This is a genomic window from Streptomyces sp. NPDC040405 (assembly GCF_055595765.1).
Genome location: NZ_JBVIVI010000005.1, coordinates 354,368 through 464,160 on the forward strand (window position 1 = coordinate 354,368; position 109,793 = coordinate 464,160).

100 protein-coding genes, 2 pseudogenes and 1 riboswitch (1 of these 103 cut by a window edge) are annotated in these 109,793 nt (G+C 71.9%); of the genes and pseudogenes, 62 read left to right on the forward strand and 40 right to left on the reverse strand.

Annotated elements, in window-relative coordinates; genetic code table 11:
• The 5 genes from ACZ59A_RS22835 to ACZ59A_RS22855 all read left to right on the forward strand — a co-directional run.
• Positions 1–637 carry the 3' portion of a PspC domain-containing protein gene (locus ACZ59A_RS22835; protein ID WP_470961128.1) on the forward strand. Its footprint begins 680 nt before the window's first position, so the window shows 637 of its 1,317 coding nt (coding positions 681–1,317); the start codon falls outside the window, past its left edge; it ends in the stop codon at positions 635–637.
• The gene (locus ACZ59A_RS22840; RefSeq protein ID WP_470961130.1) at positions 634–852 is read left to right on the forward strand and encodes a hypothetical protein; all 219 of its coding nucleotides are present in this window, start codon (positions 634–636) and stop codon (positions 850–852) included. Before ACZ59A_RS22835 ends, ACZ59A_RS22840 begins: the two co-directional genes overlap by 4 nt.
• Positions 849–1,457: an HD domain-containing protein gene (locus ACZ59A_RS22845; protein WP_470961132.1), complete on the forward strand. Its 609-nt coding sequence runs from the start codon at positions 849–851 to the stop codon at positions 1,455–1,457. Before ACZ59A_RS22840 ends, ACZ59A_RS22845 begins: the two co-directional genes overlap by 4 nt.
• A 323-nt stretch (positions 1,458–1,780) precedes the next feature.
• A complete protein-coding gene (locus ACZ59A_RS22850; protein WP_470961134.1) occupies positions 1,781–3,067 on the forward strand; it encodes a PspC domain-containing protein in 1,287 nt (428 codons plus the stop codon).
• Positions 3,064–3,777: a LuxR C-terminal-related transcriptional regulator gene (locus ACZ59A_RS22855; protein ID WP_470961136.1), complete on the forward strand. Its 714-nt coding sequence runs from the start codon at positions 3,064–3,066 to the stop codon at positions 3,775–3,777. The genes ACZ59A_RS22850 and ACZ59A_RS22855 overlap by 4 nt, the downstream gene beginning before the upstream one ends.
• Before the next feature lie 11 nt (positions 3,778–3,788).
• Here the strand turns inward: ACZ59A_RS22855 and ACZ59A_RS22860 are convergent, their stop codons facing one another.
• Complete coding sequence (locus ACZ59A_RS22860; protein ID WP_470961138.1) at positions 3,789–5,279, reverse strand: FAD-dependent monooxygenase; 1,491 nt, start codon at positions 5,277–5,279, stop codon at positions 3,789–3,791.
• Between the two features lie 93 nt (positions 5,280–5,372).
• Here ACZ59A_RS22860 and ACZ59A_RS22865 point away from each other — a divergent pair, with 93 nt between their 5' ends.
• Positions 5,373–6,011 (forward strand): TetR/AcrR family transcriptional regulator, encoded by a 639-nt coding sequence (locus ACZ59A_RS22865; protein ID WP_470961140.1) that lies wholly within the window; start codon positions 5,373–5,375, stop codon positions 6,009–6,011.
• Here the strand turns inward: ACZ59A_RS22865 and ACZ59A_RS22870 are convergent.
• Positions 6,004–6,150 carry an ATP-binding protein gene (locus tag ACZ59A_RS22870; protein WP_470961142.1) on the reverse strand — a complete coding sequence of 49 codons (147 nt, stop codon included), beginning with the start codon at positions 6,148–6,150 and terminating at the stop codon, positions 6,004–6,006. The genes ACZ59A_RS22865 and ACZ59A_RS22870 overlap by 8 nt on opposite strands.
• A 271-nt stretch (positions 6,151–6,421) precedes the next feature.
• Between ACZ59A_RS22870 and ACZ59A_RS22875 the strand changes: the two genes are divergently transcribed.
• Together ACZ59A_RS22875 and ACZ59A_RS22880 are read left to right on the forward strand one after the other, a co-directional pair.
• Complete coding sequence (locus ACZ59A_RS22875; RefSeq protein WP_470961144.1) at positions 6,422–7,237, forward strand: helix-turn-helix domain-containing protein; 816 nt, start codon at positions 6,422–6,424, stop codon at positions 7,235–7,237.
• The gene (locus ACZ59A_RS22880; protein ID WP_470961146.1) at positions 7,234–7,428 is read left to right on the forward strand and encodes a DUF397 domain-containing protein; all 195 of its coding nucleotides are present in this window, start codon (positions 7,234–7,236) and stop codon (positions 7,426–7,428) included. Before ACZ59A_RS22875 ends, ACZ59A_RS22880 begins: the two co-directional genes overlap by 4 nt.
• Here the strand turns inward: ACZ59A_RS22880 and ACZ59A_RS22885 are convergent.
• Entirely contained in the window at positions 7,415–8,239 is an 825-nt protein-coding gene (locus ACZ59A_RS22885; RefSeq protein WP_470961148.1) for an SAM-dependent methyltransferase, read from the reverse strand. The two genes, ACZ59A_RS22880 and ACZ59A_RS22885, sit on opposite strands and share 14 nt — an antisense overlap.
• A 172-nt stretch (positions 8,240–8,411) precedes the next feature.
• Positions 8,412–8,651 (reverse strand): annotated as a pseudogene (locus ACZ59A_RS22890) (GNAT family N-acetyltransferase); the annotation flags it as partial.
• Positions 8,652–8,665: 14 nt separating this feature from the next.
• On the opposite strand from ACZ59A_RS22890, the gene ACZ59A_RS22895 reads away from it, so the two are divergent.
• Positions 8,666–9,226, forward strand: coding sequence for a cysteine hydrolase family protein (locus ACZ59A_RS22895; protein ID WP_470961150.1), 561 nt, complete (start codon positions 8,666–8,668; stop codon positions 9,224–9,226).
• A 1,145-nt stretch (positions 9,227–10,371) separates the two neighbouring features.
• Entirely contained in the window at positions 10,372–10,950 is a 579-nt protein-coding gene (locus tag ACZ59A_RS22900) for a Uma2 family endonuclease (RefSeq protein WP_470961796.1), read from the forward strand.
• Here ACZ59A_RS22900 and ACZ59A_RS22905 read toward each other — a convergent pair.
• A pseudogene (locus ACZ59A_RS22905) lies at positions 10,938–11,144 on the reverse strand (GNAT family N-acetyltransferase); the annotation flags it as partial. The gene ACZ59A_RS22900 and the pseudogene ACZ59A_RS22905 sit on opposite strands and share 13 nt — an antisense overlap.
• A 167-nt stretch (positions 11,145–11,311) precedes the next feature.
• Here ACZ59A_RS22905 and ACZ59A_RS22910 point away from each other — a divergent pair.
• Positions 11,312–11,953 carry a DUF1326 domain-containing protein gene (locus ACZ59A_RS22910; RefSeq protein ID WP_470961152.1) on the forward strand — a complete coding sequence of 214 codons (642 nt, stop codon included), beginning with the start codon at positions 11,312–11,314 and terminating at the stop codon, positions 11,951–11,953.
• Between the two features lie 98 nt (positions 11,954–12,051).
• Here ACZ59A_RS22910 and ACZ59A_RS22915 read toward each other — a convergent pair whose 3' ends face one another.
• Positions 12,052–13,026 carry a redoxin family protein gene (locus ACZ59A_RS22915; protein ID WP_470961154.1) on the reverse strand — a complete coding sequence of 325 codons (975 nt, stop codon included), beginning with the start codon at positions 13,024–13,026 and terminating at the stop codon, positions 12,052–12,054.
• 115 nt (positions 13,027–13,141) lie between these two features.
• On the opposite strand from ACZ59A_RS22915, the gene ACZ59A_RS22920 reads away from it, so the two are divergent.
• A complete protein-coding gene (locus tag ACZ59A_RS22920; protein WP_470961156.1) occupies positions 13,142–13,954 on the forward strand; it encodes a MerR family transcriptional regulator in 813 nt (270 codons plus the stop codon).
• 85 nt (positions 13,955–14,039) lie between these two features.
• Here the strand turns inward: ACZ59A_RS22920 and ACZ59A_RS22925 are convergent, their stop codons facing one another.
• Both ACZ59A_RS22925 and ACZ59A_RS22930 read right to left on the reverse strand, forming a co-directional pair.
• The gene (locus ACZ59A_RS22925; RefSeq protein WP_470961158.1) at positions 14,040–14,309 is read right to left on the reverse strand and encodes an ABATE domain-containing protein; all 270 of its coding nucleotides are present in this window, start codon (positions 14,307–14,309) and stop codon (positions 14,040–14,042) included.
• A gap of 97 nt (positions 14,310–14,406) precedes the next feature.
• Complete coding sequence (locus tag ACZ59A_RS22930; RefSeq protein ID WP_470961799.1) at positions 14,407–15,471, reverse strand: C40 family peptidase; 1,065 nt, start codon at positions 15,469–15,471, stop codon at positions 14,407–14,409.
• Positions 15,472–15,700: 229 nt separating this feature from the next.
• Here ACZ59A_RS22930 and ACZ59A_RS22935 point away from each other — a divergent pair, with 229 nt between their 5' ends.
• Positions 15,701–16,054, forward strand: a complete 354-nt coding sequence (locus ACZ59A_RS22935; protein ID WP_470961160.1) for a hypothetical protein — start codon at positions 15,701–15,703, stop codon at positions 16,052–16,054.
• A gap of 153 nt (positions 16,055–16,207) precedes the next feature.
• On the forward strand, positions 16,208–16,924 hold the full coding sequence (locus ACZ59A_RS22940; RefSeq protein WP_470961162.1) for a L,D-transpeptidase family protein: 717 nt from the start codon (positions 16,208–16,210) through the stop codon (positions 16,922–16,924).
• Between the two features lie 64 nt (positions 16,925–16,988).
• On the opposite strand, the gene ACZ59A_RS22945 is transcribed toward ACZ59A_RS22940, so the two are convergent.
• Positions 16,989–18,173 (reverse strand): C40 family peptidase, encoded by a 1,185-nt coding sequence (locus ACZ59A_RS22945; RefSeq protein ID WP_470961164.1) that lies wholly within the window; start codon positions 18,171–18,173, stop codon positions 16,989–16,991.
• Positions 18,174–18,181: 8 nt separating this feature from the next.
• Positions 18,182–18,415, reverse strand: a riboswitch (cyclic di-AMP (ydaO/yuaA leader).
• A gap of 168 nt (positions 18,416–18,583) precedes the next feature.
• On the opposite strand from ACZ59A_RS22945, the gene pcrA reads away from it, so the two are divergent.
• Positions 18,584–21,121, forward strand: coding sequence for a DNA helicase PcrA (gene pcrA, locus ACZ59A_RS22950; RefSeq protein WP_470961166.1), 2,538 nt, complete (start codon positions 18,584–18,586; stop codon positions 21,119–21,121).
• 32 nt (positions 21,122–21,153) lie between these two features.
• Here the strand turns inward: pcrA and ACZ59A_RS22955 are convergent, their stop codons facing one another.
• Complete coding sequence (locus ACZ59A_RS22955) at positions 21,154–22,872, reverse strand: M23 family metallopeptidase (protein ID WP_470961167.1); 1,719 nt, start codon at positions 22,870–22,872, stop codon at positions 21,154–21,156.
• Between the two features lie 184 nt (positions 22,873–23,056).
• Complete coding sequence (locus ACZ59A_RS22960) at positions 23,057–23,950, reverse strand: esterase/lipase family protein (RefSeq protein WP_470961169.1); 894 nt, start codon at positions 23,948–23,950, stop codon at positions 23,057–23,059.
• 216 nt (positions 23,951–24,166) lie between these two features.
• Here ACZ59A_RS22960 and ACZ59A_RS22965 point away from each other — a divergent pair, with 216 nt between their 5' ends.
• Positions 24,167–24,577: a cobalamin B12-binding domain-containing protein gene (locus ACZ59A_RS22965; protein ID WP_468049436.1), complete on the forward strand. Its 411-nt coding sequence runs from the start codon at positions 24,167–24,169 to the stop codon at positions 24,575–24,577.
• Positions 24,578–24,794: 217 nt separating this feature from the next.
• Here the strand turns inward: ACZ59A_RS22965 and ACZ59A_RS22970 are convergent, their stop codons facing one another.
• A complete protein-coding gene (locus ACZ59A_RS22970; RefSeq protein ID WP_470961171.1) occupies positions 24,795–26,414 on the reverse strand; it encodes a DUF5691 domain-containing protein in 1,620 nt (539 codons plus the stop codon).
• On the reverse strand, positions 26,411–27,910 hold the full coding sequence (locus ACZ59A_RS22975) for an SWIM zinc finger family protein (RefSeq protein WP_470961173.1): 1,500 nt from the start codon (positions 27,908–27,910) through the stop codon (positions 26,411–26,413). Before ACZ59A_RS22975 ends, ACZ59A_RS22970 begins: the two co-directional genes overlap by 4 nt.
• A gap of 137 nt (positions 27,911–28,047) precedes the next feature.
• Between ACZ59A_RS22975 and ACZ59A_RS22980 the strand changes: the two genes are divergently transcribed.
• The 8 genes from ACZ59A_RS22980 (at position 28,048) to ACZ59A_RS23015 (ending at position 40,044) form a co-directional block, all read left to right on the forward strand.
• The gene (locus ACZ59A_RS22980) at positions 28,048–29,193 is read left to right on the forward strand and encodes an ATP-binding protein (protein ID WP_470961175.1); all 1,146 of its coding nucleotides are present in this window, start codon (positions 28,048–28,050) and stop codon (positions 29,191–29,193) included.
• 209 nt (positions 29,194–29,402) lie between these two features.
• Entirely contained in the window at positions 29,403–31,739 is a 2,337-nt protein-coding gene (locus tag ACZ59A_RS22985) for a DUF5682 family protein (protein ID WP_470961802.1), read from the forward strand.
• The gene (locus ACZ59A_RS22990) at positions 31,736–32,959 is read left to right on the forward strand and encodes a VWA domain-containing protein (RefSeq protein ID WP_470961177.1); all 1,224 of its coding nucleotides are present in this window, start codon (positions 31,736–31,738) and stop codon (positions 32,957–32,959) included. Before ACZ59A_RS22985 ends, ACZ59A_RS22990 begins: the two co-directional genes overlap by 4 nt.
• A 156-nt stretch (positions 32,960–33,115) precedes the next feature.
• Positions 33,116–34,012, forward strand: coding sequence for a hypothetical protein (locus ACZ59A_RS22995; protein ID WP_470961179.1), 897 nt, complete (start codon positions 33,116–33,118; stop codon positions 34,010–34,012).
• A 99-nt stretch (positions 34,013–34,111) separates the two neighbouring features.
• Entirely contained in the window at positions 34,112–35,641 is a 1,530-nt protein-coding gene (locus ACZ59A_RS23000; protein WP_470961181.1) for a hypothetical protein, read from the forward strand.
• A 343-nt stretch (positions 35,642–35,984) separates the two neighbouring features.
• A complete protein-coding gene (sucC, locus tag ACZ59A_RS23005) occupies positions 35,985–37,157 on the forward strand; it encodes an ADP-forming succinate--CoA ligase subunit beta (protein WP_385438854.1) in 1,173 nt (390 codons plus the stop codon).
• A gap of 21 nt (positions 37,158–37,178) precedes the next feature.
• Complete coding sequence (gene sucD / locus ACZ59A_RS23010) at positions 37,179–38,063, forward strand: succinate--CoA ligase subunit alpha (RefSeq protein WP_009717120.1); 885 nt, start codon at positions 37,179–37,181, stop codon at positions 38,061–38,063.
• Positions 38,064–38,295: 232 nt separating this feature from the next.
• A complete protein-coding gene (locus ACZ59A_RS23015) occupies positions 38,296–40,044 on the forward strand; it encodes a cell division protein PerM (protein ID WP_470961183.1) in 1,749 nt (582 codons plus the stop codon).
• A gap of 66 nt (positions 40,045–40,110) precedes the next feature.
• Here ACZ59A_RS23015 and ACZ59A_RS23020 read toward each other — a convergent pair whose 3' ends face one another.
• Positions 40,111–41,022 carry a hypothetical protein gene (locus tag ACZ59A_RS23020; protein ID WP_470961185.1) on the reverse strand — a complete coding sequence of 304 codons (912 nt, stop codon included), beginning with the start codon at positions 41,020–41,022 and terminating at the stop codon, positions 40,111–40,113.
• 353 nt (positions 41,023–41,375) lie between these two features.
• On the opposite strand from ACZ59A_RS23020, the gene purN reads away from it, so the two are divergent.
• The 15 genes from purN (at position 41,376) to ACZ59A_RS23095 (ending at position 59,819) form a co-directional block, all read left to right on the forward strand.
• Positions 41,376–42,023, forward strand: coding sequence for a phosphoribosylglycinamide formyltransferase (purN, locus tag ACZ59A_RS23025; RefSeq protein WP_468049421.1), 648 nt, complete (start codon positions 41,376–41,378; stop codon positions 42,021–42,023).
• A complete protein-coding gene (purH, locus tag ACZ59A_RS23030) occupies positions 42,020–43,582 on the forward strand; it encodes a bifunctional phosphoribosylaminoimidazolecarboxamide formyltransferase/IMP cyclohydrolase (protein WP_468049419.1) in 1,563 nt (520 codons plus the stop codon). Before purN ends, purH begins: the two co-directional genes overlap by 4 nt.
• Positions 43,583–43,717: 135 nt before the next feature.
• A complete protein-coding gene (locus tag ACZ59A_RS23035; RefSeq protein ID WP_468049417.1) occupies positions 43,718–44,605 on the forward strand; it encodes a bifunctional methylenetetrahydrofolate dehydrogenase/methenyltetrahydrofolate cyclohydrolase in 888 nt (295 codons plus the stop codon).
• 148 nt (positions 44,606–44,753) lie between these two features.
• On the forward strand, positions 44,754–45,158 hold the full coding sequence (locus ACZ59A_RS23040) for a DUF3017 domain-containing protein (protein WP_470961805.1): 405 nt from the start codon (positions 44,754–44,756) through the stop codon (positions 45,156–45,158).
• Between the two features lie 422 nt (positions 45,159–45,580).
• A complete protein-coding gene (locus ACZ59A_RS23045; RefSeq protein ID WP_470961188.1) occupies positions 45,581–46,798 on the forward strand; it encodes a helix-turn-helix domain-containing protein in 1,218 nt (405 codons plus the stop codon).
• Positions 46,799–47,086: 288 nt separating this feature from the next.
• A complete protein-coding gene (locus ACZ59A_RS23050; protein WP_468049411.1) occupies positions 47,087–48,076 on the forward strand; it encodes a malate dehydrogenase in 990 nt (329 codons plus the stop codon).
• Between the two features lie 260 nt (positions 48,077–48,336).
• Complete coding sequence (locus ACZ59A_RS23055; protein WP_470961190.1) at positions 48,337–49,941, forward strand: hypothetical protein; 1,605 nt, start codon at positions 48,337–48,339, stop codon at positions 49,939–49,941.
• On the forward strand, positions 49,928–50,347 hold the full coding sequence (locus ACZ59A_RS23060) for a hypothetical protein (protein ID WP_470961192.1): 420 nt from the start codon (positions 49,928–49,930) through the stop codon (positions 50,345–50,347). The genes ACZ59A_RS23055 and ACZ59A_RS23060 overlap by 14 nt, the downstream gene beginning before the upstream one ends.
• A 1-nt stretch (position 50,348) precedes the next feature.
• A complete protein-coding gene (locus tag ACZ59A_RS23065) occupies positions 50,349–51,140 on the forward strand; it encodes a hypothetical protein (protein ID WP_470961194.1) in 792 nt (263 codons plus the stop codon).
• A 144-nt stretch (positions 51,141–51,284) separates the two neighbouring features.
• Positions 51,285–52,208 carry a serine/arginine repetitive matrix protein 2 gene (locus tag ACZ59A_RS23070; protein ID WP_470961196.1) on the forward strand — a complete coding sequence of 308 codons (924 nt, stop codon included), beginning with the start codon at positions 51,285–51,287 and terminating at the stop codon, positions 52,206–52,208.
• A 160-nt stretch (positions 52,209–52,368) separates the two neighbouring features.
• The gene (locus ACZ59A_RS23075; RefSeq protein WP_470961198.1) at positions 52,369–53,871 is read left to right on the forward strand and encodes an aldehyde dehydrogenase family protein; all 1,503 of its coding nucleotides are present in this window, start codon (positions 52,369–52,371) and stop codon (positions 53,869–53,871) included.
• A gap of 202 nt (positions 53,872–54,073) precedes the next feature.
• The gene (locus tag ACZ59A_RS23080) at positions 54,074–55,660 is read left to right on the forward strand and encodes a GMC family oxidoreductase (protein WP_470961200.1); all 1,587 of its coding nucleotides are present in this window, start codon (positions 54,074–54,076) and stop codon (positions 55,658–55,660) included.
• Complete coding sequence (locus ACZ59A_RS23085; protein ID WP_470961202.1) at positions 55,660–56,760, forward strand: quaternary amine ABC transporter ATP-binding protein; 1,101 nt, start codon at positions 55,660–55,662, stop codon at positions 56,758–56,760. The genes ACZ59A_RS23080 and ACZ59A_RS23085 overlap by 1 nt, the downstream gene beginning before the upstream one ends.
• 46 nt (positions 56,761–56,806) lie before the next feature.
• On the forward strand, positions 56,807–58,828 hold the full coding sequence (locus ACZ59A_RS23090) for an ABC transporter permease (protein WP_470961204.1): 2,022 nt from the start codon (positions 56,807–56,809) through the stop codon (positions 58,826–58,828).
• A gap of 1 nt (position 58,829) precedes the next feature.
• A complete protein-coding gene (locus ACZ59A_RS23095; protein ID WP_470961206.1) occupies positions 58,830–59,819 on the forward strand; it encodes an ABC transporter substrate-binding protein in 990 nt (329 codons plus the stop codon).
• A gap of 73 nt (positions 59,820–59,892) precedes the next feature.
• Here the strand turns inward: ACZ59A_RS23095 and ACZ59A_RS23100 are convergent, their stop codons facing one another.
• Together ACZ59A_RS23100 and ACZ59A_RS23105 are read right to left on the reverse strand one after the other, a co-directional pair.
• Positions 59,893–60,678, reverse strand: a complete 786-nt coding sequence (locus tag ACZ59A_RS23100; protein WP_470961208.1) for an isocitrate lyase/PEP mutase family protein — start codon at positions 60,676–60,678, stop codon at positions 59,893–59,895.
• Between the two features lie 15 nt (positions 60,679–60,693).
• Positions 60,694–61,176, reverse strand: a complete 483-nt coding sequence (locus tag ACZ59A_RS23105) for a carboxymuconolactone decarboxylase family protein (protein WP_470961210.1) — start codon at positions 61,174–61,176, stop codon at positions 60,694–60,696.
• Positions 61,177–61,223: 47 nt separating this feature from the next.
• Between ACZ59A_RS23105 and pdxR the strand changes: the two genes are divergently transcribed.
• From pdxR to ACZ59A_RS23120, 3 genes are all read left to right on the forward strand, one after another.
• Complete coding sequence (gene pdxR / locus ACZ59A_RS23110; RefSeq protein WP_470961212.1) at positions 61,224–62,717, forward strand: MocR-like pyridoxine biosynthesis transcription factor PdxR; 1,494 nt, start codon at positions 61,224–61,226, stop codon at positions 62,715–62,717.
• 138 nt (positions 62,718–62,855) lie between these two features.
• On the forward strand, positions 62,856–63,152 hold the full coding sequence (locus ACZ59A_RS23115) for a hypothetical protein (RefSeq protein ID WP_470961214.1): 297 nt from the start codon (positions 62,856–62,858) through the stop codon (positions 63,150–63,152).
• Positions 63,153–63,167: 15 nt separating this feature from the next.
• Entirely contained in the window at positions 63,168–64,364 is a 1,197-nt protein-coding gene (locus tag ACZ59A_RS23120) for a glutathionylspermidine synthase family protein (protein WP_470961216.1), read from the forward strand.
• Positions 64,365–64,429: 65 nt separating this feature from the next.
• Here ACZ59A_RS23120 and rocD read toward each other — a convergent pair whose 3' ends face one another.
• A complete protein-coding gene (gene rocD, locus ACZ59A_RS23125) occupies positions 64,430–65,674 on the reverse strand; it encodes an ornithine--oxo-acid transaminase (RefSeq protein WP_470961218.1) in 1,245 nt (414 codons plus the stop codon).
• Between the two features lie 174 nt (positions 65,675–65,848).
• Positions 65,849–66,712, reverse strand: a complete 864-nt coding sequence (locus tag ACZ59A_RS23130; RefSeq protein WP_470961220.1) for an RNA polymerase sigma factor — start codon at positions 66,710–66,712, stop codon at positions 65,849–65,851.
• Between the two features lie 166 nt (positions 66,713–66,878).
• Between ACZ59A_RS23130 and trpS the strand changes: the two genes are divergently transcribed.
• The 3 genes from trpS (at position 66,879) to ACZ59A_RS23145 (ending at position 69,778) form a co-directional block, all read left to right on the forward strand.
• Entirely contained in the window at positions 66,879–67,892 is a 1,014-nt protein-coding gene (gene trpS, locus ACZ59A_RS23135) for a tryptophan--tRNA ligase (protein ID WP_468049379.1), read from the forward strand.
• Positions 67,893–68,092: 200 nt separating this feature from the next.
• Positions 68,093–68,695, forward strand: a complete 603-nt coding sequence (locus ACZ59A_RS23140; RefSeq protein WP_470961222.1) for a 2'-5' RNA ligase family protein — start codon at positions 68,093–68,095, stop codon at positions 68,693–68,695.
• 96 nt (positions 68,696–68,791) lie between these two features.
• A complete protein-coding gene (locus tag ACZ59A_RS23145; RefSeq protein WP_470961224.1) occupies positions 68,792–69,778 on the forward strand; it encodes a YihY/virulence factor BrkB family protein in 987 nt (328 codons plus the stop codon).
• Between the two features lie 30 nt (positions 69,779–69,808).
• On the opposite strand, the gene ACZ59A_RS23150 is transcribed toward ACZ59A_RS23145, so the two are convergent.
• A complete protein-coding gene (locus ACZ59A_RS23150) occupies positions 69,809–71,122 on the reverse strand; it encodes a D-alanyl-D-alanine carboxypeptidase family protein (protein ID WP_470961226.1) in 1,314 nt (437 codons plus the stop codon).
• 46 nt (positions 71,123–71,168) lie between these two features.
• On the opposite strand from ACZ59A_RS23150, the gene ACZ59A_RS23155 reads away from it, so the two are divergent.
• Positions 71,169–71,420: an SCO4848 family membrane protein gene (locus tag ACZ59A_RS23155; RefSeq protein WP_468049373.1), complete on the forward strand. Its 252-nt coding sequence runs from the start codon at positions 71,169–71,171 to the stop codon at positions 71,418–71,420.
• Positions 71,421–71,510: 90 nt separating this feature from the next.
• The gene (locus ACZ59A_RS23160) at positions 71,511–72,821 is read left to right on the forward strand and encodes a metallophosphoesterase (RefSeq protein WP_470961228.1); all 1,311 of its coding nucleotides are present in this window, start codon (positions 71,511–71,513) and stop codon (positions 72,819–72,821) included.
• On the opposite strand, the gene ACZ59A_RS23165 is transcribed toward ACZ59A_RS23160, so the two are convergent.
• The 7 genes from ACZ59A_RS23165 to ACZ59A_RS23195 form a co-directional block, all read right to left on the reverse strand.
• Positions 72,807–74,057, reverse strand: coding sequence for a VanZ family protein (locus ACZ59A_RS23165; RefSeq protein WP_470961230.1), 1,251 nt, complete (start codon positions 74,055–74,057; stop codon positions 72,807–72,809). The genes ACZ59A_RS23160 and ACZ59A_RS23165 overlap by 15 nt on opposite strands.
• A gap of 118 nt (positions 74,058–74,175) precedes the next feature.
• Positions 74,176–75,636 (reverse strand): serine/threonine protein kinase, encoded by a 1,461-nt coding sequence (locus ACZ59A_RS23170; protein ID WP_470961232.1) that lies wholly within the window; start codon positions 75,634–75,636, stop codon positions 74,176–74,178.
• A 159-nt stretch (positions 75,637–75,795) separates the two neighbouring features.
• Entirely contained in the window at positions 75,796–76,569 is a 774-nt protein-coding gene (locus ACZ59A_RS23175) for a succinate dehydrogenase iron-sulfur subunit (RefSeq protein ID WP_470961234.1), read from the reverse strand.
• Entirely contained in the window at positions 76,569–78,323 is a 1,755-nt protein-coding gene (sdhA, locus tag ACZ59A_RS23180; RefSeq protein WP_468049365.1) for a succinate dehydrogenase flavoprotein subunit, read from the reverse strand. The genes ACZ59A_RS23175 and sdhA overlap by 1 nt, the downstream gene beginning before the upstream one ends.
• Positions 78,324–78,347: 24 nt before the next feature.
• The gene (locus ACZ59A_RS23185) at positions 78,348–78,818 is read right to left on the reverse strand and encodes a succinate dehydrogenase hydrophobic membrane anchor subunit (RefSeq protein ID WP_398319546.1); all 471 of its coding nucleotides are present in this window, start codon (positions 78,816–78,818) and stop codon (positions 78,348–78,350) included.
• A gap of 5 nt (positions 78,819–78,823) precedes the next feature.
• Complete coding sequence (gene sdhC, locus ACZ59A_RS23190; RefSeq protein WP_468049364.1) at positions 78,824–79,204, reverse strand: succinate dehydrogenase, cytochrome b556 subunit; 381 nt, start codon at positions 79,202–79,204, stop codon at positions 78,824–78,826.
• 157 nt (positions 79,205–79,361) lie between these two features.
• Entirely contained in the window at positions 79,362–79,922 is a 561-nt protein-coding gene (locus ACZ59A_RS23195) for a 2-oxo-4-hydroxy-4-carboxy-5-ureidoimidazoline decarboxylase (protein ID WP_470961808.1), read from the reverse strand.
• Positions 79,923–80,112: 190 nt separating this feature from the next.
• On the opposite strand from ACZ59A_RS23195, the gene ACZ59A_RS23200 reads away from it, so the two are divergent.
• The 4 genes from ACZ59A_RS23200 to ACZ59A_RS23215 all read left to right on the forward strand — a co-directional run bounded on the left by ACZ59A_RS23200 (position 80,113) and on the right by ACZ59A_RS23215 (position 85,026).
• Positions 80,113–81,753 (forward strand): beta-N-acetylhexosaminidase, encoded by a 1,641-nt coding sequence (locus tag ACZ59A_RS23200; RefSeq protein WP_470961236.1) that lies wholly within the window; start codon positions 80,113–80,115, stop codon positions 81,751–81,753.
• A gap of 291 nt (positions 81,754–82,044) precedes the next feature.
• The gene (locus tag ACZ59A_RS23205; protein WP_470961238.1) at positions 82,045–83,112 is read left to right on the forward strand and encodes a DUF4328 domain-containing protein; all 1,068 of its coding nucleotides are present in this window, start codon (positions 82,045–82,047) and stop codon (positions 83,110–83,112) included.
• Positions 83,113–83,167: 55 nt separating this feature from the next.
• Positions 83,168–83,812 carry an RNA polymerase sigma factor gene (locus tag ACZ59A_RS23210; protein ID WP_470961240.1) on the forward strand — a complete coding sequence of 215 codons (645 nt, stop codon included), beginning with the start codon at positions 83,168–83,170 and terminating at the stop codon, positions 83,810–83,812.
• Positions 83,812–85,026, forward strand: coding sequence for a hypothetical protein (locus ACZ59A_RS23215; RefSeq protein WP_470961242.1), 1,215 nt, complete (start codon positions 83,812–83,814; stop codon positions 85,024–85,026). The genes ACZ59A_RS23210 and ACZ59A_RS23215 overlap by 1 nt, the downstream gene beginning before the upstream one ends.
• 239 nt (positions 85,027–85,265) lie before the next feature.
• Here the strand turns inward: ACZ59A_RS23215 and ACZ59A_RS23220 are convergent, their stop codons facing one another.
• Entirely contained in the window at positions 85,266–86,174 is a 909-nt protein-coding gene (locus ACZ59A_RS23220) for a L,D-transpeptidase family protein (protein ID WP_470961244.1), read from the reverse strand.
• 133 nt (positions 86,175–86,307) lie between these two features.
• Here ACZ59A_RS23220 and ACZ59A_RS23225 point away from each other — a divergent pair, with 133 nt between their 5' ends.
• From ACZ59A_RS23225 to ACZ59A_RS23235, 3 genes are all read left to right on the forward strand, one after another.
• A complete protein-coding gene (locus ACZ59A_RS23225; RefSeq protein ID WP_470961246.1) occupies positions 86,308–87,882 on the forward strand; it encodes an acyl-CoA mutase large subunit family protein in 1,575 nt (524 codons plus the stop codon).
• A gap of 224 nt (positions 87,883–88,106) precedes the next feature.
• Entirely contained in the window at positions 88,107–88,586 is a 480-nt protein-coding gene (locus tag ACZ59A_RS23230; protein WP_470961248.1) for a SecDF P1 head subdomain-containing protein, read from the forward strand.
• 14 nt (positions 88,587–88,600) lie between these two features.
• The gene (locus ACZ59A_RS23235; protein WP_468049355.1) at positions 88,601–88,813 is read left to right on the forward strand and encodes a hypothetical protein; all 213 of its coding nucleotides are present in this window, start codon (positions 88,601–88,603) and stop codon (positions 88,811–88,813) included.
• A 33-nt stretch (positions 88,814–88,846) separates the two neighbouring features.
• Here ACZ59A_RS23235 and ACZ59A_RS23240 read toward each other — a convergent pair whose 3' ends face one another.
• The gene (locus ACZ59A_RS23240) at positions 88,847–88,984 is read right to left on the reverse strand and encodes an SCO1431 family membrane protein (protein WP_468049353.1); all 138 of its coding nucleotides are present in this window, start codon (positions 88,982–88,984) and stop codon (positions 88,847–88,849) included.
• 173 nt (positions 88,985–89,157) lie between these two features.
• Here ACZ59A_RS23240 and ACZ59A_RS23245 point away from each other — a divergent pair, with 173 nt between their 5' ends.
• The gene (locus tag ACZ59A_RS23245; protein ID WP_470961250.1) at positions 89,158–90,552 is read left to right on the forward strand and encodes an amidase; all 1,395 of its coding nucleotides are present in this window, start codon (positions 89,158–89,160) and stop codon (positions 90,550–90,552) included.
• Positions 90,553–90,913: 361 nt separating this feature from the next.
• On the opposite strand, the gene ACZ59A_RS23250 is transcribed toward ACZ59A_RS23245, so the two are convergent.
• The gene (locus tag ACZ59A_RS23250; protein WP_470961811.1) at positions 90,914–92,899 is read right to left on the reverse strand and encodes a BTAD domain-containing putative transcriptional regulator; all 1,986 of its coding nucleotides are present in this window, start codon (positions 92,897–92,899) and stop codon (positions 90,914–90,916) included.
• Between the two features lie 261 nt (positions 92,900–93,160).
• On the opposite strand from ACZ59A_RS23250, the gene ACZ59A_RS23255 reads away from it, so the two are divergent.
• Both ACZ59A_RS23255 and ACZ59A_RS23260 read left to right on the forward strand, forming a co-directional pair.
• Positions 93,161–94,066, forward strand: a complete 906-nt coding sequence (locus ACZ59A_RS23255) for an alpha/beta fold hydrolase (RefSeq protein ID WP_470961252.1) — start codon at positions 93,161–93,163, stop codon at positions 94,064–94,066.
• Between the two features lie 105 nt (positions 94,067–94,171).
• Positions 94,172–94,954 (forward strand): SAM-dependent methyltransferase, encoded by a 783-nt coding sequence (locus tag ACZ59A_RS23260; RefSeq protein ID WP_470961254.1) that lies wholly within the window; start codon positions 94,172–94,174, stop codon positions 94,952–94,954.
• A gap of 5 nt (positions 94,955–94,959) precedes the next feature.
• Here ACZ59A_RS23260 and dnaE read toward each other — a convergent pair whose 3' ends face one another.
• The 6 genes from dnaE to ACZ59A_RS23290 form a co-directional block, all read right to left on the reverse strand.
• The gene (gene dnaE, locus ACZ59A_RS23265; protein WP_470961256.1) at positions 94,960–98,496 is read right to left on the reverse strand and encodes a DNA polymerase III subunit alpha; all 3,537 of its coding nucleotides are present in this window, start codon (positions 98,494–98,496) and stop codon (positions 94,960–94,962) included.
• Between the two features lie 5 nt (positions 98,497–98,501).
• Positions 98,502–99,119 (reverse strand): TetR/AcrR family transcriptional regulator, encoded by a 618-nt coding sequence (locus ACZ59A_RS23270; RefSeq protein ID WP_470961258.1) that lies wholly within the window; start codon positions 99,117–99,119, stop codon positions 98,502–98,504.
• 83 nt (positions 99,120–99,202) lie between these two features.
• Complete coding sequence (locus tag ACZ59A_RS23275) at positions 99,203–99,970, reverse strand: SDR family NAD(P)-dependent oxidoreductase (RefSeq protein ID WP_470961260.1); 768 nt, start codon at positions 99,968–99,970, stop codon at positions 99,203–99,205.
• Positions 99,971–100,078: 108 nt separating this feature from the next.
• A complete protein-coding gene (locus tag ACZ59A_RS23280; RefSeq protein WP_470961262.1) occupies positions 100,079–100,945 on the reverse strand; it encodes a helix-turn-helix transcriptional regulator in 867 nt (288 codons plus the stop codon).
• 192 nt (positions 100,946–101,137) lie between these two features.
• Entirely contained in the window at positions 101,138–101,848 is a 711-nt protein-coding gene (locus ACZ59A_RS23285; protein WP_470961264.1) for a hypothetical protein, read from the reverse strand.
• Between the two features lie 154 nt (positions 101,849–102,002).
• Complete coding sequence (locus ACZ59A_RS23290; RefSeq protein WP_468049341.1) at positions 102,003–102,227, reverse strand: hypothetical protein; 225 nt, start codon at positions 102,225–102,227, stop codon at positions 102,003–102,005.
• Between ACZ59A_RS23290 and ACZ59A_RS23295 the strand changes: the two genes are divergently transcribed.
• Positions 102,220–102,660 (forward strand): DUF4232 domain-containing protein, encoded by a 441-nt coding sequence (locus ACZ59A_RS23295; RefSeq protein ID WP_470961266.1) that lies wholly within the window; start codon positions 102,220–102,222, stop codon positions 102,658–102,660. The two genes, ACZ59A_RS23290 and ACZ59A_RS23295, sit on opposite strands and share 8 nt — an antisense overlap.
• Before the next feature lie 27 nt (positions 102,661–102,687).
• On the opposite strand, the gene ACZ59A_RS23300 is transcribed toward ACZ59A_RS23295, so the two are convergent.
• The 3 genes from ACZ59A_RS23300 to ACZ59A_RS23310 all read right to left on the reverse strand — a co-directional run bounded on the left by ACZ59A_RS23300 (position 102,688) and on the right by ACZ59A_RS23310 (position 105,091).
• Positions 102,688–103,707, reverse strand: a complete 1,020-nt coding sequence (locus ACZ59A_RS23300; protein WP_470961268.1) for a hypothetical protein — start codon at positions 103,705–103,707, stop codon at positions 102,688–102,690.
• A 91-nt stretch (positions 103,708–103,798) separates the two neighbouring features.
• Positions 103,799–104,005 (reverse strand): hypothetical protein, encoded by a 207-nt coding sequence (locus tag ACZ59A_RS23305; RefSeq protein WP_470961270.1) that lies wholly within the window; start codon positions 104,003–104,005, stop codon positions 103,799–103,801.
• A gap of 168 nt (positions 104,006–104,173) precedes the next feature.
• On the reverse strand, positions 104,174–105,091 hold the full coding sequence (locus ACZ59A_RS23310) for an anti-sigma factor RsbA family regulatory protein (RefSeq protein WP_470961272.1): 918 nt from the start codon (positions 105,089–105,091) through the stop codon (positions 104,174–104,176).
• 240 nt (positions 105,092–105,331) lie between these two features.
• Here ACZ59A_RS23310 and ACZ59A_RS23315 point away from each other — a divergent pair, with 240 nt between their 5' ends.
• Positions 105,332–106,327, forward strand: coding sequence for an aldo/keto reductase (locus ACZ59A_RS23315; protein WP_470961274.1), 996 nt, complete (start codon positions 105,332–105,334; stop codon positions 106,325–106,327).
• A 37-nt stretch (positions 106,328–106,364) separates the two neighbouring features.
• Here ACZ59A_RS23315 and ACZ59A_RS23320 read toward each other — a convergent pair whose 3' ends face one another.
• Both ACZ59A_RS23320 and ACZ59A_RS23325 read right to left on the reverse strand, forming a co-directional pair.
• Positions 106,365–106,961, reverse strand: coding sequence for a hypothetical protein (locus tag ACZ59A_RS23320; RefSeq protein ID WP_470961276.1), 597 nt, complete (start codon positions 106,959–106,961; stop codon positions 106,365–106,367).
• Between the two features lie 117 nt (positions 106,962–107,078).
• A complete protein-coding gene (locus tag ACZ59A_RS23325; protein WP_470961278.1) occupies positions 107,079–107,945 on the reverse strand; it encodes an alpha/beta fold hydrolase in 867 nt (288 codons plus the stop codon).
• Between the two features lie 111 nt (positions 107,946–108,056).
• Between ACZ59A_RS23325 and ACZ59A_RS23330 the strand changes: the two genes are divergently transcribed.
• The 3 genes from ACZ59A_RS23330 (at position 108,057) to ACZ59A_RS23340 (ending at position 109,655) form a co-directional block, all read left to right on the forward strand.
• Positions 108,057–108,557, forward strand: coding sequence for a CGNR zinc finger domain-containing protein (locus ACZ59A_RS23330; protein ID WP_470961280.1), 501 nt, complete (start codon positions 108,057–108,059; stop codon positions 108,555–108,557).
• On the forward strand, positions 108,554–109,123 hold the full coding sequence (locus tag ACZ59A_RS23335; RefSeq protein WP_470961282.1) for a MepB family protein: 570 nt from the start codon (positions 108,554–108,556) through the stop codon (positions 109,121–109,123). The genes ACZ59A_RS23330 and ACZ59A_RS23335 overlap by 4 nt, the downstream gene beginning before the upstream one ends.
• A 127-nt stretch (positions 109,124–109,250) precedes the next feature.
• On the forward strand, positions 109,251–109,655 hold the full coding sequence (locus tag ACZ59A_RS23340; protein WP_470961284.1) for a hypothetical protein: 405 nt from the start codon (positions 109,251–109,253) through the stop codon (positions 109,653–109,655).
• The last annotated feature ends 138 nt before the right edge of the window (positions 109,656–109,793 follow it).

Genomic DNA, 109,793 nt, shown 5'->3' on the forward strand with positions numbered 1-109,793 from the left:
GATCCGCGACCGGTCCTCCATCGGCGGCTGGATCTTCCTGGTCGCCCTCGTCGCCGCGGCCACCGGCATCCGGCTGTCCTGGTACTCCCAACCGCTCGGCACCAGCCTGGAGATCGGCCTCGTGAGCGCGCTGGCGGTCTTCGGGACCGGGATGGTGGTCAGCTGCTGGTACGGGCGGACGGGCGCGGGCACCGCGATCATGACCGTCGTCACCTGCGCCATGCTGGCCGCCGCCACGGCGCTCCCCCGGTCGGTCACCACCGACTGGTCCCGCGAGACCTGGGCCCCGGCCTCCGCGGCCGCCGTACGGCCCTCGTACGAGCTGGGCGGGGGCGTCGGGGAACTGAAACTGGACCACTTCCGTCTGACGGAAGACCAGACCGTACGGACCCGGGCCGAGGTGGGCGCCGGAAAGCTGGCCGTCACCGTGCCCCGGGACGCCCGCCTCAAGCTGTCGATACGGACGGGCCTCGGCGACATCCGGCTCCCGGGTGAGCGCACCGACGACATCGACATCGAACCGGGACGGGAGCGGACCGTGACCCTCGACCCGAAGGGCGGGGCGAGCGCGGCACGCGGAACGCTGGTGCTGCGGCTGTCGATCGGGCTGGGGAACGTGGAGGTGACGCGCTCATGAAGCGGCATCCGGTGGAGCCGGGAAGGCTGGTGGCGGGCCTCGTCGTGCTGGGCGTGGCGACGGTGTACGGCCTGGACGCCGCCGGGGAGTGGAACGTGCGGTCGCTCGTGCCGCTTGGGGTGCTGGTGGTGGGCCTGTGCGTGGCGGGCGCGGTGTCGACCCTCACGTACCTGGCCCGTCGGAAGCGGGCCCGGGGAACGGAGAGTTCGGCGTGACCCTTCCGACGGTCGACGACATCCGCGCGCTGCACGAGAAGCACGCGCCGACGCGTGAGGCGTTCGAGCTGGTGTACACCCACTGCGAGATCGTCTGGAGCATCGCCGAGCAACTGCTGTCCGCCGCCCCCCACGCCCTCCGCTCCCGCCTCGACGCCGACCTCGTCCGCGCGGGCGCCCTCCTCCACGACATCGGCGTCTACCGGCTCTACGACCACACGGGCCGCCTCCGCGTCGAGGACTACATCCGCCACGGCGTGCTCGGCCACGCGATCCTCCGCGAAGAGGGCTTCCCCGAGCGCCTGTGCCGCTTCTGCTCCTGCCACACGGGCGTCGGCCTCACCCGCCACGACGTCGAGCACCAGAACCTGCCCCTGCCGCCGGCCGACTACGTGGCGGAAACGGCCGAGGAGCGGCTGGTGATGTACGCGGACAAGTTCCACACCAAGACCACCCCTCCGGCCTTCGTCTCCTTCGACACCTACGCCAAGCACGTGTCCCGCTTCGGCGACCAGAACGTCGCCAAGTTCCACACCCTGCGCACCCACTTCGGCGAACCGGACCTGTCTCCACTCGGCGCCCGATACGGCCACGCCCAGACCTGACGCCGGGGGCGGCCCATGCGGGCGCGCCGCCGCGGCGGGGGTGTGTGGGGCGGAGCCCCCCACTGTGGCTCCAAGGGGGCGCCCTGTGGGGCCCAGGGGCGGAGCCCCGGCGGGGTGTGGGGCGGAGCCCCGCTTGGGGGTGTGGGGGCGGAGCCCCCGTCGGGGTCCGGGGCGGAGCCCCGGGTTCGGGAAGGGGCGGGGTGGGGGATCGGCCCGCCGCAGGCGCCCCGCCCCGCTCCGCGCGCCCCGGCGCGCTCCGCTCCGGGAACGATCAGGGTCGACCCTGATGTCCGTACCCCGGCCCCCGTGTGACGATCGGAGGCATGACCGCCCCCGCACCCCCGACCACCCCCACCCCCGTCGAGCCACCCCCGCGCAAGCTCTACCGCAGCGCCGAGGGCCGACTCCTCGGCGGCGTGGCGCGCGGGCTCGCCGGGCATCTGGGGCTGCCGGTCGCCTGGGTACGGATCGGCTTCGTCGCCCTGATCATGGCGGAGGGCTTCGGCACCCTCCTCTACGCGCTCTTCTGGTTCATCGTCCCCCTCGGCGTCGGCGGCGTAGGGGAGACGACGACCCGCCCGCTCACCACCGTGGGCCCCGACGGACGCCGCCGGATCCTGGCCCGCAGGCCGGAGCGCGGCCAGATCATCGCCCTCGTCGCGCTCTTCATCGGCATGGGCATCTTCGTGCAGGGCGTCCAGCTGGGCCGCGCCAACACCTACATCTGGCCGCTGCTCCTCGTAGGGGCGGGCGTCGCCCTGTTCTGGCGGCAGGCCGACAACGCCCGCCGCGCCCAGTGGGTGGAGCTGAGCCGCAGCAAGCGGGTACTGCCGCTGGCCCGGGCGGGGGCGGGGGTGGTGCTGGTCGGCGCGGGGGTGACCGGGATCCTCGTCCTGCAGGGCTCGGCCCGGCACCTGGGCGCTGTCCTGCAGGCCGCCCTCGCGGTGATCGTCGGCATCGCGCTGCTGGCGGGCCCGTACGTGATCCGGATGACGCAGGACCTCTCCGAGGAGCGCCTGATGCGCATCCGCGCCCAGGAGCGGGCGGAGGTCGCGGCGCACGTCCACGACTCCGTACTGCACACCCTCACCCTGATCCAGCGCAGCGCCGAGGACCCCCGCGAGGTGGCCCGGCTGGCCCGCGCCCAGGAGCGGGAGCTGCGCGCGTGGCTGTACAAGCCGGAGGGCACCGGCAAGGACGAGGCGGAGGAACCGGACACCCTCGCCGAGGCGGTCAAGGCGACGGCGGCGGAGGTCGAGGACCACCACGGCGTCCCGATCGAGGTCGTGGTGGTCGGCGACTGCCCGCTGGACGAGAAACTGGCCGCCCAGATGCAGGCCGCACGCGAGTCGATGGTGAACGCCGCCAAGTACGGTGGCGACGGCGGGGCGGTCCAGGTGTTCGCCGAAGTCGAGGGCGCCACGGTCTTCATCTCCGTACGCGACCGCGGCCCCGGCTTCGATCTTGACGCGGTACCGGACGACCGCATGGGCGTCCGCGAATCGATCATCGGCAGAATGCAGCGCAACGGCGGCACGGCCAGGCTGAGGTCCGCGCCCGACGGGGGCACGGTAGTGGAGCTGGAGATGGAGAGGGCGGCGACGACATGACCGAGGCAACGGGCGGTATGGGTGATACGGGCAACGGTACGGACGACGCCCGCCGGTGCCGCGTCGTCCTCGTCGACGACCACCGGATGTTCCGTACGGGCGTCCAGGCCGAGATCGGCGAGACGGCCCGTACCGGCGTCGAGGTGGTCGGCGAGGCGGCCGACGTCGACCAGGCCGTCACCGTGATCACCGCGACCCGCCCCGAGGTGGTGCTGCTCGACGTCCACCTCCCCGGCGGCGGCGGGGTCGAGGTGCTGCGCCGCAGCGCCGCGATGATGGCGGCCACGGAGCGCCCGGTGCGCTTCCTCGCCCTGTCCGTCTCGGACGCCGCCGAGGACGTCATCGGCGTCATCCGCGGCGGCGCCCGCGGCTACGTCACCAAGACGATCACCGGCACCGACCTGGTCGACGCGATCTTCCGCGTCTCCGAGGGCGACGCGGTGTTCTCCCCGCGCCTCGCGGGCTTCGTCCTCGACGCGTTCGCCTCCACCGACGCTCCACCCGTCGACGAGGACATGGACCGCCTCACCCAGCGCGAGCGCGAGGTGCTGCGCCTGATCGCGCGCGGGTACGCGTACAAGGAGATCGCCAAGCAGCTGTTCATCTCGGTGAAGACGGTGGAGAGCCACGTCTCGGCGGTCCTGCGCAAGCTCCAGCTCTCCAACCGCCACGAACTCACCCGCTGGGCCACCGCCCGCCGACTCGTCTGAGGTCTGAGGAGTCAGTCGCCCAGCCGCGCTGCGATGGCGGCAGGCAGCGCGTGCGACGCCTCGGCGTCGTCCGCCGCCCAGCAGACGTAGCCGTCGGGCCGGAGGAGCAGCGCGCCCGCGCCCAGGTCGGTGGCGCACTTGGCGCGTACGAGGTCGACTCGTCCCGGCAGCGTCACGTCGTCCGGGACGAGCCCGGCCACGTCCAGCAGCACGGCGTGGCCCGCGCCGAAGAGGGCCGACAGCCGGGTCGGGCCGTCCGGGGTGGTCAGCTCGGCGTCCGGGACCCGGTGCCCGGTGAGGGGGTGCGTACCGGGTACGTCGTAGTGGAGGGCCAGCCCGGAGATCAGTCCCGTCAGGTACCGGTTGGTGTCCGGTAGCCGCATCAGGTCGATGAAAACGTCCCGAAGGGCCGCCACGTCCTCGCTCGGATTCGGGTCTGCCAGTACGCGCTGAGCGGCGGTGTGGTGCAGCACCCTGGCCGCGACCGGGTGCCGTTCGGCGTGGTAGCTGTCCAGCAGCCCGGCCGGGGCCCGGCCCTGGACGGTCGCGGCCAGCTTCCAGCCCAGGTTGAACGCGTCCTGGACGCCGAGGTTCAGACCCTGGGCACCCAGCGGTGGGTGGATGTGCGCGGCGTCCCCGGCGAAGAGCACCCGGCCGTCCCGGTACCGCTCGACCTGCCGGGTCGCGTCCGAGAACCGCGAGGCGTTGTCCACTCCGCCGAGCACCGTCTCCTCGCCGTACACGGCCCGTAGCGCGGCGGTGATCTCGTCCTCGCCGACCGGGGCGTCCCGGGTGGGTTCCGCCGCCGGGTCTTCGTTCCCGAAGGTGAGTCGGTAGCGGTCGTCGCCGAGCGGGATGAGCATGGCCCAGTAGCCGTTCGCCTTGTGCGTCAGCGCGCTGATGTGCCTCCGTTCGCGCGGCACCAGCGGCGATGCCGCCGACAGCCGGATGTCCGCGAGGACGGCCAGAAACGTTCCGGGCCGCCCCGGGAAGGGCATGCCGAGCTTCTTGCGCACGGTGCTGCGTCCCCCGTCGCACGCCACCAAATACCGCGCCCGCACCCGCAGCCCGCCCTCGGCCGTGACGGTCACCCCGTCGTCGTCCGCCTCGACCGCCGTCACGGCGGCATCGCGCCGTACCCGGGCCCCGAGCGCGGTGGCCCGCTCCTCCAGCACCTCTTCGATCTCCCACTGCGGGAGCATGACCGGGGACAAATGCCGGGTGTCCCACGGCCCGCAGTCCAGCGGCACCGGCAACAGCGCGAAGTTCGCGCCGACCGGAGGACCGTCGAACGCTCGGTTCCGCATCGCTTCCAGCAGCCCGCGCGACTCCAGCAGTTCGGCGGTACGGGCATGGATCGCACCGCCCTTCGTCTGCTGGTTGCGGCTGGGCAGCTTCTCCAGCACCAGGGTCCCCACCCCGGCCAGTGCCAGTTCGTGCGCGAGCGTCAGCCCGGTCGGCCCGGCCCCCACGACCACGACGTCGGTCTCGATCTCGTTCATCCCACGCTCCCCTTCGTGTTTCTGCACTCGGTAAATAAGTACACCAAGTGCAGAACTATTCCAAGTGCAGTTCGGTGGGGTAACGTGGGCATCGTGACGACCGAGAGTCAACCCGGCCTGCGCGAACGCAAGAAGCAGCGGACCCGTACGGCGATCTCCGACGCCGCCATCGCCCTCTTCCTCGAACACGGCTTCGCGCAGGTCTCCGTCGCCCAGATCGCCGAGACCGCCGAGGTCTCCAAGCGCACGCTCTTCGCGTACTTCCCGACCAAGGAAGACCTGGTCGTGCACCGCATGGCCGACCACGAGGCCGAAGCCGCCCGGGTCGTACGCGCCCGCCCTGCGCACACCGCCCCGCTGGCCGCCCTGCGCGACCACTTCCTCGACGGCCTGCGCCGCCGCGACCCGATCACCGGGATGAGCGACCACCCCGCCGTCCTGGCCCTCACCCAGCTGATCTACGGCACCCCGGCCCTGATCGACCGCATGCAGCGCTTCAAGGCGGGCGGCGAACGCGCCCTCGCCGAGGCCCTGCGCGACACCACCGACGCGTCGGACCTCACCGCCCGCGTGGCCGCCGTCCAGATCATCTCCGTCCAGTGGGCGCTGTCGGCGGACAACTTCCAGCGCCTGGCGGGCGGCGAGCCCGCCGACGGGCGCTACGAGGGCGCCGTACGCGACGCCGAGCACGCCTTCGGTCTGCTGGGCGGCGGCCTCGCAGGGCTTACGTAGTCACCTTCAGCTCGAACCACACCGTCTTGCCGATGCCGCACGCCCGCGGATGCGCGTCCCACGCGTCCGCGAGCGCCGCGATCAGCTCCAGCCCCCGCCCCGACTCGTCCTCCGCCGTCGCCTGGCGCGGCTGAGGCATTACCTCGCTCGCGTCCGATATCTCGGTGCAGCACGGCGACGTCGGTCTGGGTCTCCGGGGCCTGCCACGTACGAGCCTGCTCACGCAGCAGCGCCCGCGCCCGGCCCGCGCTGCGGGGGTGGCGGGGAAGTCGCCACTCGATGTCCATCGGAAGTGGGGGAGTTGGTGCATTCATGACCGGAATGCTGCTGGTCAGGCGTACTGTCCCGCAGTAACGACGTCGGTACGCAGCGTATGCGTACCGCAAGTGCCTCATGGGAGAGAGGGCGCGATGAGCGTGACGGAGGGTGGTTCGCAGTCGCCGATGTCCTGGCGGTACTGCGGAAACCAGATCAAGCTGTGGCGCATGCAGGCCGGGATCAGCCGCGAGGCGCTGGGCAAAGAGGCCAATTACGAGTACGAGACGGTCAAGTCCATGGAGCAGGGGCGCCGCAAGCCCGCGCTACGGCTGCTCCAGGTCGCGGATCAGATGTTCGGCGCGCACGGGCTGTTGCTGGCAGGTCAGGAGTACCTGAAGCCGGATAAGTTCGCGTCGTATTCGGAAGACTTCATCCGGTACGAGGGCGAGGCGGTCGTCCTCAACGGCTTCGAAGCACTGGTCATCCCGGGACTGCTTCAGACGAAGGAGTACGCCGAGGCTCTGATTGGCGACCACTGTCCGCCGCTGGATGACGAAACGATCGATGCACGGGTCGCGGCCCGGCTGGAACGGCAGGCTCTGCTGGACAAGCAGACCAGGGCGTTCAACTTCCTGATCGGGGAGGCCGCCCTGCGCTTCCCGATCGGCGACAAGGACATGCATGTACGGCAGCTGCACCACTTGCTGGAGGTGGGCAAGCGGCGCAATGTGACGATCCAGGTCGTGCCCTTCGGGGGGACACACCCGGGACTGCTGGGCCCCTTCGTGCTGCTGGAGACGCCCGACCACGAGCACCTCGTGTACGAGGAAGGGCAGACCACGGGGGTGCTGTACGCCGACCCGCCGAAGGTCAGCATCATCAACCAGCGCCATGCCATGATCCTCCGGCAGGCCTTCAGCCCCGAGGAGTCAGCGAACTTCATCAGAAGGTTGGCGGAGGAGCAATGAGCGACGAGCTGGCATGGTTCAAGTCCAGCTACAGCAACAGTGAGGGCGGCAATTGCGTAGAGGTCGCCACCTGCCCGCACACGGTCCACGTCCGGGACTCGAAGCTCAACTCCGGACCGCAGCTGGCCCTCGCCCCGGGCGCCTGGGCGGAGTTCATAGCCTTCGCCACCACCGCCGTCAGCCCCGCTTAAGCGCCACGCCTCCGTACATCGCGACTTCCTCGTCCCGGACCCCCTCCGTGGCCGCGTCCGGGCGCCAGTGGTGGAGCAGGGTCACACCGGGGTCGATCAGATCCAGGCCGTCGAAGAAGCGCTCGGCCTCGGCCTTGTCCCTGATCTGGAGGGGGATACCGCGCTCGTTGTACTCGCGGCCGACCCCCGCGACCTCCTCCGGGGCCGTGTCGCCGGTGAAGACGGTGATGGCCAGCGCGCTGCCGGGCGCCAGCTCGGCCATCAACCGCCGTACCAGGCCCTGTGGATCGTCGTCGTCCATGACGAAGTGGACGATCGAGATCAGCGACAGCGCGACCGGCTGCTTCAGGTCCAGCGTGCCGTGCAGGGCGTCCGCGCCGAGGATGGAGTCGAGGTCGCGGATGTCCGCGTCGATGTACTCGGTCCGTCCCTCCGGCGTACTCGTCATCAGGTGCCGGGCGTGGGTGAGGACGATGGGGTCGTTGTCGACGTACACGACCCGGGACTCGGGGGCGGTCTCCTGCACGACCTCATGGAGGTTCGGGGAAGTCGGGATGCCGGTGCCGATGTCCAGGAACTGGCGTATGCCGTGCTCCCGCACCAGATGGCGGACCGACCGGTGCATGAAGTGGCGCGCCTGCTTCATCGAGATCGGCAGGCAGGGCCAGGCCCGCGCCGAGGCGTCGCCTGCGGCGCGGTCCGGCGGGTAGTTGGTCTTGCCGCCCATGAGGTAGTCGTAGACGCGAGCGGAGTGCGGGATGTCCGTACGGAGATCGACCGGCCGCTGGGCGAACTGCGACTTCGATGACATCCAGTCTGTTCCTGACATCTTCAAGCGCCCCGATCGTCAATCTGCGGCAATCAGCTAACCAGTTGCGGTCACCAGTCATCGTAGGCGGCGCCGAGCTTCGGGCGCCGAGACCTGTGTGCATTTATCTAAGGAACGGTGCGCGGGCACAACCCGCGCCTGCTTCTTGTGGGCACTACGTGATCGACGTGCTGGAGTCGAGGATCATCAGGTTGCCGGGGTCGGGGAAGGGGACGAAACCGGCCTTGGCGTAGACGTCATGGGCGTCGAGCGTGGACAGCAGCACCCGCTTGAGGTTGTAGGGCGCGAGGTGGTCACGGACCGCGGCGGCCAGCCAGGTGCCCAACCCCTTGCCGCGGTGCGCGGGCGCTACGTACACATCGCAGAGCCAGGCGAACGTCGCCTGGTCGGTAAGGAAGGACGGACGGCATGGCGAAGAGCGCCCTTCTGTTGATGGACGTCCAACAGTCCATCGTCGACATCGCCGAGGCCGACGCCGCGTACCTCGCACGGCTGGCCCGCGCCGCCGACGCGGCCCGGTCGGCCGGCATCCCCGTGATCTACGTCGTCATCGCCCTGCGCCCCGGCGCCCCGGACGTCGGCACCCGCAACAAGGTGCTGAACGACCTCGTGCGGGACGGCCTGTTCATCGAGGGAGACCCCGGCACGGAGATCCACCCCGACGTCGCGCCCCGGCCGGGCGACATCGTGGTCGTTAAGAGGCGTGCCAGCGCCTTCTCCGGCAGCGACCTCGACCTGGTGCTCAGGGCCCGGGGCATCGACAGCCTCGTACTCACCGGCATCGCCACCGGTGCCGTCGTGCTCACCACGCTGTGCCAAGCCGCCGACCTGGACTTCGGCCTCACTGTCCTGGCGGACGGCTGCCTAGACCCCGACTCGGACGTGCATCGATTCCTGCTGGAGAAACTCTTCCCGCGCCTGGCGGACGTCACGACCGTCGACGCCTGGTGTCGGACCGTGGCGCGCTGAGCTTCGGGCGCCGAGACCTGAGCGCTCTTTCTGAGGAACGGGTGGGTTGGATAACCCACCCACCCTCCCCGTGCACATAATGTGACCGGTTTGCGACGCACGGTGGTATCGGTCTAGCGTTCGCGGCGACAAGCAAACGGCCCCGGCGGTGCGCCAACACCAATCCGGGGCCTGACCTACAAGATCGAAAGCAACTCGATCCCATGGCTTCAGCCGACTGTATCGCTGCCCCGCACACCTCCGCACACCCCCAGGCCAACCCCGGCTACGGCAAGCGGAGCGCACCCAGCCAATCCCCTCGTCGCGCCGACGACTTCGCACATCTGCCCAAGCGTGAGGCGGCCATCGCCGCGTACATCGACCGGTTGCCGGACGGTGCCGCGATTGACGCCAAGACGCTCGCCAAGTGCCTCCCCGACTACGGCCAGATGGCCTGCGCCACCGCCCTGCGGCGGCTGTCGGAGGCCGGTCATCTGCGGCGTATCCGCGAGCACCACATCACGGAAGACGGGGCGCGCTGGGTGACCCGTACGTTCTTCTCGCGGACGGCGCGCGGGGAGGAGTGGTGGGAGGCGTTCGTACGCGGCGACGCCGCGCCGGAGCCCAGCCCCGCCACCGTGCGCACGGCCGCCGCTCCCACCAGAACCCCTGGGTACGACGCCCTGGCGTCCCTGGGGCGTGCGGACCCCCGGATGACCCTCTCGGCGGCCGACTGCGCCCGCCTCGAACCCCTCGCCGCGCTCTGGCTGGCGCGTGACGCCGACCCCGCCCGCCTGGTCCAGGCGCTGACGTCCGGGCTGCCTGTGCCGGTGCACAGTCCAGCGGCGCTGGCCCGTACCCGGCTGGAGGCCAAGCTGCCGCCGGAGCCCGTACCGCGACCCGTACCGAAGCCCCGGTCGGAGGTCACCATCAGCCGCCTGCTGGAGTGCACCGACTGCGGCCGCCCCGGCCCACCCGCCGCTCTCCCCGGCGGCCTCTGCCGCCCCTGCCGGGGCGAGGTGGAGCCGCTGCCGCCGAGCGGTATCGACGTCCACGACTGGACGAGCGGCTGCGAGCCGCCGCCCGCGACGCGAAGGGGTGAGCGCATGACCTTGCAGGACGCGCCACCGGATGCCGGGGCACCATGGGTGCGAGGAGGCGAATCCATGACCCCTGGCACGACCGACCGGCCGCAGATGAGCATCGAGGAGTTCGAGCAGCTCGCCCGCACAGCGCCGGAAACCGTCACGCTTGAATTCATCGGTGGAAAGCTAGAGGTCAAGCCCGTGCCGGACGGGGATCACGACGACATCGTCATGTGGCTCGTCGAGAAGTGCATGCAGCAGCGTCCGGACTTGTGGCTGTACCGGGAGCGGGGGCTGAAGACGGAGGGCTACCGCAAGGGCCGTGTGCGTCCGGACGGCACGCTGGCGCCTCGCAAGCACTTCGGGGGTCATGGCGAGTGGTCGGACACCGAGGGCGTCCTGATGGCCGTCGAGGTCACCTCGAACGACGCGGACACGGACCAGCGCGACCGCCTCGACAAGCGTGACGGCTATGCGGCCGCAGGCATCCCGGTGTACCTCCTGATCGACCGGGACGACTGCACGGTCACCGTGCACTGCGAACCGGAGGACGGGAAGTACCGCAGCCTGACGACGCGCCCATACGGTGCGGTGATCAAGATTCCCGACCCGGTCGGGATCACCTTGGAGGCGGAAGAACTCAAGGACTACGCCTCATGAGCACCGTGTGAGCCCGTGTAACGTCCGTAGACCTCGTGGGCGTCGAGCGTGGACAGCAGCACCCGCTTGAGGTTGTAGGGCGCGAGGTGGTCACGGACCGCGGCGGCCAGCCAGGTGCCCGACCCCTTGCCGCGGTGCGCGGGTGATACGTACACGTCGCAGAGCCAGGCGAAGGTCGCCTGGCCCATGACGACGCCTCTTCGCTGTCTCCGACCGCGAAGAGGGGAAACCTCACCGGCATCGCTACAGGTTCCGAGGCGAGTGATATACCCCCCGGGGGTACTTGCCGTGACCGTCTGCATCGGGTTAACCTCTCGTCAGATGAATACCCCACCGGGGTATATGAGGGAGGGGAACAGTGATGAACGAGACGAACTGGCACCTCAAGGGCGAGTGGTTCGACGTGTGCAGCTGCTCGATGCCCTGCCCTTGCACCTTCGCGCAGGCTCCGACGAACGGCGCTTGCCTGTTCACGCTCGTATGGCAGATCCATGAAGGGCACTTCGGGGATCTGCGCCTGGACGGCCTGGGTGTCGTGGCGCTTGGCGAGTTCGCCGGGAACATGTGGGTTGATGACCCTGACGCCACGATGACGGCGATGTTCTACATCGACGCGAAGGGGACGCCCGCACAGCGGGACGCGCTGGAGGAGATCTTCCGCGGCAACGCCGGGGGGTGGCCAGGCACCTTCGGTTCACTGATCAGCGATGTGCGCAGCGTGCAATACGCCCCGATTCACTTCGATGCCGCGCCGGATCTCGCGTACTGGCGGGCGACCGTGCCCGACAAGGTGAGCGTGGGTGCCACGGCGCTGACCGGCCCGACCTCCGACCCCAAGCGCCGGGTGCAGTTGATCAACGCTCCCGGGGCCGAGGTGGGGCCCGGCCAGGTCGCGACATGGGGCGTGGTGAGTGCGGACCACGCCGAAGGCTTCGACTTCTCCCGCGAGTACCGTGGCGGATCCAGTAAGCACTTCCCGTTCGACTGGCGGCCGGACGCATGACGGCCCGCACTGCCTGACGCACCCTCAGTGCGCTCTCCGACCCCTGGCCGCCTTGTGTGCGGCCAGGGGTCGGCTGCTCCCGCAGGGTGCGCACGGGCCTAGCGAGGGGTGGCGCGCAGCCAGGCCAGCACCTGGTCGGCATGCTCGTTCGGCGGGAAGACCGGGTAGAAGACGTGCTCGATCATGCCGTCGCGGATGATCAGCGTCAGGCGTTTGTAGAGGGTCAGCCCGCTCACCTCGAACGTGGGGAGACGGAGCGCCTGGGCCAGGCTTCGTGTCGGGTCGGAGAGCATGTCGAACGGCAGGTGGAGGCGTTCGACGACCTCGCGCTGATAGTCGGTGTCCTGGCTGGACAGGCCGAACACCCGGACCGCGCCCGCGTCCAGCAGCTCCTGGTAGTGGTCACGGAAACCGCAGGTCTCGGGGGTGCAGCCACGGGCGCCGGGGATCGTGTCCCAGCCTTCGGGCAGGTCGGTGCCCGGGCGGCCGGTGAGCGGGTAGACGTAGAGCACCGTCCGGCCCGCGCCCAGCCGGTCGAGCCGGACCGTCGTGTCCCCGGTACTGCGCAGTTCCAGGGGCGGTGCGGTCGTGCCGGGCAGGTGGGCGGCCGCGCCGTCGTCCTCGGGGACGGGAAGGTCGGCGGGCAGCCGTAGGTAGTCGTTCATCGGGTTCGCTCCTCCGTCGGGCGCTCCGGGCGCTTCGGGCGGTGAGACACGACTGTTGCGGTGGGCGGCCTCCTGGAGGTGCCCGATCAGCGCCGTACGGCGGGCCGTGAGCCCCGCGATGCGCTGCGTCAGCTCGTCGATCGCCTGCCGGTACTCGGCCAGCGAGGCCGGGCAGTCGTCGGCGTGCTGATGACCGACCGCCAGGCAGTCGAGGAACGGCCGGGTGCGCTCCATGGGAATCCCGAGGCCGCTGAGGGCCCGGATCTCCCGCGCGAGCCGTACGTCGTGCTCGCCGTAGTCCCGGTAGCCGTTGGCCAGCCGTCCGGGCGTCAGCAGCCCCAGCGACTCGTAGTAGCGCACTGCTTTGGTCGTCACACCCGCCCGGCGGGCCAGCTCACCGATCCGCATGTCTCTCACCTCGATGAACGCTAAACCTTGCCCCCGAGGGTAAGGTCAAGCCCCATCGAGCCGGTCATGGGTGCTTGACCGTGACACCGTGTGAGGCCGTGGACTGAGAGACATCATGTTCACCATCGGAGATTTCGCCCGGCACGGGCGGGTGTCGATCCGGATGCTGCGTCACTACGACGCGACCGGACTGCTGCGTCCCGCCCGCGTCGACCCCGCGAGCGGCTACCGGTACTACACCGCCGCCCAGCTCGCCCGGCTCAACCGCATCATCGCCCTCAAAGACCTCGGCTTCACCCTTCAGCAGGTGCGGGAGATCCTGGAGGAGAAGGTCACCACCGAGGAACTGCGGACGATGCTGCGGGTGCGGCGGGCCGACCTGGAGGCCGAGATGACGGCCGCGGCGGCCCGGCTGGTACGGGTCGAGGCGAGGCTCCGGTCCATCGAGAGCGAGGGACAGATGTCGTCCAACGAAGTCGCGGTGAAGAGCCTGCCGGGCGTGCGCGTCGCCGAGTTGACCGGTGTGGCGACCGGATTCGACGCCATCGGACCGGTCATCCAGCCGCTGTACGGGGAACTGCTGCCGCGTCTGGCGGCGGCCGGGATCACGCCGACCGGGCCCGGGGTCGCCTACTACGAGGACGCGCCGGAGGGCGGGGTCCTCATCCACGCCGGGATCGAGGTCGCCGCCCCGGTGCGGGAGGACGACGGGCTGCGGGTCGTGGACCTGCCGCCGGTCGAGCAGGCGGCGACGATCGTCCACCGGGGGTCGATGGAGACGGTCCTGCCGACCATCCAGACCCTGGGCCGCTGGATCGAGGCCAACGGCTACCGGTCGGCCGGATACCCCCGGGAGATCTACCTGGAGTGCCCGGAGAACCAGGACGAGTGGGTGACGGAACTCCAGGAGCCGATCACCGCTGTGTGAGCGCGGCTTCCTCCCGTGCCGCTTGGTGGCTCTTGGCTGGTGTCCAGGAGGAGCCCGCCGCAGGTGCGCTGCTCGCAGCGCTTGATCACGCCGTCTTCGTGGTGCGCGCCGAGCGTCGCACGGCGTCCACGGCGACGACGGCGAGTGCCGCGCGGGCGGGGTCGGCGTCCGGGAGCCGCCACCGCGCCCGCCCTCCGGTGAGGACGAGCCGGGCCCGGTGACGCGCGGTCCAGCGGTTGAGCAGGTCCTCGTCGGCCGGGTCCGGCACGTCGTCGGCGGCGATGGCGGTCCCGGCCCGGTGGATGGCCTCGCGCAGTTCGCTGTGCGTGGCGACGAAGCGGAACGACGTCGGCATGTGGATCGGCTACGCCCTCGCCGCCGACCAGGGGGACGCGGTCGAACGCCTCGGCGCCCTGCTCGGCCCGGTGACCGATTTCGCGCTCAGGCGGGGCTCAGGCGGGGCGGGCCGCGCCCACGAAGGGCATCTGGTCGATCGGGGCCACCCGGACCGGGGCGCCGGGGCGCGGGGCGTGGATCATGAGGCCATTGCCGATGTAGAGGCCGACATGGCTGACGCCGGAGTAGAAGAAGACCAGGTCACCGGGGGCCAGTTCGCCGCGCGAGATGCGGCGGCCCGCGTTGATCTGGGTGTAGGTGGTACGCGGCAGGGACACCCCGGCGGCGCGCCAGGCGGCCTGGGTCAGCCCCGAGCAGTCGTAGCCGTACGGCCCGGTCGCGCCCCAGACGTACGGCTTGCCGATCGCCCCGTGCGCGAAGGAGATGGCGCGGGCCGCCCGGCCACCCATCCCGGCGGGGGCGGGGGAGTGGTGCCGGGGCTTTGCCGCGGTGTGGGCGTCCTGGGCGGCGCGGAGGCGGTCGCGCTGCTCGCGGGTCAGCTTGGCCAGCAGCGCGTCGGCCGCGGCCAGCTTCTCCTGGATCGCGTGCTTGTGGCGGGCCGTGGCCGCCTGGGCGGCGCGCAGCGTACGGAGCCGGTCGGCGGCCTCGCCCCGGACCCGGCGCAGCGACCGCTCCTCGCGGGTGATGCTCGCGATGGTCACCGCCTGGCGGTCGCCCGCGCGGTCGGCGAGCGAGGCGCGCTGGAGGTACTGGCCGGGGGAGGCGGAGAGGGCCAGCTGAAGGGTGGGGGCGACGGTGCCGGAACGGTACTGGGCGGTGGCGAAGGCGCCGAGGGCGTTGCGCGCGGTGTTGAGGCGGGCGGTGCGGCGGCCCGCCTCGTCGCGTAACCGGTGGAGCGACCGCTGCGCCCGCTCGGCCGCGGCCCGGGCGCCGTCGTACTTCTCGGTGGCCTCCTCCGCCTCCCGCTGATACGCGTCGACCTTCGCCTTCACCTGGGCGGACGTCAGTCGGGGCTCGGCGTGCCCGATGCCCGGGAGGGCGGCCGCGGAGGCGGCGCCCGCGAGGGCGAGGGTCACGGCGGTGCGGACGGTGGTGCCGGTGAGCGACGGGCGGTGCCGCTGCTTCGGCTTCGTGGGGGGCTGCGGCGCCACTGCGGCGATACACCTTTCGTGCGGGGACAGGGGTGTGCTTCCTGGAGGGGAAACTAGGCCGGTCCGCGGCACGGTGTGCTGACATGAACGGAGGTGGACGGATTCGTCCTCACGGTGCCGTCTGCTGATCACGGGGATGGCGTGGGGAGGGCGGGATCGGGGCGGCTGTGACCGATGTGCCGATCGGGGTGCACCCGGGTGACTGGCGGTGATATGAGCGGCGCTAGTCTCCGATGCCATGGACGTACTCATCAATGTGTTCGTCGGCCTGCACATCGTCGGCATCGCCGCGCTGCTGGGGGGCTTCCTCTCCCAGCTCACGGCGGTACGCGGGGGCGGCGCGCGGATGACTCCGGGGATGCTGCACGGCGCCCTGACCATGCTGGTCACGGGTGCCGTACTGGTCGGGCTGAACCAGGCGGACGATCAGACCGTCAACACGGTCAAGATCGGCATCAAGCTGGCGCTGCTGATCGTGATCCTGGGCCTGGTGTATGTGAAGCGGGACGAGGAGAAGGTGGAGCCCGCGGTGTTCGGCGCGGTCGGCGCGCTGACGACGGTGAACATCTTCATCGCCGTCCTCTGGACCTGATTCTCCTGACTCCCCTGACCTGCTCCGCCCCCTTCCGGTGGGCCAACCCGGGGGCGCGAAGGGGCGGAATGGGGGAAATCGCACCTGTAAGCGCAACCCGACGCACCCTTCGACTGTCTTACCCGTCAAGGGCAAGCCCGGAGGGAGCGCGCAATGGGGGCAGAGCGAAGATTCGCGGCATGGCGGCGCCGCACGGCGGTCGCGTTGGGCATGGCGGGCATGGTGGTGCCGCTGACCGTCGCACTCGGTGCGGCACCGGCGCAGGCGGCGACGTCGTGTACGGCGACCACCGGTCCGTATCAGAAGCAGGTCGAGAAGTTCCTCGGCCGTCCCGTCGACGGCCGGCAGTCCTCGGGGGACTGCCGCGCGACGCGGAGTTTCCAGATCAACCACGGCATCAGCCCGACCATCGGCTACGCGGGCCCCGTCACCTGGGGCGTCATGAAGCTGATCAACGCGCAGCGGGCGGCGGGGCACAACCCCAACGCGGCGCGTAAGTGCCCCACCAACAAGGGCCGCATCGCCTGCGTCGACCTCACCCGGCAGCTCAGCTGGGTGCAGGACGGTTCGCGGCTGGTGTTCGGTCCGGTGCCGGTGCGTTCCGGGCGGGACAAGTACGAGACCCGCACCGGGCTGAAAAAGATCTACTGGCGGGACAAGAACCACTGGTCGACGATCTACGACGTGGCCATGCCCTACAGCCAGTTCTTCGACGGCGGCCAGGCGTTCCACTCCATCGCGGGCAGCGTATGGTCGCCGCCCGGCTCCCACGGCTGCGTCAACATGCGGTCCGGTGACGCGAAGAAGTACTGGAGCCTGTTGCGGAACGGCGACGACGTGTACGTGTACGGGCGTAAGCCGGGCACGTGATCCGGCTGGTGTGAGCAGCGGCTGCCCGCCGGCATGGACGGGCAGCCGCATCGCTCCGTGGCGGCTACGCGGGCCGCACGCTTCCGTAGATCGGCATCTCGGTGATCGGTGCCTTCTTCACCACATCGCCCGGCTTCGGCGCGTGGATCATCATCCCGTCGCCGATGTAGAGCCCGACGTGGCTGATGTCGTCGTAGAAGAAGACGAGGTCACCGGGTTTGAGGTCGGAGGTCGAGACGCGCGTACCGGCCTTCACTTGGTCCCACGTGGTGCGCGGCAGCGAGACACCGGCGGCCTTCCAGGCGGCCTGGGTGAGCCCTGAGCAGTCATAGGAGTTGGGGCCGGTCGCGCCCCAGACGTACGGCTTGCCGAGCTGGGACTCCGCGAAGTCGATCGCCTTGGCCGCCTTGGTGCCGCTCGTGGAGGTGGACGAGCCGGTGCCGGTGCTGGAACCGGAACCGGAAGAGGAACCGCCGCTCGACTGCTGCTCCTGCGCCTGCTCCTTCTGCTTGGCCGCGGCCTCCCGCTGCTTCTCGGCCAGTTCGGCCGCCTTGCGCCGCGCCTCCTCGGCCTTCTTCTTCTCGATCGCCGCCAGTCGCGCCTTCTCCTTGGCGGTCAGATTCGCCAGCAGTCGGCGGGCCTGCGCGAGCTTGTCCTGGACGGACTTCTTCTTGGTCTTCAGCTCTCGCTGGGTCTCGTTCAGCGACTCCAGGCTCCTGGCGGCCTCGCCGCGCTCCTTGGCGGCCTTCGCCGCCTGCGTCTGGAAGTCGTCGACGGCCTTCTTCTGCGACCCGGCCATCCGGTTCATCAGATGGGACTGGTCGAACAGGTCCTGCGGGTCGTTGGAGAACAGCAGGCTCGCGGCGCTCGAGGTCACCCCGCCGTTGCGGTACTGGGCCGCGGCGTAGGTGCCGAGCGTGCGGCGGGCCTCGTTGAGCTTCTCCGTGTTCTCGGCGACGTCGTCCAGCAGCCGGTTGACCTTGGTGCGCTGCTTCTCGGAGCGCTCCTTGGCGGCGTTGTAGTGCTGGGTGGCGGATTCCGCCTGGTGGTAGAGGGTGTCCACCTTCTCCTTGACCGCCTCGATCGACTGCGTCGTGCCGGGCTTCGGATCGCCCGGGGCGGCGTTCGCGGTCTGGGAAAGGAGGGTGACGGAGGCGAGGGCGGCGGTGGTGAACCCGACGGCCGTACGGCGCCCGGTGGAGGACGCGGCGGTGGGTATTCGGGTCCGCGGCTTGCGGTGCGACGCCAAGGGAGGCGACTCCTTCCGTGGACCGCCTACCGGGTTAGCTGTCGGGTTCGGGCGGTACGGAAGGTTGCCCTACGGCCGTGCGCGGGCGGGACGCCACGTCGTACCTGCCGTACGTGTCGTATCGCAGCTCGGGCCGATTCACCCCGGGGTTGATTGGGCCCCTCCTCCCCGAAGGGGGTCAGGAGGGCGGGTCCCCGGCTCCGGGCGCCTTGCGACGTGGCCGGACTCGGCGGAGGCTGCCCGGGCCGACGCGGTTCGCCGACGGGTGCACGGGCTGCCTGAGGGAGGACGGTAGCCAACTCGTGGTGCTCCTGTGAAGGCTGGTGGTCGTTTTGCCCGAAACCGTTTCGTGACATCCATGTGCGGTCCATGCGTAGGCTGTCGGTAGGGCCGCCTAAACTCGGTGAGCGATGAGCAGCCTCTTTGACGACAGCTTCCTGGCGAATCTCGGGCCTCCGGGCGAGGAGCCCCCGCCGCCCGAGGATTCCGCACACCCGGGCCCCGCCGACGCCGAGGAGGTGCCGCACCACCTCTTCACGGGCGCGTTCGACGCGCCGGTGCCGAGCGGCCCCAGAGAGGCGTACTACCGGGACGGCGCGCCCCGCCCCGCCCTCGACCCGGCGGCGCTGCTGGAGGGGCTGAACGAGCAGCAGCGGGCCGCCGTGGAGCACACGGGCTCGCCGCTGCTGATCGTCGCGGGGGCCGGGTCCGGCAAGACCCGGGTGCTCACCCACCGCATCGCGTATCTGCTCGGCGCCCGCCATGTGCACCCCGGCCAGATCCTCGCCATCACCTTCACCAACAAGGCGGCGGGCGAGATGAAGGAGCGGGTCGAGGAGCTGGTCGGGCCACGGGCGAACGCCATGTGGGTATTGACCTTCCACAGCGCCTGCATCCGCATCCTGCGCCGCGAGTCGAAGAAGCTGGGCTTCACCTCATCGTTCTCGATCTACGACGCCGCCGACTCGAAGCGGCTGATGGCGCTGGTGTGCCGGGATCTCGATCTCGACCCGAAGAAGTTCCCGCCGAAGTCGTTCAGCGCCAAGATCTCCAACCTGAAGAACGAGCTGATCGACGAGGAGACCTTCGCCGGTCAGGCGGCGGACGGTTTCGAGAAGACGCTCGCCGAGGCGTACGTGATGTATCAGTCGAGGCTGCGCGAGGCCAACGCCTTCGACTTCGACGACATCATCATGACCACGGTCAATCTGCTCCAGGCGTTCCCGGACGTCGCCGAGCACTACCGCCGCCGCTTCCGGCACGTCCTGGTCGACGAGTACCAGGACACCAACCACGCTCAGTACACGCTGGTGCGCGAGCTGGTGGGCACGGGCAAGGACACGGGCGCGGGCAAGGACACAGGTACGGACACGGGCCCGGACGCGGCCGGGGAGGAGCCCGGGGAGCTGTGCGTCGTGGGCGACGCCGACCAGTCGATCTACGCGTTCCGGGGCGCCACGATCCGTAACATCCTCCAGTTCGAGGAGGACTATCCGGACGCGCGGACGATCATGCTGGAGCAGAACTACCGCTCCACGCAGACCATCCTGAGCGCGGCCAACGCCGTCATCGAGCGCAACGAGAACCGCCGCCCGAAGAACCTGTGGACCGAGGCGGGCACCGGCGCCACCATCACCGGGTACGTCGCGGACACCGAGCACGACGAGGCCCAGTTCGTCGCCGACGAGATCGACCGGCTGACGGACGCGGGGGACGCCCGCGCCGGGGACGTCGCGGTCTTCTACCGCACCAACGCCCAGTCCCGTGTCTTCGAGGAAATCTTCATCCGGGTCGGGCTGCCGTACAAGGTCGTCGGCGGGGTCCGCTTCTACGAGCGCAAGGAGGTCCGCGACGTCCTCGCGTATCTGCGCGTGCTGGCCAACCCCGAGGACGCCGTACCGCTGCGCCGCATCATGAACGTGCCCAAGCGCGGCATCGGCGACCGCGCCGAGGCGATGATCGACGCCCTCGCGTCGCGCGAGAAGATCACCTTCCCGCAGGCGCTGCGCCGCGTCGACGAGGCGTACGGCATGGCGGCCCGCTCGGCGAACGCGGTCAAGCGGTTCAACACCCTCATGGAGGAGCTGCGGACCGTCGTGGAGTCGGGCGCGGGCCCGGCGACCGTCCTGGAAGCCGTGCTGGAGCGCACCGGCTATCTGGCGGAGCTGCAGGCGTCCACCGATCCGCAGGACGAGACCCGCATCGAGAACCTCCAGGAGCTGGCCTCCGTGGCGCTGGAGTTCGAGCAGGACCGGGGCGAGGAGAACCCCGGCACGCTCGCGGACTTCCTGGAGCAGGTCGCGCTCGTCGCCGACTCCGACCAGATTCCCGACGAGGACGAGGAGGGCGCGGGGGTCATCACCCTGATGACGCTCCACACGGCCAAGGGGCTGGAGTTCCCGGTCGTCTTCCTCAGCGGCATGGAGGACGGGGTCTTCCCGCACATGCGCGCGCTCGGCCAGACCAAGGAGCTGGAGGAGGAGCGGCGGTTGGCGTACGTCGGGATCACGCGCGCCCGCGAGCGGCTGTATCTGTCGCGGTCGACCATGCGCAGCGCCTGGGGCCAGCCCGCGTACAACCCGCCGTCCCGCTTCCTGGAAGAGATCCCCGACCAGTACGTGCAGTGGCGGCGTACCGGTCCCGCGACCCCGTCGGCGTCGATGGGCGCCATGACGTCGGGCAGCGGGTCGGGGCTGTCGTCCGGGTTCTCGTCGTCGCGCTCGCGGTCCGGGTCCGGGTCCGGTGCGAGTGGTTTCGCGACGCGGCGGGCGAAGGACCGCCCGGTGGTCTCCCTGGCCATCGGGGACCGGGTGACGCACGACTCGTTCGGGCTCGGCACCGTGGTGGCGGTGAAGGGCACCGGGGACAACGCGGAGGCGACGATCGACTTCGGCGGCGAGAAGCCGAAGCGGCTGCTGCTGCGGTACGCGCCGGTCGAAAAGCTCTGAGCTGGTGTAGGAGCCGGTGTAGGGGGGGGCGGTCAGTTGGGGTCGAGGCCGTGGCTCTGCAGCCACGGCTGCGGGTCCACTGCCGCCCCGCCGCCCGGGTGCACCTCGAAGTGCAGGTGCGGGCCGGTGGAGTTGCCGGAATTCCCCGAGTAGGCCATGACATCCCCGGCCTTGACCGTCCCGGAGCGGATCTTGGTGCTGCTGAGGTGGCAGTACCAGGTCTCCGTACCGTCGGGAGCGGTCAATATGACCATGTTGCCGTAGGCGTCGTTCCACTGGGTCCGCACGGTGCCGTCGGTAGCCGCCATGACGGGCGTGCCCTGGCTGACCGGGAAGTCGATTCCGGTGTGCAGGGACATCCAGTTGATGCCCGCCTGGCCGAAGCCCGCGCTCAGCCCGTGCTGCTTGACCGGCAGCGAGAACTTCGGCCGCATGGCCTCCTTGCGCGCCGCCTCCGCGGCCTTGCGCTTCTTCTCGGCGGCCTGACGCGCCTTGAGGTCGATCCGCTCCTGGGTACGGCTGGCGCGCTCCCGGAAGTCGTTGACGCCGTCGTCGACTCCGGCGAGCCGGGTGTCCATCTCGCTGTTGGCGACGGATGCCTTGACGGGCTGCACGTCGGGGGCCGCCTGCGTCGTCGATTCGTCCTTCTTGTCGCTGGACATGCCGCTCACGGAAGCGGCGGCCACGGCGGTGACGCCGAGCGCGCAGACGGACGGGACGGCGACGGTGAGGAGGGCGGAGCGCTTGGGGCGGGAGGGCGCGGAGCGGCGGCGGGCGCGGCTGCCGGAGCGGGGGGTGGTGGCGGCGGTGGCGGGGGCGGACGGCGGCGTGATGTCGGCGACGGGATCGGGGGCGGGTTCCGGCTCGGCCACGGCTTCGAAGACCGCGGTCTGCTCGAAGGGCGCCGTCCCGTCGTCGTACTGGGGCTCGTCGTACGGCTGCCCGTCGTATTGCTGCCCGTCGTACTGCGGTTCCTCGTACTGCGGTTCCTCGTACTGGGGCTCGTCGAGGGTGGCGTAGGCCGAGGTGTCCCAGAACTGGGTCTGCCCGGTGTCGACGCCGGAGGTGTCGTACGCGGCGTGCTGGCTGATGACCTCGTACTGCCCCGAGATGTCGTACGCGCCCGTGTCGTACTGCCCGGTGGTGTCGTACGCGCCTGTGTCGTAGTGGCCGGTATCGACCTGTCCGGTATCGAACTGCCCCGAATCGACCTGACCCGTGTCGTACTGGCCGGACTCGTACTGTCCCGTGTCGAACTGGCCCGTGCCGGTGTCGTACTGCCCGGTGCCGGTGTCGTACGCGCCCGTGTCCCACTGCTGGGAGTGGGCCTCCTGCGGGGAGTGCGCCTCCCAGGCACCGGCGTCCCAGTGGCCGCCGGTGTCGTCCTGCTGCTGGGTGGGTACATCGGTGGGCAGTTGATAGCCGGAGGCGGCCCACATCGCGGTGGTGTCGTAGGCGCCGGTGTCGTACGAGGTGCCGTCGCCGCCCCACTGGGACGCGTCGTACTGACCGCTGTGCCCGCCGTCGGGGTTGCCCTGGCCGTCCCCGTAGCTGCCCGGGAGGGAGCCGAAGAGAGGGTCGGCCTCACCGTATGCGGCCCCGAGGTTGTCGAAGCTGCCGGTGGAGTAGCCGTCGTACCCGGCATAACCGTGCGCTGTGTCCTGGTGCTGGCCGTAAGCCTCGTCATAGGAATACGAGGCGTCGGGAGCGGGGACGGTCGGGGTTGCCCCCAACGGGTGACGGTCGTTCACCACCAACTTCTCTTTCGCCTCGGCTGCAGGAGAATTAGCGGCGACTGTACCCGGCGGTACGCGGGAGCGACAATCTTCAGCAAGTTTTGGGCATCACGGGAAAGGGCATTTGGACCTCTTTCGGTTGACTGTGCGCCCACTCTTGGCCCGACGTTCGACGGCTGTTCGGCAATTTTCGGCCGTATCAGGCGACCGAGAACGTGCCCGAAGTGTCCATCTGGGCCGCATTGGCGGCGTCCAGCGCCTCCCGGATCCCGGCGGCGACGGCCGGGTGGACCGGTAGAGCGAGATGTCCCACACCGCTGACCCGGATGTTGCGAAAGATCAGATCCGGATGGTCTATGCGGGCGACTTCCGCCGGGATCATCAACTGATCCACATCACTCCAGAAAGAAACGAAACGCGTACGGCATTCGGGGGCAGGTTGCCTCAACTCCGTTATCACCTCGGAGTCCGGGCACATCTGACGCACGAGCGGATGTGCGGACAACAAGGGCGCAATGCGGGTGCCGGAGTGCGGAGTACCCAGCGTGACCAGGGAGTGCACCCGCGCGTCGCCGCCCAGCCGCTGGACGTAGTAGCGCGCGATCAGCCCGCCGAGGCTGTGGCCCACGATGTCCACCTGGCTGTGGCCGGTGCGGGCTTGGATGTCCTCGATGTGGCGGGCCAGCAGCGCGGCGGCGGTGCGGAGGTCGCAGGTCAGGGGGGAGTAGTTGAGGGCCTCGACATGCTGTCGGCCGTGGCGGAGGAGGGAACGGCGCAGCAGGACGAAGACGGAGCGGTTGTCGATGAAGCCGTGGAGGAGGACCACCGGGCGCTGCCCTTGGAGGTCGGGCGGGGGTGTGGCGGGCGGACGCTCCTGGCGGAGGCCGGTGGGGTAGAGGAGAAGATGCCCGGCGAGGATGGCCAGATCAACCGCAAGGGCCCGAATCCTTCGCTGCCCGCCTTGCCTGTTCTGCCCGCCCTGCCTGTTCTGACTGCATACGAGGCCCACGACGACCGCCCCCTTGTGCCCGTGTGTTGCTGGCAGCCGTGGTTCGTGGCGGACCGCGCCGCCGCACCGCGATGCCATGCCCATGCCATGTCGCAGTCCCTATGCGACTGCCGGGTGGCACTGCGCGGTGCGACGGTCCCCGCTGCGGCTCCCCTTGGTGGTCGACCCGAGGCCGAACGTGTCCCGGGTGTGATTTCCCCCTCGCCGCGCATCGCGAAACTGCCGGGTAGGGGATGCTTGCGGGAAGCTGGAGATAACGTTCGTTCACGCGGATGCGCGAGCTAGGGCTTGGAGGCTGCGATGGGTGTGACCGGTCCGATCCGTGTGGTGGTGGCCAAACCGGGCCTCGACGGCCATGACCGCGGCGCGAAGGTCATCGCGCGGGCGCTGCGCGATGCGGGCATGGAGGTCATCTACACCGGCCTCCACCAGACCCCCGAGCAGATCGTCGACACCGCGATCCAGGAGGACGCCGACGCGATCGGCCTCTCGATCCTTTCCGGTGCCCATATGACCCTCTTCGCCAAGGTGCTGGAGCTGCTGCGGGAGCGCGAGGCGGAGGACATCAAGGTCTTCGGCGGCGGCATCATCCCCGAGGCCGATATCGCTCCGCTGAAGGAACAGGGCGTAGCGGAGATCTTCACCCCGGGCGCGACGACGACGTCGATCGTCGACTGGGTCCGCCAAAACGTCCGCCCAGTCCCCGCCTAGCCCCCGCCCGGCCCGCCACCCGGCAGACGCGCCCCGGGACGCCCGCCATCCCCGGCCCCCAGCGAGTGCACGCCGCCCCCTGGCCGGGCTCGAAGCCGAAGCCCCGACCGAGCCCGGGCCTGGTGCGCGCGCCCCTGCGCGGCCCTGTCCGCCCCGGTGGGCGCATGGCGGGGTCCGGGGCGGAGCTCCGATTTCGGGAAGGGGCGGGGTAGGGGAATCAGCCCCCGGCCAGTTCGGAGCGCATCGCCGCCCGCAGCCTCAGCGTCCCCACCAGCCGCTGGAACGCCTCCGACCAGTACCCACCGGCACCCGGCGCCGCGCCCTCCGGCTCGTCCGGGAGTGCGGTCAGCACCTCCAGGCGGTCCGCCTGGGCCGGGTCGAGGCAGCGCTCGGCCAGGCCCATGACCCCGCTGAAACTCCAGGGGTAGCTGCCCGCGTCCCGCGCGATGTCCAGCGCGTCCACGACCGCCCCGCCCAGCGGCTCGGCCCACGGCACCGCGCATACCCCCAGCAACCTGAACGCGTCGGACAGCCCGTGGGAGGCGATGAAGTCGGCGACCCACTGCGCCCGTTCCGCCGGGGGGAGGGCGGACAGCAGCTTCGCCGGGTCCCGCCAGGCCGCCGCGGCGGGGGGCGCGCCCGGGGAGCCGAGGAGCGCGCGGGACCACTCCGCGCTCCGCTGCCGGACGGCAGCCCGGCACCAGGCGGCGTGCAGGTCCCCCTTCCAGCCGTCCGCGACCGGCAGGGCCACGATCCGGCCCGCGTCCAGGCCCCCGAACCACTCGGACCAGCGGGCCAGCGGCGTGGCCTCCACCAGCTGGCTCAGCCACCAGGACCGTTCCCCCCGGCCGGACGGCGGCTTGGGCACGACGCCGTCGCGCTGCATCCCGCTGTCGCACCGCGCCGGTGCGTCGACGGTGATCTGCCCGGCGTCCGGGGACAGGGAGACGCAGGCGGCGGACCGCTCCGCCATCCGGGCGGCGAACGCGGAGGCGGGGAGCGCGGCCAGCAGCTCGGCGGCGGTCGCCCGGACGTTCCGGCTGCGGTCGGACAGGGCCTGTTCGAGGAAGGGCTCGTCGGAGGACGCGAGGTCGTCGCGGAGCGAGTCCAGGAACATCAGCCGGTCTTCGGCACGCTCCATGGACCAGGTGCCGCTGAGCAGGGCCAGCCCGGCGGCCGGGTCGCGGTGGCGGGTCCTCGCCAGCAGCGACACCCGCTCGGCGAACAGCCCCTCTTCCCACTGCCGCCGCACGTCGGCGTCGGCCGCGGCGGCCTCGCCCGGCTCCGACCCGGGCGCCGTGCCCCGCCCGGGCGGCCCACCCCGCAGCGCGAACTTCCAGTCCGGGTTGAGCCGGGCGAGCCACAGCGCCCGGGGCCCGGCGAGAGTGAGCGCCTCGGGCCGCAGGTCGGTACGGGCGCGGGCCGCGTCGAGCAGGGTCGGGAGCAGCGCGTCGGGCGCGCGGTAGCCGTACTGGTTGGCGAGGGCGAGCCATTGGGGCAGCAGCTCGGCCAGGTCGGGGGCGGAACGCGGCCCGCTGCGCCCGGGGGCCGAACGGTCGGCGAGCAGCATCGCCAACCGGTTGCGGGCGGCGGGCGGGAGCGGGGTGCGCGGGTCCTCGGGCGCGGGGGCCGGGCCCGGCCGGGCGGCGGCGGGGCGCAGCCCGGCCCGCCGCCGTACGGTGCTGAGCGCCGCGGCGTCCAGCAGGGCGGACGGCGCGTCCTGCCCGGGGCGCGCGGCGACGGGCGGGGTACGGCGCTCGGTGCCGAGCAGGGCGGCGGCGACGAGGTCGTCCCACGTCACGGGCGCGGGCAGGGGCGCGGTGCTGGTGCTGGTCAACGCGTGCCTCCGTACGAGGTCGGGCCGGTGCCCGTGGCGAGCGGGACGGGCTCCGGATCCCAGGTGGTGAGGGGCGTGATGCCGCGGTGCCCGCACTCGCCGAAGACGGTGACGGGGCGGCCGCCTGATATCGCCGTGAGCTGCCACAGGTTCGTATGGCCGAGGCATCGCGGGTCGACGGGGAGCGCGGTCCCGGCCGCCTCGTCCGCCAGCTGCCATCCGTCGGCACCGGGGACGGGCGTGACGCCGGAGAGCACGACGGGCCAGCCCTCCAGCCAGGGATCCTCGCTCAGCGCCTCGCCGTAGGCGGCGAGCGCCGCGGCGATGCCGCCGCCGTCGGGCACGCCGGCGGGCGCCGCGGTTTCGGCGGCCGCCCCGCCCTCGGCGGCGGCGGGCCAGCCGGGCGGCAGCGGGGGCGCGGCGGGCGGATAACGCGTGCCCAGCGCGGCCCGGAGCGGACGCGTGCCCGGGTAGTAGATGAGGTCCGCGTCGAGCACCAGCCCGGGCGGCAGCGCCTGCTCGGGAGCCCGGCCCGCCGCGCCGAAGGACAACAGGAGCGCCATCCGGCCCGTGGCGCGGCCGCGGAGCCAGATCCGCCGGGTGGTGAGCTTGCCGTCATTGCTGTCCTGGCGGCCCAGGGCGAGCCAGTGATCCCGGACCGGCTGCCCATGCGCCAGCAGCTCGGCCACCGGCGTCGTGATGCCGACGCGTGAGCGCGTGGTGGCGGCCAGCTCCTCCGGCAGGCTGTCGAGATGGAGGAAGCCCTGGTCGAGGAGGTGCGCCAGGGCGCATTCCTCCAGCAGGCGGGCGGGCCAGCCGGGGCCGGAGGAGGGAATCGCGCCCAGCTCCCGCACCCGCGCCTCCAGGCCGGGGGCCTGGGCGTCGACCATGCGGGCGGCCGTCTCGTCCCACGCCCCGTATCCGGCGCGGTCGGCCGTGGCCAGCCCGTCGCGCAGCAGGTCCGCGAGCCGCTGCTCCAGCTCCGTGGCGCCCGCCGCGATGCGCTGGGCGCGCCGCTCGGCGCGGCGGCGGGCGGCGTCCGGATCGGCGGCCCCGCCCGCCCCCTTCCGCGCGCCCTCGCCGCCGCCCCCGCCCCCGGCGGCCTCCGCGCCCGCGCCCCCGTGCGCGGCCCCCACCGCGCTCCGCTCGCGCTCGCGCCGCTCGCCGAGCCACTGCTCGGCCCACTCGGGCGGTTCCCCGCCCTCCGGCACCCCCGCCCCGCCGGATCCCCATAGAAGCAGCAGCCCCAGCGCGTGCTTGCACGGGAACTTCCGGCTCGGACAGCTGCACCGATAGGCGGGGCCGTGCAGGTCGACAACCGTCCGGTACGGCGTGCTGCCGCTGCCCGCGCACAGCCCCCAGACCGCCTGACCCCGCGCGCCCGTGCCGGACCACGACGCGGCCCCCGCGAGCTTGCCGCCCGCCGTGCGTGACGCGGCGTCAGGAGCCAGGGCCAGCACCTGTTCCGCCCTCCAGCGTTCCCCCTGCGGATTCATGTCTGGGACGGTACGGGCCCCCACTGACAATTGCCCTGACCTGCGGGTTCGTTGATGCCGGGCCGGTTGTCAGTGGCGTGGTGCACAGTGAATTCGCGCGTCCGGGAGCGGAACGAGCAACGAGTCGTGGGGGAGCTGTGACCGTCACTGTGTCCGGAACCAATTCACCTGAAATCACCGAAGCCGTCGAGCCCGGCGAGGCCGCCGGAGTCCTCCGTCCGCACGCCGAGGACGCCTTCGCCGACGAGCTGAGCGCCCTGGCCGCCGCCGACGACCGCCCGCGCCCGGCCCGCTGGCGGCTGTCGCCGTGGGCCGTCGCCACGTACCTGCTCGGCGGGACGCTGCCCGACGGCACCGTGATCACCCCCAAGTACGTGGGCCCGCGCCGGATCGTCGAGGTCGCCGTCACCACGCTCGCCACCGACCGCGCCCTGCTGCTGCTCGGCGTCCCCGGCACGGCCAAGACCTGGGTCTCGGAGCATCTGGCGGCGGCGGTCAGCGGCGATTCGACGCTGCTGGTCCAGGGCACGGCCGGGACGCCGGAGGAAGCCATCCGCTACGGCTGGGACTATGCCCGGCTCCTCGCCCACGGCCCGAGCCGTGACGCGCTCGTCCCGAGCCCCGTCATGCGGGCGATGGCGGACGGCATGACCGCGCGCGTGGAGGAGCTGACGCGCATTCCGGCCGATGTGCAGGACACCCTGATCACCGTCCTGTCCGAGAAGACCCTGCCGATCCCCGAGCTGGGGCAGGAGGTCCAGGCGGTCCGCGGCTTCAACCTCATCGCCACCGCCAACGACCGCGACCGCGGCGTCAACGAGCTGTCCAGCGCGCTGCGCCGCCGCTTCAACACGGTGGTGCTGCCGCTGCCCGCGACCCCGGAGGACGAGGTCGACATCGTCGCCCGCCGCGTCGCGCAGATCGGCCGCTCGCTGGACCTCCCCGAGGCCCCGGAGGGTGTGGAGGAGATCCGCCGCGTCGTCACGGTCTTCCGTGAGCTGCGCGAAGGGGTGACCGGCGACGGCCGTACGAAGCTCAAGTCGCCCTCCGGCACCCTGTCGACGGCGGAGGCCATCTCCGTGGTGACGAGCGGACTGGCGCTCGCGGCCCACTTCGGCGACGGCGTGCTGAGGGCCGGCGACGTGGCCGCGGGCATCCTGGGCGCGGTCGTCCGCGACCCGGCCGCCGACCGCGTCATCTGGCAGGAGTACCTGGAGGCGGTCGTCCGCGAGCGCGACGGGTGGAAGGACTTCTACCGCGCGTGTCGAGAGGTGAGCGCGTGAGGGCTGCGGAGCACACGCCGCCGGGCGGCGCCGACACCGGACGGACCGGGCCGCGCTCGGCGTCGGCCACGGAGCATGCCGGGAAAGCGAGTACGCCCGCCGCGCGGGTGGCTCAGCGGCACGACGGCCCCGCGGAGGCGAGCCGGGCGGCGGCAGGGGAAGCCGCCGGTGCCGCCCAAGCTGGCGGGGGCGTCGGGCCGGGGTGGCCGTTGCTGTTGGGGGTGCGGCATCACGGGCCCGGGTCGGCGCGGGCCGTGCGGGCGGCGCTCGACGAGTGCGCGCCCGACGTCGTGCTCATCGAGGGCCCACCGGAGGCGGACGCGCTGGTGCACCTCGCTGCCGACGAGGGCATGCGCCCGCCCGTCGCGCTGCTCGCGCACGTGGCGAACGACCCGGGGCGCGCCGGGTTCTGGCCGATGGCCGGGTTCTCGCCGGAGTGGGCGGCCATCCAGTGGGCGCTGGCCCGCGACGTGCCCGTGCGGTTCATCGACCTCCCGGCCGCGCACTCCCTGGCCATGACCGCGAAGGGCGACGCGGACCGATCAGGCGACGCCGAGCGGGTGCGCGTCGATCCGCTCGCCGTCCTCGCCGAGGCGGCCGGGTACGACGACCCGGAGCGCTGGTGGGAGGACGTCGTCGAGCACCGCAGCGTCGCCGGGACCGCGGCGTTCGCCGCCGTCGGCGAGGCCATGGGGGAGCTGCGGGCCGCGTACGGGCACGGCGGGCACGAGGACGACGCCGTCCGGGAGGCCCATATGCGGCTGCGGATGCACGCGGCGCAGCGGGAGTTCGGGGAGGCGGTCGCCGTAGTGTGCGGGGCCTGGCACGTACCGGCTCTGGCCGCCCGCGCCACCGTGACCGCCGACCGGAAGCTGCTCAGGGGCCTGCCGAAGGTCAAGGCCGAGATCAGCTGGGTGCCCTGGACACACCGCAGGCTGGCGCGGCACAGCGGTTACGGGGCGGGGATCGCCTCGCCCGGCTGGTACAGCCATCTCTTCCACGCCCCGGACCGGCCTCTGGAGCGCTGGCTGACCAAGGTCGCCGGGCTGCTCCGGGACGAGGACTTCGCGGTGTCGTCCGCGCATGTCATCGAGGCCGTACGGCTCGCCGAAACCCTCGCCGCCCTGCGCGGGCGCCCGGTCGCCGGGCTCGCCGAGACGACGGATGCCGTGCGGGCCGTCATGTGCGAGGGCTCGGACGTGCCGATCGAGCTGGTGCGGGACCGGCTCGTGGTCGGGGACGTGCTGGGCGAGGTCCCCGCGTCGGCACCCGCCGCACCGCTCCAGCGGGACCTGCGGCGCACCCAGCGCTCGCTGCGGCTGGCGCCCGAGGCCGGGGAGCGGGAGCTGGAGCTGGACCTGCGCAAGGACATGGACGCGGGGCGCAGCCGACTGCTGCACCGGCTGCGGCTGCTGGGGGTCGGCTGGGGCACCCCGGCGGCATCGCGCGGCAGCACCGGCACGTTCCGCGAGACCTGGCGGCTGCGCTGGGAGCCGGAGCTGTCGGTGCGGGTCGCGGAGGCGGGGGTGTGGGGCACCACCGTGCTGTCGGCGGCCACCGCCAAGGCCGAGTCCGAGGCGCTGGGCGCCACGGCCCTCGCCGAGGTCACCGAGCTGGCCGAGCGCTGTCTGCTGGCCGCGCTCCCCGACGCCCTTCCCGTGGTGATGCGCGCGCTCGCCGACCGCGCCGCGCTCGACGCCGACGTGGGCCACCTCGCGCAGGCGCTGCCCGCCCTGGTGCGGTCGGTGCGGTACGGGGACGTGCGCGGCACCGACACCGCGGCGCTCGGCGAGGTCGCCGTGGGCCTGGCCGAGCGGATCCTGGTGGGGCTGCCGCCCGCCTGCGTGGGGCTCGACGCGGACGGCGCCGCCGACATGCTCCGCCACCTGGAGGCGGTGCACCGCGCGATCGGCCTCCTGCCGGAGCCCAGCCCGTCCGGGCCCGGCCCGGCCGGTTCGGGCGAGGGCTCGCTCCGGGGGCGTTGGGCGGGTGTGCTGCGGGCCATCGCCGGGCGGGACGGTACGCCCGCCACCCCGGGGCTGGTCCGGGGCCGGGCCGCGCGCTTGCTGCTGGACGACGGGAGGCTCGCCGAGGACGAGGCGGCCCGATTGATGCGGCTCGCGCTTTCGCCCGGCACCGCACCACCCGAAGCGGCCTCCTGGATCGAGGGCTTCATCGGGGGCGGCGCGGGCGGCGGGATGCTGCTCGTCCACGACGAACGGCTGCTCGGCCTCGTCGACGGCTGGCTCACCTCCGTACCCGCCGAGGCGTTCACGGACGTCCTGCCGCTGCTGCGGCGCACCTTCTCCGCGTACGACACGGGCGTCCGCCGCACCCTGGGGGAGCTGGTCGGCCGCGGCCCCGGACCCGCGGCCGGTGAGCCGCGCGCGCCGGGCGCCGAAGCGGCCCCCGCGGTTCCCGCCGCGCCCGGCTTCGGCCCCGGGCTCGACGGGGACCGTGCGGCCGCCGTCGTACCGACGGTCCGGCTGCTGCTCGGCCTGGACTCCGGCCCTGACCACGACGACACCGCGGAGGCGGCCCGATGACGGACACGGACACCGGTACGGACGCGGGCGACGAGCGGCTGCGGCGCTGGCGGCTGGTGCTCGGCGGCGAGGGCGGCGACGGCACCGGCTGCTCCCTCAGCGGCGACGACGCCGCCATGGACCGCACGCTCGAAGCCCTCTACGGGGACGGGGGAGGGGACGGCCCCGGGGGCGCGGGCGCCGCCGCCGGAAGCGGTGGCGGCCCGGCGGGCGGCGGCCCGCGGTCCGGCGGGCTCGGCGGCTCCGCGCCTCAGGTGGCGCGCTGGCTCGGTGACATCCGTACGTACTTCCCCACCTCCGTCGTCCAGGTCATGCAGCGTGACGCCATCGACCGGCTCGGCCTGTCGGCGCTGCTGCTGGAGCCCGAGATGCTGGAGGCCGTGGAGGCGGACGTGCATCTGGTGGGCACCCTGCTCTCGCTCAACAAGGCGATGCCGGAGACCACCCGGACCACGGCACGCGCCGTTGTCCGCAAGGTCGTCGAGGAGCTGGAGAAGCGGCTCGCGACCCGCACCCGCGCGACCCTCACCGGCGCGCTCGACCGCTCAGCCCGGGTCAGCCGCCCGCGCCACCGGGACATCGACTGGAACCGCACCATCCGCGCCAACCTCAAGAACTACCTCCCCGAGCACCGCACGGTGGTTCCCGAGCGGCTGGTCGGCTACGGGCGCGCGGCGCGCGGGGTGAAGAAGGACGTCATCCTGTGCATCGACCAGTCGGGGTCGATGGCCGCGTCCGTGGTGTACGCCTCCGTCTTCGGCGCCGTGCTCGCCTCGATGCGGTCGATCGCCACCCGGCTCGTCGTCTTCGACACCGCCGTCGTGGACCTGACCGACGAACTGGACGATCCGGTGGACGTCCTGTTCGGCACCCGGCTCGGCGGCGGCACCGACATCAACCGCGCCCTCGCGTACTGCCAGTCGCAGATCATCCGGCCCGCGGACACCGTCGTCGTGCTGATCAGCGACCTCTACGAGGGCGGCATACGCGACGAGATGCTGGGGCGGATCGCCGCGATGAAGGCGTCCGGGGTGCAGTTCGTGGCGCTGCTCGCGCTGTCCGACGAGGGGGCGCCGAGTTACGACCGGGAGCACGCGGCGGCGCTCGCCGCGCTCGGCGCGCCCGCCTTCGCGTGCACCCCCGATCTCTTCCCGGAGGTGATGGCGGCGGCGATGGAGCGGCGCCAACTGCCGATACCGGACATGGCGATGCATCAGTGACCATCAGCGGCCGGGGGCTTGCGCGGCCCCCTGTGGGTCGTGCAAGGATCACTCCCGTCGCCAGGACGTGAATGTGACCGTCCGGTTGGCGCCTCGCCTGTTGTCCGTACCAGGGAAGGCCCCCTTTTGTCTGCCGTGTTCGCTTCGCCTGCCGCTGTGCGCTTGCCGCGCACCGTGGCCGCGCGGCGAGCGCTGCTGGCGACGCTGTTCCTCGGGGGCTTCCTGGCACTCGGATTCCTCTTCGGCGGCAGCGCCCACGCGGCCGAGCGGGGAGAGCTGGCCGGATCGGTGACGGGCCACCAGGCCCAGGCATCGGACCTGCTCGACTCCTCGCCCGCCGCCAAGAAGGACACCGGGAACGACGACGCCGGGAAGCACATCCCGGCCAAGTCGGCCCCGGCCAAGGCCAAGGCGGCCAAGGCGGTCCAGGCCGCCGACACCGTGGCACGCAAGACGGCACACACCGCCACCTCCACGGTCCGCAAGACCGTGGAACCGGTGCGCGAGCCGGTCGAGCGGCATGCGCGACAGGTCACCGATCCGGTCGATGACCTGGTCAAGGAGGCCACGGGCACGGACCTTCCGGTGCGGCTGTCCGAGGTCGGCGACGCCGGTGTGGACGCCCTGGGCGACGCCCCCGGCGCGCACCGTGCCGCGTCGGGCCACGGCCCGGCCGCGGCCGACGCCGACGAGAACCACGCCGTGCCGCACTCGGCCAAGCCCGCCACGGCCCCGCTGGGGCCGGACACGGCGGCCGCCACCGCGCCCCGTACCGCCGACTCCCACGACCACGGCCATGGCGCCGTCGTCCGGGCGGCCGACGGCGCGGACCAGGGCAGCGGCGCACCGGCGCCGATGCCCCTCCCGCGGTCCCCCCTCGGGACCGTCACCCAGTGCACCGGCGACAGCGGCGCTCCCCGTGGCGGGAACACCCACGCCGCTCTGCCGCCGTCCGGCGCCGCGCAGTTCGGGCTCGCGCCCGGCGCGGTCCGTGCGGACAGCTCCGCGCCGACGCGCGAGCGGTACAACGAAGTCCTCGAATTCCCCGGCTAGGGCAGACCTTCCCCCGTCTGTACAAGACCTGCCGCGCGGGGGCGGGTCAGGTCTGCCCGTTCGCTAACCCCCTCTTGAATTCGAAGGACTTCTTCCACCATGCGCAACAACATTCGCCGCTCCATCCTCGTCGCCGCTGCCGCCACCGGTATCTGGGCCCTCGGTTCCGCCGCCGCCAGCGCTGCCGAGACCCCGAACGTCCCCTCCACCGACAGCGTCGCCAGCACGGTGGACGGCGTTACGGACAAGGTCACCGACACGACCGGCAAGGTCACGGACACCACCGGCAAGGTCACCGACACGGTTGACGGTGCGACCGGCGATGCGGCCGACACGTCCAAGCTGAACGACTCCGCGAAGAAGACCGTGGACGGCGTGACCGGGGGCGTCGAGGACACCGTCGACGGTGCCGCCAAGGGCCAGCTGCCGGACGTTTCCAAGACCACCCGCGACGTGACCGGTGGCGCGCTCGACGGCGTGAACCGTGACGCCAAGCCGGGCAAGGTCGTGAAGAAGGCCCACCACGCGGTGAAGTCCGTCCAGAAGGCCGCCGACGTCGACCTGCCCACCGGCGAGGTGCCCGGCGTCGTTCCGCACCTGCCGGGCCTCGGCTCGCTGCCGGTCAACGGCTCCTCGCTGCCCGACGCCGCCCCGGTGCCGTCCGTCAAGGGCCTCCCGGCCGAGGTGCCCGCCCAGCTCCCGGCCGCCCCGAAGCTGCCCGCCGCCCCCGGTGCCGCCGACAACCTGCTCGCCTCGCTCTCCGGTGCGGGCGTGCGCCCGGAGGAGCTGGCGGGCAAGGCCAAGGGCACCGTGGGCATCGTCAAGCCGGTCGTGAACGGTGTCGCGAACGATGTGCTGCCGCCCGTCGTGAACCACGTCGTGGTCAAGGTCGTCCCGGTCGCGCAGGGCACCGTGGACGACGCGGGCGTGCTGGCCGGTGACGCCGTGGGCAAGACCGTTCCGTACGTCGGCTACGTGGCCGGGAGCGCGCAGGGTTACGCGCTGGGCACCGCCAGCAACGTGGTTCCGTTCGCGCAGGGCACTGTCGGCGACGCCGTGCCGTTCGTGCAGAACACCGTGACCAACGCCGTGCCGGTCGCCCAGAACACGGTCACCACCACGGTTCCGTTCGCCGCCGGCCTGGCCACCAGCACCGTTCCGTTCGCGGTGGAGCTGGGCGGCTCCGTGGTCACGAACGCGCAGGGCACCGCGGTGGACACCGTGGCCCGGGTGCAGAGCCTGCTCCCGGTGGCCCCGGTCGACCTGACCGACGCCGCCAACATCCCGGCGCTCCCGGCCCTCCCGCAGGTCCCGGCGCACCTGCCGACCGACCTGCCGCAGGTCCCGGCCCAGCTGCCCACCGACCTGCCGAACGTCCCGGCCGACCTGCCGTCGGTTCCGGCGCACCTGCCGACCGACCTGCCGCAGGTTCCGGCCCAGCTGCCGACTGACCTGCCGAACGTCCCGGCGGACCTCCCGCAGGTTCCGGCCCAGCTGCCCACCGACCTGCCGCAGGTCCCGGCGCACCTGCCCACCGACCTGCCGAACGTCCCGGCCGACCTGCCCGCCGTCCCGGCGCAGCTGCCGACCGACCTCCCGGCCGCCCCGGCCGCCCTCCCGGCCGTCTGATAGCCGAGACCGCATGACCGCCGCGTACGGCGGCGCTGAAGCCGCCGTACGCAGCCGTAACACCGCGCAACAGCCGAGAGCGGGCAGTCCTCGTTGGGGAGGGGACTGCCCGCTCTCGTTTGCGAGATAGGTGCGTACGGTCGCGATCTGTGACCGTAATCACCGCTCCAGTGTGATCTGCGATTTAGGGTCGCACGGCTCGTGGTTATAGCCTGCGAGACGGACATGCCGCGTACCCGGCGCACGTGTGCCGCCCTCTCTTAGATCGCGTCCTCACGCTGGCCATCGCGGCACGCCCGCGCAGATAACGACCGCGATATCCATGGAAAAGGGACGGACGCGCGTGGACCTGTTCGAGTACCAGGCGAGGGACCTCTTCGCCAAGCACGGTGTACCGGTGCTGGCCGGTGAAGTCATCGACACGCCTGAGACGGCGCGCGAGGTGGCCGAGCGCCTGGGCGGCCGCGCGGTCGTCAAGGCGCAGGTGAAGGTCGGCGGCCGCGGCAAGGCCGGTGGCGTCAAGCTGGCCTCCGACCCGGCCGACGCCGTGGAGAAGGCGACCCAGATCCTGGGCATGGACATCAAGGGCCACACGGTCCACAAGGTGATGCTCGCCCAGACCGCGGACATCAAGGAGGAGTACTACGTCTCCTTCCTGCTGGACCGCACCAACCGCACCTTCCTCGCCATGGCGTCCGTCGAGGGCGGCGTGGAGATCGAGGTCGTCGCGGAGCAGAACCCCGACGCGCTCGCCAAGATCCCGGTGGACGCCATCGAGGGCGTGACCCCCGAGAAGGCCGCCGAGATCGTCGCCGCCGCGAAGTTCCCGGCCGAGATCGCCGACCAGGTGGCGGACGTCCTCCAGCAGCTGTGGACCGTCTTCATCAACGAAGACGCCCTGCTCGTCGAGGTCAACCCGCTGGTCAAGACCGGTGACGGCAAGATCATCGCGCTTGACGGCAAGGTGACGCTGGACGCCAACGCCGAGTTCCGCCAGCCGGAGCACGCGGCGCTCGAGGACAAGGCCGCGGCCAACCCCCTCGAGGCGGCCGCCAAGGCCAAGGGCCTCAACTACGTCAAGCTCGACGGCGAGGTCGGCATCATCGGCAACGGCGCGGGTCTGGTCATGTCGACCCTCGACGTCGTCGCATACGCCGGTGAGAACCACGGCAACGTGAAGCCCGCCAACTTCCTCGACATCGGTGGCGGCGCCTCCGCAGAGGTGATGGCCAACGGTCTTGAGATCATCCTCGGCGACCCGGACGTCAAGTCCGTCTTCGTCAACGTCTTCGGCGGGATCACCGCCTGCGACGCCGTCGCCAACGGCATCGTGCAGGCCCTGGAGCTGCTGAAGTCCAAGGGCGAGGACGTCAGCAAGCCGCTCGTCGTGCGTCTCGACGGCAACAACGCGGAGCTGGGTCGCAAGATCCTCACCGACGCCAACCACCCGCTCGTGCAGCAGGTGGACACCATGGACGGCGCGGCCGAGCGCGCCGCCGAGCTGGCCGCGAAGTAAGGGACGAGGACACCAGAAACCATGGCTATCTTCCTCACCAAGGAAAGCAAGGTCATCGTCCAGGGGATGACCGGGTCCGAGGGTCAGAAGCACACCCGTCGGATGCTCGCCTCGGGCACCAACATCGTCGGTGGCGTGAACCCGCGCAAGGCCGGCACCACCGTTGACTTCGACGGCAACGAGGTACCGGTCTTCGGCTCCGTCAAGGAGGCCATCGAGGCCACCGGCGCCGACGTCACGGTCATCTTCGTCCCGGAGAAGTTCACCAAGAGCGCGGTCATCGAGGCGATCGACGCCGAGATCCCGCTCGCCGTGGTGATCACCGAGGGCATCGCCGTTCACGACTCCGCCAACTTCTGGGCCTATGCCGGTCAGAAGGGCAACAAGACCCGCATCATCGGCCCGAACTGCCCGGGTCTGATCACGCCGGGTCAGTCGAACGCGGGCATCATCCCGGCCGACATCACCAAGCCCGGCCGGATCGGTCTGGTGTCGAAGTCCGGCACCCTGACCTACCAGATGATGTACGAGCTGCGGGACATCGGCTTCTCGTCCTGCGTCGGCATCGGTGGCGACCCGGTCATCGGCACCACCCACATCGACGCGCTGGCCGCCTTCGAGGCCGACCCCGACACCGACCTGATCGTGATGATCGGCGAGATCGGTGGCGACGCCGAGGAGCGGGCCGCGGACTTCATCAAGGCCAACGTCACCAAGCCGGTCGTCGGCTACGTGGCGGGCTTCACCGCGCCCGAGGGCAAGACCATGGGCCACGCCGGTGCGATCGTGTCCGGTTCCTCCGGCACCGCCCAGGCGAAGAAGGAGGCCCTGGAGGCCGCGGGCGTGAAGGTCGGCAAGACCCCGACCGAGACCGCCGGTCTGGCGCGCGCCGCGCTCGCAGGCTGACGCCGGCGTCACACGCGGGCGCGGGCCCGTACCGCCGGATGGGTGGTGCGGGCCCGCGCCTTTTGCGCTTCCGGTCCGTTCCCGGGCCGGTCCCGGGGCCGTAAGGCACCGCGCGGCAAAAGGTACATAAGCCGACTACGTCCGACACGCGACTAATCGCTTGATGTACGGATGAAACGACTGTTATTGGCAGCATGGGCCCGTGACCCAAACGACCGATCGCAGTCCATCGGTGTCCTCACGCGGTAGCGCCGCGCTCCAGCGCCCCTCCGTCGCCAGGGAAGCGTTCCTCGGCGGCGTGGTGGCCGCGGGGCTCGGGCTGGGCACGCTCGCCGTCGTCGTCCTGCTGCTGTGGATCACCTCCTCGTCCCCCGACAGCAGCCCCGACGGGGCGCTGCACGTCGCCGCCGACCTGTGGCTCCTCGGACACGGTGCCGACCTCGTACGGACCGTGACACTGTCCGGGCATCCGGCGCCCGTCGGGCTGACCCCGCTGCTCATCAGCGCGCTGCCCTGCTGGCTGCTCTACCGCGCCGCGCAGCACGCGGTCTACCAGGGCCAGGAGGAGGAGGCCGAGGGGCAGTGGGTGCCCGAGGACTCCGTCGTCGACCCCCGCACCGCCTTCGGCTGGGTGACGAGCGGCTATCTGCTCGTCGGCACGGCGGCGACGCTGTACGCCACGGCCGGGCCGCTGCACGTCGACCCGCTCAGCGCGGCGCTGCGTCTGCCGCTCTTCGCCGCGGCCGTCGCCGCCCTCGGCGTATGGGTGGCCGACGGCCGGTTCCCGGTGCGGCTGCCCGCGCGGGCGAAGGCCGCGCTGGACCGGATTCCCGGTGCCACGCGGCTGGCGGCGGGCGTCGTCCTATGCGCGTCGAAGCTGCGCGGAAGCTGGTGCCGACGGCGCCGACTGCTCGCCGCGTGCCGCGCCGGGGCCAGCGGGCTCCTGGTGCTGCTCGGCAGTGGCGCGCTGCTCACCGCGATCTCGATGCTGAGCCACACCGGATCCGTACAGCTGGCGTTCCTCCAGCTCAGCAACGTATGGCAGGGCCGCTTCGCGGTGCTGCTGGTCAGCCTGGCGCTGCTGCCGAACGCCATCGTGTGGGGCGCGGCGTACGGAATCGGCGCCGGTTTCACGGCCGGGGGCGGCAGCGTGGTCGCCCCGCTCGGCGTCACCTCCTACCCCCAGCTGCCGCACTTCCCCCTGGTCTCGGCGCTGCCCGCGGAGGGCCCGCACTGGCCGCTGAACTGGGTGGCCGGGGCCCTGGCGGGGGCGTCGGTGGCCTGGCTGACGGCGGTCGCGGCGGCCCGGCGGCCCGGCAAGGGCGCGCCCCGCCCGGCCTGGGGCTGGGGCGAGACGGCGGTGCTGGCGGCGCTCGCGGCGATCGGCTGCGCGGCCGTGATGGCGCTGCTGGCCGCCGTGTCGGGCGGACCGCTGGGCGTGGGCGTCCTCGCCGACCTCGGGCCCGACTGGTGGCGCACCGGCACGGCCACGCTCGTCTGGACCGGGTCGATCGCGGTACCGGGCGCGCTGGTGGTGCGCTGGGTGCGGCTGTACGTCCCCACCCGGACGACCTGGGCGGAGTGGAAGGCGGCCCGCGCGGCGAAGGCCCGGGTGCGGGCGGAGGCGCGGACGAAGAAGCGGGCGGCCCATGAGGAGGCGCTGGCCCGGGTGGCGCTGGAGCCGAAACCGGAACCGGAGGCCGAGCCGATCGACCTGCGGAAGGCTATGGCCGAGCCCTGGTGGCAGTGGCTGCGCCCGAGCCGCCCGCGGCGCGGCGGCAAGCGGAAGCGGGGGCCGGAGCGGGCCCAGGGCCCGGCGACGAGCCCGGGCCTCGGTGCCGGGGTCGGCACGGGCATGGGGGCGGGCACCATGGCCGACTTCATGGGCGGCATGGTGGGCGCGACCGGCCCGATGGGCTCGGTGGACCCGGTGACGCTGGAGCCGCACCGCAGGCCCGACTCCCAGGAGGAGACCCCGTAGACCGGGCCGCCGCCGGATGACAGCCGGGGCGCCGCACCCAGACCGGGTCGGCGCCCCGCGGCGTGTCTATTCGCTGGTGCTGAGGAGGGGCCGCAGCTCCTTGGGGAGCTGGGTCTCGCAGGCGTGCCGGGAGGTCTGGGTGAGGGCGTCGTCCACGCAGGTGTAGTAGTCGTGGTAGACGATCTGGAAGCTGAACGTCGCCGCCACGATGGCGAGCGCGAGCCCGCCCGTGACCAGACCGCTGATCGCCGCCGTCGACTGCGGCTTCGACGAGCCGGAGCCGGGCGCGGGCAGCCGGGCCGGGGTGGCGCCGGGCGGCGGGGGCGGGGCGTTGAGCGGCGCGTTCGCCGTGCCGCTCACCGCGGCGGACGAGGCCGTGGCGGTACGGCGCGGCTTGGCCCGCAGCGAGCTGATGCCCCAGTAGAGCGCGAGCGCGCCGAGCAGCAGCGCGATCTGGGCCAGGCTGAACAGCGCGAAGAAGAACGCCCACATGCCCGCCAGCAGCGCGTACCGGGCGCGCCGCTGGGCCGGGTCGGTGGGGTCCCAACCGCGCGGACCGGCCGGTCCGCCGCCCTGGCCGCCGTTCCCGGAGGGGCGGGTGCCGCCGGGGCCGGAGCCGAAGCCGCCGCTCTGGCGGCCGGGCTGGCGGCTGCTCCACTGGCTGCCCCAGGCCGGGGGCTGCTGCGGCTGATCGTCCTGGGCGCCGGAGCTGTCGCCGCCGTTCCCGGAGCCGTTCCCCGAGCCGTCCCCGCTGCCGCTGCCGTCCTCCGGCCGGTGCCGGGGCTGCCAGGGCTGGTCGGGCCTGCCCTCGGGCGGCGGGGCGAAGGGATTGTCCTCGTGCCGGTCCTCGCCGCTGTGGTCCCCGGGGCCGTGGTGGTCCCCGGGCGAGGCGGAGGAGGACGAGGGGGACGAGGAGGACGACGGTGACTGCTGCTCGCGCAGCAGCGGCGTCGTACGCGACGTGCGGGCGCGCCTCATCGCCGCCCCCCGGTGAGAGCGGGGGTCGGAGTGAGGCGATGAGCCGCGCGGCGGCGTCGGTCCGGCATCTGGAATGTGTCTTCCCCTTGTGTCGTCGTCCCGCACACGCGGTCCGGGTACGGCTCCTGCCGCACGGCTCGGCGGGGCGGGCGCGACGGTCGTTCCCACGGCATCAGTTGGATTCGCAGTCCAGACGCTACCTCCCGTGCCCGCCCCCGTCCCCCGGGGGCCGCTTCGTGTGCCGGTATCGTTGCTGACGGTCGGCGGCTTCGTAGAGTTCCCCGGAATTCAACGGGCCATGACCTTGTACGACCACACAAACGGCAGCACCGCCCGCGAGAAAGATCCCCGCCGTGGCCTCCCCGCCCCTCCCCGCCCGTTCCGGGTCCCCTGCCCGCCTCGTCGTTCTCGTCTCCGGCTCCGGTACGAACCTGCAGGCGCTCCTCGACGCCATCGCCGACGAGGGCACCGCGGGCTATGGCGCCCAGGTCGTGGCCGTCGGCGCCGACCGCGGCGACATCGCCGGTCTGGAGCGCGCCGAGCGCGCCGGTATCCCCACCTTCGTATGCCGCGTGAAGGACTACGCGAGCCGCGCCGAGTGGGACGCGGCGCTGGCGCGGGAGACGGGCGCGTACGACCCGGACCTGGTGGTCTCGGCGGGGTTCATGAAGATCCTGGGCAAGGAGTTCCTGGCCCGCTTCGGCGGCCGGTGTGTCAACACCCACCCGGCCCTGCTGCCCAGCTTTCCCGGCGCCCACGGGGTGCGCGACGCGCTCGCGTACGGCGTGAAGGCGACCGGGTGCACCGTCCACTTCGTCGACGACGGGGTCGACACCGGTCCGATCATCGCCCAGGGCGTGGTCGAGGTCCGGGACGAGGACGACGAGTCCGCTCTGCATGAGCGGATCAAGGAAGTCGAGCGTTCGCTGCTCGTCGAGGTCGTGGGGCGTCTGGCCCGTCACGGCTATCGCATTGAGGGACGAAAGGTAAGGATCCCGTGACCGCCGAAGGTACCAAGCGGCCCATCCGCCGCGCGCTGGTCAGCGTGTACGACAAGACCGGGCTCGAGGAGCTGGCACAGGGGCTGCACGCGGCGGGTGTTCAGCTCGTCTCGACCGGCTCGACGGCCGCGAAGATCGCGGCGGCGGGCGTTCCGGTGACGAAGGTCGAGGAGCTGACCGGCTTCCCCGAGTGTCTGGACGGCCGTGTCAAGACCCTGCACCCGCGCGTCCACGCGGGCATCCTCGCCGACCAGCGGCTCGACGCGCACCGCGAGCAGCTGACCGAGCTGGGCGTCGAGCCGTTCGAACTGGTCGTCGTCAACCTGTACCCGTTCCGCGAGACGGTCGCCTCGGGCGCCTCGCCCGACGAGTGCGTCGAGCAGATCGACATCGGCGGTCCGTCGATGGTCCGCGCCGCCGCCAAGAACCACCCGTCCGTGGCGGTCGTCGTCAACCCGGCCGCGTACGGTGACGTCCTCAAGGCCGCCGCCGACGGCGGCTTCGACCTGGAGCGGCGCAAGCGGCTCGCGGCCGAGGCGTTCCAGCACACCGCGGCGTACGACGTGGCGGTGGCCAACTGGTTCGCGGATGGCTACGCCGCCGACGAGGGCGACTGGCCGGACTTCACCGGCGCGACCTTCACCCGGAAGCAGGTCCTGCGCTACGGCGAGAACCCGCACCAGCCCGCCGCGCTCTACAGCGACGGCAGCGGCACGGGCCTCGCGCACGCGGAGCAGCTGCACGGCAAGGAGATGTCGTACAACAACTACGTCGACACCGAGGCCGCCCGGCGCGCCGCCCACGACCACGCCGACCCGTGCGTCGCGATCATCAAGCACGCCAACCCCTGCGGGATCGCCACCGGCGCGGACGTCGCCGAGGCGCACCGCAAGGCGCACGCGTGCGACTCGCTGTCGGCCTTCGGCGGCGTGATCGCCGTCAACCGTCCCGTGACGGTCGCCATGGCGGAGCAGGTCGCCGAGATCTTCACCGAGGTCATCGTCGCCCCCGCGTACGAGGACGGCGCGGTCGAGGTGCTGGCCCGTAAGAAGAACATCCGCGTGCTGCGCTGCGCCGACGCCCCCGCGGCGGCCACCGAGCAGCGCCCCATCGAGGGCGGCACGCTCGTCCAGGCCAAGGACCGGTTCCAGGCCGAGGGCGACGACCCGGCCCACTGGACCCTGGCGACCGGGGAGGCGCTGGACGCCGACGGCCTCGCCGAGCTGGCCTTCGCCTGGCGCGCCTGCCGGGCGGTCAAGTCCAACGCGATCCTGCTCGCCAAGGACAACGCCACGGTCGGCGTCGGTATGGGCCAGGTCAACCGCGTCGACTCGGCGAAGCTGGCCGTGGCCCGGGCGGGCGAGGAGCGGGCGACCGGTGCGTACGCCGCCTCCGACGCCTTCTTCCCGTTCCCGGACGGCTTCGAGGTGCTGGCCGAGGCGGGCGTCAAGGCCGTGGTGCAGCCGGGCGGCTCGGTCCGCGACGAGCAGGTGGTCGAGGCGGCCCGGAAGGCGGGCGTGACCATGTACTTCACCGGTACGCGGCACTTCTTCCACTGAGCCGCCCCGCGCGATGTACGACACCGGAGGCCGCACCCCGAGATCAGGGGTGCGGCCTCCGCCGCCCACCCCCACCCACCGCCTCCGACGGGCCCTGGGTGGAATCGACGTCCCCGCATCCGGGAGGATGAAGCCATGACCGCCCAGATTCTCGATGGCAAGGCAACCGCCGCCGCGATCAAGTCCGATCTCGTCAGCCGCGTGGAGGCGCTGAAGGCCAAGGGCGTCCATCCCGGCCTCGGAACCCTGCTCGTCGGCGAAGACCCGGGCAGCAAGTGGTACGTCGCGGGCAAGCACCGCGACTGCGCCCAGGTGGGCATCGCGTCCATCCGCCGCGACCTGCCCGACACCGCCACCCAGGAGGAGATCGAGGCGGCGGTCCGGGAGCTGAACGAGGACCCGACCTGCACGGGCTACATCGTCCAGCTGCCGCTCCCCAAGGGCATCGACACCAACCGGGTGCTGGAGCTGATCGACCCGGCCAAGGACGCCGACGGACTGCACCCGATGAGCCTCGGCAAGCTGGTGCTCAACGAGACCGCGCCGCTGCCGTGCACCCCACAGGGCATCATCCAGCTGCTGCGCCACCACGGCGTGGAGATCAACGGCGCGCATGTGGTGGTCGTCGGCCGCGGCATCACCGTGGGCCGGTCGATCGGGCTGCTGCTCACCCGCCGCTCCGAGAACGCGACGGTCACCCTGTGCCACACCGGCACCCGCGACCTGGCCGCGCAGCTGCGCCAGGCCGACATCATCGTGGCCGCCGCCGGGGTGCGGCACCTGGTGAAGGGTGAGGACGTCAAGCCGGGCGCCGCGGTGCTCGACGTGGGCGTCAGCCGGGACGAGCACGGCAAGATCGCCGGTGATGTGCACCCCGACGTGGCCGAGGTCGCGGCCTGGATCTCGCCGAACCCGGGCGGCGTCGGCCCGATGACCCGCGCCCAGCTGCTGGTCAACGTCGTGGAGGCGGCCGAGCGGGACGCGAAGGCGGCCGCCGACGGCGGTGCCGGTCATGACGGCTGAGGCGAGCGAGGAGCCCGCGGCCGGGCAGGCGGCGACCGAGGCGCCCGCGGCCGAAGCGCCTTCGGCGGAAGCTTCCGCGGCCGGGAAGCCCACGGCTGAGGCGCCCGCGACCGGTCAGGGCTCGACGGGCAAGCCGAAGGTCGCGGAGCTGCCGGGGCTGCTGCTCCGCAAGTCCCGCCGCTTCCCGCTGATCACCCGGGACACCGCGCGTCCGCAGGGCGGCGGCCGCGCCGCGCCCGGCAGCGCCCCGGCGACCGCCCGGCAGTGGCCGTTCCTGGCGGTGGTGGGCGGCGTCGCGCTGGGGCTGCTGATCGTCGCGCTGGACGGTTTCCGGCTGGGCACGGCGCTGATCGGGCTGTCCCTGCTGGCGGGCGCGGCACTGCGGTGGGCGCTGCCGGAGGTGGGGATGCTGGCCGTACGGTCGCGCTTCACCGATCTGCTGACTTACGGCGGGCTCGGCGCGGTGATCGTGCTGCTGTCGCTGATGGTTCAGCCGGACCCCTGGATCAAGCTCCCGTTCCTTCAGGACGTGGTGCACTTCACGGTCCGCTAGTCCGCGCCTCCGCGCGCCCCGTCAATCGAACGGCGGCTCGTCCTCACCCCCCGCGGGAGGACGGGCCGCCGTTGGCTTGTTCACGTCTCCCACGGTCCGGGCGGCGGTCCGTCCTCTCCCCCGAAGAAGGACGGACCGCCTGATGAACAGGGTTGTGCGTTGGCTGTGCGGGATCAATGGACGTTGAGGGCCTGTGGCTCGGAAGTGACCGTTCCGCAACGAGGTATCGGCTGCGCAACGACGAGCAGGCGCGGGCGTGGTGCGCTCCCGGGTCCGAAATGCTCCGATGCGCCCCCGCCGGAGGAACTGACATCCTGGGGCAAGGCATCTCTTTGGGTAGTCAGATCGACGCCCGGGAAGCCGGCACGGGGACCAGACCAAGGGGAACCACCAGGTACGTACGGGGGGACAGGGGGAGGCACATGCCTCGTTGGAGGGACCTGCCGGAAGAACTCGACCCGCAGGTGCGGGAGTTCACCGGGCAGTTACGCGGACTCGTCGACCGCAGCGGGATGAGCGTCGTGGCCATCGCCGACCGCACGGGCTACAGCAAGACCTCCTGGGAGCGTTACCTCGGCGGCAGACTCCTGCCGCCGCAGGGCGCGGTGGAGGCGCTGGCCGAGGCGACGGGCGCGGACGCGGGTCACCTCGTCATCCTGTGGGAGCTGGCGGAACGGGCGTGGAGCCGCGCCGAGATGCGGCACGACGTCACGATGGAGGCGATCCGGGTCGACCGGGCGCGGGCCGCGCTGGAGGAGTTCGCGCCGCCGCCGACGGAGAAGAGGAACGGACGCAAACCGGCGAAGTCCCGCCCGAGCGACTCCCCGAGCGTCGCTCCGAGCGTCCCGACGGACCAGGGCGCCCCGAGTGCCCAAGACGGACCGAACGCCCAAGGTGCCCAGACCGTCCAGGGCGTTGAGGTGCCCGGACCCGAACACCCGCTGGTGGAGCCGGTTCCGGCGGCACCGTCGACGCGCGCGTGGCCCACCTTGCCCGTACCGGACGCCACACCCGCGCCACCCGTATCGGACGCGCCGCCTCAACTGTCCGCGCCGCCCGTACCGCCCGCACCGCCCGCGGCCGACGAGCCGGGCCCGCCGCGTCCCGCGGGGCGGCCCGGGCGGCGCCGTATCGCGCTGTTCGCCGGGGGCGTGGTCGGCACGCTGCTGATCGTGGCCGGTGCCGTCCTCCTGACCGGCCAGGGCGACGACGGCGAGAAGCGGGCCCAGAAGCCGGTCAAGGCCCCCGCCACCACCGCCTCCCGGCTCCCGGCCGGGGTGAAGTGCTCCGGGAAGGGCTGCGCGGGCAAGGACCCGGAGGCCATGGGCTGCGGCGACAAGTACGCGAGGACGACCGCGAACGCGATGGTCGGGACGGCGTACGTCGAGGTCCGCTACAGCAAGGTCTGCGGCGCGGCGTGGGCCCGCATCGCCCAGGCGGCCCCCGGCGATCTGGTACAGGTCAGCGCCCCCGCCAAGGGCGGCGGGGCGGCACGTACCGAGCGCGGCAAGGTCGACGCGGACGGGAACGCGTACACCGGGATGGTCACGGCGGACGCCACCGCGCGGGCCACCGCGTGCGCGACCCTCACCGGCGGCCAGCGTGGCTGCACGCCGCGGGAAGGTGCGCCTCAGGGGTGACCGGCCGGTGCGCCGGGCCTGCCGCGGGCCCGTCCGGAGATCCGTCCGGGGGAATTTTCGAACCGGGGGAATGACCCCGGGGAATCGGGGCAAGCGCACGCCGAGCCCCCCACGGGTGCGGCACCGGGCGGCCGTCTGCACTCCCCCCTCCTGGCAGACGGCCGCCGGGGCGTGCCCGGTGAGCAGCGACACAGAGGCCCGGGGATGCGGGCGCTGCGCCGTCGGATAGCCTGACGCCGGTATCTCGACACCAAGAGATCTCGGACAAACACAGCGCAGGAGACCGCCATGACCCGCACTCCCGTCAATGTCACCGTCACCGGCGCGGCCGGCCAGATCGGCTACGCGCTGCTCTTCCGCATCGCCTCCGGTCAGCTCCTCGGCGCGGACGTGCCGGTCAAATTGCGGCTTCTGGAGATCCCCCAGGGCCTGAAGGCCGCCGAGGGCACCGCGATGGAGCTGGACGACTGCGCGTTCCCGCTGCTGCGCGGCGTGGACATTTCCGACGACCCGAACGTCGCCTTCGACGGCGCCAACGTCGCGCTGCTGGTCGGCGCCCGCCCGCGCACCAAGGGCATGGAGCGCGGCGACCTGCTGGAGGCCAACGGCGGCATCTTCAAGCCGCAGGGCAAGGCCATCAACGACCACGCGGCGGACGACATCAAGGTCCTGGTCGTGGGCAACCCGGCCAACACCAACGCGCTGATCGCCCAGGCCGCCGCCCCGGACGTACCGGGCGACCGCTTCACCGCGATGACGCGCCTGGACCACAACCGCGCGCTGTCGCAGCTCGCCCAGAAGACCGGCGTGCCGGTCGCCGAGATCAAGAAGCTCACGATCTGGGGCAACCACTCGGCCACCCAGTACCCGGACGTCTTCCACGCCGAGGTCGCGGGCAAGAACGCCGCCGAGGTCGTCAACGACGAGCAGTGGCTGTCCGACACCTTCATCCCGACCGTCGCCAAGCGTGGCGCCGCGATCATCGAGGCCCGGGGCGCGTCCTCGGCCGCCTCCGCCGCCAACGCCGCCATCGACCACGTCCACACCTGGGTCAACGGCACCGCGGCGGGCGACTGGACCTCCATGGGCATCCCGTCGGACGGCTCGTACGGCGTCCCGGAGGGCCTGATCTCGTCGTTCCCGGTCACCACCAAGGACGGCAAGTACGAGATCGTCCAGGGCCTGGAGATCAACGAGTTCTCCCGCACCCGCATCGACGCGTCGGTGAAGGAGCTGGAGGAGGAGCGCGAGGCCGTGCGCGGTCTCGGCCTCATCTGACGCCGCCTCGCCTGACGCACCCCGCGCGCGGACTTCTGAAGGGTCACCCTCCGATATTCACTCCGGAGAGTGACCCTTCGGCTATTCCCTGTTCTTGCGCCGCACCTTCTCCTACCGTATGAGGGGTTGATGCCGGCCTCGGGGGGAGAGCCATGGGCACAGGCAGTCGCAGTGATCACGCGTCCAGACATGCGGCCAGTGAGGCCACACGGCTGTTATGCGCGGGGGCGTATCTGGACGATGACTTCCGGGACGCGGTCTTGGACGAGCTGTTGGTCCACGAGGAGCGCGTGGTGGCGCCGTCGCTGGGCGTCGACGCCTCCCGGGTGCTCGCCCACGCGCTGCGCGCCCGGCGTCTGGAGGCGGGCTGGACCCTGCTGCTGGTCGCGCTCTGGCTGCTGCACGCTCTGCTGGCCAAGGGCTTCTTCTTCATCTTCCTGCTGTCCTGCGGGCTGTTGCTGCTGGCGACCTGGGCCAGGGGCGGCGCCTCGGGTCCCTTCCGCGCCGACTATCCGGGCTCCGACGGGATCCCGTCCGCCCGGAGGCGGCTGGCCGCGGTCCTGCGGGTGGCCGGAGTACTGCTGCTGATCGTCTATGTGCTCTCCGCGCTGGAGCTGGTCTTCGGGGACGACCTGGAGCCGAGCGCCCTGCAACAGAGCTCGCTGTCGGGGGTGATGGCCGGGGCGGGCGCCGGGGCCGCCTGGGCCGCGCTGCTGATCCCCACCGCGATGGCCGCGGCGGTCGCCCTGCACCGCGAGCATGTGGCCCGGGTGCTGTCCAGCGACCTCGATCCGCGGGCCTTCGCCGATCCGGCCGACGACCCCGCCGAGCGCTCCGGCAGCGGACACTTCCGGCGGGTGCGGGAGCTGATCCGGCGCGAGCAGCACGCGCCCGTGATCCTCTACCACGATCAGCACCCCTTTCTCGGGGCGGGCACCGCGCACGCCACGTGGACGCTCGCGGTCGAACTGCGCCCGCGCGAGGGCCGTACGGCGGTGCCGCTCGACAACCGGGTGATCCTGGAGCGGATCCGGCCGCTGGTGGAGAATCTGCGCACCCCGTCCGCCAGGACACCCGCCCGGAACGGCGCGGTGCCGAGGCAGTCGGTCGAGGTCCGCGACCGGCTGCGCGGTCTGGAGCTGGACGAGTGCGTGTTCCTGAAGGCCACCGGGCTGCGCAGCCGCTCCCTCGCCCCGCACGGCGAGGAGCACTTCGAGCGGGAGCGGGCCGAGGCGGTCGAGGAGGGCGGCGAGGTCCGGCGGCACTTCCTGCGCATCCGGGTCGGAGCCTGGCAGGAGGAAGTCGTCACCACCGTCTTCGTCCGGGTGCACACCCAAGGCGGCATGCTGATGGTGGAGTTCGCTCCGCATGTGCTGCGCCCGATCCGCCCGGACTTCCGCGCGATCGACCGCCTCACCGACTCCCACCGCCGCGGCGGGCTGCCGGGCAAGGCGCTGTGGGCGCTGGCCCGGACACCCACGGCCGCGGGCCGCGTGCTGGTCCACGGCTTCCGGATGATCGCCTTCTTCCTGCGGATGTACACGGGCGCCTATGCCGCGGCCATCCCCGACGGGCCCTGGCGGTCCGTGCGCGAGCTGGGCAGCGACCACGGCGCCTCGCTCTTCCAGGAGATGGACGTCAGCCGCTATCTGAAGAGCGTCGAGGACCGGGTGGCCAACGGGGTGCGGCAGGCGCTGGACGAAGCCGGATGGGAGACCGGCGAGTTCGAGCAGAAGATCATCAATGTGAGCGGTGGCGGCATCTTCATCGAGTCCGCGCAGGACAGCGCCATCACCGTCGGCGACAACAACACGGTCAGCAACACCAGGGGCAACGGAGGGGGAGGCGGCCATGGCGACAGCTGAGCGGGACGAGGAAAGCGGCGCGGGCGCGACCGGAGGTCAGGGCGGGCGGCGGTTCGGGAACATCCGCATCGGCAATGTGCGCGGCGGTGTCGTCGGCATCGGCGACAACAACCGCATCGTGAACGGGGCGCGGGAAGGCGCCGTCTGCGACCCCGCGTACGAGGAACTGCTGCGCGCCGTCCAGCAGCTCTCCGCCGATCTGGAGCGGCTGGTGGCCACCCCCGAGGTCGGTGCGCTGTCGGACGAGCTGGCCGGTGCCCAGGACGAGATCCAGCGCACCGGCCGGGCCGGTGCGGGCCGCCTCGCCCGGCTCCGGGCGCTGTTGCAGGACGCCGGGGCCGGTATCGGCATGCTGGCGTCGGGCGTCGCCGTCGGCCAGGCGGTCGGCGCGCTGCTGGGCGGCTGAGATGAGTGCGCCGGGCGACGAGCGCGGCCCCCACTGGGACGAGGCCGCGCAGCGCTGGGTGGGGGAGGGCGCCGAGCCGCCCGCCCCGGGCAGACGGCCGCCGAGCCCGCATCGGGGGCCGGTGCTGCTCGTGGTGCTGGCCGTCGTGCTCATCGGCGGCATCGGAGTCGGCACCTGGCATCTGCTGTCGGGCGGCGGCGATGACACCGCGAAGGAGGGCGGCGGCCCGAGCGCGACGGCGTCCGGCTGGGACAGCGCCTCGCCCTCGCCGTCCGATTCCGTGCCGTCGTCGGTGCAGCCGTCCGCGTCGCCGTCGGGCTCGGCCGTCGCGGGCAGCGGGCCGCCGCAGGGGTATCAACGCACCGCGGATCCGGAGGGGTTCACGCTGGACGTCCCGGTGGGATGGGGGCGCGTCAAGCGCGATACCGGGGTCTTCTACGAGTCGTCCGACGCGAGCAGCCTCATCCAGGTCTTCGCCCTGACCAGCCCGCAGGTCACTCCGTACCAGGCGCTGAAGCAGGCCGAGACCAGCCTCAAGAAGAACCCCGGCTACAAGCGGTACGGGCTGAAGCGGCTCGGCCCGGGCGACGAAGCGGACGCGCAGCTGGAGTACGGCTATCGAAGCGAGAAGTACGGTCCGCGCCGCGTCGTCGACCGTGCCTTCACCGGACCGGACGGGGTGCAGTACGCGGTGCTGGTGGCGGGCCCGTCCAAGGAGTGGCCGCGTCAGGTGGAGCGGCAGCGGATCGCGTTGGGCGCCTTCTGCCCCACCGCGTACTGCCCGGCCACCTGAGCGCATATGTCTCCAATGGCGAACTATCCGGCATCGGGGCGGTAGCGGACGTGGCCGAGCCGCGCATACTGGGTAAGCCATATGTCGGCTAACACGGTTAACTCTGCTTATTAGTAGAAGAATACGATTTCTGGGGGAGCGGGCATGACTGACGGGGGCTCGGAGGAGCAGTGGGGTCCGGGTGAGCAGCGGGGGCCGGGGGATACGCAGCAGTGGGAGACCCACGAGTGGGGGCCCGGCGAAGGCCGGGCGGCACAGCCGGGCGACCGCCCCGGCCCCGGCCCGGGCGCCGAGGCGCGGCGGGTGTGGCAGGCGGTCGCGGTCACGGTGTTCCTGACCGCCGGGATCGCGTTCTCCGGCTGGGTGGCCTTCGGCGGTGACGGCACGACCGGGGACCAGGCGGGCCCGCTGCCCTGGGACCGCGCGACCCCCACGCCCTCCGCGACCGCGGACGCCACCGAGCCCGGCGACGTCTATCCCGCGCCCGAGACCGGTGCGCCCACCGGTCTGCCATCGGGGCTGCCGAGCGCCTCGCCGTCCGGTCTGCCCTCGGTGTATCCGTCCGGGTCGCCGTACGCGTCCCCGTCGGCGGGTCCGTCCCTGACGGGCTCCGCCCCGCCCGCGGGCTTCACCACCGAGCGGGATCCGGAGGGCTTCGACATCGCCGTCCCCGATGGATGGCGGCGGACGGTGGAGGGCCCGAGCGTCTTCTACACCTCGCCCGACGACTCCACCATGATCCAGGTGTTCGAGCTGCACGGCCCCGAGTCCACGCCGTACGAGTCGGCGCAGGAGGCCGAGCGGCTGGCGACCCGGAACCGCGGCTATGAGCAGATCACCCTCGCCCAGCTCGGAGCGGCCGCCATGGACCCCGCCCAGCTGGAGTACACGTACCAGAGCAAGAAGTCCGGCGCCCGCCGGATACTCGACCGCCGCTTCGCCGCGCAGAACGGCACCATGTACGCGGTGCTGATCATCGGCCCCGCCGGCGACCGGGCACAGGAGCAGTCGCTCCATGACGCCGTGCTGCAGACCTTCTGCCCCACGGCCTACTGCACCGCTTCGTAGATCCCGCGCCCTCCGCCTCGCGTGACGTCCGCGCGGCCTCCCGCGTGAGCCGTGCCACTTTCAAGGAAAAATTGCGCATACGTTTCTCACAACCGGTAAGGGGTCCCTGTTGCTGGCGTGGCCAGCGGAAACGTTCGCGATACCGGAAGGCAGAGTAAACGTGTCGGCAGTCGAGACCATTCATGTGGACGGGGTGTGGCGAGCGGCCGCATCCAGCGCGCAGCGGGAGGTTCTCGACCCCGCGGATGCCAAGACGCTGGCGGTCGTGGCCGAGGGCGGCGCCGAGGACACCGACGCGGCCATCGCCGCCGCGCGCCGCGCCTTCGACAGCGGCCCCTGGCCGCACACCCCGGTCGCCGAGCGGGCGGCGCTGCTGCGGCGGGTCGCCGATCTGCTCCAGCGCGACCGCGACGAGATCGCGCTGCTGGAGAGCCGGGACACCGGCAAGACCCTGGAAGAGGGCGAGGTCGACGTCGATGACGTGACCAACGCCTTCCGCTACTTCGCCGACCTGGTCGCGGGCGAGTCGGCCGGTCGCGTGGTCGACGCGGGCAGCCCCGATGTGCACAGCGTCGTGGTGCGCGAGCCGGTCGGCGTCTGCGCGATGATCACGCCGTGGAACTACCCGCTGCTGCAGGCCAGCTGGAAGGTCGCCCCGGCGCTCGCGGCGGGCAACACCTTCGTCATCAAGCCCAGCGAAGTGACCCCGCTGTCCACCGTCCACCTGGTGAAGCTGCTGGCCGAGGCGGGCCTGCCGAACGGTGTGGCCAACCTGGTGACCGGCGCCGGTGACCCGGTCGGTGCCCGGCTGTCCGAGCACCCGGACGTGGACCTGGTGTCCTTCACCGGCGGTCTGGCCAGCGGCACCAAGGTGGCCCAGGCCGCCGCGCCGAGCGTGAAGAAGGTCGCCCTGGAGCTGGGCGGCAAGAACCCGAACGTCGTCTTCGCCGACGCCTGCGCCACCGACGAGGGCTTCGACACCGCCGTCGACCAGGCGCTCAACGCCGCCTTCATCCACAGCGGCCAGGTCTGCTCGGCCGGTGCCCGGCTGATCATCGAGGAGTCGGTGCGCGAGCGGTTCGTCGCCGAGCTGGTCAACCGCGCCGAGAAGATCAAGCTGGGCCGCGGCACCGAAGAGGGTGTCGAGTGCGGCCCGCTCGTCTCGGCCCAGCAGCTCGCCAAGACCCAGGCGTACGTGGCGTCCGCCCTGGAAGAGGGCGCGGTGCTGCGTACCGGCGGCAAGCAGCCCGAGCCGTCCGACGTTCGCCCCGCGACCGGCTACTTCTATCTGCCGACGGTGCTGGACCAGTGCCACCGTGAAATGCGGGTCGTTCGGGAAGAAACGTTTGGCCCGATCCTTTCGGTGGAGACGTTCAGCACCGAAGATGAGGCCGTGGCCCTCGCCAATGACACGGAATACGGCCTGGCCGGTGCCGTCTGGTCGTCCGACACCGCGCGCGCCCGCCGGGTTGCCGCGCGGCTGCGCCACGGCACCGTATGGATCAACGACTTCCACCCCTACCTCCCGCAGGCCGAATGGGGCGGCTTCGGCAAGTCCGGCGTCGGACGTGAGCTGGGCCCGGCGGGCCTGGACGAGTACCGCGAGACCAAGCATGTCTACGAGAACCTGCGGCCCAGCCCGGTGCGCTGGTTCGGCGGCTGACGCCCCGACGCCGACCCCCGCCCGGGGCGGCACGGCCGGGCCCGGACCTCCCGCCGGGCCCGGGCCCCGTCGTGTCCGGTGACGGCGCCCGGCGTCTCTCCCCCTTCGCCCGTAACCCCCCATCCCTCCGAGGACGGCCCCCGGCCCGCACCCGTGCGGGCCGTCCCGGAAGACCGGAAGACCGCGAGGAGTAACCCCCACCATGCCCGTACCTGACGCATACGATTACGTCGTCATCGGCGGAGGCACCGCAGGATCGGTGATCGCCTCCCGGCTCACGGAAGACCCTGACGTCCGTGTCGCCGTCATCGAGGGCGGCCCCTCGGACATCGACCGCCCCGATGTCCTCACCCTGCGCCGCTGGCTGGGGCTGCTCGGCGGCGATCTGGATTACGACTACCCCACCGTCGAGCAGCCGCGCGGCAACTCGCACATCCGGCACAGCCGGGCCCGGGTGCTCGGTGGATGCTCCTCGCACAACACCCTGATCTCCTTCAAGCCGCTGCCGGGCGACTGGGACGAGTGGGCCGAGGCGGGTGCCGAGGGCTGGGACGCCGAGGCGATGGACCCGTACTTCCACAAGCTGCGCAACAACGTTGTCGCGGTCGACGAGAAGGACCGGAACGCGATCGCCCGGGACTTCGTGGAGGCCGCTCAGGCATCCGCCGGTGTGCCGCGCGTCGAGGGCTTCAACAAGAAGCCGTTCCACGAGGGCGTCGGCTTCTTCGACCTCTCGTACCACCCGGAGAACAACAAGCGCTCCTCGGCGTCGGTCGCCTATCTGCACCCCTTCCTGGACCGGACGAACCTCCACATCATGCTGGAGACCTGGGCGCACAAGCTGGAGCTGGACGACGACGGCCGGGCCACCGGCGTCCACGTCCGCACCAAGGACGGCGAGGAGATCCTCGTCCAGGCCCGGACCGAGGTGCTGGTCTGCGCGGGCGCGGTGGACACCCCGCGGCTGCTGATGCACTCCGGCATCGGCCCCAAGGCCGACCTGGAGGCGCTGGGCATACCGGTCAAGGTCGATCTGCCGGGCGTCGGTGAGAACCTGCTCGACCACCCGGAGTCGGTGATCGTGTGGGAGACGGACGGCCCGATCCCGGACAACTCCGCGATGGACTCGGACGCCGGTCTGTTCGTGCGCCGCGACCCGGAGTCCAAGGGTCCGGATCTGATGTTCCACTTCTACCAGATCCCGTTCACCGACAACCCCGAGCGACTGGGCTACGAGAAGCCCGAGCACGGCGTGTCGATGACGCCCAACATCCCCAAGCCGCGCAGCCGCGGCCGCCTCTACCTGACGAGCGCCGACCCCGAGGTCAAGCCCGCTCTCGACTTCCGCTACTTCACGGACGAGGAGGACTACGACGGCCGCACCCTGGTCGACGGCATCCGGCTCGCCCGTGAGATCGCCAAGACCGAGCCGCTGGCCGGCTGGCTCAAGCGCGAGGTGTGCCCGGGCCCGGAGATCACCTCGGACGAGGAGATCAGCGAGTACGCCCGTAAGGTCGCGCACACCGTCTACCACCCCGCGGGCACCTGCAAGATGGGCGCCGCGGACGACGAACTCGCCGTGGTCGGCCCCGATCTGCGGATCCGCGGCCTGTCCGGCATCCGGATCGCCGACGCGTCCGTCTTCCCGACCATGCCCGCCGTGAACCCGATGATCGGTGTGCTGATGGTCGGCGAGAAGTGCGCGGACCTGCTGGTCGGGGAGCGTGATCAGGTCCGTTACCGATCGAAGGAACGAGCTGCCCAGCTCGCCCCGGGAGGTGAGGCGTGATGGCTACGACTCTGGCCACCGAGACCCCCGAAACCCCTGAGACCCCCGGGACCGGCGACCGCACCCCGGTCTTCTCGGTCCGCGACATGTGGAAGGTGTTCGGCCCGAAGGCCGAGCGCGTCCCCGGCTCGCCCGAGGCCGAGCTGTCCGCCGCGGACCTGCGCGCCCGCACCGGCTGCACGGCCGCCGTCCGGGACGTCTCCTTCGACGTCGAGCCGGGCGAAGTGTTCGTGGTGATGGGGCTGTCCGGCTCCGGCAAGTCCACGCTGGTGCGCTGCCTCACCCGTCTGATCGAGCCGACCTCCGGGACGCTGAAGATCGACGGTGAGGACGTCATGGCCATGGACAAGGCCCGGCTGCGCGATCTGCGCCGCCACCGCGCCGCCATGGTCTTCCAGCACTTCGGGCTGCTGCCGCACCGCTCCGTCCTCGACAACATCGCCTACGGCCTGGAGATCCAGGGCATGGGCCGCGCCGAGCGCCGCGCCAAGGCGGCCGAGATGGTGGAGAAGGTCGGCCTGACCGGTCTGGAGCGCCGCCGCCCCGGTCAGCTCTCCGGTGGTCAGCAGCAGCGTGTGGGCCTGGCCCGGGCGCTCGCCGTCGACCCCGAGGTGCTGCTGTTCGACGAGCCGTTCAGCGCGCTCGACCCGCTGATCCGCCGCGACATGCAGGAGGAGGTCATCCGGCTGCACCACGACGAGGGCCGGACGATGGTGTTCATCACCCATGACCTCAGCGAGGCGCTGCGGCTCGGCGACCGCATCATGCTGATGCGCGACGGCGAGATCGTGCAGCTCGGCACCCCCGAGGAGATCGTCGGCTCCCCGGCCGACGAATACGTACGGGACTTCGTCCGCGATGTGCCGCGCGAGCAGGTGCTGACCGTGCGCCGCGCGATGCGCCCCGCGACGTCCGACGAGGAGGACGGCGGCCCCGCGCTGACCCCGGGCACCACCGTCGCCGACGCGATCGAGGCCGTGGCCCGTTCCGGCGGCCCCGCGCGCGTCGTCGACAACGGCCGCTGCCTGGGCGTCGTCGACCACGCCTGCCTGCTCAGCGTCGTCGCGGGCCTGGACGGGAAGGAGGCGGCCGCCGCATGAGCACGCCCCTGACCTCCTTCCCGCCGGGCGGCACCGGGAGGCGCGTGTGAGCGCGACGACCACCCGCCCCCGTACCGACCCCGGCGCCGGGCCGCCCGCGGGCAAGACCGCCGCGGACGAAGCGCGCCCGTCGCCGCTGCGCGCGGCCGTCGGCAGCCCGATCGTCCGCAAGCTCGCGGTGCTCATCGTGATCGCGGCCGTGCTCATACCGCTCGCCCACGCCAAGTGGGCCGGTACGAGCTGGCCGGACGCGCTGACCGTCGATGTGTCCGGACCGCTGGGCAAGGCCAGCGACTGGATCCTCGACAACCGCGACAGCCACTGGATCTTCCTCTACTTCTTCGGCTACATCAGCCAGGCCATCATCATCGGCGTCCGCGTCGTCTACGTCGCCCTGCTCACCCTGGGCTGGGCCGGTGTCACCGCCGGGCTGACCCTGCTCGCCTGGCGGGTGGCCGGGGTGCGGGTCGCGGTGACGACCCTGGTCTCCCTGGCCGTCTGCGGCGTGCTGGGCATGTGGGTGCCGACGATGCAGACGCTCGCGCTGATGGCCGTCGCCGTCGCCGCCTCCGTCGTCATCGGCGGACTGCTGGGCCTGGCCGGCGGGCTCTCGGAACGCGCGTTCCGGGCGCTGCGGCCGATCCTCGACACCATGCAGGTGCTGCCCGCGTTCGCGTATCTGCTGCCCGTCGTGATGATCTTCGGCAACGGCGTGCCCGGCGCGGTGCTGGCCACCGTGATCTACGCGGCTCCGCCCATGGCCCGGCTCACCGCCCTCGGCCTGCGCGGCGCGGACGCCGGGGTGCTGGAGGCCGTGGCCTCGCTCGGCGCGACCTGGCGGCAGCGGCTGCTGTCCGCCCGGTTCCCGCTGGCCCGCAAGGAACTGATGCTGGGTATCAACCAGACGATCATGATGGCGCTGTCCATGGCCGTGATCACCTCCGTGATCGGCGGTGGCGGTCTCGGTGACCGCGTCTACCAGGCGCTGTCCAGCGTCGACGTCGGCAAGGCGCTCGCCGCGGGACTCCCGATCGTGCTCCTCGCCATCGTGATGGACCGCACCATCGGGTCGGCGGGCGAGCGGCTCGGCGCGCCTCCGGCCGAGGGCGGCCCCCGGCTGCTGCGCGGCTGGCCCGCGTGGGCGGGCGTCGCGGTGATCACCGCGGTGATCACCGTCGCCGGACGGCTGTCCGGCTCCCAGACCTGGCCGGGCGGCTGGACCGTCGCCATCGAGGGGCCCGTCAACCAGTTCAAGGAATGGATGGTCGACCACCTCTACACCGGTGTGCCGGTCGTCGGAGGCACCGCCGAATGGGCCGCGAACTACCTCAAGTGGATCCTCGACCCACTGCGTGAGGGGCTCCAGGGCGTCCCGTGGTACGGGGTCCTGCTGATCGTCGCGGCGCTTGCCTGGCTGATCGGCACCTGGGCCACCGCGCTGACCGCCACCGCCGCCATGGCCGCGATCGGTGTGCTCGGCGTGTGGGAGTCGTCCATGGACACCCTCTCCCAGGTGCTGGCGGCCGTCGTCGTCACGCTGGTCCTCGGCTTCGCGATCGGCATCTGGGCCGCGCGCAGCGCCCGGTTGGAGCGGATGCTGCGACCGGTGCTGGACGTGTGCCAGACCATGCCGCAGTTCGTGTACCTGATCCCCGTGGTCGCGCTGTTCGGCGTCGGCCGCGCCCCGGCGGCGGCCGCGGCCATCGTCTACGCGCTGCCCGCCGTCATCCGCATCACCGCCCAGGGCATCCGGAACGTCGACCCGTCCGCGCTGGAGTCGGCGCGCTCGCTCGGCGCCACCCAGGGGCAGCAGTTGCGCCAGGTCCAGTTGCCGCTGGCCCGCCCGGCGCTGCTGCTCGCCATCAACCAGGGCGTGGTGCTGGTGCTGGCCGTGGTCGTCATCGGCGGTCTGGTCGGCTCGGGCGCGCTCGGCTACGACGTGCTGTTCGGCCTGGCGCAGGGCGACCTGGCGACCGGTCTGGTGGCGGGCGTGGCGATCGTCTGCCTGGGGCTGATGCTCGACCGGGTGACCCAGCCGACCGCACGCCGCGACAGGAAGGGGGCCTGACATGGCTACGGGCCATAACGCCCGCCGTCGGCAGCTGCTGATGGCCGCCACCGGGGTCACGGCCCTGCTCACCGCGACCGGCTGCGGCGCGGCGGACATGTCCAAGCAGTCCTCGCCGTACGCCAATGTGGGCGGCGCGAAGAGCGTGACGCTCTCCGTCCAGTCCTGGGTCGGCGCACAGGCCAATGCGGCCGTCGCCCAGTACCTGCTGGAACATGAGCTGGGCTACCACGTCGACACCGTCCAGGTGGACGAGATTCCGGCGTGGGACGCGCTCAGCCAGGGCCGGGTGGACGCGATCCTGGAGGACTGGGGCCACCCGGAGCAGGAACAGCGCTACGTCAAGGACAAGAAGACGATCACGTCGGGCGGTGACCTCGGCGTCACCGGCCACATCGGCTGGTGGGTGCCGAAGTACTTCGCGGACAAGCATCCGGACGTCCTGAACTGGAAGAACCTCAACAAGTACGCGAAGACCTTCAAGACCGCGGAAAGCGGTGGCAAGGGCCAGCTGCTGGACGGTTCCCCGTCGTATGTCACCAATGACAAGGCGCTGGTGAAGAATCTGAAGCTGAACTACCAGATTGTCTTCGCCGGTTCGGAATCCGCCCAGATCACCCAGATGAAGCAGTTCGCCAAGCAGAAGAAGCCCTTCCTGTCGTACTGGTACGAGCCGCAGTGGCTGTTCAACCAGGTGCCGATGGAAGAGGTGAAGCTGCCCAAGTACACGGACAAGTGTGCGGCGAAGGGTGAGAAGGATCCCGATTCCTTCGACTGCGCCTACCCGACCACCCCGCTGCAGAAGTACCTGAACGCGGACTTCGCGAAGGAGGGCGGCAAGGCCGCCGCGTTCCTGAAGAAGTTCCACTGGACCAAGAAGGACCAGAACCAGGTGTCCGAGCTGATCGCCTCGGACGGGTTGTCGGCGCAGGACGCGGCCAAGAAGTGGGTCAAGGCGCATCCGGACGTCTGGAAGAAGTGGCTGCCCTAGCGGCTGATCGCTGAAGGCGGTTCCTCGCCGAAGGACGCGAAGGACGCACCAGGCCGGGCCCCGCCCGTCCCCCTCATGGGGTGGACGGAGCGGGGCTCAGCTGTTGGGCGAGGTCCCGCGCGGCGGCCATCGTCGCGCGGAAGAGCCGGGGGCCGAACGTGACGCGGGTGGCGCCGAGCCGCCCCAGCTCGGCGGGAGAGGGGCCGTCCGGTGCGAAGGCCGACGCGTTGACCGGGACCCCGACGGCGGACGCGATCCGGGGCAGCAGCTCCGGGGGCGCGAAGATCGGATAGACGCAGTCCGCGCCCGCCGCCGCATAGGCCCGCCCGCGCTCGATCGCCGCCTCGGCCGCGCGCTCGGCGTCGTCGGCCCCGCCCTGGGCGAACTCGCCGCGGGCGAAGCTGTCGATCCGGGCGTTGATCACCAGGCCGTCACCCGCCTCGGCACGCACCGCCGCCAGCCGGTCCGCCTGCTCCCGCGGGTCGGCCAGCCGCTTGGTCAGCGGGTCGGAGTCCTCCAGATTGCAGCCCACCGCTCCGGTCTCCAGCAGCCGCTCGACCAGCTCCTTGGCGTCGAGGCCGTAGCCGCTCTCCAGGTCCGCCGACACCGGCACCTCCACGGCCCGGACGATCCGGGCCACCGCGGCGAACATCTCCTCGGCCGGTACCCGGCCGTCCTGGTAGCCCAGCGACGCCGAGATCCCGGCGCTCGGCGTCGCCAGCGCCGGGAAGCCCGCGTCCACGAAGGCGCGGGCCGAACCGGCGTCCCAGGGACCGGCCAGCACGAGCGGCGCCGCCGCGTCCCGCCCGTGATGCATCGCCCGGAACGCCCCGGCCTCGGCTGTGGTGCTGGTCGTCATGGATCCCCCTCGTTCTCAGCCTGCGGTCGGCTTGTAGGAGCCCGGGACCAGGCGGGTGGTCACCCCGATCCGGTTCCAGGCGTTGATGGTGAAGATGAGCGCGATGAGCTGGGCCAGCTCCTGCTCCTCGAAGTGCTTGGCGGCCCGGTCGTACACCTCGTCCGGGACGCCGCCGGTCAGGACGGTGACGGCCTCGGTCAGGGCGAGCGCGGCCTGCTCCTTCTCGGTGTAGACACCGGCCGCCTCCTCCCAGGCGTTGAGCAGATAGATCCGCTCCTCGGACTCGCCCGCCGCCCGGGCGTCCTTGATGTGCATGTCGATGCAGAACGCGCAGTGGTTGATCTGCGAGGCGCGGATCTTGACCAGCTCCGTCAGCGACGGCTCCAGGCCCTGACGCGCCGCCGCGTCCAGCTGGATCATGGCCTTGTAGACCGCGGGGGCCGCGTGCGCGAAGCTCATCCGGGGACCGTGCGGCGAAGTGCTCTCCGATGTCGTCATGCGGCCCACGCTAGAACCTCACCAGCCCAGGGGTATGGTCCACTTTCATGGAGGAATCATGGGCCACTTCCGGTTCCGGACAGGCCGCTTCCGGGCAGGCCACTTCCGGACCGGGCAGGACGAGCGGGCCCGGCACCGATCTGCATCTGGACCTGCCGCGGGGCGGAACCACCGGGGTGCGGGTCGCGCTCAGCCGCTCCCTGCGTGACGCCGTCCGCAGCGGCCGCCTCGCCCCCGGCACCCGGCTGCCCTCCTCCCGCACGCTCGCCGCCGACCTCGGCATCGCCCGCAACACGGTGGCCGACGCCTACGGCGAACTCGTCGCCGAGGGCTGGCTCACCGCCCGGCAGGGCTCCGGCACCCGGGTCGCCCAGCGCGTCGTCCCGCCCGAGCCCGCGCCGCCGCGCACACCGCCTGCCGCCGCCGTGGCCGCCACCCGCCCGGCGTACGACCTGCGGGCCGGGTCGCCCGACGTCTCCGCCTTTCCTCGCTCCGCCTGGCTGTCCGCCGCCCGGCGCGCCCTGACCGCGGCGCCCAGCGACGCCTTCAACTACGGCCACCCCAGCGGGCGGATCGAACTGCGCCGGGTCCTGGCCGACTATCTCGCGCGCGCCCGCGGGGTGCGGGCCGCGCCCGAACGGATCGTGGTCTGCGCCGGGTTCGTCCAAGGACTCGCCCTGCTCAGCCAAACGCTGCACCGGGACGGCCACCGCGGGCTGGCCGTCGAGTCGTACGGGCTCGACATCCACTGGAACGTGCTGCGCCGCGCCGGACTGCGCACCGTGCCGCTGCCGGTCGACGGGCGGGGCGCCCGCACCGGCGAACTGGACCGCCTCACCGGCGTACGGGCCGCGCTGCTCACCCCGGCGCACCAGTTCCCCACCGGTGTCGCCCTGGACCCCGACCGGCGGGCCGCCGTGGTCGACTGGGCGTCCCGGGCCGACGGGCTGGTGCTGGAGGACGACTACGACGGCGAATTCCGCTACGACCGCCAGCCGGTGGGCGCGCTGCAGGGTCTTGACCCCGAACGGGTGGTCTATCTGGGCACCGCGAGCAAGAGCCTGGCGCCCGCGCTGCGGCTGGCCTGGATGGTGGTGCCGGACCATCTGCTGGACCGGCTGCTGGCGGTCAAACGGACGGGGGAGTGGCAGTCGGGCGCGCTGGATCAGCTGACGCTCGCGGAGTTCATCGCCTCGGGCGCGTACGACCGCCACGTGCGCGGGATGCGGCTGCGCTACCAGCGGCGCCGCGACCAGTTGGTGGCGGCGCTGGCCGAACGCGCCCCCCGGGTGCGGGTCAAGGGCATCGCGGCCGGACTGCACGCGGTGCTCGAACTGCCGCCGGGCACCGTGCGCTCCGTCCTCCAGGGCGCGGCCTGGCAGGGGCTGGCCATGGAGGGCCTGAATCGCTACCGATACCACGAGGAGGGCGCTCCGGGAGGTGGCGAACCCGAGCCGGACGAACTGGTCTTCGCCTATGGGGCGCCGCCCGAGCACGACTTCGCGGGGGCGTTGGAGGCGCTGTGCCGGGTGCTGCCCTGACCGGGCAGCTCTCCACCCCCGCCGTTCACCTGTGCGATAACTCCCCCTAGGGTGGGCGGACCAACGCACGGGGGAGCAGAACCAATGGAACGGAAAGGCCCACGGCGGCTGCGGTCGAGCACGGTGATCCTTGGTGGCATGGGCGCACTCGCGGCGGCCCTCACCTCCTGCGGGTCGGAGCCCGACAAGCGCTGTGTCGACCCGGACAGCTACGAATTCAGGGGCTACCGCATCGTCGACTCCAGTGCCTGCAACGGCTCTTCGGGCTCGACGGGCGGCAAGAAGAAGAGCAGCCGCGGCACGACCAAGCGGGTCGACGGCGACTGGTACTACGACGCCGACGTCGACGGCCGCTGGGCCGACTACGGCACCTTCAGCAAGAGCCAGGCCGCCGACCGCGGCGGCTTCGGCTGCTCGGGATCCGGCGGCGGCTGACCGGACGGCGACCCGATGAAGCGTCACACCATGGACCCCCGCCCCGACTGGCAGAGCACGGTCGAGGAGCAGGGGGTCATCTACCCGCTGACCCGCTACCCGGACGGCTCGCTGCGCCCGTACTGGGACGAGAGCGCCTACTACGCCTTCTCGCTGCCCGAGGTCGAGGCGCTGGAGGAGGTGGTCGAGGAACTGCACCGGATGTGTCTGGAGGCGGCCGCCCACATCGTCGACGCCGACCGCTTCGCCGACCTCGGCATCGAGGATCCGCGGGTGGCCGAGCTGGTCGCCGAGTCCTGGCGCCGGAGGGCCGAACAGCCCAGCGTCTACGGCCGGTTCGACCTGCGGTACGACGGCGGCCCGGGCCCGGCGAAGCTGCTGGAGTACAACGCGGATACGCCCACCTCGCTGGTGGAGGCGGCGAGCGCCCAGTGGTTCTGGATGGAGGACCGCTTCCCCGGCGCCGACCAGTGGAACTCGCTGCACGAGCGGCTGGTCGACGCCTGGCGGAACCAGGCCGCCCTGCTGCCGCCGGGCATGCCCCTGTATTTCGCCCACTCGGCCGGGGACGAGCTGGGCGAGGACCTGATGACCGTCGCCTACTTGCGGGAGACGGCCGAACAGGCGGGGCTGCGGACCGAGGCGATCTCGGTGGAGGACATCGGCTGGGAACGGCTCTCCGGCCGCTTCGTGGACATGCGGCACCGCTTCATCCGCGGCTGCTTCAAGCTCTACCCCTGGGAGTGGCTGGTCAGCGACCGGTTCGGCGCCCATGTGCTGGACACGATCGACAACGGCGGCGGCACCGGCTCCACCCTGTGGATCGAGCCCGCCTGGAAGATGCTGCTGTCCAACAAGGCGCTGCTGGCCATTCTGTGGGAGCTGTTCCCCGGCCATCCCAACCTGCTGCCCACCTACCTCGACGGGCCCCGTGAACTGGCCCGCACCACCGGCTACGTGGCCAAGCCGCTGCTCGGCAGGGAGGGCGCGGGCGTCACCGTGCACCCGCCGGGCGCGGAGCCCGCGGAACCTGCCGTCCGGGACGAGGCGTGCTGCTACCAGGAGTTGGCGCCGCTGCCGGACATGGACGGGAACCGGGTGGTCCTGGGGGCGTGGGTGGTGGAGGACGAACCGGCGGGGCTCGGCATCCGGGAGTCGGCCGGGCTGATCACGGACGAGTACGCGCGCTTTGTGCCGCACGTGATTCTTTAAGCGGAGCGCGGCGAGCGCGGTGCGGCGCCAGAGCGACACGGCGCCGGAACGGCACGGTGCCCAGGTCATTCCGCCAGCACCGCCCTGAGCTGGTCCAGGCCCCAGTCCAGATCCTCTTTGCTGATCACCAGCGGCGGTGCGATCCGGATGGTGGACCTGTGGGTGTCCTTGACCAGCACTCCGCGGTCCATCAGCCGCTCGGAGATCTGCCGCCCGGTGCCGCGCGACGGCTCGATGTCCACACCGGCCCACAGCCCGCGCCCCCGCACCGCCTCCACCGCCCCGCCGCGGGCCATCTGCGCCAGCTCCCGGTGCAGGTGCTCGCCCAGCTCCGCCGCGCGCCGCTGGAACTCCCCGGTCCGCAGCATGGCGATCACTTCCAGCGCGACCGCGCAGGCGAGCGGATTGCCGCCGAAGGTCGAACCGTGCTCACCGGGGCGGTGGACGCCCAGCACCTCGGCGGAGGACACCACCGCCGACACCGGCACCACCCCGCCGCCCAGCGCCTTGCCCAGCACATAGACGTCCGGGACGACGCCCTCGTGCTCACAGGCGAAGGTCTTCCCCGTGCGGCCCAGGCCCGACTGGATCTCATCGGCCATGAGCAGCACGCCCCGCGCCCGGGTCAGCTCGCGCACCCCGGCCAGATACCCGGGCGGCGGCACCAGCACCCCTGCCTCGCCCTGGATGGGCTCCAGCAGCACGGCGACCGTCTCTCCGGGCCCGGCGTCGAGCGCCGCCTCCATCGCCGCCAGATCGCCGTACGGCACGATGTCGAACCCCGGGGTGTACGGACCGTGGTCCGCGCGGGCCTCCGGATCGGTGGAGAAGCTGATGATCGTGGTCGTACGGCCGTGGAAGTTGTTGTCCGCGACGATGATCCTGGCCCGCCCGTCCGGCACGCCCTTGATCCGGTAGCCCCATTTACGGGCGGTCTTGATCGCCGTCTCGATCGCCTCCGCGCCGGTATTCATGGGCAGCACCGTCTCCATCCCGCACAGCGCGGCCAGCTCCGCGCAGAAGGCGGCGAACCGGTCGTGGTGGAAGGCGCGCGAGGTGAGTGTGACCCGCTCCAGCTGCGCCTTGGCGACGTCGATCAGCTGCCGGTTGTGATGGCCGAAGTTGAGCGCGGAATATCCGGCGAGCAGATCCAGATACCGGCGGCCTTCGACATCGGTCATCCACGCCCCCTCGGCGGAGGCGACGACGACCGGAAGCGGATGGTAGTTGTGCGCACTGTGGGCCTCCGCGGCCGCGATGGCGTGCTGCGAGGGCTGCGAGGGCTGAGAGGGGCGTTCGGTCGAGGTCAAGATGTCCTCCGTTCCGTGAAACCGCCGAGGGGCTGCGACACCACCCAGGGTGGGGGTGCGCGCCGCGACCGGCGAGCCGAGTGCCGATCCGTCCGTAAACCAGCCCAGGAGGGTCAGAGCCGAGGCCGCCGGGCCGCCGACCGGACGAGGGCGCTCATGGGCCCCTGCCCGGCCTCAAGCCCGGGCAGGGCCCGCCACCACTGCTCCTCCCGGATCCGGCCGCCGGGCGCCACGCGCTCCGGCATCCCCACGATCCGGGCCAGCACCCGCTCGGCCATCGTCTCGCCGCTCGCTGACGGCACGCCGCCCGGCAAGGCTCCGCCCTCCCGGGGGCCGTCCCCCGGCGGGGCGGCGGGTGGTGGCCCGTCCAGTGCGCGCCCGAGCGCCCGCAGCTCGCCGGGCAGCCCTTCCCCGTCCATCCCGAATGCCTCCCTGCGCTCCCGGCCGTGCCCGCCCCGGTGCCTCACCCGGGCGGACCGCCTCGTCCGCCTCCAGCAGCAGCTCCAGCCGCCGCAGCGCGCGGCTCAGCCGCGACTTCACCGTGCCGCGCGGCCAGCCCAGGGCCGCCGCGGTCTCCGCCTCGTCCAGATCCAGCAGATAGCGGTAGATGACCACCCACCGCTGCGGCTCGCTCAGCTCATCCAGCGCGGCCATCAGCCGCGCCCGCCGCTCGTCCGCGAGCGCCATGGCCGCCGGATCCGCGCTCTCCGGTATCACCGGACCCTCCGGACCGGCTCCGGCCATCGCCCCTTCCCGGTCGACCGCCGTCTGCTGCCGACGCGCCGAGCGCACCGCGTTCCGCGTCTCATTGGCGACGATCCGCAGCAGCCACGGCCGGAACGCCGCGTCGTCCTTGAAGGTGCCCAGTGCGAGATACGCCTTCACGAAGGCGTCCTGCACCACATCCTCGGCATCCGCGCCCGCACCCATCAGCACGGCGGTGCGCAGCGCTATCGGCGCGTGGGCGCGCACCAGCTCGGCATAGGCATCGGTCTCCCCGGCCCGCACCCGAGCGATCACCGCCGCATCCGGTCCCACGACGAGCCCCGCCGCGTCCTGCGCCGCGTCCCCTGCTGCGTCCTGTCTTGCGTCCTGTCTTGCGTCTTGCGCGACGAGGTCCCCCTCCCGCGCCCCCTCACGAGTCCTCACACCTTTGATACACCGGCGGACCGACTCCGGTTCCACACCTGAGAGAATGGGTGGCATGGCCCTTGATCGTCCCCGTGCGCTCTCCGGTATCCAGCCCACCGCAGGCTCCTTCCATCTCGGGAACTACCTCGGTGCGATCCGGCAGTACGTCGCGCTGCAAGACACCCACGACGCGTTCTACACCGTCGTCGACCTGCACGCGATCACCGTTCCGCAGGATCCGGCGGAGCTGCGAGCCAACAGTCGGCTCGCCGCAGCCCAGCTGCTCGCCTCCGGTCTCGACCCGGACCGCTGCACGCTCTTCGTCCAGAGCCATGTGCCCGAGCACGCCCAGCTCGGCTGGGTGATGAACTGCCTCACCGGCTTCGGCGAGGCCTCCCGCATGACCCAGTTCAAGGACAAGTCGGCCAGGCAGGGTGCCGACCGCTCGACCGTCGGACTCTTCACGTACCCGATCCTCCAGGTCGCGGACATCCTGCTCTACCAGGCCAACCACGTCCCCGTCGGCGAGGACCAGCGCCAGCACATCGAGCTGACCCGCGACCTCGCGGACCGTTTCAACGGCCGCTTCGGCGAGACCTTCACCGTCCCCGCTCCGTTCATCGTCAAGGAGACCGGGAAGATCTACGATCTCCAGGACCCGACGATCAAGATGAGCAAGTCGGCCTCCACGCCCAAGGGCATCGTCAACCTCCTCGACGAGCCGAAGGTCTCCGCGAAGAAGATCAAGAGCGCGGTCACCGACCTGGAGACCGAGATCCGCTTCGACGAGGAGAAGAAGCCCGGCGTCAGCAATCTGCTGACGATCTACTCCACCCTCACCGGCAGCTCCATCGCGGAGTTGGAGGGGAAGTACGAGGGCAAGGGGTACGGCGCGCTCAAGACCGACCTGGCAGAGGTGCTGGTCGAGTGGGTGACGCCGTTCCGCGAGCGGACCCAGGAATACCTGGCGGACCCGGGGACGTTGGACGGAATCCTGGCCAAGGGGGCGGACAAGGCTCGTGCCGTCGCCGCCGAGACGCTGGCGCTCGCCTACGACAAGGTGGGGTTCCTGCCCGCCGCTCGCTGAGCATTCACGGGGCACGCGCCCCCGGCGACCGCCGAGGGAGTGTACAGCGGCCCACCCCTGACCAGGGGGTTCTTCGGCCCGAGTGCCGAAGAATCGAGGAATCTAGCCGCGAAGGCGGCACAGCCGCCACACTGGCACCGGTGCAGCGGACTGAAGCCCAGCAAGCCCAGCAGCCCGGGAGGGCCGGGAGGGAGAACGCAGTGGGGACCGTAACGCTCGGCGTTTCGATCGCGGTCCCGGAGCCGTACGGCAGCTTCCTCCAGGAGCGGCGCGCGGGCTTCGGGGACCCGGCCGCTCATGGCATCCCCACGCACGTCACCCTCTTGCCGCCGACCGAGGTCGACGCCGCGGCGCTGCCCGCCGTCGAGGACTATCTGGCCCAGGTCGCGGCGGAGGGGCGGGCGTTCCCGATGCGGCTGGAGGGGACCGGCACTTTCCGGCCCCTCTCGCCCGTCGTCTTCGTCAAGATCGTCGAAGGCGCGGAGGAGTGCATGGTGCTGCAGGAGCGGATCCGGGCGGCGCACGGGCCTTGCGCCCGTGAGCTGCAGTTCCCGTACCACCCGCACGTCACCGTCGCGCATGGCATCGACGAGGAGGCCATGGACCGGGCGTTCGCGGAGCTGAAGGACTTCGAGGCGGCCTGGACGATCAACGGCTTCGCACTGTACGAGCAGGGGGCGGACGGGGTCTGGCGGCTCGACCGCGAGTACCCCTTCGGCTCGGGCGAACCCCCGGAGGGAGCCTCCCCCGTGGTGCCCCGTCAGGCCGACCTCACGCGCCCCGCCGCCCCCTCGCCCTGGTGAGCGTTCGGCGGATGGAGTAGCGGAAGTCGTGGAGTAGCGCGGAAACGGGAACCCGCCGCCGAGGAGTAAAACTCGGCGGAAGGGTAGTTGTTGATCATGGACTGGCTGACCCGGTTGCCGCTCATCGGCCCCGCCCTCGTCTGGGTGATGCGTACCCACGCCTGGCGTTCCTACGAACGGCTGGAGCGCGTCCACTGGACCCGTCTCGCGGCCGCGATCACCTTCATCAGCTTTCTCGCCTTCTTCCCCCTCATCACGGTGGGGGCGGCCATCGGTGCCGCGACGCTCACCGAGTCGCAGATGCATCAGCTGCAGCGGAAGGTCGCCCAGCAGATCCCTGGCATCTCCGGCCAGCTCGATCTGAGCGGCCTCATCCAGAACGCCGCCACCATCGGGATCGTCGCGGGCGCCCTGCTGCTGTTCACCGGCATCGGCTGGGTGGGCTCGCTGCGCGAGTGCCTGCGCGCGGTCTGGGAGCTGGAGGAGGACCCCGGCAACCCTGTGGTGCGCAAGGCCAAGGACGGCCTGGTGCTCGTCGGCCTGGGCGGCGTCGCCCTCGCCTCGTTCGCCGTCTCGACGCTCGCCGTCACCGTCATCCACCGGCTGACGCAGCTCCTCCAGATCCCCGAGAACGGGGTGGGCGGCTGGCTGCTGCGGATTGCCGCGTTCCTGATCGCCGTCGCGGCCGACTTCCTGCTGCTGTGCTACGTCCTGACCTGGCTGCCCAGGGTCGAACCGCCGCGCCGGAGGGTCGTGGTCGCGGCGCTCATCGGCGCGATCGGCTTCGAGCTGCTGAAGCTGCTGCTGAGCAGCTATCTGCGGGACGTGGCGGCCAAGAGCATGTACGGGGCGTTCGGCGTGCCCATCGCGCTGCTGCTGTGGATCAACTTCACCGCGAAGCTCACCCTGTACTGCGCCGCCTGGACCGCCACCGGAACGGCGGCCGAGGAGACAGCCGAGGAGGCAGCTGAGGAGACAGCCGACGAGGCAGCCGAGGAGGCAGCGGAAGGAAATACGGCCGACGGCTCCACGTCCCTCAAGCCGAACGGCCGAGCCGAGGGGCCCGGCCGTTCAGCGGCGTAAGGAATCAGGGGCGTAAGGGACTCGTAGGTCTCAGCCCCGGCGCGGCCAGCGGCGGTGCACCGCGAACGCCACCGCGCCCAGCACGGCCAGCGAACCGGCCGCGATCCCGGCCGCCGTCCACATGCCGCCCGAGTCACCGCCGCCCGAGACGGACGCCTGGGTGTGCTCGTCGCCCTTCTTCGCGCCGTCCGCCGAGGCATGGCTCTGGTTCAGGCCCGCCGGGCCGGGGCGGACGAGAGTGCCGACCGGATTCACCCGGTCCGCCGCGTTGAACCCCCAGTCGAGCAGCTTCGCCGTCTCCTTGTAGACCCCGTAGGGCTCCGACTTCTGCGGGTTCATGACGGTGACCAGCAGCACTCGCTTGCCGCGCTGGGCCACGCCCGTGAAGGTGGAGCCCGCCTTGCTCGTATAGCCGTTCTTGACCCCCGCCAGCCCCTTGTAGGCCTTGACGTCGATGCCGGTCAGCAGGCGGTCGGTGTTCTGGATCCCGAAGCTCATGCGGACCTTCTTGCCCTTTTTGTCCTTTTTGTATTCCCCCGGGAACTGGGCGGTCGCCGTCGAGCAGTACTCCCGGAAGTCCGCGTTCTGCAGCCCGGACCGGGCGAACAGCGTGAGGTCGTACGCGCTGCTGTACTGGCCGTCCTCGTCATAGCCGTCCGGTGTGACGACATGGGTGTCCAGCGCGTTCAGCTTCCTGGCGTGCGCCTGCATGTCCCGCACGGTCGCCGGGACGCCGCCGTTCATCGCGGACAGGACGTGCACCGCGTCGTTGCCCGAGCGCAGGAAGACGCCCAGCCACAGGTCGTGCACCGAGTAGCTGAGGTTCTCCTTCACCCCGACCAGGCTGCTGCCCGCGCCCATTCCGGCCAGGTCGGACGCCTGCACCGTGTGCTTCTGCGTCTTGGGGAACTTCGGCAGCACGGTGTCCGCGAACAGCATCTTCAGCGTGCTCGCGGGCGGCAGCTGCCAGTGGGCGTTGTGCGAGGCCAGCACATCGCCCGACTCGGCGTCCGCCACCATCCAGGACTTGCCGCTCAGCTCCTTCGGCAGCGCGGGCGCGCCGCGCTTCGGATTCACCTGGGTACCGGGGCGGCCGAGCCGCGTCCCGCCCACCGTGGACATCCGGGCGGGAGGCTTCGCGGCCTCGGCCCCCTTGGCGCCGCCGGGGTCGTCGGCGGCGAGTGCGGGGGAGGCGGACAGCAGAGTGGACAGCAGCAGGGCGGCGGTGATGGCCAGCGGCGCGGCGGCGCTTCGCGACGTGAAGGTGTTCGAAGAGATCGGCACGTCTGCGAACGTACCCGCCGCCGTCCCGGACGGCGAAAGCACCGCCGTCTTACGGGTCATGGCCCCCCGCGTGGAGGTACGCGAGCGGGTGCCCATACTGGAGACCATGAAGCTCAGCCGCCCCGTGTCCTGGTTCCTGCTCGCCTTCGGGGTCTGGAGCTGGGTCATCTGGTTCACCTTTGTCAAAAACTTGTGGAAGGACGCCAGTGGGCTCGCTTTCGACGATGCGGGCGACCCCACCGCGTACTTTTGGGTGCACCTGCTGCTCGCGATCACGTCCTTTCTCTTGGGGACGGCCATCGGGGTGATCGGGTTGCGTGGTCTGCGCGCTCTGCGCCGAAATGGCGCCGAAGAGTAACTGTTCCGGAATGGCCGTACGGCCGCACAGCCGCATGACACGCAGCCGCACGCCGCATAGCCGCATAGCCGCATAGGGAGAGGCCCGGGGATGGTCGTGCTCTTCGTCCTGATCGCACTGGCCGTCGTCGGTCTGCTCGCCGGCGTGCACTGGTACGTGTGGCGGCGGCTGATCCGCGACACGACGGCGCCCGGCGGACGGGCGCGCCGTACGGGCACGGCGGCGGCCTTCGCGCTCCCGCTGATCAGCGTCGGGGCCCTGGTCGCGGGGCGTACGGGCGTGCCCTTCCCGCTCCAGCGGGTGCTGGCCTGGCCGGGGTATCTGTGGCTCGCGCTGCTGCTGTATCTGACCCTGGCCCTGCTGGCCGGCGAGGCGGTACGTCCCCTCCTGCACGCCTGGCTGAAGCGCCGCCCGGCCGCCGAAGCCCCCGCCGCCCCGGCCCCGGCCCCGGTCCCGGCCCCGCCCCCGGTGCCCGCTGCCGCGCCCGGAGGCACCGCGACCGTGGCGACAGAGGCTCCCGAGACACCCAAGGCGCCCGCTGCACCCGGGACCGCAGCACCCGGGACAGGCCGTACGACATCCCGGCGGCTGTTCGTCGCGCGGGCGGTGGCCACGGGCGCCACGGCGGCGGCCGCCGGGACGGTCGGGTACGGGACGTACACCGTGCTGCGCGGGCCGCGCGTCAAGCGGGTCACCGTGCCGCTCGCCAAGCTGCCGCGCCGCGCGCACGGCTTCCGGATCGCCGTCGTCAGCGACATCCACCTCGGCCCGGTCCTCGGCCGCTCGCACACCCGGCGCGTGGTCGAGACGATCAACCGTACGAACCCCGACCTCATCGCCGTCGTCGGCGACCTCGTGGACGGCAGCGTCGCGGACCTCGGCCCGGCCGCCGAGCCGCTGCGCGGGCTGCGCAGCCGGCTCGGGAGCTTCTTCGTCACCGGGAACCACGAGTATTTCTCCGGCGCCCGGCAGTGGGTCGATCACGTCCGCGACCTCGGCGTCCATCCCCTGGAGAACGAGCGCGTCGAGCTGCCCTGGTTCGATCTCGCCGGGGTGAACGACGTGGCGGGGGAGGACGAGGGGCAGGGGCCCGACTTCGAGCGGGCGCTCGGCGACCGCGACCGGGCGCGGGCATCCGTCCTGCTCGCCCATCAGCCGGTGGTGATCGACGACGCGGTGGAGCGCGGCGTCGATCTCCAGCTGTCCGGCCATACGCACGGCGGGCAGCTGTGGCCCGGCGAGTACGTCGCGGCGCTGGCCAACCCCACCGTGGCGGGGCTGGAGCGGTACGGCGACACCCAGCTGTACGTGACCCGCGGGGCGGGCGCCTGGGGCCCGCCCGTGCGGGTCGGGGCGCCGCCGGACGTCACCGTCGTGGAACTGGCCTCAACGCGCGCCTGACGTGGTTTCCGGCTCGCGGCTCGCGGCCGGTACCGGCTCCTCGTCGGTCGCCGCCGCGCGGGTGTGCGGCAGTGCGGCGTTGCGGAAGCCCGAGGCGTGATCGTGCGGGCCGAGCAGGTCCGGGTGGCGCAGCGTCTCCAGCGCACAGGTGATGGTGAGCGCGAACCCGGCGGCCACGGTGAACAGTTGGACGGGGCCGAGCGTGGTGAGGACCGCGTCCGCGCCCTGGGCGCCCGGGTCATGGGCGAGGTCGATGAGGTCGTTCGGCCACGGCTCGTCCATCACGATCAGCAGGGCCAGGAACAGCATCGCCAGCAGCGGCAGCACGAACGCCCCGAGCAGCAGCGCCCGCATCGCCAGCCGCCAGGCCACCAGCGGGCCGCCGTCGGCCGCCACGAGCCGCAGTCGCAGCAGCCACTTGCCGGGGGTTGCGCCGGTCGCCAGCGGCACCAGGACGAACCAGGCCGCGAAGGTCCCGGCGGCGAGCAGCCAGGCCGGGAGCGCCACGTTCCGAGCGGTCAGGACGAAACCGGCGAATATCGTCGCGAGCACATATCCGGTCAGGTCGACGGCGAGCGCCGTCAACCGCCGCCCGAACGGCACCGGTCGCCGCCCCAGTGCCCGCCCGTCCAGCCTCTCCAGCGTGGGCAGCAGCCGTGCCCCCGGCCCGGCGAGCAGCCAGCCCACCACCGCGCCCGAGGTGTTGATGATCAGGTCGTCCACGTCGAAGAGCCGGTAGGGGCAGTTGTACAGGCCCCAGACGCCGGTCACCTGCGTCAGCTCGAAGAACAGTGCCGTCCCGAGCCCGATCACGGCGGTGGTCCGCAGCCCGCGCCGGAAGTGGTAGCGCAGGAAGATGCCGAGGGGCAGGGTCAGCAGCAGGTTGAAGAGCGCCCCGGCGACGGCGGGGTTCTGGAACACCAGCGCGCCGGGGGTCAGGTGATGCCCGGCTTCCTTCCAGATGTCGGCGAAGGTGTTGCCCGGCACCCATTGGGGCTGGGAGACGGCGGCGAAGCCCGGGCACATGGCCGATACGTCTTTCGGGAGCGGCACGATCGTCATGCAGAAGGCGGTGAGCCCGTAGAACAGGAACCCGTACAGCGACAGGGCCCGGCCGTGGGACAGCACGCCGTGCCGTCGGTAGAGGACGACGGCGGTCGGCACCAGCAGTAAGAGGGCGAGTACCGGGAAGAGGGCGGCGGCAGTTTGGATCGGGAGGAGATAGGCAACGGCCATGCCCGGCACTATACGCGACGGGTATACGCGGCATGCATAGTGGGTTGAGCTGCGCAGACCGCCGCCCGAGGGGCGACGGCCTGCGTGCGCCTCACCTGTCCCGGTCCGTCGGTCCTCGTCAGTCTTGGGTCTTCTCGAAGGAGGTGAGGAAGATCCCGAGCGCCCGCTTGTTCTCCTTGGCGTTCCAGTCGTGCGCCGGTGTCGTCCACCTGATGGAGAAGCCCCGGCCGCCGCCGACCAGGAAGCCGCGGCCGAACGTGCGGAGCCGGTCCTGCCCGACCGCGGTGCTCCACTCCATGTCGGCGGCCTTCCAGTCGCGGTAGTCGACGCGGCGGATGCCGTCGATCCGCTGGAAGCCGGGGTAGAGCTTCTCGATCGTCGGGATCAGGCGGCGCCAGCCGTCCACGGGGTCCTCTTCGGGGCCCTTCCCGAAGGTCACCACCAGATTGCGGTCGTCGCCCTCGGCGGCGAACTTGATGTGGAAGCGCGAACCGCTCTTGACCTGCTTCAAGCCCTTGGGGAGGTCGATGGAGAACCCGCCCACCTCGCTGGTGTAGCGGTAGAAGCCGGACGGCGGCGGGTCGTCGGGGCCGGGATAGGCGCCGCCTCCGCCGCCGCCACCGGCGGCGGGGGGCGAGGACGACGGGGGCCGTCCGGGGGCGGAGGAGCCGGGCGGGGCCGAATCCCCCGGTGTGGACGGCGGCGGGTCCTCGCGGGGCAGGCTGGGGGCGGCCCCGCCCGCCGGTGGGGCGGAGGGCGAGGAGGCGTCGGAGGCGCTGTCGCCGCCGCCGGTCAGGCCGCTGGTGTTGGCCAGGGCCACCACCGAGACCGCCGTGCCGAGGACCAGGGTGGCGACGGCCAGCGCCAACGGCCCGCCCCGGCGGCCCTCGCGGCCATCCCCGTTCCGGCCACCCCCGTCCCGTCCGCCGCCGCCCCGCGCCGACGGGAACCACGCCTCGTACGTATTGCGCAGCCACGGCAGGCGCGGCGCGGCACGGATCGCGACGGGCTCGCCCTCGTTGAGGATGCGTTCCAGGGCCTGGCGCACCACAGGTGCGGTCAGCCGCTCCCGCGGATCGTCGCGCAGCAGCCCGTGGATCACCTGGACGAGCGGTCCGGCGTGCGGCGGGGGCGGTACGGGCTCCTCCCGTATCGCCCGCAGCGTCTCCTCCGGCGAGGCCCGGCCCCGGTGCGGCGGGCGGCCCTCGACCATGGCGAACAGGACCGCGCCCAGCGCCCACATGTCGGACGCGGAGCAGGCGCCGGTGCCGCGCGCCTGCTCCGGCGAGGCGTACGCGGGGTCGGTGACCTGCCGGGACGGCTCGACGCCGACATGGCCGAAGCCGGAGAGGACGACCTCGCCGTCCGAGCGCAGCAGGACCCGCGAGGGGCTGATGTCACCGTGGACGATGCCCGCGCGATGGGCGGAGTCGAGGACGGCGAGGAGTTGCAGCCCGATGCGGGTGGCGCGGACCGGATCCAGCCCGCCGCGCCATGCGAGCTCGCCGCTTAACGGGCGGCTGTCGCTCATGGGCGGGCCGATTCGTTCCTCTGTGCCGCGCTCCTGCGTGCCGGTCACGCTTTCACCCCTTGATGAACGTGCCCCATCCACCCTCTGCCCCAGGAGGTACGTCGAGGTCGCGGCGGGCGTTCAACGTTCGGCGTTCGACCACACGAAAACGCGACGGGCCCGCCCCCCGACGAGGGGGCGGGCCCGTCACAAGGGCCTACCGGCGGCTCAGAAGCGACGCGTGATCAGCGCGCGCTTCACCTCCTGGATGGCCTTGGTGACCTCGATGCCACGCGGGCACGCGTCGGTGCAGTTGAAGGTGGTGCGGCAGCGCCAGACGCCGTCCTTGTCGTTCAGGATCTCCAGCCGCTGCTCACCGCCCTCGTCGCGCGAGTCGAAGATGAAGCGGTGGGCGTTGACGATCGCCGCCGGGCCGAAGTACTGGCCGTCGTTCCAGAACACCGGGCACGAGGAGGTGCACGCGGCGCACAGGATGCACTTGGTGGTGTCGTCGAAGCGCTCGCGGTCCTCGGCGGTCTGCAGGCGCTCCCGCGTCGGCTCGTTGCCCGTCGTGATCAGGAAGGGCATCACGTCGCGGTACGCCTGGAAGAAGGGGTCCATGTCCACGACCAGGTCCTTGAGGACCGTGAGGCCCTTGATGGCCTCGATCGTGATGGGCTTCTCCGGGTTGATGTCCTTGATCAGCGTCTTGCAGGCCAGCCGGTTGCGGCCGTTGATCCGCATGGCGTCGGAGCCGCAGATGCCGTGGGCGCAGGAACGGCGGAAGGTGAGGGTGCCGTCCAGCTCCCACTTGATCTTGTGGAGGCCGTCGAGGACGCGCTCCTTGGGGTCGATGTCGAGCTGGAAGTCCTCCCAGTACGCATCGGCCGCCAGCTCCGGGTTGAAGCGCCGGATCCGGAAGGTGACCGTGACCGTGTGCGAAGCGGTCGCGTCGGCCGCCTCCGGGGCCTGGTCGGACTTCTCAAGCGTGGGGGTGCTCATCAGTACTTACGCTCCATCGGCTGGTAGCGGGTCTGCACGACCGGCTTGTAGTCGAGGCGGATGGACTCGGAGCCGTCCGAGCCCACCTCTCGGTACGCCATGGTGTGCCGCATGAAGTTGACGTCGTCGCGGTTGGGGTAGTCCTCGCGGTAGTGACCGCCGCGCGACTCCTTGCGGGCCAGCGCGGAGATGGCCATGACCTCGGCCAGATCGAGCAGGTTGCCCAGCTCGAGGGCCTCCAGCAGGTCGGTGTTGAACCGCTTGCCCTTGTCCTGGACGGAGCAGTTCTTGTAGCGGGCGCGCAGACTGCCGATCTCCTCGACGGCCTCCTTGAGCGTCTGCTCGGTGCGGAAGACCATGACGTTCTTGTCCATGGTCTCCTGGAGCGCCTTGCGCACCTCGGTGACCCGCTCGGTGCCGGTGGCGTCGCGCAGGTCCTCGACCTGGTCGCGGACGAACCCGGCCGGGTCCTCGGGGAGCTCGACGAAGTCCGCCGTGGCGGAGTACTCGGCGGCGGCGATGCCCGCGCGGCGGCCGAACACGTTGATGTCGAGCAGCGAGTTGGTGCCCAGCCGGTTGGCGCCGTGCACGGACACGCACGCGACCTCGCCCGCGGCGTACAGGCCCGGCACGACGGTGTCGTTGTCGGAGAGCACCTCGCCCTCGACGTTGGTCGGGATGCCGCCCATCGTGTAGTGCGCGGTCGGCTGGATCGGGATCGGGTCGGTGTACGGCTCGATGCCCAGGTAGGTGCGCGCGAACTCGGTGATGTCCGGCAGCTTGGCGTCCAGCTGCTCCGGCGGCAGGTGGGTCAGGTCGAGGAAGACGTGGTCGCCCTCGGGACCGCAGCCGCGGCCTTCGCGGATCTCCGTGTAGATGGAGCGGGAGACCACGTCGCGGGAGGCGAGGTCCTTCATGACCGGCGCGTACTTCTCCATGAAGCGCTCGCCGTCCTTGTTGCGGAGGATGCCGCCCTCACCGCGGGCGCCCTCCGTCAGCAGGATGCCCATGCGCCAGATGCCGGTCGGGTGGAACTGGAAGAACTCCATGTCCTCCAGCGGCAGCCCGCGCCGGTACGCGACGGCCTGGCCGTCACCGGTGAGGGTGTGCGCGTTGGAGGTCACCTTGAAGAACTTGCCGCAGCCGCCGGAGGCGAAGACGACGGCCTTCGCCTGGAAGACGTGCAGCTCGCCGGTGGCCAGCTCGTACGCCACGACACCCGCGGTGCGCTTGACCCCGTCGACCTCGGTCATCAGGAGGTCCAGGACGTAGAACTCGTTGTAGAACTCCACGCCCTCCTTGACGCAGTTCTGGTACAGCGTCTGGAGGATCATGTGGCCGGTGCGGTCCGAGGCGTAGCAGGACCGGCGGACCGGGGCCTCGCCGTGGTTACGGCTGTGGCCGCCGAAGCGGCGCTGGTCGATCGTGCCGTCCGGGGTCCGGTTGAACGGCAGGCCCATCTTCTCCAGGTCGAGGACCGAGTCGATGGCCTCCTTCGCCAGGATCTCGGCGGCGTCCTGGTCGACCAGGTAGTCGCCGCCCTTGATCGTGTCGAAGGTGTGCCACTCCCAGTTGTCCTCCTCGACGTTCGCGAGGGCGGCGGCCATGCCGCCCTGGGCGGCGCCGGTGTGGGAGCGGGTGGGGTACAGCTTGGTGAGCACTGCCGTGCGGCTGCGCTTCGTCGACTCGATGGCCGCGCGCATACCGGCGCCGCCGGCGCCCACGATGACGGTGTCGTACTTGTGGATCTTCATGAGTGGATACCTCAGCCCCGGGGCCTAGCGGATGTTCGGGTCGAAGGTGAAGATCACCAGAGTGCCGAGCACGATGGTGAATCCGGCCGCCGTGTAGAGCAGCCCCTTCAGCCACAGGCGGGTGTTGTCCCGCTCCGCGTAGTCGTTGATGATCGTGCGCAGGCCGTTCGCGCCGTGCAGCGTGGCGAGCCACAGCATGATCAGATCCCATGCCTGCCAGAACGGCGAGGCCCAGCGGCCGGCCACGAAGGCGAAGCCGATCTTGGTGACACCGCCGTCCAGCACCAGCTGGATCAGCAGATGGCCCAGGACGAGGACGACCAGCACGATGCCGGACAGGCGCATGAAGAGCCAGCCGTACATCTCGAAGTTGGTGCGCGTCGCCTTGGGCGTCTTACGGGTACGGGCCCGCGGCGGCTCGATGACCGGGGCCGGGTGGTCCACGTCGTACGCGCTGACCGCGTCGTTCGCGGGGGTGGTGGTCTCGGCGGACATGTGCGTCAGCTCCCGAACAGTTCGCGCAGCGTGTGCTGGAGGATCGGGTAGAAGGCGCCGAGCATGAGCACGACCCAGACTCCGACCACGGACCACAGCATCTGGCGCTGGTACTTCGGGCCCTTCGACCAGAAGTCGACGGCGATGACGCGCAGCCCATTGAGGGCGTGGAACAGGATGGCGGCGACGAGGCCGTACTCCATCAGGTTCACGATGGGTGTCTTGTACGTCGCGACCACGTCGTCATACGCCTCGGGGGACACCCGGACGAGCGAGGTGTCCAGGACATGTACGAACAGGAAGAAGAAGATGAGGACGCCGGTGACTCGATGAGCCACCCAGGACCACATACCTTCCCGGCCGCGGTACAGCGTTCCAGCCGGCACGGAAAACCCTCCGGAAGCGGGGACTGGGGCCTGCCGGCTTGACTGTCGGTCGGGCCCGGCCGGGTACGGTCCACCGGCCCTGGCCATCGTAGCGACGTGTTGTCGGAGGGTTCGCGCGGGGGGCTCAGGTGTGATCAAAGAGGCACGGGTGGGCGCGTCATGCGGGGCGGAAACGGGCGATATCCGGCGTATGGGCACCCGGGGCGGCCAATCGGGTGAGGCGCCCGCGGGCGATGCGGCGCAGCTCCTCGGCGGCGTTGGCCCGCTCCTCCTCGCGCTCGTTCCCCATTCGGTCCCGGATTCCGGTCAGCAGCCGGTCCAGCCGCTCCTCGGGGGGTACGCCGTCCAGGCAGATCACGAAGGCGTGGCCGAAGTCCCGCTCGTACGCGGCGTGCGCGGCTCGTAACGCGGTGTGCGCGGCCAGTGAGCCGACCCCGGGCCCGGCGGGCAGCGGATGGCCGGTCATGGACTCGTCCGCCAGCGCCTCGGCGAGATCGGCCGGGGTGAGGTCGTAGCTCGCCTCGTCCCCGGCGGCGAGCAGCGCGTCGAGATCGGGATAGGGGCGGTGGTCCGCGATCAGCCGGGCCCATCGGCGGCTGCCGCAGCAGGAGAGCAGCGACGCCTCGGCGGCGTCGGCGGTCACGCGGTTGAGCCGGTCGAGGCCGCCTGTGGTGCTGGAGCTGGACAGCGTGGACTCCTTGGGCGCGCGGGGACACAGGGTGGCGCGTGGGGGAGGTGTGCTGGGAAGCGTGAGCAGTCAACGGTAACGACGTGGAGAGGCCGGTGTGGCGGAGAGAGCGTAAATTCACTCGTAGGGGGACGTTTTGCGGCGTGAAGTAGACAACAGGCGTGAGGTAGACAACAGGGGCGTGACGTAGACAGCAGTACGTCGAGCGGAGGTGCCCGCCATGGGGTTGTCCGTCGGAGCCGCCAAGGCGGCCATCCTCCGCGGCGGCGTCGCCGGTGCCGCCGCGACCGTCGTCCTCATCGGCCTCGGCTGCCAGCAGACGCAGTCCACGCAGCACGGCTCGGCCTCCCCGCGGGCGCCCTCCCTCCCTGCGCGGCAGCACACCACCGGGTCGCCGGCGGCCACCCACGCGAGCACCGCGGCGCCCGCCTCGACCCCGCCCCGCACGATCCCCTCCGTCCGCGAGTTCACGGCGAAGTCCGGGCCCGGCTGGAAGCCCGGCAAGAAGAGCCGGGTGGTGGCCGACCTCAAGGGTCCGCTCGCCGACGAGGCCCGCATGATCGCCGATGAGCTGGGGCTGCGCGCCGCCTCCGGCACCCCGCACCGCGGTGATCTGTCCCTCGCCGTCGCGCCCGGTCAGGGCGGCGGCGCCGAGGGATACACGCTCACCGTCCGCAAGGGCAGCGCCCGCGTCACCGGCCCGGCCACCGCGGGCGTCTTCTACGGCACCCGGACCGTGAAGCAGGCCCTGCGCTCCAGCGGCAAGCTCCCCGAGGGCGTCATCCACGACCGCCCCGGCCGCTCCCAGCGCGGGCTGAACCTGGACATCGCGCGCAAGTTCTACACCGCCTCATGGATCGAGGCGCGGGTCCGCGAGATGGCCGACCTCAAGCTCAACCAGCTGGGTCTGCACTTCTCGGACGACCAGGGATTCCGTATCCAAAGCGATACCCACCCCGAGATCGTCTCGCCGCAGCACCTCACCAAGGCCCAGGTCCGGCGGATCGTCGCGCTCGCCCAGCGGCTGCACATCACCGTCGTCCCCGAGATCGACTCGCCCGGGCACCTCGGCGCGGTGATCCGCCAGCACCCGGAGCTCCAGCTGCGCAACGCGGGCGGCACCTCGTTCCAGGGCGACGTGGACATCTCCAAGCCCGGCTCCGCCCGGATCGTGGACCAGCTGATGCGCGAGTACGCCCCGCTCTTCCCCGGCCGCTACTGGCACCTGGGCGCCGACGAGTACCTGGCGCTCACCGTCAAGGACCCCGAGGCGTCGTTCCCGCAGCTCGTCGCCGCCGCGCACCGCAAGTACGGCGGGCAGGCCACGGTGCAGGACCTGGCCACCGGCTGGCTGAACGACCGGGCGGCGGTCGCCCGCTCGCTCGGCAAGGAGCCCAAGGCGTGGAACGACGGCTTCTTCAACGGCGGCGTCATCGCCCCCGACAAGAACATCGAGGTCGAGTACTGGACCGGCCGCACCAAGTGGCCCGCCCGGCCGCCGGTGGAGTATCTGCGCGAGGGCCGGAACGTGGTGAACCTCAACTCCGAGTACCTCTACTACGTGCTCGGCGAGCCCAACGGGTTCTTCTACCCCACCGGCAAGCGCATCTACGACGAATGGACTCCCGGCACCCTGCGCGGGACCCAGCCCGTCTCCGACAAAAAGCTGACCGGCCCGAGCCGCGTCCTGGGCGCCCGCTTCGCGGTCTGGTCCGACCAGCCCGGCGCCCAGACCGAGCAGCAGGTGGCCAAGGGCATCCGGCTGCCGCTCGCCGCGCTCTCACAGCGCCTGTGGGATCCCGGGAAACCCCCGCTGACGTGGTCCGCCTTCACCCGTCTCGCCGACCGGCTGGGGGGCTGAGCAGGAGGGACGGCCGGGGCCGCCACCCCCCACAGGAGAGGCCCCGACCGCCGTCCAGCGCGGGCCGGTGAAGGCCCTTGCTCCTTATAGCGTCGCACGCTTCGAATACGTCACACCCGCGGTGGATGCGAGACCTGACCGTTACGGGCAGGACCGGCGTGTCCATGCCCTGGGCGGACTCTGGACGGGACCGGTCGGATGCCCGTAACGTGCAGGTCCGCGCTGCGGGCGCGGTCAGGTTTATTTTCTCGCGTGGTTCCGATCGGGCCACGTCCCCAGGGGGATCAAGAAATGTATCCGTGCGGGAACTGCCGTGCTGTCGCCGTCGGCCCCGACGGTCGCTGCGCGGCGTGCGGCACCTATCAGCAGCAGCTGCAACAGCAGCATCCGGTGCCCACGACGGGCTATCCCGCGGCGCCGCCCGTGTCCATGCCCGCGGCGGGCGGCATGCCGCCCGGCGGCGTGGACCTGCGGCGCGGGATGTCGACGACGCTCACCGTGCTGCTCGGGGCGACCGTGGCCACGCTGATCCTGGCGTTCATCGCCCGCGCTCAGCAGTACGGCATCTACACGGACATCCTGGACGGCAATCTGCCGAGCGAGGACGACGCCGACAGCGCCGACTCCTTCTACGCCCTCGCACTGATCATTTCCACGCTGGTCATGCTCGCGGTCGCCATCGTGTGGCCCATCTGGTTCCGGCGGCTGCGGCTGAACGCCGAGGCGTTCGCGCCGGGGCAGCACCGCTTCGGCTCCGGCTGGGCGGCGGGCGCCTGGTTCACCCCGGTGGTCAGCCTGTGGTTCCCGAAGCAGATCGCCAACGACATCTGGCGCGCCAGCTCCCCGCAGGGCCCGCACGAGGCCCGGCGCGGGCTGCTCAACGGCTGGTGGGTGTGCTGGCTCGCGGGCGGCATCCTCTTCAGCAGCTCCCTCCAGCAGTGGACCAGGGCCCGGAACCGGGCCGACAGCTCGGGCCTGTTCGGGGCACGGGGTGCCATCGAGGACATGAAGACGGCGCTCGGCATGAACCTCTTCGCGTACGTCGTGACGATCGCCGCCGCGATCCTCGCCCTGCTGGTCGTCCGCCAGATCACCGCGATGCAGGAGCAGCGCGCCGGTCTGTCGCCGCAGGCCCAGATGCCGCCGCAGGCGCCGATGGCACCGGGCGGCGCCCCCGGCAACCCGTACGGCGCGCCCACCCAGAACCCGTACGGTGGCGGCGCACCCGGTAACCCGTACGGCGCGCCCGCCCCGTCCCCGTACGGTGGCGGCGCCCCGCAGACGCCGCCGGTCGTCCCGCAGGCCCCGCCCGCCCCGCCGTCCGGCCCGCCCGCCGGGTCGCCGTACGGGCAGGGCTAGCGCGCCGCCCGGCATCGCTGGACCGAGATTTCTCCGAGTGGGGCAGGAAGAGAGCGTGCAGGGGGACGACGCGGAGCTGACCGCCGCGGTGAACGCGGCGCAGGCAGGGGACGAGATCGCCTTCCGTACCGTGTACCGGTGCGTGCACCCCCGCCTGCTCGGCTACGTACGCACCCTGGTCGGTGACGCCGACGCGGAGGACATCACCTCCGAGTCCTGGCTTCAGATCGCCCGCGACCTCGGACGGTTCGACGGAGACGCCGACCGCTTCCGCGGCTGGGCCGCCCGCATCGCCCGCAACCGCGCCCTCGACCACATACGGATGCGCGGCCGCCGCCCGGTCATCGGCGGCGACGAGACCGAGCTGGAGAGCCGGGCGGCCGACACCGACACCGCCGGTGAGGCGCTGGAGGCGCTCGGCACCGGCCGCGCGCTCAGCCTCATCGCCCAGCTCCCGCAGGACCAGGCGGAGGCGGTGGTGCTGCGGGTGGTCCTCGGGCTGGACGCCAAGAGCGCGGCCGCGGTGCTCGGCAAGCGCGCGGGCGCGGTACGGACCGCCGCCCACCGCGGCCTGCGGCGACTGGCCGACCTGCTCGGTGACACGCCCGTGCTCGACGGGATACCCGGGCAGCGCGAGACGGGGGTGGCCAGGTCCGCGGGTGTGACGGAATCGGGCGCGCCAACGCAGAAAGACATGTGATGGCCGACGACCACCGCTACAGCTGGCTGGATGACAAGGCCGCGGAGCGGCTGCTTCGCGGTGAACCGGTCGAGGGGCAGCGCGGCGCCCCCGACGACCGGAGCGATCGGCCGCACCCGGAAGCGGAACGGCTGGCGGCCGTGCTCACCGCCGTGGCCGAGGCGGCCCGCCGCGCGGACGACGCCGGTAGCGCACCGCTCCCCGGCGAGGAGGCGGCGGTGGCCGCGTTCCGCGCCGCGCACGCCAAGCCGACGCTGGTCGGCGATTCCGTAGAAGGCCAGGTCGGCGACAAGTCAACGCGCATAGCGCGAGCGGCCGATGTCGGCCTCTCCGCTGCCGCTGTCGGTGCCGCTTCCGCTGCCGCTGCCGGTGGTGAGCGGCGGACCGGCTGGCGCGGGATGCGGCGTCCGCTGCGCGCGGGCATGGTGGCCGCGGTGGCGGGCTGCGCGCTCAGCGGCTTCGCGGTCGCCGCGGCGGCCGGTGTGCTGCCGTTCGGGCACGGCGACGGCACCCCGGGCCCGAGCGTGTCGGACACCGGCCCCGGTGGCGGGGAGTCGGCACGGCCGGAGATCTCCGAGGACGGCGGTACGTCGACGGCGCCCGACGGCGGCGGTACGTCGGAGGGTGCCCAGGGCCGGGGCGTACCGGGCGGTGGCGAGGGCCACGGCAAGGACCGGCACGGCAAGCACGATCGGCGTGACAAGCACGGCAGGAGTGACAAGCCGGGCAAGCCTGCCAAGCCCGGGGCCTGGAAGACCGACACCGGCAACGGGCAGAGCAACGGCGACGGACAGCGGGCCCTGGGCGCCTGCCGCCGCTACCTCGCGGCGGAGGCCGGTACCGGGCCCGGGGTCGGACCGAAGGCGATGAAGAAGCTGCGGCAGGCGGCGGGCAGCCGGTCCGGCATCCACGACTACTGCGTCTCTCTCGTCGGCGGCGACCCGGTTCCGCGCAGCGGCAGCGGTGGCACCAATGGCAGCGGCGGCAGTGGTGACGACGGCGGGAGCGGTGACGACGGCGGGTCCTCCCACCCCGCGCCCCCGCCGCCGTCCGATACGTCTTCCGGAGGCGGTGACGCGACGCCGAGCCCGGACCCGACCACGTCCGGCACCCCGACGGAGACCCTGTCCGGCAGCTCGTCGGCCACTCCGTCCGGCACCCCGTCCACGGAGCAGTCAGGCTCCGCGGCACCCACGAAATCCAACGCTTCCTGAGCCACCCGGGAATCTGGTGTGACGTTTTTTTCAGGGGTGACGCTGTAAGAAACGGGCCGACTGGTCATCGGCCGCGCGGGAGCCGAGGTTCCCCCCGTACCGACGGCTCCGCGCATCGGCGCGGGCAGAGCACGTTCCCCCGGCTCTGCCCGCGCCACCTCTTCTTTGCGCCTAAACCGGCGCCGCTCTCGCGGACCGGGTTCTCGCCGTCGTGGCTCCTCAATTTGATGGTCGCGGTCCTACTTGTAGACGACGACCTTGTCGCCCGCCTTCACCTGGTTGAAGACCGCCGCGAGCTTCTTCTTGTCGCGGACGTTCACACATCCGTGCGACGCCCCGCTGTAGCCCCGGGCCGCGAAGTCGGCCGAATAGTGCACCGCCTGGCCGCCGCTGAAGAACATCGCGTAGGGCATCGGGGTGTCGTAGATCGTCGAGACATGGTCCCGGCTCTTGAAGTTGACCTGGAACAGCCCCTCCCGCGTCGGCGTGTACTGCGAGCCGAAGCGCACGTCCATGGCCGAGACGACCCGGCCGTTGATCATCCACGCCAGCGTGCGGCTGTTCTTGCTGATGCACAGCACCCGCCCGGTCAGGCACCGCGAGTCCGGCTTGGCCAGCGGGTTGGTGGTCGGCGGGTGCAGCTCGTCGCGGGTGGGCGGGGTGGTGCGGGACCGCAGGGAGGTCCAGGTGCGGCTGTCCACCGAGCCGGTGGCCGCGAGGCCCCGGGCGCGCTGGTACGAGGCGACCGACGCGCGCGTCACCGTGCCGAAGTAGCCCGTCGGGTTGCGGCCGAAGTGCCCGAGCTGGCGCAGCCGTGCCTGAAGTTCGCGCACCCGTTCGCTGCTGGTGCCGAAGCCGATGACGGGCGGAGCCGCCCGCGGGACCGTGCGCGGCTTCGCCGCCACCCGGGTGCGGGGCGGCCCGGCCGGGCGGGGCGTGGCCCGCGGGGTGTGCGTGAACGTGCGGTGCGGCCGCGGCGTCGCCGCCGGGGTGCGGGGTGCCGCGCTCGCGGTACTGGCGCCCGCCCGCGGCTCCGCTCTCGTATGTCGCTGTCCGTCCAGGGTCGCCGTCTCGCCCCGGCAGCCCGCCACGAGGGCCGCCGCGGCGGCTGTGGCGAGCGCGGTGCGGACGACCGATCTTCCGTGCATGCATCCCCCTCTTCGCCGGTTCGTCGCCCGGAATGTTGCCCGGGGCTGCCGTGCGGTGAACATCAGCGCATGCTGTGAAGAAGGCCCTGAATGGGTACAAGGGCAGGTATAAGCCACCAGAAGGCAGGGACTCATGGCGCGCGAGTCGGAGTCGGGATTCCCGATCGAGCCGGTGTACGGGCCCGGGCGCGACCACGGTGTGCTCGGCGAGCCCGGTGCGTACCCGTTCACCCGCGGCGTCTATCCGTCGATGTACACGGGCCGTCCGTGGACGATGCGTCAGTACGCGGGGTTCGGCACCGCCGCCGAGTCCAACGCCCGCTACCGGCAGCTCATCGCGCACGGCACCACCGGTCTGTCGGTCGCCTTCGACCTGCCCACCCAGATGGGCTACGACTCCGACGCGGCGCTCGCGCACGGCGAGGTCGGCAAGGTCGGCGTCGCCATCGACTCCGTCGAGGACATGCGGATGCTGTTCGACGGCATTCCGCTCGACCAGGTCTCGACGTCGATGACGATCAACGCGCCCGCCGCGCTGCTGCTGCTCCTCTATCAACTCGTCGCCGAGGAGCAGGGGGTGCCGGGGGACCGGCTGACCGGCACCATCCAGAACGACGTCCTCAAGGAGTACATCGCGCGCGGCACGTACATCTTCCCGCCCGGGCCCTCGCTGCGGCTCGTCGCGGACATCTTCCAGTACTGCCGGGCCGAGCTGCCCAAGTGGAACACCATCTCCATCTCCGGCTATCACATGGCCGAGGCCGGGGCCTCGCCCGCGCAGGAGATCGCCTTCACGCTCGCGGACGGCATCGAGTACGTCCGTACGGCCCTCGCGGCGGGCATGGACGTGGACGGGCTCGCGCCGCGCCTCTCGTTCTTCTTCGTCGCCCGTACGACGCTCCTCGAAGAGGTCGCCAAGTTCCGGGCCGCGCGCCGGATCTGGGCGCGGGTGATGCGGGAGGAGTTCGGGGCGCGCGATCCGAAGTCGCAGATGCTGCGCTTCCACACGCAGACCGCGGGGGTCCAACTCACCGCCCAGCAGCCCGAGGTGAACCTCGTCCGAGTGGCCGTCCAGGGTCTCGCGGCGGTCCTCGGCGGCACCCAGTCGCTGCACACCAACGCCTTCGACGAGGCCATCGCCCTGCCCACCGACACCTCCGCCCGGCTCGCGCTGCGCACCCAGCAGGTGCTGGCGTACGAGACGGATGTGACGGCGACCGTCGACCCGTTCGCGGGCTCGTACGCGGTGGAGGCGCTGACCGATGCGGTGGAGGCGGCGGCGGTCGACCTGATGCGGCGGATCGAGGATCGGGGCGGCGCCGTGGCCGCCATCGAACAGGGTTTCCAGAAGGACGAGATCGAGCGCAACGCGTACGCAATCGCCCGCGAACAGGAGGCGGGGGAGCGGGTGGTGGTCGGCGTGAACCGGTTCCGGAGCGACGCGGAGGAGCCGTACGAACCGCTGCGCGTGGACCCGGCCATCGAGGAGCGCCAGCGCGACCGGCTCGCCCGGCTGCGCGACGGCCGGGACCGGGCGGCGGTGGGCGCGGCGCTGTCGGCGCTGAAGAAGGCGGCCGAGAGCGAGCCGGGGACGGCCAATGTGCTCTACCCGATGAAGGACGCGCTCGCGGCGCGGGCCACGCTCGGCGAAGTGTGCGACGCGTTGCGGGAAGTGTGGGGCACGTATGTCCCGGCTGATGCGTTCTGAGGGAGATGAGGGGGGATGGTCCGGTGAGGGCTTCATGGGGGCGGGTTGCGGCGGCCGTCTGGTGCGCGCTGGCCGCGACGGCGATGACGACGGCGATTGCGGGGTGCGGCGGCGGGGGCGGGGGCCGGGGCTTCGACAGACCGGGCGGGACCGCCGCGCCGTCCTCTTCCCCGGCGCCGTCCTCTTCCGCCGCGCCGTCCTCTTCCGCGGTGCCGTCCTTTTCCGTGGCACCGCCCACCTTCGCCGCGCCGCCCGATTCCGCCGTGGCGCCGGACGCCGAGCCGCTGCGGTTCCTCCCCGTCGAGGCGACGGTCCCGGGGGCGTGCCCGAGCCGTACGGCCCTGGGCGCCGACCCGGATGCGTACGCCACGTACCGGGACGCCGCGACGGATCTCTGCTACGTGACCACGCCCGCCTCCGGTATGACGGTGCGTCCGGCGTGGGCGAAGGCGAGTCACCAGACGCTCGCGGGCTGGTTCGTGAACGTGGGTCTCGCCGACCGCGACCGTGCCCGCTTCGCGCGGCTCACGGGCGAGCTGGCCGCCCGGCAGGACCCGCGGAACCAGCTCGCCATAGTCCACGACGGCACGCTGCTGTCCGCGCCGTCCGTCCTTGAGTCCCTCACCAGCGGCACCACCCAGATCGCCGGGTTCTCCACCGCGGACTCGGCCCGGAAGCTCGCCCGGGACATCCGGGGCGGGTGAGCGACACTGGGATCATGTCTGCTCCCCGCCGCACGTGTCCGGTCTGCACCCGTGAGATCGCGGTGGTCGGCGGGCGCTTCGCCCGCCACGATCCGCCGGGCCGCCGCTCCGACTACGAGCTGGTCTCCTGCCCGGGGTCGCGGCGGATCGCGCCGCTGCTGACCACCCCGCCGAAGCTGTTCGACGGGGACGAGCCGCCGACCACGGGCCAGCAGCCGCTGTTCTGAGCGCGCCCGAGGGGGTGCCGCACTGGGTGGGCTCTAGAACAGGCCGAGCTGCGCGGCGAACATCGCCATGGCGATGGCGAGGACCCAGCCCATGGCCTGCTCCATGAGTTTGTCGTGGTCGGAGCCGGAAGGGCCGCCGGTGCGGGCGCGGTGGGCCGCGATCTCGGTCATGCGGATCGTCCTTGCTGCTCGGAGATGCTGAGTCTGCTTGGAGATGCTGAGGAGGATGGTGATGATGGTGATGAAACGGGCAACCACCGTTGCCCAGGGTGCGTGGCCACCCCTCCTCGGGTAAAGGGGGAGTGGCCTAATTCACCTATCCGTCAGAGCGAGGAGGTCCATCGTTGACCAGCGTCATTCCGAAGGGGCTGGGCCAGCAGGTCAGGGCACTGGCCGACGGCGAGGTGACCTCGCAGGCGCTGGTCGAGCAGGCGCTGCGGCGCATCGCCGAGACCCAGCCCACCCTCAACGCCTTCCGGCGCGTCCGGGCCGAGGCCGCGCTGCGCGAGGCGGCCGACGCCGACCGGCGGCTGGCGGCGGGTGAGCGGCTGCCGCTCCTCGGAGTGCCCCTCGCGGTCAAGGACGACACGGATGTGGCGGGCGAGCCGACCGCCTTCGGCTGCTGCGGCGACTTTCCGGCCAAGACGGAGGACGGCGAGGCGGTACGGCGGCTCCGGGCGGCCGGGGCCGTGATCGTCGGCAAGACGAACACGCCCGAGCTGGGCCAGTGGCCGTTCACCGAGGGCCCCGCCTTCGGCGACACCCGCAACCCCTGGAACCTCGCCCACACTCCCGGCGGCTCCTCCGGCGGCGCCGCGGCCGCCGTCGCCGCCGGGCTGGTACCCGCCGCGCTCGGCTCGGACGGCGCGGGGTCGGTCCGTATCCCCGCCGCCTGGACCCATCTCGTCGGCATCAAGCCGCAGCGCGGCCGGATCTCCACCTGGCCGGACGCCGAGTCCTTCAACGGCATCACCTGCAACGGCCCCCTCGCCCGCACCGTCGCCGACGCCGCCCTGCTGCTGCACGCGGCCAGCGGCAACCGCGACGGCGACCTGCACTGTCCGGACCCGATCGACATGCTGTCCGCCCCGGACCGCGACCCGGGGCGGCTGCGGATCGCCCTGTCGTTCAAGCCCGCCTTCACGGGCACGCCGAAAAGCCTGGACCCGGCCGTCCGCGCCGCCGTGACCCGGCTCGCCGAACGGTTCGCCGCCCTCGGCCACGAGGTCGAGGAGGCCGAGCCGCGCTACGGCGCTGTCGGGCTCGCCTTCCTGCCCCGCGCCACGGCGGGCCTGTGCGAATGGGCGGGCCGCGTCCCCGATCCGCTCCTGCTGGACGTGCGCACCCGCGCCGCCGCCCGCAACGGCCGCCTCCTGCGCGGCACCCTGCGGCTGGCCCGCGCCGCCGAAGAGCCCCTGCGGCGCCGGATCGGCACCATCTTCCGGCGGTACGACGTCGTCCTCTCCCCGACGACCGCCACCCCGCCTCTGCCGATCGGCGCCATGGCCCGCCTGTCCGGCTGGCACACCGACCGCGCGATGATCGCGGCCTGCCCGTACGCCTGGCCCTGGAACGTCCTGGGCTGGCCCGCCGTCAACGTCCCGGCGGGCTTCGCCGACCCCGCCGCCACCCTCCCCCTGGGCGCCCAGCTCCTGGGTCCGGCCTGCAGCGAGCCCCTGCTGATCTCCCTGGCCGCGCAGCTGGAAGCCGACCAGCGCTGGTACGAACGCTGGCCGTAGCCCCGGCCCGCACCCGCAGTGCGCCGCGTACAGGCCGCTACGGGCCGTCGCCCCCGGCGGCCGCCCGGCCGCTGCCGGGCCCACTGCGCGACCGGACGGCCGCCTGGCCGCTTCCGGGCACGCCGCCGCGGAAGCCGCCGACCCGGGCCCGTACGGCGTCCGGCGCACCGGCGGCCGTCGTTCCCGGCGGCCGCCCGGCCGCTCCTGGGCCCGCCGCGCGACCTGACGGCCGTCCGGCCGCTTTCGGGCCGCCGCAGCAGCGGCCGCCGAGCTGGGCCCGTATGGCGTCAGGTGCACCGGCCGTGCGCAGGGCCGGTGCCGCCCGCCGACCGGCGGCGCGCCCACGTCCCCCCGCTGTCCGCTAGCCCAGCGCCGCCGCGATGGCGGACAGATGGGCGTCCACCGGGCCCAGCGTCAGCAGGCCGCTGCCCGCGCCCGCGAGCTGGCCCGCGGCCGGGAGCAGGCGGGCGTGGGCGCGTTGCAGGACGTCCCGGTCGCCGACCACCACGGCGGCCGTCGCCTCCAGGCAGCACAGCGCCTCGTACAGCAGGTCCGCCGGGGGCTCCGGCAGGGCCCGCAGCGCGGCCCGCGCCTTGGCCGCCGCCCCGTCTCCGAGCAGTGCGAACGGTTCGGCCCAGGGGCGGTACGGACCCCAGTCCGCGCCCAGGTCGACGCCCCGGCCCGCCTCCCGCGCGGACCGTACGCCGCCACCCGCCAGCCGTACGCACAGCAGCGCCAGCGGCAGCAGGCCCCGCTCCACCCCCGGCATCCCGGCCCCCTCCAGCCGCCCGGCCGCCGCCCGGTACGCGGCCTCGGCCCGTACGGTCCGCCCGGCCGCGGCGAGCCGCAGCGCCCCGTACCACTGGGTGAAGACGCCCACCAACGGCAGCTCATGGCGTACGGCCAGCCGGTCCGCGGCGGCGGCGTGCCCGTCCGCGGCCGGGAAGTCGCCGAGCGCGGCGCGCGCCTGGAGCCGCACCAGATGGCCCAGCACCTCGTACGTCACCAGCCCGTGCCGGGCGGCCACCGCGACCAGCTCCGCCCCGATCGCATCCCGCCGCGGCGCGAGCCCGGCCCCGGTGCAGGACTGCATGAACGCCCCGTTCAGGGCGAAGACCAGCAGCGCCGGATCGTCCAGCCGCCGCGCGATCTCCTCGGCCTCGCGCGCCGCCGCGGGCCCGCGCGGGGAGCGGGTGCCGCGCATCTCCAGTGCGATGGTGGCCAGCAGACGGCAGCGCGCCGCGTCGCCGCCCGGCAGCGCGGGCACTGCGGCCAACGTGCGCTCGGCCGCGCCGACGATCCGCTCCGCCAGCTCCGGATCGTCGCTGCGGGTCCAGATCGCGGGCACGTCGTACGCGCCGATCACCCGCGCGGTCAGCTCCGGGTCGCCGCACTCCTCGGCGGCGGTGATGGCCGCCAGACGGTGCTGCCGGGCCGCCTCCAGACCCCCGCCCCCGGTCACCGCGAGGTTCCGGATCAGCCCCACCGTGGCCTCCAGCCGGGCCCGCGCCCCGCCGCCGACCGTGCGGTCGTAGACGGCGGCCGCCTCCGTCCACACCCGGGCCGCCACCCCGGGGCCGCGGGTGGGGGCCTCCAGAGCGGGGTCCTGGGCGAGGATGTCCGCCTGGAGGCGGCGCAGGCGCGGGCCGGGGTCCAGGCCCAGCTGGTCGATCAGCGTGGTGCGCGCCCGGCGCAGCACGGCCAGCGCGTCCCCCTGGCGGCCCGAGCGGTACAGCGCGAGGGCCAGCAGGCGCCAGGCGTCCTCGCGCCAGGGGTGGTCGGTCAGCTGGGCGTCGAGGTCGGGCACCGCCTCGGCGGCCCGGTCCAGCGCGAGCAGGGTCTCGGCGCGCTGCTCGACGGCCCGGAGCCGCAGTTCGGCCAGGCGGGAGCGTTCGCCACGGGCCCAGCCCGCCCCCTCGAACCCGGCGTACGCCGGACCGCGCCACAGCTCCAGCGCCTCGCCGAGCCGCCGCAGCGCCGCCGCGGGCGGCAGGGTCGCGGCGGCGCCCACGGCCGCCTCGAAGCGCCACGCGTCCACGGCGTCGGGCGCCGCCCGCAGCGCGTACCCGGGCCCCTCGGTGACCAGCAGCCGGGCCGGGGCACGCGGCGGACGATCGGGTTCCAGGGCGCGGCGGAGAGCGCCGACGAAAGTCTGTACGGCCCCCACGGCACCCGCCGGGGGCTCGTCCCACAGGTCCTCGACGAGACGGGACACCGGTACGACCCGGCGGCGGGCCACGATGAGCCGCGCCAGCACGGCCCGGTGCCGCGGCCCCTTCAACGCGAGCACACCACCATCACCCAAGGCCACCACCGGCCCGAGCACCCCGAACGCGACCCGTTCCACCGTCACCGAGCCACGGTAACCGGGCCAGGCGCGGCGCCTCGCCGACCAAGCCGCGCCCTCGAAACCGGGCCCGCCACAGGGCGGCGCCCCGCGCCACCTGGCACGGCGCCCCGCGCCACCACCGCTCGCCGCGATCCGGCCGTGATCGGCAAGGCAACACCCCCGCGCCCGCGCTGACCCGCTGCTGATCGGGGCGCGGCACCCTCGGACACGCCCGCCGAAAACCCGGCGGATCCGCCACCACCCGAGAGCAGCGCCGCCATGCCCCAGCCCCCCGCCATCCCGGGCTTCGCCCACCACCGCGTCCCCGTCGCCGCCGCCGAAGGCAACCGCATCGCCCTCAACGTGGCCGTCGGCGGCACCGGCAGTCCGGTCGTCCTGCTGCACGGCTTTCCGCAGACGCATCTGATGTGGCGGCACGTCGCCGCCGACCTGGCGGCCGACCACACCGTCATCTGCCCCGACCTCCGCGGCTACGGCGCGAGCGACAAACCGGCCGAGGCCGACGACGGCGCCACGTACGCCAAGCGCACCATGGCCGCCGACATCGTGGCCGTGGCCCGTGCCCTCGGCCACGACCGCTTCGCCCTGGCGGGCCACGACCGCGGCGCCCTGGTCGCCTTCCGCGCCGGGCTCGACCACCCGGACGCCGTCACCCACCTCGCCGCCCTCGACGTACTGCCGACGCTGGACATGTGGCAGGCGATGCACGGCACCACCGCGGCCGTCGGCTTCCACCTCTACCTGATGGCGCAGCCCCCCGGCCTGCCCGAGCGGATGATCGCCGCCGCCCCGGACGACTTCTTCGGCCACTTCCTCGACCTCTGGGGCACGGACCCCGCCGCGATCCCCGCCGACATCCGCGCCGCGTACCTGGACGCCTGCCGCGCCGCCGTCCCCTCGATCGTCGCCGACTACCGGGCCTCCGCCGGGATCGACGTCGCGCACGACCGGGCCGACCGGGAGGCGGGCAACCGGCTGCGGATGCCGGTCACCGTCCTCCAGCAGGACTGGGGCGCCGCGCTCGGGTTCGACGCGGAGGCGCTGTGGCGCGCCTGGGCGCCCGATCTGCACCACGAGACCGTGGGATACGGCCACTTCATGGCCGAGGAGGCGCCCGCCGACGTAGCGAAGGCCCTCCGCACGCTCCTCGCCCGCGGCGCCTGAGCCCCGCCCCTTTGTCGCCAAACGCGCACGGCGCGTGGCCAACTCCGGCTAGCTTGTGGGCAGATCGTCCGTACGTACGGCCACAACCCGTCAGGAGTCAGCTCCGTGTCCGACGATGTCGCGCAGCGCATCGACACCACCAAGCCGCACTCCGCCCGTTTCTGGAACTACTTCGTGGGCGGCAAGGACAACTACGAGGCCGACCGGGCGGTCGGCGACGAGATCAAGGAGATCTTCCCCGGTCTGGTCGACGTCGCGGTGGCCAGCCGCCACTTCCTCGCCCGGGCGGTCACCTGCCTGGCCGCCGAGCACGGTGTGCGGCAGTTCCTGGACATCGGGACCGGACTGCCGACCGCCGACAACACCCACCAGGTGGCGCAGCGCGTCGCACCGGACGCGCGGATCGTGTACGTCGACAACGACCCGCTCGTCCTCGTGTACGCCCGCACCCTGCTGAGCAGCACCCCCGAGGGCGCCACCGACTACCTCGACGCGGACCTCTACGCCCCGGACGCAGTCCTCGCGGCGGCGGCCGGGACGCTGGACCTCACCCAACCGGTCGCGCTCGTGCTGCTGAACGTCCTCGGCCACGTCGCCGACCCCGCCGAGGCCCGTGCCCTGGTGGGCCGCCTGATGGCGGGGCTGCCGTCCGGCAGCTACCTGGTGATCGGCGATTCCACCGCCACCAGCGAGGGGATGATCGCTGCCTCGGCGGCGTACAACGCCAGCGGGGCGGTGCCGTATTACGTCCGTCCGGTCGACGAGATCGCCGCGTTCTTCGACGGGCTCGACGTGCTGGAGCCGGGCATCGTCCCGATCACGCGGTGGCGCCCGGAAACCGAAGGGGACACGGTGGACGCGTACGGGGCCGTGGCCCGCAAGCCATAAGCCGCCTACGCGCCCCGCCGCACCGCAACCGCCGCCTTGAGGTCCGCCCAGAAGCCGGGATCGGCGGTGATCCGGTGCCCCAGCCGGTAGACGGTCGTCCGGGCCGGGCCGCGCACTCGTAGGCGGACCTCGGTGGGGCCCGGGTGGGCCTGGAGGATTTCCTTCAGGCCCAGGATCGACCGCGGCGTGACGTGCGCCGCGAGCATGTCGAGGCACAGCGGGGCATCGGCGGCGCTCAGGTCGGGCACGGCCAGTTCCATCGCCACCAGCCGGGGCACGTCCTCGCGCTTGTCGAGCCGTCCCTTGACGAGGACGACCGTGTCCTCCACGAGCTGGGTGGAGACCAGCTGATACGTGGCGGGGAAGAACATGCAGTCCAGCGAGCCCGCCAGGTCCTCGACGGTGGCGATGGCCCAGGCGTTGCCCTGTTTGGTCATCTTCCGCTGGAGGCCGGAGATGATGCCGCCGATGGTGACGATCGCCCCGTCGGCGTGCTCACCACCCGTGAGCTGGGCGATGGCGGCGTCCGCCTTCTCGCTCAGCAGGTGCTCGACGCCGAAGAGCGGGTGGTCGGAGACGTACAGCCCCAGCATCTCCCGCTCCTGGGCGAGCAGATACGCCTTCTCCCACTCGTCGTCGGGGAACTCCACGTCGAGCCCGAGGCCCGGCGCGTCACCGTCGCCGGAGCCGCCGCCGAAGAGGTCGAACTGCCCCTCGGCCTCCTTCCGCTTGACCGCCACCACGGTGTCGACCATCGGCTCGTACCGCGCGGCCAGACCCTTGCGCGTATGCCCCAGCGCATCGAACGCGCCCGCCTTGATGAGCGATTCGATCGTCCGCTTGTTGCAGGCCACCGCCTCGACCTTGTCCAGGAAGTCGGGGAACGAGCCGTAGCGCCCGGCGGCCCGGCGCCGCCGCACGATCGAGTCGACCACGTTCTGCCCGACGTTGCGGACTGCCGTCAGGCCGAAGACGATCGTGTCGTCCCCGCGGGGCGTGAAGTCGGCCTCGGACTCATTCACATCCGGCGGCAGCACCTTGATGCCCATCTTGCGGCACTCGTTGAGATAGACCGCCGACTTGTCCTTGTCGTCGCGCACCGAGGTGAGCAGCGCCGCCATGTACTCGGCCGGATAGTTGGCCTTGAGGTAGGCGGTCCAGTACGAGACGAGCGCGTAGGCCGCCGCGTGCGCCTTGTTGTAGGCGTATCCGGCGAACGGGACGAGCACGTCCCAGACCGCCTGTACGGCGTCGTCCGGGTAGCCGCGCGCCCGGCAGCCGTCCCGGAACGGGATGAACTCCTTCTCCAGGACCTCCTGCTTCTTCTTGCCCATCGCCCGCCGCAACAGATCGGCCTGGCCGAGCGAGTACCCGGCGAGCACTTGGGCGGCCTTCTGCACCTGCTCCTGGTAGACGACCAAGCCGTACGTGATGTCGAGGACTTCCCTCAGCGGCTCCGCGAGCTTCGGGTGGATCGGGGTGATCTCCTGCTGCCCGTTCTTCCGCAGCGCGTAGTTGATGTGCGAGTTCATGCCCATCGGGCCCGGCCGGTACAGGGCGGTGACGGCCGTGATGTCCTCGAAGTGGCTGGGCTTCATCAGGCGCAGCAGGGAGCGCATCGCGCTGCCGTCGAACTGGAAGACGCCGAGGGTGTCGCCGCGGCCGAGGAGTTCGAACGTCGTGGGATCGTCCAGCGACAGGTCGAGCAGGGTCAGATCGATGCCCTTGTTGGCGCGCACCATCTTCACGGCGTCGTCCATGATGGTGAGGTTGCGCAGGCCCAGGAAGTCCATCTTCAGCAGGCCCAGCGACTCACACGTCGGGTAGTCCCACTGTGTGATCGTCACCCCGTCGGTGTGCCGCACCCACACCGGGACGTGGTCCACGACCGGCTCGCTGGACATGATCACGCCCGCGGCGTGCACACCCATCTGCCGCACCAGCCCCTCGACGCCCCGCGCGGTGTCGATGACCTTCCTCACGTCCGGGTCGCCCTCGTACATCGACCGGACCTCGCCCGCCTCGCTGTAGCGCGGGTGCTTCTCGTCGGTGATGCCGGACAGCGGGATGCCCTTGCCGCCGACGTCGGCGGGCATGGCCTTGGTGATGCGGTCGCCCATCGCGTACGGGTAGCCGAGCACGCGGGCCGAGTCCTTGATGGCGTTCTTGGCCTTGATGGTGCCGTACGTGCCGATCATGGCGACCTTGTCGGCGCCGTACTTCTCGGTGACGTACCGGATGACCTCACCGCGCCGACGCTCGTCGAAGTCGATGTCGACATCGGGCATGGAGACACGCTCGGGGTTGAGGAACCGCTCGAAGATCAGCCCGTGCTCGACCGGGTCGAGGTCGGTGATGCCCAGGGCGTACGAGACGATCGAACCGGCCGCGGAGCCTCGGCCGGGGCCCACCGCGATGCCGTTGTTCTTGGCCCACATGATGAAGTCGGCGACCACGAGGAAGTAGCCCGGGAACCCCATCTGGATGATGACGTCCATCTCGTACTGGCTGAGCTTCTCCCGGTCCTCGGGAACGCCGCCGGGGAAGCGGCGGGCCATCCCCTTGCGGACCTCCTCCCGGAACCACGTCACCTCGGTGTAGCCGTCCGGCACGTCGAAGCGCGGCATCAGGTCGCGCTTCTCGAACCAGCCGGTGACATCGACCTGCTCGGCGACCAGGAGGGTGTTACGGCACCCCTCCTGCCAGGCGTCCGAGGAGTCGATGGCGTACATCTCCTCCGCCGACTTCAGGTAGTAGCCGGTGCCGTCGAAGCGGAAGCGGTCGGTGACGGCGAGGCTCTTCCCCGTCTGGATGCACAGCAGCGCGTCGTGCGCCTGCGACTCGTGCGCGTACGTGTAGTGCGAGTCGTTCGTCACCAGCGGCGGGATGCCCAGCCTCCGCCCGATCTCCAGCAGCCCGTCCCGGACCCGGCGTTCGATCTCGATGCCGTGGTCCATCAGCTCCAGGAAGTACCGCCCCTTGCCGAAGATGTCCTGATACTCGGAGGCGGCCTTCAGCGCCTCGTCGAACTGCCCCAGCCGCAGCCGCGTCTGCACCTCGCCCGACGGGCACCCGGTCGACGCGATCAGCCCGGCCGCATGCTCGGCGATGACCTCCTTGTCCATTCGCGGCCACTTCTGCAGCCAGCCCTCCGCGTACGCGTCCGACGACAGCCGGAACAGGTTGTGCAGCCCGGTCCGGTCCGCCGCCCAGATCGTCTTGTGCGTATAGCCGCCGGAGCCGGACACGTCGTCCCGCTTCTGGTGCGGCTGCCCCCACTGGACCTTGCGCTTGTGGCGCCGCGACTCCGGGGCCACGTACGCCTCGATGCCGATGATCGGCGTCACGCCCGCGCCCGTGGCCTGCCGGTAGAAGTCGTACGCGCCGTGCAGATTGCCATGGTCGGTCATGGCGATGTGCGACATGCCCATCTCGTCGCACGCGTTGAACATGTCCTTCAGCCGTGCGGCACCGTCCAGCAGCGAGTACTGGGTGTGGACGTGCAGATGCGTGAAGGGAGGCGTGGCTGGCACCGCTGACATCCCTGTCAGACGCCGGACTCGTCGGATTCAGGGCCCTCATGGTCCTCAAGGTCCTGGGCGATCCGCCGCAACCCCGCGGCCACCTCCCGCGCCGAGGGGGCATGCTCGGGATCGATCAGCCACTGCTGGGTCAGGCCGGCGATCAGGGCCATGTGTACCGACCCGACCGCGCGCGCCAGTTCGCCGTCCTCCGCGCTGTCGGTGGCGTCGATGCCGTGCAGATCCGCCGCCATCTCCGTACGGGACCGCTCGAACGCCTCCGCGATCTGCTGCCGGATCTCCGGGAAGCGCTCGGCCTGGGCGAACGCCTCGACACTGGCCACCAGCAGCGGCCGGTCCGTCGCCTCGGACGCGACGATCCCCGCCCACATCGCGTCCAGCCGCCGCCCCACCCCGCCCTCCCGGGCGGCCCCCGCCGACCGGGTGAGGACCTTCTCGCCCCACTCGTGGAGCGTCTCCAGAAGCGCCGCGTTGAGCAGCCCTTCCTTTGAGCCGTAGTGGTAGTTGATCGTGCCGAGCGGCGCGTGGGCGGCGGCGGCGATGTCACGTGAGGTGGTGCGGGCGTATCCCCGCTCCTCCAGGCACTGCTTCGCCCCGGCCATGAGCTGTTCGCGGTGTCGCATGCTGGGCAGCGTACCTCACTTCTGAACGCTCGTTCAGAACGATTGTTCAGAAGTGTTTCGGTATGAGGCCGCGACCCGGTCCGTCAGCCCCGCAGCCCCACGGGCGCCGCTCCCACGAGCCCTCCGTCGACGACGAGGTCCTGTCCGGTGATGTACGAGGCGTCGTCGGAGGCCAGGAAGGCGACGGCCGCGGCGACGTCGTCCGGGTGGCCGAGCGAGCCGAGCGGCACCTCCGCCGTGATGCCGGCCTCCGCGCCGGGGTCGGTGATGGTCCTCCGGTACATCTCGGTGTCGATGTAGCCGGGGCTCACGGAATTGACGCGGATGCCGCGCTGTGCGAGGTCGGTGCCGAGCGTCTGGACCAGATTGTGTACGGCGGCCTTGCTGGCGGCGTATACAGCGGACACGGGGAGGCCGCGGTGGAGGGTCCAGGAAGCGTTGATGACGACGGCACCGCCTTCCCCCATCAGCCCCAGCGCCTTGGTGATCGTGAAGAACACGCCCTTGAAGTTGATGTCGACGGTGTGGTCGAAGTCCGCCTCGGTGATCTCGGCGCCCGGCTTGAAGACCGCCACGCCCGCGTTGGCGAAGATCGCGTCGAGGCCGCCGCGCCACGTCTCGATCCGCCGCATGAGCAGGTCGAGATCGGCCTGGACGGCGGCGTCCGCGCGGACGGCGAGTACCCGCTCCGAGTCGGCGTCCAGGCGGGCGACTGCCGAGTCGAGGCGGGCCTTGTCGCGACCGGTGATGACGACATGGGCTCCCTCGTCGAGGAGCCTGCGCGCGGCCGAGAACCCGATGCCGCTGGTGCCGCCGGTGATCAGAACCGTCTTGTTCGTGAATCGCTTCATGCCGGTCATCCTCGGGCGGCGGGACCGGGCCAGGCAGAGTCGGCTGAACCTGGGTCCGACACCACCACCTTCGGGGCCTGCCGGCCTCGGCGCCTCGGCGCTTCGGGCTCAGGCCATCGAGGGTGTCGGCGTCTCTGGCGTCTCCAGCAGTGCCGCCAGCAGCGCCTCCGTTCCCGTCCCGGGCGCGGGGGTGTGCAGCAACAGGCGGTGGCCGGCCAGCTCGGGCAGGGGCAACGCCGTGTACTCGAAGGTCAGGGTCCCCACCCCGGGGACCTCCAGCGCCTTGGTGCCGTGGGAGGAGCTGCCCACGGGAAGTTCCGCCCAGATGTCCGCGAAGGCGGGGCTCGCGGCGCACATGTCGGAGGCCAGGCGGCCGAACTCCGGGTCGTCCGGGTAGCGGGCGGCGTCCGCCCGGAATTGGCCGACGATCTCTCGCGCCGCCTCCCGCCAGTGCTTGAGCGCGGTGCGGTAGCGGGCGTTGGTGAAGAAGCTGACCAGACAGTTGTGGTCGTGCTCGTTGCACTGGAACACCAGCCGCGCGGCGCGGTTGACCGCCACGATGTTCCAGTGCCGGTCGATGACGTACGCGGGCCGCGGCAGCCAGCCGTCGATCAACCGCCGTAGCTGGTCCGGGACATGGCGCGCGGTCGGTTCGGACCGCGGCGGGTTGAGGCCGGCGAGGAGATGCAGATGCTCGCGCTCGGCCGGGGCGAGCCGCAGCACGCGCCCGACGGCGTCCAGGACGTCGGCGGACACATTGATGTCGCGCCCCTGCTCAAGCCACGTGTACCAGGAGACCCCCACCCCGGCGAGCACGGCCACTTCCTCCCGCCGCAGCCCCGGCGTACGGCGCCCCCCGCCGGCGGGCATGCCCACGTCCGCAGGCGTCACCCGGGCCCGCCGCGACCGCAGGAACTCGCGCATCTCGGAACTGCGCCGCTGCCGCGCGTCCGCGGGAAGCCTGGATATGTCCACCGGGCCATGCTAGATGCCGACCGTCATGCCGGTCGTCACACAGGCTGCTGCGCCGTCCGGTAACGCATCGGCACGACGTCCGAGGCGAAGGGGCTCATCTCGACCATGCCCAGCGGTCCGACGCCCATCGCCGCCCGGGGAAGCGGCACATCTGTTGCCCTGGCGTACGGGGCGATCCCAGGGCGGGCCTGGTCAGCCCGAAGTCCCGCCTGCCGCGTACAACTCGGCGCGGATCCACTGGGCGGTCCGCGCGGCGAACGAGATGCAGGTTTCCTTGTTACCGCCGCCCATCACGATGACGAGCACGCCCCCGACGCGGACGTCGACGGTGTAGGACGGAGTGCCGTCGTACTCGTCACCGCCGGTTTGCCGCACGATCTCCAGCAGCGCCTCGTCGCCGAGGGCGGCAACACCCTGGGCCTCGCGGTGTTCCTGGACGGGGGCGGCCTCCGTGTCGACGGTGACGTTCGGACAGGCTTCGTGGAGCCGGCGCTGGATTTCCAGATAGCGCTCGCTGCGCCCGGCGGGCATCGACACCAGCTGTACGGTGACGATCCGGTCGTTCTCCGCGGCGCGTGCACGGTGCACGGTCTGCTGGGCCAAGGCTCCCCTGAAGCGACTCATCTCCCTGCTCAGGTCATTCCCGGCCTCGCACTGGCTCCAGTCGCCTCCCCCGGCCCAGCCGAAGTAGTGCCTCACGTTCGTCGCGACGACCTTCGCGTGCCTGCCCAACGCCCCGGCGGGCGGGAGCGCGGCCTTCAGCTCGGCTTTGGTGAAGACCCGTTTCGGGTCGGCCTCGCCGTCGACGCCGGGCGCCGTGGAGGGGGCGCCCGTCGCGGAAGGACGCCCCGCACCAGACGGGCCCTCCGTGTTCGCGCACCCGGTGAGAAGGACCGTCAGCATGACGGCGTGGCCTGCTATTCCCGCGCGTACGGCCGCTCGCACGGCACCTCCCCCGGTCGGCGAACAGTTCGACAGCAAACCCTAGACGAGCTCGCGGCCGTGTCCCACGGCGCGGTGGCAGCCTCGGCCCGCGCCTGCCGCCTATGCGTGCGGGTCACTGCGTGAAGAAGGACGGCGGGTGGGTGGGGTCGGACGTGCAGAGGAAGAGGACCGCGTGGCTTCCGCGTCCGACCGTCATGCCGGTCGGCTCGCGCGCCGAGTTGAAAGCCGGGGTGCCCGGTTCGAGGTGGCGTTCCTCCAGCGGCCAGAACCGGTCCGGCTCGCGGTCCCGGTGGCATCCCAGTCCGGCGAGCTGACCGACGGCGGGGGCTTTGGGCAAGCGGTCCGTCGAGCGTTGCCACACCTCCGGTCTGAAGGCGGCGTTCGCCACGGGCGACGACGCGGTCCCGGACCCGAACGGGGAGGGCGCGACGACCACCAGCATCGTGCTGACGAACACCAGCGGCCGCACCTGCAAGATCGGCGGCTTCCCGGGCGTGGACCTCAACACCGAGCACGGCACCGCGGACTGGTCGCTTCAGCGCTCCTCGGCCAAGTTCGGCTCGATCACCCTGGGCCCCGGCGACAGCACCGACTTCACCATCAACCTCGCCCTGGCCGGGGACGACGACGAGGGCTCCTGGACGCCCGCCTACGCGGTCATCACCCCGCCGAACGAGACCAAGTCGATCACCCTGGACTGGCCCTGGGGCGGGCTCGTCGACCAGCGGGCCGCCACCCACCCGGCCACCTTCGTCAACCCGATCGGCTGAGCCGGGAAGGACCGCTGCCCCGGTGTGTCACGCCGGGGCAGCGGTCTTGGCGTCCGCCTCGCTTTCCTCACCGGCGCGCAGGTCCCCGTGGAGACGGGCGAACGCCGCGCACACCAGCGGCATGGCCACCGGGGGCAGCAGGAGCAGGGCCACGGCCGTGGGCAGGATCTTCACCAGCACGCCGGTGATCCACACGTTGTCGTCGCTGAGCCACAGCATGCCGAGCCCGGCGGGGTGGGTGAGGGGAGCGGCCGCGTACCGGGCCAGCAGGAAGACGAGCACGGCGGCCACGGTGACCAGCGCGCCCACGCCGAGGGTGCGCCCCCGGGCGCGGCGGGTCAGCACCCAGGAGCGGTACAGCGCCACGAACGGGGAACGGCGCTCCACCACCGTTTCGGCGGTGGCCAGCGCAAGGCGGGAGTACAGCAGCGGGCCGAGACAGCCGATGGCGATCGGCAGCACCCAACCCACCAGCGTGTACTGCGGGGACGCGGTTTCTCCCAGGGGGGTGGGCTCGACACCGGGCACCTCGTGGCTCTCCACGAGGCTCCACCACATCAAGGCCGCCGCCTCCACGGCGCCCACCGCCAGTCCGGTCAGCGCGTTGACCCCGAGCGCGGCGGGAAACCGCCGAAGGGTACGCCGCCACAACTCGCGGGTGGTCAGCGGCCCGCCGTCGCGCGTGGCATGGGAGTCGCCGACGGCGTACGCGCTGTGCAGGAAGGAGACGACGAGGAGCCCCAGCACGAGCAACAGCGGCAACACCACGAACCCGACCCTGACCAGCGGGGGCAGGCCGCCGTCGGCGTAGGCCACGTAGGAGTCCTCGTTGGCGATGTTGCGGTCCGCGTAGTCCCGGACGCCCTCGAAGGTGTCCCACGCCGCCGCGAACCCGCCGCCCACGATCGCGCAGCCGAGCACGGCGGTCAGGGCGGACACGCCGAGGGTGAAGCCGTACAGCGCGCGGCGGTAGCGGCTGACGACGCCGAGCGCCCCGCCGATGCCGCCGCCCGGCTGCTCGGTCGACCGGTTTCCCTCATGCGCCATGACCTGCCCCGACCTCTGTACGACTCCGTGGTGACGGCAGCCAAGACGGTTGACGGGCGCGTGGGGTTCCAGCGGACGCGAGCCGGTGGGTTCAGCCGTCGATCATGTAGAGGCTGGCACACTCCGCGGTCACGCCGCTGTCGTCGATGATGGCCTCGCAGTCCTCGTAGGAGGAGAAGTCCGGCGTCTGCTGGACCCCGACGATGTCGATGTCGTCGGCGGTCGCGGTCGTCGCGCCAGCCGCGGTCAGAGCGGCGGCGACGAGGACGGGGGTCAGGACGGAGCGAAGAAGACGCACGGGTTCTCCTGTACACGAGGGGGGACTGGTTCGAGCCAGCCAACCACGTGGACGTCGTCACCTGGCATGTGACGCGACGTCACGTCACCTGATTGTGGCGGCCGCAGAGATGTTCGGGCCTACCGTCCGAGGGGCCATCACTGTTCCGCGGCGAAGTCCGGGAGATTGTCACATGTAGAAGCGGACGGTCGTGCCCTCGGCGCCGGTATGGATACGGACGAGGTCGGCGAGGTTGTGGACCAGGAACAGGCCCCGGCCTCCGGGCCTGTCGGGCGGGGGCGGGCGGCGGCCTGCCAGGAGGTCGCGCAGCCATCCCCGGTCGCGCACCTCGCACACGATCTGCGTGCCGTCGCCCCAGACCGACACGGTGCCCGAGCCACCGCCGTGCCGCACGCTGTTGGTGGTCAGCTCGGTGACGGCAAGCGAGAAGTCGGCCAAGCGCTCACCCGTCAGACCGAGGCGCTTGGCCATCTCGACGGCGAGGTCCCGCGCGGCGGAGAGACGGTCGGCGTCGAACGCGAAGACGACGGCCCGTGGTGGTGGTACGAGCAGCTCATTGAAGGCGGAGACGGCGCGGTCGGCGTCGTAGGTCGTACTGCGCTGCTCCCTGCCGTCCACGACGACGACGGGATGTGTGGTGTACGCGTCGGCAAGCCATCGGGCGTTGAGCCGTGCGGCGTCGTAGGGGCAGAGGATGGTGACGTTCCGGCCGCGGAAGGCCCTGTTGATCAGTGCCTCGTGCTGGACGCAGGCCGGATATTCGGCGGGTGAACGGGCGGGCCAGACCGGCTCACCGATGATCCGTACCCGCCCGGCGGGATGCGCGTCGGCGAAGCCCCGCAGCACCTTGGGGATGATCCGCCCCGGGTTCCGCCCCGCCCGGGTCATGTCGGTGAACTGCACCCGCTCGGCACTCGCGCCCAGCTCCGCGCGGAGTAGCCCGAGATTACTCGCGGGTACGGCCACCGCCACGGGCTCGCCCGCAGCCAGACCCTCCTCGATGAACGGGACCGTCCCGGCCACGTACTCCTGGACGCCTCGGTAGAACAGGGCCGGATGAGCGAAAGGCTCAGCCGCGCGCGTCACGTCATCACCTCGATCGCCGCTATATCGGGCGCGAGGGCTGCCAAGGTGCCGAAAGTACCGAAGGTGCCAAGGTGCCAAGGTGCCGGAGCACCACCACTTTCACGGTAGCGCGGCAGGGGCTCCAGCAGGAGGGGTCTGCGGCTCCGCGTCGGCCTGTGCCGTCTCGCTCGCTCCCAGTGACCACGCGTGCGGCCGGGGGGCTTGCCTTCGTGTGCGCTTCAACTTCTACGCTCCCCGGGCATGGAGACCATGGCGCACAACAGAACGCTGGGCCGCAGTGGCATCGAGGTGAGCGCCCTCGGCTTCGGCTGCTGGGCCATCGGCGGCGAGTGGTGGTCCGCCGACGGGCAGCCCCTGGGCTGGGGGAGGGTCGACGACGACGAATCCGTACGCGCCATTCAGCGCGCGCTCGACCTCGGCGTCACCTTCTTCGACACGGCCGACGCGTACGGGACGGGCCACAGCGAGCGCGTGCTCGGCCGGGCACTCGGCAAGCGCCGCGCCGATGTCGTCGTGGCCACGAAGTGGGGCAATGTATTCGACGAGCGGACCCGGACCCGCGAGGGACAGGACGACTCCCCGGAGCACGTACGCCGCGCCCTGACCGCCTCCCTGCGGCGTCTGGACACGGACCACATCGACCTCTACCAGCTCCACATCTCCGACGCCGGCCCCGAACGCGCCGCGCGGCTCCGCGAGACCTGCGAGGAGCTGGTGCGCGAGGGGCTGATCCGTACGTACGCGTGGAGCACCGACGACCCCGCCCGGGCCGCCGTCTTCGCCGAGGGCGCGCACTGTGCGGCCGTCCAGCACCGCCTGAACATCCTCCAGGATGCGCCCGAACTCCTCGCTCTGTGCGCCGAGTCGGACCTCGCCAGCATCAACCGCAGCCCCCTGGCCATGGGCCTGCTCACCGGCAAGCACACCGCCGGGCGCGCCCTGGAGGACGGCGACATCCGCAACGCGCCGCCCGCCTGGCTGCCGGGGTTCACCGCGAACGCCGGGGCCGACCCGGCCTGGCTCCAGCGGGTCGACGCCCTGCGGTCCGTCCTCACCAGCGACGGCCGCACCCTCGCGCAGGGCGCCCTCGCCTGGGTCTGGGCCCGCAGCCCGCGGACGGTCCCCATCCCCGGCTTCCGTACGGTCGCCCAGGCCGAGGAGAACGCGGGCGCGATGGCGAAGGGGCCGCTCACCGCCGGGCAGCTGGCCGAGGTCGACCGGATCCTGGGGCGGTGAAGGGAGGGGGCTCCACCGCCGCGGTGACGGACGGCGTTCACTCGTGGGCGCTGATCACACCACCGGCGCTGAGCACGATGTACACGCCGTTGGCGTCGAGCCCGGTGTCGTGCCCGTTCGTCTCCATCGTGCCGTACACCGCGCCCTCGTTGCCGAGGATCTGCGCCCGGTAGCGGAGCTCGCCGATCTTCGTGACCTTGGCCTTCCAGCCGCCCGCGAGCGTGAAGGTGCCCGGTCCCTGGTGCTCGCCGCCCATCCAGGAGTGGACCTCGCCGCCGAGGGTGAGCACGACGTACATGCCGTTGGCGTCGAGCCCGGCGTCGTGCTCGTCCGTCTCCATCGTGGCCGTGACCGCACCCTCGCTGACGATCTTGACGCGGTAGTGCTGGTCGCCGAGTTCGTAGATCTCGGCCTTGCTGCCGTCGACCAGGGTCTCGGTGCGGAGCAGGGACGCGGCCTTGCTCTGGGTGCCCGCCTTGGCGTCGATCTTCTCGGCGGCGGCCGCGGGCTTCGAGGCGGTGGTCTCCGAGCCGGTGCAGGCGGTCAGGGTGAGAGCGGCGCCTGCGATCAGGGCCGCGGCGGCGACGCGCAGGGTGCGGCGGCGAGCGGTGCGGGCAGTGAGGCTGGCGTTCATTTCGGGTCCCCCCGGGGCAGTTGGTGTGGTCTCTTCGGTACGTCGACCACTCTGCTCGGGGCCGCTACCGCAAAGCTGCCGCTGCGCTAACACTCGGCTGACACGGGCGTTAGCGGGTCATTCGGTGGTGGTCAGGAACCCACGGATATACCCGGACACGGTGTCCAAGTGGCTTTCGAGCAGGAAGTGTCCGCCTCCGCGCACCAGATGGATCTCCGCGTCCGGCAGATCCCTCGCGAAGGCCCGTGCTCCGTCCGGGCCGAAGATCTCGTCGCCCGCGCCCCAGACCGCGAGCAGCGGCACCTGGCGCTCCCGGAAGTAGGCGTGGACCTGCGGGTAGAGGGGGCGATTGGTGGCGTAGTCGTGGAACAGGGCGAGCTGTACGAGGTCGTTGCCCGGCCGGTTGACCTCGCGGTGGTCGGCGGCCCAGGTGTCGGGGTCGACCAGCTCGGGCCGGTCCACTCCGTTCAGGTACTGCCAGCGGATGGCGTCGAGGGAGAGGGCGGTGCGGACCGCGGGTTCGGTCTGGGGGCCCGGCTTCTCGCAGTACGCCCATACGGGAGTCCAGAAATCCGGTACGAAGCCGTCCTCGTAGGCGTTGCCGTTCTGCGTGATCACCGCGGTGATCGCGTCCGGGGCGCGCAGGGCCAGCCGCCAGCCGATGGGGGCGCCGTAGTCCTGGACGTATACGGCGTAGCGGGTGACGCCGAGCTGGGCCAGAAGGGCTTCGGTGATGTCGGTCAGGGCGTCGAAGGTGTAGGTGAACGCGTCCACGGGCGGGGCATCGGAGTTGCCGAAGCCGAGGTGGTCGGGGGCGATGACGTGAAACCGGTCGGCCAGCGCCGGAATGAGCTGGCGGAACATGCGTGAGCTGGTGGGGAAGCCATGCAGGAGTACGAGCGTGGGCGCCTCGCGGGGGCCTGCCTCGCGGTAGAAGACGCGATGCCCCCGCACCGTCGCGTACTGGTGGCGGATCTCAACCATGACCTAACCCCTTCGATGGATTATGACGGTTACTTCTCGGTGCCCAGTAGACCGTCGCTGGAGTAACCTGTCAAACCTCTTGATGTAGTTAGCCGGGAAGGTGGGCGGTCCGTGCTGGACGACCAAGCCCTCATGGAGGCGCTTAACAGCACCCCCGTGGTGGACGGCCGACGCCGGGACCTGTGGCGCGACGACCATGAGGCGGACCGGTGGGCGCGGGAGCACGGGGGGCTCGGCGGCGACGAGGAGCGCCGGTGGCTGCGCGCCGCCCGGGACGCGCTCCAGGCGGTGGAGTCGGGCGCGTCGGCGGAGCCCGGTCTGCGGCGGGTCCTCGCGGGCGTCCGCAAGGTCCCGCGGCCCAGTGCGGCGGGCATCGAGTGGCACGTGGAAATGGAGCCGGAGCGCAGGCTCGCCGTGGAACTCGTGCTCGCGTGGGCGGACGTCAAAGAGCGCATGCCCGGCCGTCTGCGGCCGTGCGGAAACCCCGAATGCCGCCTCTTCCTATTGGACCGCAGCCGTGCCAACACCGCACGGTGGTGCTCGATGAAGACCTGCGGGAACCGGCTCAAGGCCCGTCGGCACCAGGCTCGGGCACGGGAGGACGGGGCGTGAGCACGGCGACGATTCCGCCGTGGGCGGGGCTTCACGATGATCTGCTGGCGGCGAAGGCGTTGGTGTACGACCCGAGCGGCTTTCGTTGTTCGCGGCCGGTGCCCGAACCGGAAAGCGCCGAATACGCGGCGCACGGGTTCACGATCGACGGGCTGTCGGTCAGGTTTCGCGTGGGCAAGACCACTCCGACGAAGGTCGGCCAGTTCGTCACCGTGTGGCAGCGATCCTCGGAAGGGCCGATCCGGCCCTTCGATATCCGGGACGGGATCGATCTCTTCGTGATCAGTTGCCGCGACAGCGGATACTTCGGACAGTTCGTGTTCCCGCGAGAGATGCTGTGCGAGCGCGGCATCGTCTCCCGCGACGGCTCCGGCGGAAAGCGGGGCTTTCGGGTCTATCCGCCGTGGGTGACCACGGCCAATCGCCAGGCGGGCAGAAGCCAGGCATGGCAGACAGACTACTTCCTGGATTTGGCGGAGGGCGGTGCCGTCGATAGGGGGCGGGCCCATGGCCTTTATCACCCGGCCGATACCAGAAACGGCCAAGGCGGGCATAGCTCCGCGTGAGCGAGGATGACCCCAACGCCGCATTCGGGCCCGGGGGTTGACGCCTGCCTGCCCGGCAGCATTTAGTGATCGCGACCAATCTGGAACGGATCACTTGCAGTGATCCGGCGACACTCACGGGGAATCCATGCGCGCTCTCACCATGGCCGGAGGCGTAATCGCCGCCACCGGCCTCACCTTTGGCCTGATGTCCGCACCGGCAATCGCCGCGTCCGACTCAGGCGTGGGGTCCGCCTCGACCACACTGGGCCCCCCGCCGAAGGCGGGGAAGGGCAGCGTCAAGTGCAATGAGAACAGTTCGCGGATCAACTTCTCCTGGAAGACCGGCTACGCGAGCACCAAGGTGTACTACAACAACCACTGCCTGGGCGGCTTCAAGACCAAGGTGGCCTTCAAGTTCTGGAACGACGGGTCGACGCCGTGGTACAAGTGCGTCAGCTTCGAGGGAATGACCCAGGGCACGTACAAGTTCGCGCACATCAACGAAATCATGGGTGTCAGCAAGGACACCAAGAAGTGCGAGAAGAACTAAAAGGCGGATACGCGAAGGAGCGGTGGGGGGGGGGGGGGGGGGGGGGGGGGGGGGTTGGGGGGGGGGGGGGGGGGGTGTTTGTTTTGTCTTCGCTTGTTGTCGTGTTGGGGTTGTGTGTGGGGAGGGTGTGGCTCTTTT

Excerpts from the sequence above, each read along its gene's own strand:
- dnaE (WP_470961256.1), bottom strand. The coding sequence starts at position 98,496 with ATGTCAGCGGTGCCAGCCACGCCTCCCTTCACGCATCTGCACGTCCAC.
- ACZ59A_RS23215 (WP_470961242.1), top strand. The coding sequence starts at position 83,812 with ATGGCCGACGACCACCGCTACAGCTGGCTGGATGACAAGGCCGCGGAG.
- ACZ59A_RS22870 (WP_470961142.1), bottom strand. The coding sequence starts at position 6,150 with ATGCCTCAGCCGCGCCAGGCGACGGCGGAGGACGAGTCGGGGCGGGGG.
- ACZ59A_RS23085 (WP_470961202.1), top strand. The coding sequence starts at position 55,660 with ATGGCTACGACTCTGGCCACCGAGACCCCCGAAACCCCTGAGACCCCC.
- ACZ59A_RS23120 (WP_470961216.1), top strand. The coding sequence starts at position 63,168 with ATGAAGCGTCACACCATGGACCCCCGCCCCGACTGGCAGAGCACGGTC.
- ACZ59A_RS22940 (WP_470961162.1), top strand. The coding sequence starts at position 16,208 with ATGGGGGCAGAGCGAAGATTCGCGGCATGGCGGCGCCGCACGGCGGTC.
- ACZ59A_RS23200 (WP_470961236.1), top strand. The coding sequence starts at position 80,113 with ATGGGGTTGTCCGTCGGAGCCGCCAAGGCGGCCATCCTCCGCGGCGGC.
- ACZ59A_RS22875 (WP_470961144.1), top strand. The coding sequence starts at position 6,422 with ATGAGCGTGACGGAGGGTGGTTCGCAGTCGCCGATGTCCTGGCGGTAC.
- ACZ59A_RS22965 (WP_468049436.1), top strand. The coding sequence starts at position 24,167 with ATGGGTGTGACCGGTCCGATCCGTGTGGTGGTGGCCAAACCGGGCCTC.
- pdxR (WP_470961212.1), top strand. The coding sequence starts at position 61,224 with ATGGAGGAATCATGGGCCACTTCCGGTTCCGGACAGGCCGCTTCCGGG.
- ACZ59A_RS23160 (WP_470961228.1), top strand. The coding sequence starts at position 71,511 with ATGGTCGTGCTCTTCGTCCTGATCGCACTGGCCGTCGTCGGTCTGCTC.
- ACZ59A_RS23165 (WP_470961230.1), bottom strand. The coding sequence starts at position 74,057 with ATGGCCGTTGCCTATCTCCTCCCGATCCAAACTGCCGCCGCCCTCTTC.
- ACZ59A_RS22840 (WP_470961130.1), top strand. The coding sequence starts at position 634 with ATGAAGCGGCATCCGGTGGAGCCGGGAAGGCTGGTGGCGGGCCTCGTC.
- ACZ59A_RS23070 (WP_470961196.1), top strand. The coding sequence starts at position 51,285 with ATGACTGACGGGGGCTCGGAGGAGCAGTGGGGTCCGGGTGAGCAGCGG.
- ACZ59A_RS22855 (WP_470961136.1), top strand. The coding sequence starts at position 3,064 with ATGACCGAGGCAACGGGCGGTATGGGTGATACGGGCAACGGTACGGAC.
- ACZ59A_RS22910 (WP_470961152.1), top strand. The coding sequence starts at position 11,312 with ATGAACGAGACGAACTGGCACCTCAAGGGCGAGTGGTTCGACGTGTGC.
- ACZ59A_RS22900 (WP_470961796.1), top strand. The coding sequence starts at position 10,372 with ATGACCCCTGGCACGACCGACCGGCCGCAGATGAGCATCGAGGAGTTC.
- ACZ59A_RS22975 (WP_470961173.1), bottom strand. The coding sequence starts at position 27,910 with ATGAATCCGCAGGGGGAACGCTGGAGGGCGGAACAGGTGCTGGCCCTG.
- ACZ59A_RS22935 (WP_470961160.1), top strand. The coding sequence starts at position 15,701 with ATGGACGTACTCATCAATGTGTTCGTCGGCCTGCACATCGTCGGCATC.
- ACZ59A_RS23095 (WP_470961206.1), top strand. The coding sequence starts at position 58,830 with ATGGCTACGGGCCATAACGCCCGCCGTCGGCAGCTGCTGATGGCCGCC.
- ACZ59A_RS23220 (WP_470961244.1), bottom strand. The coding sequence starts at position 86,174 with ATGCACGGAAGATCGGTCGTCCGCACCGCGCTCGCCACAGCCGCCGCG.
- ACZ59A_RS23115 (WP_470961214.1), top strand. The coding sequence starts at position 62,856 with ATGGGCGCACTCGCGGCGGCCCTCACCTCCTGCGGGTCGGAGCCCGAC.
- ACZ59A_RS23045 (WP_470961188.1), top strand. The coding sequence starts at position 45,581 with ATGCCTCGTTGGAGGGACCTGCCGGAAGAACTCGACCCGCAGGTGCGG.
- ACZ59A_RS23080 (WP_470961200.1), top strand. The coding sequence starts at position 54,074 with ATGCCCGTACCTGACGCATACGATTACGTCGTCATCGGCGGAGGCACC.
- ACZ59A_RS23145 (WP_470961224.1), top strand. The coding sequence starts at position 68,792 with ATGGACTGGCTGACCCGGTTGCCGCTCATCGGCCCCGCCCTCGTCTGG.
- ACZ59A_RS23275 (WP_470961260.1), bottom strand. The coding sequence starts at position 99,970 with ATGAAGCGATTCACGAACAAGACGGTTCTGATCACCGGCGGCACCAGC.
- ACZ59A_RS22895 (WP_470961150.1), top strand. The coding sequence starts at position 8,666 with ATGGCGAAGAGCGCCCTTCTGTTGATGGACGTCCAACAGTCCATCGTC.
- ACZ59A_RS23285 (WP_470961264.1), bottom strand. The coding sequence starts at position 101,848 with ATGCTGACGGTCCTTCTCACCGGGTGCGCGAACACGGAGGGCCCGTCT.
- ACZ59A_RS23270 (WP_470961258.1), bottom strand. The coding sequence starts at position 99,119 with ATGCGACACCGCGAACAGCTCATGGCCGGGGCGAAGCAGTGCCTGGAG.
- ACZ59A_RS23020 (WP_470961185.1), bottom strand. The coding sequence starts at position 41,022 with ATGAGGCGCGCCCGCACGTCGCGTACGACGCCGCTGCTGCGCGAGCAG.
- ACZ59A_RS23315 (WP_470961274.1), top strand. The coding sequence starts at position 105,332 with ATGGAGACCATGGCGCACAACAGAACGCTGGGCCGCAGTGGCATCGAG.
- ACZ59A_RS23060 (WP_470961192.1), top strand. The coding sequence starts at position 49,928 with ATGGCGACAGCTGAGCGGGACGAGGAAAGCGGCGCGGGCGCGACCGGA.
- ACZ59A_RS23105 (WP_470961210.1), bottom strand. The coding sequence starts at position 61,176 with ATGACGACATCGGAGAGCACTTCGCCGCACGGTCCCCGGATGAGCTTC.
- ACZ59A_RS23150 (WP_470961226.1), bottom strand. The coding sequence starts at position 71,122 with ATGACCCGTAAGACGGCGGTGCTTTCGCCGTCCGGGACGGCGGCGGGT.
- ACZ59A_RS23155 (WP_468049373.1), top strand. The coding sequence starts at position 71,169 with ATGAAGCTCAGCCGCCCCGTGTCCTGGTTCCTGCTCGCCTTCGGGGTC.
- ACZ59A_RS23205 (WP_470961238.1), top strand. The coding sequence starts at position 82,045 with ATGTATCCGTGCGGGAACTGCCGTGCTGTCGCCGTCGGCCCCGACGGT.
- ACZ59A_RS22885 (WP_470961148.1), bottom strand. The coding sequence starts at position 8,239 with ATGTCATCGAAGTCGCAGTTCGCCCAGCGGCCGGTCGATCTCCGTACG.
- ACZ59A_RS22880 (WP_470961146.1), top strand. The coding sequence starts at position 7,234 with ATGAGCGACGAGCTGGCATGGTTCAAGTCCAGCTACAGCAACAGTGAG.
- ACZ59A_RS22990 (WP_470961177.1), top strand. The coding sequence starts at position 31,736 with ATGACGGACACGGACACCGGTACGGACGCGGGCGACGAGCGGCTGCGG.
- ACZ59A_RS22850 (WP_470961134.1), top strand. The coding sequence starts at position 1,781 with ATGACCGCCCCCGCACCCCCGACCACCCCCACCCCCGTCGAGCCACCC.
- ACZ59A_RS23240 (WP_468049353.1), bottom strand. The coding sequence starts at position 88,984 with ATGACCGAGATCGCGGCCCACCGCGCCCGCACCGGCGGCCCTTCCGGC.
- sucD (WP_009717120.1), top strand. The coding sequence starts at position 37,179 with ATGGCTATCTTCCTCACCAAGGAAAGCAAGGTCATCGTCCAGGGGATG.
- pcrA (WP_470961166.1), top strand. The coding sequence starts at position 18,584 with ATGAGCAGCCTCTTTGACGACAGCTTCCTGGCGAATCTCGGGCCTCCG.
- ACZ59A_RS22960 (WP_470961169.1), bottom strand. The coding sequence starts at position 23,950 with ATGGGCATGGCATCGCGGTGCGGCGGCGCGGTCCGCCACGAACCACGG.
- ACZ59A_RS22860 (WP_470961138.1), bottom strand. The coding sequence starts at position 5,279 with ATGAACGAGATCGAGACCGACGTCGTGGTCGTGGGGGCCGGGCCGACC.
- ACZ59A_RS23035 (WP_468049417.1), top strand. The coding sequence starts at position 43,718 with ATGACCGCCCAGATTCTCGATGGCAAGGCAACCGCCGCCGCGATCAAG.
- sdhA (WP_468049365.1), bottom strand. The coding sequence starts at position 78,323 with ATGAAGATCCACAAGTACGACACCGTCATCGTGGGCGCCGGCGGCGCC.
- ACZ59A_RS22920 (WP_470961156.1), top strand. The coding sequence starts at position 13,142 with ATGTTCACCATCGGAGATTTCGCCCGGCACGGGCGGGTGTCGATCCGG.
- ACZ59A_RS23065 (WP_470961194.1), top strand. The coding sequence starts at position 50,349 with ATGAGTGCGCCGGGCGACGAGCGCGGCCCCCACTGGGACGAGGCCGCG.
- ACZ59A_RS23000 (WP_470961181.1), top strand. The coding sequence starts at position 34,112 with ATGCGCAACAACATTCGCCGCTCCATCCTCGTCGCCGCTGCCGCCACC.
- ACZ59A_RS22915 (WP_470961154.1), bottom strand. The coding sequence starts at position 13,026 with ATGCGGATCGGTGAGCTGGCCCGCCGGGCGGGTGTGACGACCAAAGCA.
- ACZ59A_RS23175 (WP_470961234.1), bottom strand. The coding sequence starts at position 76,569 with ATGAGCACCCCCACGCTTGAGAAGTCCGACCAGGCCCCGGAGGCGGCC.
- ACZ59A_RS23050 (WP_468049411.1), top strand. The coding sequence starts at position 47,087 with ATGACCCGCACTCCCGTCAATGTCACCGTCACCGGCGCGGCCGGCCAG.
- ACZ59A_RS22925 (WP_470961158.1), bottom strand. The coding sequence starts at position 14,309 with ATGCCGACGTCGTTCCGCTTCGTCGCCACGCACAGCGAACTGCGCGAG.
- ACZ59A_RS23320 (WP_470961276.1), bottom strand. The coding sequence starts at position 106,961 with ATGAACGCCAGCCTCACTGCCCGCACCGCTCGCCGCCGCACCCTGCGC.
- ACZ59A_RS23100 (WP_470961208.1), bottom strand. The coding sequence starts at position 60,678 with ATGACGACCAGCACCACAGCCGAGGCCGGGGCGTTCCGGGCGATGCAT.
- ACZ59A_RS23325 (WP_470961278.1), bottom strand. The coding sequence starts at position 107,945 with ATGGTTGAGATCCGCCACCAGTACGCGACGGTGCGGGGGCATCGCGTC.
- ACZ59A_RS23185 (WP_398319546.1), bottom strand. The coding sequence starts at position 78,818 with ATGTCCGCCGAGACCACCACCCCCGCGAACGACGCGGTCAGCGCGTAC.
- ACZ59A_RS23340 (WP_470961284.1), top strand. The coding sequence starts at position 109,251 with ATGCGCGCTCTCACCATGGCCGGAGGCGTAATCGCCGCCACCGGCCTC.
- ACZ59A_RS23235 (WP_468049355.1), top strand. The coding sequence starts at position 88,601 with ATGTCTGCTCCCCGCCGCACGTGTCCGGTCTGCACCCGTGAGATCGCG.
- ACZ59A_RS23300 (WP_470961268.1), bottom strand. The coding sequence starts at position 103,707 with ATGGCGCATGAGGGAAACCGGTCGACCGAGCAGCCGGGCGGCGGCATC.
- ACZ59A_RS23225 (WP_470961246.1), top strand. The coding sequence starts at position 86,308 with ATGGCGCGCGAGTCGGAGTCGGGATTCCCGATCGAGCCGGTGTACGGG.
- trpS (WP_468049379.1), top strand. The coding sequence starts at position 66,879 with ATGGCCCTTGATCGTCCCCGTGCGCTCTCCGGTATCCAGCCCACCGCA.
- ACZ59A_RS23255 (WP_470961252.1), top strand. The coding sequence starts at position 93,161 with ATGCCCCAGCCCCCCGCCATCCCGGGCTTCGCCCACCACCGCGTCCCC.